The 115,343-nt window shown below is 47.2% G+C and carries 106 protein-coding genes and 2 pseudogenes (2 of these 108 cut by a window edge); 65 read left to right on the top strand and 43 right to left on the bottom strand.

The genetic code is table 11. From position 1 onward, the window contains the following. Window positions 1-741 carry the 3' portion of a 4-hydroxy-2-oxovalerate aldolase gene (gene dmpG / locus EOPP23_RS13180; protein WP_153766453.1) on the top strand. Its footprint begins 288 nt before the window's first position, so 741 of the gene's 1,029 nt are visible here — the last part of the coding sequence; the start codon falls outside the window, past its left edge; it ends in the stop codon at window positions 739-741. Between the two features lie 19 nt (window positions 742-760). Here dmpG and EOPP23_RS13175 read toward each other — a convergent pair whose 3' ends face one another. The 9 genes from EOPP23_RS13175 to EOPP23_RS13135 all read right to left on the bottom strand — a co-directional run bounded on the left by EOPP23_RS13175 (window position 761) and on the right by EOPP23_RS13135 (window position 11,957). After that, window positions 761-4,579 carry a hypothetical protein gene (locus EOPP23_RS13175; protein ID WP_153766452.1) on the bottom strand — a complete coding sequence of 1,273 codons (3,819 nt, stop codon included), beginning with the start codon at window positions 4,577-4,579 and terminating at the stop codon, window positions 761-763. Window positions 4,580-4,847: 268 nt separating this feature from the next. Then, a complete protein-coding gene (flhA, locus tag EOPP23_RS13170; protein ID WP_304598732.1) occupies window positions 4,848-6,914 on the bottom strand; it encodes a flagellar biosynthesis protein FlhA in 2,067 nt (688 codons plus the stop codon). Window positions 6,915-7,038: 124 nt separating this feature from the next. Further along, window positions 7,039-8,166 (bottom strand): flagellar biosynthesis protein FlhB, encoded by a 1,128-nt coding sequence (gene flhB, locus EOPP23_RS13165; protein ID WP_153766450.1) that lies wholly within the window; start codon window positions 8,164-8,166, stop codon window positions 7,039-7,041. Window positions 8,167-8,184: 18 nt separating this feature from the next. After that, on the bottom strand, window positions 8,185-8,961 hold the full coding sequence (fliR, locus tag EOPP23_RS13160; RefSeq protein WP_153766449.1) for a flagellar biosynthetic protein FliR: 777 nt from the start codon (window positions 8,959-8,961) through the stop codon (window positions 8,185-8,187). Continuing rightward, complete coding sequence (fliQ, locus tag EOPP23_RS13155) at window positions 8,961-9,230, bottom strand: flagellar biosynthesis protein FliQ (RefSeq protein WP_153766448.1); 270 nt, start codon at window positions 9,228-9,230, stop codon at window positions 8,961-8,963. The genes fliR and fliQ overlap by 1 nt, the downstream gene beginning before the upstream one ends. 48 nt (window positions 9,231-9,278) lie before the next feature. Next, window positions 9,279-10,031, bottom strand: a complete 753-nt coding sequence (gene fliP, locus EOPP23_RS13150; protein WP_153766447.1) for a flagellar type III secretion system pore protein FliP — start codon at window positions 10,029-10,031, stop codon at window positions 9,279-9,281. Then, the gene (fliO, locus tag EOPP23_RS13145) at window positions 10,032-10,496 is read right to left on the bottom strand and encodes a flagellar biosynthetic protein FliO (protein ID WP_153766446.1); all 465 of its coding nucleotides are present in this window, start codon (window positions 10,494-10,496) and stop codon (window positions 10,032-10,034) included. A gap of 1 nt (window position 10,497) precedes the next feature. Beyond that, a complete protein-coding gene (gene fliN, locus EOPP23_RS13140) occupies window positions 10,498-10,893 on the bottom strand; it encodes a flagellar motor switch protein FliN (RefSeq protein ID WP_153766445.1) in 396 nt (131 codons plus the stop codon). A gap of 95 nt (window positions 10,894-10,988) precedes the next feature. Further along, the gene (locus tag EOPP23_RS13135; protein WP_153766444.1) at window positions 10,989-11,957 is read right to left on the bottom strand and encodes a FliM/FliN family flagellar motor switch protein; all 969 of its coding nucleotides are present in this window, start codon (window positions 11,955-11,957) and stop codon (window positions 10,989-10,991) included. A 707-nt stretch (window positions 11,958-12,664) separates the two neighbouring features. Between EOPP23_RS13135 and EOPP23_RS13130 the strand changes: the two genes are divergently transcribed. From EOPP23_RS13130 to EOPP23_RS13090, 9 genes are all read left to right on the top strand, one after another. Continuing rightward, window positions 12,665-13,375 (top strand): OmpA family protein, encoded by a 711-nt coding sequence (locus EOPP23_RS13130; protein ID WP_194842599.1) that lies wholly within the window; start codon window positions 12,665-12,667, stop codon window positions 13,373-13,375. Then, complete coding sequence (locus EOPP23_RS13125; RefSeq protein ID WP_153766442.1) at window positions 13,362-14,786, top strand: sigma-54 dependent transcriptional regulator; 1,425 nt, start codon at window positions 13,362-13,364, stop codon at window positions 14,784-14,786. The genes EOPP23_RS13130 and EOPP23_RS13125 overlap by 14 nt, the downstream gene beginning before the upstream one ends. An 84-nt stretch (window positions 14,787-14,870) precedes the next feature. After that, entirely contained in the window at window positions 14,871-15,218 is a 348-nt protein-coding gene (gene fliE / locus EOPP23_RS13120; RefSeq protein ID WP_153766441.1) for a flagellar hook-basal body complex protein FliE, read from the top strand. A 14-nt stretch (window positions 15,219-15,232) separates the two neighbouring features. Next, window positions 15,233-16,897: a flagellar basal-body MS-ring/collar protein FliF gene (gene fliF, locus EOPP23_RS13115; protein WP_153766440.1), complete on the top strand. Its 1,665-nt coding sequence runs from the start codon at window positions 15,233-15,235 to the stop codon at window positions 16,895-16,897. After that, a complete protein-coding gene (locus EOPP23_RS13110) occupies window positions 16,894-17,913 on the top strand; it encodes a FliG C-terminal domain-containing protein (RefSeq protein ID WP_153766439.1) in 1,020 nt (339 codons plus the stop codon). Before fliF ends, EOPP23_RS13110 begins: the two co-directional genes overlap by 4 nt. 1 nt (window position 17,914) lies before the next feature. Next, a complete protein-coding gene (locus EOPP23_RS13105; protein ID WP_153766438.1) occupies window positions 17,915-19,012 on the top strand; it encodes a FliH/SctL family protein in 1,098 nt (365 codons plus the stop codon). Window positions 19,013-19,119: 107 nt separating this feature from the next. After that, window positions 19,120-20,106, top strand: coding sequence for a ParM/StbA family protein (parM, locus tag EOPP23_RS13100; RefSeq protein WP_153766437.1), 987 nt, complete (start codon window positions 19,120-19,122; stop codon window positions 20,104-20,106). 9 nt (window positions 20,107-20,115) lie between these two features. Then, on the top strand, window positions 20,116-21,447 hold the full coding sequence (gene fliI / locus EOPP23_RS13095; protein WP_153766436.1) for a flagellar protein export ATPase FliI: 1,332 nt from the start codon (window positions 20,116-20,118) through the stop codon (window positions 21,445-21,447). Window positions 21,448-21,471: 24 nt separating this feature from the next. Continuing rightward, complete coding sequence (locus EOPP23_RS13090; RefSeq protein ID WP_153766435.1) at window positions 21,472-21,906, top strand: flagellar FliJ family protein; 435 nt, start codon at window positions 21,472-21,474, stop codon at window positions 21,904-21,906. Between the two features lie 52 nt (window positions 21,907-21,958). On the opposite strand, the gene flgN is transcribed toward EOPP23_RS13090, so the two are convergent. The 3 genes from flgN to flgA form a co-directional block, all read right to left on the bottom strand. Continuing rightward, window positions 21,959-22,432 carry a flagellar export chaperone FlgN gene (flgN, locus tag EOPP23_RS13085; RefSeq protein ID WP_153766434.1) on the bottom strand — a complete coding sequence of 158 codons (474 nt, stop codon included), beginning with the start codon at window positions 22,430-22,432 and terminating at the stop codon, window positions 21,959-21,961. 30 nt (window positions 22,433-22,462) lie between these two features. Then, window positions 22,463-22,738, bottom strand: coding sequence for a flagellar biosynthesis anti-sigma factor FlgM (flgM, locus tag EOPP23_RS13080; protein WP_153766433.1), 276 nt, complete (start codon window positions 22,736-22,738; stop codon window positions 22,463-22,465). 118 nt (window positions 22,739-22,856) lie between these two features. Further along, the gene (gene flgA / locus EOPP23_RS13075) at window positions 22,857-23,567 is read right to left on the bottom strand and encodes a flagellar basal body P-ring formation chaperone FlgA (RefSeq protein WP_153766432.1); all 711 of its coding nucleotides are present in this window, start codon (window positions 23,565-23,567) and stop codon (window positions 22,857-22,859) included. A gap of 253 nt (window positions 23,568-23,820) precedes the next feature. Between flgA and flgB the strand changes: the two genes are divergently transcribed. The 27 genes and pseudogenes from flgB to EOPP23_RS21795 all read left to right on the top strand — a co-directional run. After that, window positions 23,821-24,222 carry a flagellar basal body rod protein FlgB gene (flgB, locus tag EOPP23_RS13070; RefSeq protein ID WP_153766431.1) on the top strand — a complete coding sequence of 134 codons (402 nt, stop codon included), beginning with the start codon at window positions 23,821-23,823 and terminating at the stop codon, window positions 24,220-24,222. A 78-nt stretch (window positions 24,223-24,300) separates the two neighbouring features. After that, a complete protein-coding gene (flgC, locus tag EOPP23_RS13065; RefSeq protein WP_153766430.1) occupies window positions 24,301-24,711 on the top strand; it encodes a flagellar basal body rod protein FlgC in 411 nt (136 codons plus the stop codon). A 3-nt stretch (window positions 24,712-24,714) separates the two neighbouring features. Next, window positions 24,715-25,599 (top strand): flagellar hook assembly protein FlgD, encoded by an 885-nt coding sequence (locus tag EOPP23_RS13060; protein WP_153766429.1) that lies wholly within the window; start codon window positions 24,715-24,717, stop codon window positions 25,597-25,599. A 30-nt stretch (window positions 25,600-25,629) separates the two neighbouring features. After that, complete coding sequence (gene flgE / locus EOPP23_RS13055) at window positions 25,630-26,838, top strand: flagellar hook protein FlgE (protein ID WP_153766428.1); 1,209 nt, start codon at window positions 25,630-25,632, stop codon at window positions 26,836-26,838. A gap of 9 nt (window positions 26,839-26,847) precedes the next feature. After that, window positions 26,848-27,573 (top strand): flagellar basal body rod protein FlgF, encoded by a 726-nt coding sequence (locus EOPP23_RS13050; protein ID WP_153766427.1) that lies wholly within the window; start codon window positions 26,848-26,850, stop codon window positions 27,571-27,573. 76 nt (window positions 27,574-27,649) lie between these two features. Further along, window positions 27,650-28,435 carry a flagellar basal-body rod protein FlgG gene (gene flgG / locus EOPP23_RS13045; RefSeq protein ID WP_153766426.1) on the top strand — a complete coding sequence of 262 codons (786 nt, stop codon included), beginning with the start codon at window positions 27,650-27,652 and terminating at the stop codon, window positions 28,433-28,435. 12 nt (window positions 28,436-28,447) lie between these two features. Then, window positions 28,448-29,098 (top strand): flagellar basal body L-ring protein FlgH, encoded by a 651-nt coding sequence (gene flgH / locus EOPP23_RS13040; RefSeq protein ID WP_153766425.1) that lies wholly within the window; start codon window positions 28,448-28,450, stop codon window positions 29,096-29,098. 12 nt (window positions 29,099-29,110) lie between these two features. Further along, window positions 29,111-30,232 (top strand): flagellar basal body P-ring protein FlgI, encoded by a 1,122-nt coding sequence (locus EOPP23_RS13035; protein WP_153766424.1) that lies wholly within the window; start codon window positions 29,111-29,113, stop codon window positions 30,230-30,232. A 10-nt stretch (window positions 30,233-30,242) separates the two neighbouring features. Beyond that, window positions 30,243-30,569, top strand: a complete 327-nt coding sequence (locus tag EOPP23_RS13030) for a rod-binding protein (protein WP_153766423.1) — start codon at window positions 30,243-30,245, stop codon at window positions 30,567-30,569. Between the two features lie 256 nt (window positions 30,570-30,825). Then, a complete protein-coding gene (gene flgK, locus EOPP23_RS13025) occupies window positions 30,826-32,163 on the top strand; it encodes a flagellar hook-associated protein FlgK (protein WP_194842598.1) in 1,338 nt (445 codons plus the stop codon). A gap of 81 nt (window positions 32,164-32,244) precedes the next feature. Next, window positions 32,245-33,198: a flagellar hook-associated protein FlgL gene (gene flgL / locus EOPP23_RS13020; RefSeq protein ID WP_153766421.1), complete on the top strand. Its 954-nt coding sequence runs from the start codon at window positions 32,245-32,247 to the stop codon at window positions 33,196-33,198. Between the two features lie 348 nt (window positions 33,199-33,546). Further along, the gene (locus EOPP23_RS13015; RefSeq protein ID WP_153766420.1) at window positions 33,547-34,677 is read left to right on the top strand and encodes a flagellin; all 1,131 of its coding nucleotides are present in this window, start codon (window positions 33,547-33,549) and stop codon (window positions 34,675-34,677) included. Between the two features lie 213 nt (window positions 34,678-34,890). Beyond that, window positions 34,891-36,063, top strand: a complete 1,173-nt coding sequence (locus tag EOPP23_RS13010) for a flagellin (RefSeq protein ID WP_153766419.1) — start codon at window positions 34,891-34,893, stop codon at window positions 36,061-36,063. A 212-nt stretch (window positions 36,064-36,275) separates the two neighbouring features. After that, window positions 36,276-37,358: a flagellin gene (locus EOPP23_RS13005; RefSeq protein ID WP_153766418.1), complete on the top strand. Its 1,083-nt coding sequence runs from the start codon at window positions 36,276-36,278 to the stop codon at window positions 37,356-37,358. Between the two features lie 141 nt (window positions 37,359-37,499). After that, entirely contained in the window at window positions 37,500-37,838 is a 339-nt protein-coding gene (locus EOPP23_RS13000; RefSeq protein ID WP_153766417.1) for a hypothetical protein, read from the top strand. 108 nt (window positions 37,839-37,946) lie between these two features. Beyond that, on the top strand, window positions 37,947-39,395 hold the full coding sequence (gene fliD, locus EOPP23_RS12995) for a flagellar filament capping protein FliD (protein ID WP_153766416.1): 1,449 nt from the start codon (window positions 37,947-37,949) through the stop codon (window positions 39,393-39,395). Between the two features lie 27 nt (window positions 39,396-39,422). Beyond that, entirely contained in the window at window positions 39,423-39,854 is a 432-nt protein-coding gene (fliS, locus tag EOPP23_RS12990; RefSeq protein WP_153766415.1) for a flagellar export chaperone FliS, read from the top strand. Beyond that, the gene (locus EOPP23_RS12985; protein ID WP_153766414.1) at window positions 39,841-40,167 is read left to right on the top strand and encodes a hypothetical protein; all 327 of its coding nucleotides are present in this window, start codon (window positions 39,841-39,843) and stop codon (window positions 40,165-40,167) included. Before fliS ends, EOPP23_RS12985 begins: the two co-directional genes overlap by 14 nt. Beyond that, window positions 40,164-41,348, top strand: coding sequence for a flagellar hook-length control protein FliK (locus EOPP23_RS12980; RefSeq protein WP_153766413.1), 1,185 nt, complete (start codon window positions 40,164-40,166; stop codon window positions 41,346-41,348). Before EOPP23_RS12985 ends, EOPP23_RS12980 begins: the two co-directional genes overlap by 4 nt. Window positions 41,349-41,362: 14 nt before the next feature. Next, complete coding sequence (fliL, locus tag EOPP23_RS12975; RefSeq protein WP_153766412.1) at window positions 41,363-41,800, top strand: flagellar basal body-associated protein FliL; 438 nt, start codon at window positions 41,363-41,365, stop codon at window positions 41,798-41,800. A gap of 18 nt (window positions 41,801-41,818) precedes the next feature. Next, complete coding sequence (fliA, locus tag EOPP23_RS12970) at window positions 41,819-42,571, top strand: RNA polymerase sigma factor FliA (RefSeq protein WP_153766411.1); 753 nt, start codon at window positions 41,819-41,821, stop codon at window positions 42,569-42,571. Between the two features lie 3 nt (window positions 42,572-42,574). Further along, the gene (gene motA / locus EOPP23_RS12965; RefSeq protein ID WP_153766410.1) at window positions 42,575-43,438 is read left to right on the top strand and encodes a flagellar motor stator protein MotA; all 864 of its coding nucleotides are present in this window, start codon (window positions 42,575-42,577) and stop codon (window positions 43,436-43,438) included. Next, window positions 43,435-44,295 carry a flagellar motor protein MotB gene (locus tag EOPP23_RS12960; RefSeq protein ID WP_153766409.1) on the top strand — a complete coding sequence of 287 codons (861 nt, stop codon included), beginning with the start codon at window positions 43,435-43,437 and terminating at the stop codon, window positions 44,293-44,295. Before motA ends, EOPP23_RS12960 begins: the two co-directional genes overlap by 4 nt. A gap of 165 nt (window positions 44,296-44,460) precedes the next feature. Then, window positions 44,461-45,231 (top strand): outer membrane protein, encoded by a 771-nt coding sequence (locus EOPP23_RS12955; RefSeq protein WP_153766408.1) that lies wholly within the window; start codon window positions 44,461-44,463, stop codon window positions 45,229-45,231. 9 nt (window positions 45,232-45,240) lie between these two features. After that, window positions 45,241-49,203 carry an endonuclease gene (locus EOPP23_RS21530; protein ID WP_228550711.1) on the top strand — a complete coding sequence of 1,321 codons (3,963 nt, stop codon included), beginning with the start codon at window positions 45,241-45,243 and terminating at the stop codon, window positions 49,201-49,203. 684 nt (window positions 49,204-49,887) lie between these two features. Beyond that, window positions 49,888-52,722: an endonuclease gene (locus EOPP23_RS12945; protein WP_153766407.1), complete on the top strand. Its 2,835-nt coding sequence runs from the start codon at window positions 49,888-49,890 to the stop codon at window positions 52,720-52,722. Between the two features lie 204 nt (window positions 52,723-52,926). Then, window positions 52,927-53,061: pseudogene (locus EOPP23_RS21795) on the top strand (endonuclease); the annotation flags it as partial. Window positions 53,062-53,136: 75 nt separating this feature from the next. Here the strand turns inward: EOPP23_RS21795 and EOPP23_RS12935 are convergent. Further along, complete coding sequence (locus EOPP23_RS12935) at window positions 53,137-54,753, bottom strand: GMC family oxidoreductase (protein ID WP_153766406.1); 1,617 nt, start codon at window positions 54,751-54,753, stop codon at window positions 53,137-53,139. Between the two features lie 242 nt (window positions 54,754-54,995). On the opposite strand from EOPP23_RS12935, the gene EOPP23_RS12930 reads away from it, so the two are divergent. Next, entirely contained in the window at window positions 54,996-56,123 is a 1,128-nt protein-coding gene (locus EOPP23_RS12930) for a Rieske 2Fe-2S domain-containing protein (protein WP_153766405.1), read from the top strand. An 89-nt stretch (window positions 56,124-56,212) separates the two neighbouring features. On the opposite strand, the gene EOPP23_RS12925 is transcribed toward EOPP23_RS12930, so the two are convergent. After that, window positions 56,213-57,091 carry a LysR family transcriptional regulator gene (locus EOPP23_RS12925; RefSeq protein WP_228550710.1) on the bottom strand — a complete coding sequence of 293 codons (879 nt, stop codon included), beginning with the start codon at window positions 57,089-57,091 and terminating at the stop codon, window positions 56,213-56,215. A 218-nt stretch (window positions 57,092-57,309) separates the two neighbouring features. On the opposite strand from EOPP23_RS12925, the gene EOPP23_RS12920 reads away from it, so the two are divergent. Both EOPP23_RS12920 and fghA read left to right on the top strand, forming a co-directional pair. Continuing rightward, the gene (locus tag EOPP23_RS12920; RefSeq protein WP_370514770.1) at window positions 57,310-58,428 is read left to right on the top strand and encodes an S-(hydroxymethyl)glutathione dehydrogenase/class III alcohol dehydrogenase; all 1,119 of its coding nucleotides are present in this window, start codon (window positions 57,310-57,312) and stop codon (window positions 58,426-58,428) included. 59 nt (window positions 58,429-58,487) lie between these two features. Beyond that, window positions 58,488-59,348 (top strand): S-formylglutathione hydrolase, encoded by an 861-nt coding sequence (fghA, locus tag EOPP23_RS12915; protein ID WP_153766403.1) that lies wholly within the window; start codon window positions 58,488-58,490, stop codon window positions 59,346-59,348. On the opposite strand, the gene EOPP23_RS12910 is transcribed toward fghA, so the two are convergent. Continuing rightward, entirely contained in the window at window positions 59,293-60,813 is a 1,521-nt protein-coding gene (locus EOPP23_RS12910; RefSeq protein WP_194842597.1) for a hypothetical protein, read from the bottom strand. The genes fghA and EOPP23_RS12910 overlap by 56 nt on opposite strands. Before the next feature lie 104 nt (window positions 60,814-60,917). Here EOPP23_RS12910 and EOPP23_RS12905 point away from each other — a divergent pair, with 104 nt between their 5' ends. From EOPP23_RS12905 to EOPP23_RS21790, 3 genes and pseudogenes are all read left to right on the top strand, one after another. Continuing rightward, complete coding sequence (locus EOPP23_RS12905) at window positions 60,918-61,283, top strand: hypothetical protein (RefSeq protein ID WP_153766401.1); 366 nt, start codon at window positions 60,918-60,920, stop codon at window positions 61,281-61,283. Further along, window positions 61,225-61,671: pseudogene (locus tag EOPP23_RS12900) on the top strand (AraC family transcriptional regulator); the annotation flags it as partial. The gene EOPP23_RS12905 and the pseudogene EOPP23_RS12900, both read left to right, overlap by 59 nt. Window positions 61,672-61,742: 71 nt before the next feature. Next, window positions 61,743-61,790: a hypothetical protein gene (locus EOPP23_RS21790; RefSeq protein ID WP_370514769.1), complete on the top strand. Its 48-nt coding sequence runs from the start codon at window positions 61,743-61,745 to the stop codon at window positions 61,788-61,790. Between the two features lie 4 nt (window positions 61,791-61,794). Here EOPP23_RS21790 and EOPP23_RS12895 read toward each other — a convergent pair whose 3' ends face one another. From EOPP23_RS12895 to EOPP23_RS12885, 3 genes are all read right to left on the bottom strand, one after another. Continuing rightward, window positions 61,795-62,388 (bottom strand): hypothetical protein, encoded by a 594-nt coding sequence (locus EOPP23_RS12895; RefSeq protein WP_153766400.1) that lies wholly within the window; start codon window positions 62,386-62,388, stop codon window positions 61,795-61,797. A 164-nt stretch (window positions 62,389-62,552) separates the two neighbouring features. After that, window positions 62,553-63,683, bottom strand: a complete 1,131-nt coding sequence (locus tag EOPP23_RS12890) for a helix-turn-helix transcriptional regulator (RefSeq protein ID WP_153766399.1) — start codon at window positions 63,681-63,683, stop codon at window positions 62,553-62,555. Between the two features lie 244 nt (window positions 63,684-63,927). Beyond that, window positions 63,928-64,428 (bottom strand): DUF1097 domain-containing protein, encoded by a 501-nt coding sequence (locus EOPP23_RS12885; RefSeq protein ID WP_153766398.1) that lies wholly within the window; start codon window positions 64,426-64,428, stop codon window positions 63,928-63,930. Between the two features lie 430 nt (window positions 64,429-64,858). Here EOPP23_RS12885 and EOPP23_RS12880 point away from each other — a divergent pair, with 430 nt between their 5' ends. After that, a complete protein-coding gene (locus EOPP23_RS12880) occupies window positions 64,859-65,638 on the top strand; it encodes an SDR family NAD(P)-dependent oxidoreductase (RefSeq protein WP_153766397.1) in 780 nt (259 codons plus the stop codon). A gap of 86 nt (window positions 65,639-65,724) precedes the next feature. Here the strand turns inward: EOPP23_RS12880 and EOPP23_RS12875 are convergent, their stop codons facing one another. From EOPP23_RS12875 to EOPP23_RS12865, 3 genes are all read right to left on the bottom strand, one after another. Continuing rightward, the gene (locus tag EOPP23_RS12875; RefSeq protein WP_153766396.1) at window positions 65,725-66,342 is read right to left on the bottom strand and encodes a hypothetical protein; all 618 of its coding nucleotides are present in this window, start codon (window positions 66,340-66,342) and stop codon (window positions 65,725-65,727) included. Window positions 66,343-66,479: 137 nt separating this feature from the next. Then, complete coding sequence (locus tag EOPP23_RS12870) at window positions 66,480-67,343, bottom strand: SDR family NAD(P)-dependent oxidoreductase (protein WP_153766395.1); 864 nt, start codon at window positions 67,341-67,343, stop codon at window positions 66,480-66,482. A 100-nt stretch (window positions 67,344-67,443) separates the two neighbouring features. Next, the gene (locus tag EOPP23_RS12865) at window positions 67,444-68,886 is read right to left on the bottom strand and encodes an aldehyde dehydrogenase family protein (RefSeq protein ID WP_153766394.1); all 1,443 of its coding nucleotides are present in this window, start codon (window positions 68,884-68,886) and stop codon (window positions 67,444-67,446) included. Window positions 68,887-69,136: 250 nt separating this feature from the next. Between EOPP23_RS12865 and EOPP23_RS12860 the strand changes: the two genes are divergently transcribed. Beyond that, window positions 69,137-69,766, top strand: coding sequence for a hypothetical protein (locus tag EOPP23_RS12860; RefSeq protein ID WP_153766393.1), 630 nt, complete (start codon window positions 69,137-69,139; stop codon window positions 69,764-69,766). A gap of 77 nt (window positions 69,767-69,843) precedes the next feature. Here EOPP23_RS12860 and EOPP23_RS12855 read toward each other — a convergent pair whose 3' ends face one another. The 5 genes from EOPP23_RS12855 to EOPP23_RS12835 form a co-directional block, all read right to left on the bottom strand. Beyond that, a complete protein-coding gene (locus tag EOPP23_RS12855; RefSeq protein WP_153766392.1) occupies window positions 69,844-70,257 on the bottom strand; it encodes a DUF1499 domain-containing protein in 414 nt (137 codons plus the stop codon). A gap of 24 nt (window positions 70,258-70,281) precedes the next feature. Beyond that, window positions 70,282-70,887, bottom strand: coding sequence for a glutathione S-transferase family protein (locus tag EOPP23_RS12850; RefSeq protein WP_153766391.1), 606 nt, complete (start codon window positions 70,885-70,887; stop codon window positions 70,282-70,284). Between the two features lie 111 nt (window positions 70,888-70,998). Continuing rightward, window positions 70,999-71,679 (bottom strand): type 1 glutamine amidotransferase domain-containing protein, encoded by a 681-nt coding sequence (locus EOPP23_RS12845; RefSeq protein ID WP_153766390.1) that lies wholly within the window; start codon window positions 71,677-71,679, stop codon window positions 70,999-71,001. A 60-nt stretch (window positions 71,680-71,739) separates the two neighbouring features. Then, the gene (locus tag EOPP23_RS12840; protein WP_153766389.1) at window positions 71,740-72,894 is read right to left on the bottom strand and encodes an iron-containing alcohol dehydrogenase; all 1,155 of its coding nucleotides are present in this window, start codon (window positions 72,892-72,894) and stop codon (window positions 71,740-71,742) included. A gap of 35 nt (window positions 72,895-72,929) precedes the next feature. Then, window positions 72,930-73,940, bottom strand: coding sequence for an NADP-dependent oxidoreductase (locus EOPP23_RS12835; RefSeq protein ID WP_153766388.1), 1,011 nt, complete (start codon window positions 73,938-73,940; stop codon window positions 72,930-72,932). 126 nt (window positions 73,941-74,066) lie between these two features. Between EOPP23_RS12835 and EOPP23_RS12830 the strand changes: the two genes are divergently transcribed. Beyond that, complete coding sequence (locus EOPP23_RS12830; RefSeq protein ID WP_153766387.1) at window positions 74,067-75,038, top strand: LysR family transcriptional regulator; 972 nt, start codon at window positions 74,067-74,069, stop codon at window positions 75,036-75,038. 189 nt (window positions 75,039-75,227) lie between these two features. After that, window positions 75,228-75,830 carry an HNH endonuclease gene (locus EOPP23_RS12825; protein WP_370514763.1) on the top strand — a complete coding sequence of 201 codons (603 nt, stop codon included), beginning with the start codon at window positions 75,228-75,230 and terminating at the stop codon, window positions 75,828-75,830. Window positions 75,831-75,901: 71 nt separating this feature from the next. Here EOPP23_RS12825 and EOPP23_RS12820 read toward each other — a convergent pair whose 3' ends face one another. After that, entirely contained in the window at window positions 75,902-77,005 is a 1,104-nt protein-coding gene (locus EOPP23_RS12820; RefSeq protein ID WP_153766386.1) for a hypothetical protein, read from the bottom strand. Window positions 77,006-77,147: 142 nt separating this feature from the next. Between EOPP23_RS12820 and EOPP23_RS21635 the strand changes: the two genes are divergently transcribed. Beyond that, window positions 77,148-77,270, top strand: coding sequence for a hypothetical protein (locus EOPP23_RS21635; protein ID WP_255471670.1), 123 nt, complete (start codon window positions 77,148-77,150; stop codon window positions 77,268-77,270). Window positions 77,271-77,310: 40 nt separating this feature from the next. Here EOPP23_RS21635 and EOPP23_RS12815 read toward each other — a convergent pair whose 3' ends face one another. The 6 genes from EOPP23_RS12815 to EOPP23_RS12790 all read right to left on the bottom strand — a co-directional run bounded on the left by EOPP23_RS12815 (window position 77,311) and on the right by EOPP23_RS12790 (window position 83,788). Beyond that, a complete protein-coding gene (locus tag EOPP23_RS12815) occupies window positions 77,311-77,676 on the bottom strand; it encodes a hypothetical protein (RefSeq protein ID WP_153766385.1) in 366 nt (121 codons plus the stop codon). A 144-nt stretch (window positions 77,677-77,820) separates the two neighbouring features. Then, on the bottom strand, window positions 77,821-78,741 hold the full coding sequence (locus EOPP23_RS12810; RefSeq protein ID WP_153766384.1) for a hypothetical protein: 921 nt from the start codon (window positions 78,739-78,741) through the stop codon (window positions 77,821-77,823). A gap of 149 nt (window positions 78,742-78,890) precedes the next feature. Further along, window positions 78,891-80,468, bottom strand: coding sequence for an AMP-binding protein (locus EOPP23_RS12805; RefSeq protein ID WP_153766383.1), 1,578 nt, complete (start codon window positions 80,466-80,468; stop codon window positions 78,891-78,893). Window positions 80,469-80,494: 26 nt separating this feature from the next. Beyond that, a complete protein-coding gene (locus tag EOPP23_RS12800) occupies window positions 80,495-81,289 on the bottom strand; it encodes an enoyl-CoA hydratase-related protein (protein WP_153766382.1) in 795 nt (264 codons plus the stop codon). A 3-nt stretch (window positions 81,290-81,292) separates the two neighbouring features. Next, complete coding sequence (locus tag EOPP23_RS12795) at window positions 81,293-82,111, bottom strand: enoyl-CoA hydratase-related protein (protein WP_153766381.1); 819 nt, start codon at window positions 82,109-82,111, stop codon at window positions 81,293-81,295. Between the two features lie 30 nt (window positions 82,112-82,141). After that, window positions 82,142-83,788 carry an acyl-CoA synthetase gene (locus tag EOPP23_RS12790; protein ID WP_153766380.1) on the bottom strand — a complete coding sequence of 549 codons (1,647 nt, stop codon included), beginning with the start codon at window positions 83,786-83,788 and terminating at the stop codon, window positions 82,142-82,144. A gap of 302 nt (window positions 83,789-84,090) precedes the next feature. On the opposite strand from EOPP23_RS12790, the gene EOPP23_RS12785 reads away from it, so the two are divergent. After that, a complete protein-coding gene (locus EOPP23_RS12785) occupies window positions 84,091-85,773 on the top strand; it encodes a hypothetical protein (protein ID WP_153766379.1) in 1,683 nt (560 codons plus the stop codon). A 101-nt stretch (window positions 85,774-85,874) separates the two neighbouring features. Here the strand turns inward: EOPP23_RS12785 and EOPP23_RS12780 are convergent, their stop codons facing one another. The 6 genes from EOPP23_RS12780 to EOPP23_RS12755 form a co-directional block, all read right to left on the bottom strand. Next, window positions 85,875-87,056: a thiolase domain-containing protein gene (locus tag EOPP23_RS12780; protein WP_153766378.1), complete on the bottom strand. Its 1,182-nt coding sequence runs from the start codon at window positions 87,054-87,056 to the stop codon at window positions 85,875-85,877. Continuing rightward, entirely contained in the window at window positions 87,056-88,129 is a 1,074-nt protein-coding gene (locus EOPP23_RS12775) for a lipid-transfer protein (RefSeq protein ID WP_153766377.1), read from the bottom strand. Before EOPP23_RS12775 ends, EOPP23_RS12780 begins: the two co-directional genes overlap by 1 nt. After that, window positions 88,122-89,135, bottom strand: a complete 1,014-nt coding sequence (locus EOPP23_RS12770; protein ID WP_153766376.1) for a Zn-ribbon domain-containing OB-fold protein — start codon at window positions 89,133-89,135, stop codon at window positions 88,122-88,124. The genes EOPP23_RS12775 and EOPP23_RS12770 overlap by 8 nt, the downstream gene beginning before the upstream one ends. A 73-nt stretch (window positions 89,136-89,208) precedes the next feature. Then, window positions 89,209-90,333: a CaiB/BaiF CoA-transferase family protein gene (locus EOPP23_RS12765; RefSeq protein ID WP_153766375.1), complete on the bottom strand. Its 1,125-nt coding sequence runs from the start codon at window positions 90,331-90,333 to the stop codon at window positions 89,209-89,211. A 315-nt stretch (window positions 90,334-90,648) separates the two neighbouring features. Further along, window positions 90,649-92,808 carry a 3-hydroxyacyl-CoA dehydrogenase NAD-binding domain-containing protein gene (locus tag EOPP23_RS12760; protein ID WP_153766374.1) on the bottom strand — a complete coding sequence of 720 codons (2,160 nt, stop codon included), beginning with the start codon at window positions 92,806-92,808 and terminating at the stop codon, window positions 90,649-90,651. Between the two features lie 32 nt (window positions 92,809-92,840). Beyond that, the gene (locus EOPP23_RS12755) at window positions 92,841-94,049 is read right to left on the bottom strand and encodes an acetyl-CoA C-acetyltransferase (RefSeq protein ID WP_153766647.1); all 1,209 of its coding nucleotides are present in this window, start codon (window positions 94,047-94,049) and stop codon (window positions 92,841-92,843) included. Window positions 94,050-94,229: 180 nt separating this feature from the next. Here EOPP23_RS12755 and EOPP23_RS12750 point away from each other — a divergent pair, with 180 nt between their 5' ends. The 3 genes from EOPP23_RS12750 to EOPP23_RS12740 all read left to right on the top strand — a co-directional run bounded on the left by EOPP23_RS12750 (window position 94,230) and on the right by EOPP23_RS12740 (window position 97,176). After that, entirely contained in the window at window positions 94,230-95,249 is a 1,020-nt protein-coding gene (locus EOPP23_RS12750) for an AraC family transcriptional regulator (protein ID WP_153766373.1), read from the top strand. Window positions 95,250-95,307: 58 nt separating this feature from the next. Beyond that, window positions 95,308-96,414, top strand: a complete 1,107-nt coding sequence (locus tag EOPP23_RS12745; RefSeq protein ID WP_153766372.1) for a S1/P1 nuclease — start codon at window positions 95,308-95,310, stop codon at window positions 96,412-96,414. Window positions 96,415-96,591: 177 nt separating this feature from the next. Continuing rightward, window positions 96,592-97,176, top strand: coding sequence for a hypothetical protein (locus EOPP23_RS12740; protein WP_153766371.1), 585 nt, complete (start codon window positions 96,592-96,594; stop codon window positions 97,174-97,176). A 54-nt stretch (window positions 97,177-97,230) separates the two neighbouring features. Here the strand turns inward: EOPP23_RS12740 and EOPP23_RS12735 are convergent, their stop codons facing one another. From EOPP23_RS12735 to EOPP23_RS12725, 3 genes are all read right to left on the bottom strand, one after another. Beyond that, window positions 97,231-99,153 (bottom strand): hypothetical protein, encoded by a 1,923-nt coding sequence (locus EOPP23_RS12735; RefSeq protein ID WP_153766370.1) that lies wholly within the window; start codon window positions 99,151-99,153, stop codon window positions 97,231-97,233. A 3-nt stretch (window positions 99,154-99,156) separates the two neighbouring features. Beyond that, on the bottom strand, window positions 99,157-101,022 hold the full coding sequence (locus EOPP23_RS12730) for a hypothetical protein (RefSeq protein ID WP_194842596.1): 1,866 nt from the start codon (window positions 101,020-101,022) through the stop codon (window positions 99,157-99,159). Window positions 101,023-101,212: 190 nt separating this feature from the next. Then, window positions 101,213-102,730 carry an aldehyde dehydrogenase family protein gene (locus tag EOPP23_RS12725; protein WP_153766368.1) on the bottom strand — a complete coding sequence of 506 codons (1,518 nt, stop codon included), beginning with the start codon at window positions 102,728-102,730 and terminating at the stop codon, window positions 101,213-101,215. Between the two features lie 212 nt (window positions 102,731-102,942). On the opposite strand from EOPP23_RS12725, the gene EOPP23_RS12720 reads away from it, so the two are divergent. The 7 genes from EOPP23_RS12720 to EOPP23_RS12690 all read left to right on the top strand — a co-directional run bounded on the left by EOPP23_RS12720 (window position 102,943) and on the right by EOPP23_RS12690 (window position 109,299). After that, the gene (locus tag EOPP23_RS12720) at window positions 102,943-103,833 is read left to right on the top strand and encodes a helix-turn-helix domain-containing protein (RefSeq protein WP_194842595.1); all 891 of its coding nucleotides are present in this window, start codon (window positions 102,943-102,945) and stop codon (window positions 103,831-103,833) included. A gap of 17 nt (window positions 103,834-103,850) precedes the next feature. Next, complete coding sequence (locus tag EOPP23_RS12715; protein ID WP_153766366.1) at window positions 103,851-104,252, top strand: hypothetical protein; 402 nt, start codon at window positions 103,851-103,853, stop codon at window positions 104,250-104,252. A 461-nt stretch (window positions 104,253-104,713) separates the two neighbouring features. Then, a complete protein-coding gene (locus EOPP23_RS12710) occupies window positions 104,714-105,721 on the top strand; it encodes a bifunctional MaoC family dehydratase N-terminal/OB-fold nucleic acid binding domain-containing protein (RefSeq protein WP_153766365.1) in 1,008 nt (335 codons plus the stop codon). 20 nt (window positions 105,722-105,741) lie between these two features. Beyond that, complete coding sequence (locus tag EOPP23_RS12705) at window positions 105,742-106,896, top strand: acyl-CoA dehydrogenase family protein (protein WP_153766364.1); 1,155 nt, start codon at window positions 105,742-105,744, stop codon at window positions 106,894-106,896. Beyond that, window positions 106,893-107,351, top strand: coding sequence for a MaoC family dehydratase (locus EOPP23_RS12700; RefSeq protein WP_153766363.1), 459 nt, complete (start codon window positions 106,893-106,895; stop codon window positions 107,349-107,351). Before EOPP23_RS12705 ends, EOPP23_RS12700 begins: the two co-directional genes overlap by 4 nt. Before the next feature lie 110 nt (window positions 107,352-107,461). After that, entirely contained in the window at window positions 107,462-108,637 is a 1,176-nt protein-coding gene (locus EOPP23_RS12695; RefSeq protein ID WP_153766362.1) for a lipid-transfer protein, read from the top strand. Between the two features lie 209 nt (window positions 108,638-108,846). Next, entirely contained in the window at window positions 108,847-109,299 is a 453-nt protein-coding gene (locus EOPP23_RS12690) for a bacterioferritin (RefSeq protein ID WP_153766361.1), read from the top strand. Between the two features lie 7 nt (window positions 109,300-109,306). Here the strand turns inward: EOPP23_RS12690 and EOPP23_RS12685 are convergent, their stop codons facing one another. Further along, window positions 109,307-110,257, bottom strand: coding sequence for a LysR substrate-binding domain-containing protein (locus EOPP23_RS12685; RefSeq protein WP_228550708.1), 951 nt, complete (start codon window positions 110,255-110,257; stop codon window positions 109,307-109,309). A 218-nt stretch (window positions 110,258-110,475) separates the two neighbouring features. Here EOPP23_RS12685 and EOPP23_RS12680 point away from each other — a divergent pair, with 218 nt between their 5' ends. The 6 genes from EOPP23_RS12680 to EOPP23_RS12655 form a co-directional block, all read left to right on the top strand. Continuing rightward, window positions 110,476-110,946 carry a TRAP transporter small permease gene (locus EOPP23_RS12680; protein WP_153766360.1) on the top strand — a complete coding sequence of 157 codons (471 nt, stop codon included), beginning with the start codon at window positions 110,476-110,478 and terminating at the stop codon, window positions 110,944-110,946. Window position 110,947: 1 nt separating this feature from the next. After that, on the top strand, window positions 110,948-112,246 hold the full coding sequence (locus tag EOPP23_RS12675) for a TRAP transporter large permease (RefSeq protein WP_153766359.1): 1,299 nt from the start codon (window positions 110,948-110,950) through the stop codon (window positions 112,244-112,246). A gap of 63 nt (window positions 112,247-112,309) precedes the next feature. Then, entirely contained in the window at window positions 112,310-113,314 is a 1,005-nt protein-coding gene (gene dctP, locus EOPP23_RS12670) for a TRAP transporter substrate-binding protein DctP (RefSeq protein ID WP_153766358.1), read from the top strand. A gap of 89 nt (window positions 113,315-113,403) precedes the next feature. Further along, window positions 113,404-113,754, top strand: a complete 351-nt coding sequence (locus EOPP23_RS12665) for a (2Fe-2S)-binding protein (RefSeq protein WP_153766357.1) — start codon at window positions 113,404-113,406, stop codon at window positions 113,752-113,754. Window position 113,755: 1 nt separating this feature from the next. Beyond that, window positions 113,756-115,207 (top strand): NAD(P)/FAD-dependent oxidoreductase, encoded by a 1,452-nt coding sequence (locus tag EOPP23_RS12660; RefSeq protein WP_153766356.1) that lies wholly within the window; start codon window positions 113,756-113,758, stop codon window positions 115,205-115,207. Beyond that, window positions 115,204-115,343, top strand: the beginning of a protein-coding gene (locus tag EOPP23_RS12655; RefSeq protein WP_153766355.1) for an FAD-binding oxidoreductase. Its footprint extends 985 nt past the window's final position; the window shows 140 of its 1,125 coding nt (coding positions 1-140); it begins with the start codon at window positions 115,204-115,206; its stop codon lies beyond the right edge, outside the window. The genes EOPP23_RS12660 and EOPP23_RS12655 overlap by 4 nt, the downstream gene beginning before the upstream one ends.

Here is a 115,343-nt window from a genome sequence, read left to right as displayed (position 1 = left end):
CATCTTCGTATGGCGAAAGATCTGGGTGTGTCGTGTATTCGTGTGGCAACACACTGTACGGAAGCGGACGTTTCCGAGCAGCACATAGGCATGTCTGCAAAGATGGAAATGGATACCGTTGGCTTTCTGATGATGGCTCACATGGTCAGCCCGGAAAAAATTCTCGAGCAGGCCAAATTGATGGAACGATACGGTGCTAACTGCATCTATATGACAGATTCTGCCGGTTTCATGCTGCCGGATGAAGTGACCACCAAGATAGCTCTGCTGCGCTCTGAGCTGAACAGTAATACTGAAATTGGTTTCCACGGTCACCATAACCTGGCTATGGGTATCGCCAACTCTCTGGCTGCTATCGACGCAGGTGCTGAACGTATTGATGGTTCTGTTGCCGGTCTCGGTGCGGGTGCCGGTAATACGCCGCTGGAAGTGTTTGTTGCTGTTCTGGAAAGAATGGAAGTAGAAACAGGCATTGATCTCTACAAGATCATGGATGTTGCGGAAGATCGTGTTGTTCCCATCATGGATCAGCCAATCCGTCTTGACCGTGATGCACTGACTCTGGGGTATGCGGGCGTTTACTCATCTTTCCTGCTGTTTGCCAAGCGTGCTGAAGCTAAATACGGCATTCAGGCTCGAGATATTCTGGTGGAACTGGGTCGTCGCGGTACTGTTGGTGGCCAAGAAGATATGATTGAAGATCTGGCGCTGACCATGGCGAAAGAGAAAGGTCTTATCTGATGTTCCGCACCTGACCCAGTCAGTCAGGGTAAACTATAATACTCTGATCTGGCTGGTTACAGGGGCTGTTGATCCTTTCAGTACCTCGAATCATAAATAAGGCTTTGAACGTATGATGAGGGTTATTGTTTGAAGACTGAGTGATTAGAAATGGTTTGTTGTTGTAATAAGCAAGCAACAAATAACCGGTTTTTTCGTCCTTTGCATCATAAGTTTCTATCCAGCCTGTGTTGTGAATATCTCTATATAAAATCCCTGTGTTTTCTTTTCCACCGTTTACCAGCATTCCACCTTTTTTACTGGCTTCAGCCCATCGACCGGTGATGATTCCCTGACCTGTTTCTACTACCTGATCCAGGAGTTCGAGTCGATTCTCCCTGTTATCGGATTTTATAGTTGGAACAGTCCAGAGGCAGCTAGTTTGCCCCGAGCACCATTCGTACTGATGTAGATATTTATGGAAGCAGCCATAGTTCTGGTCAAAATTTCTATCTATCTCCAGCTGTTTATAGAGCTGGAGATAATCGGGAGAACCATTGGGAAATTCACTGGCTTCGAGTATTCCGATATGACTGAGATATAAAAGAGGGTTTTCCTGATGTTGATTTTGTTCAGTAAGTATCGCCTTCAGGTTAAGGTGGGTAATCAGTCGTTCATCAGATACTTCTGAAAATGGAATTTTTCTATTTAAGCGGTAGTAGCATGTCCCTGCTTCCTCCTGATCGTATGTGCATTCGTATTTATAAATAGGAATGTGGGTGTCTATGCTCAGTTGAGAGTTAAGACTGAGAGCTTCGGTGACTTTAAGAAGATCGTTATTCACACTGAGGCAGGCATCTCGCAAGTTGTTGAAACTGATTTTCTGGCAAAGAGCTTTGCTGGAAAGCATTTCTGGTTGACCGAAGTCTGACTCTTTACCTCCTGATAAGGCGTCTGCAGTCGGCGGAATATTATCCAGAATTCTCATTTGAGGATGTGATTTATCAGAGCAGTCAGGCATAAAGCTGCATTCGAACAGTTGGTCAAATTTTTTTATTCTGGCATTAACTGAGAGTGAATCTATATCCTTGAAGCTATCGAGGGAGAGGCCTGTTGCTTTGGCAAGTAGCGTGTAGGGAAGTTCTCCCTTTGGAAACCAGGGACTAACAGCTAACTCTTGAAGTTGATTGACCTTGTTGTATTGATCAGTATTTAAATAATATCGTATAGCATCAGCAACTCGAGTGCTTTTACCGGTACTTGAGTCGTTATCAAACCTGAAGGGGCGGGTGTGTGAAAGGTGGGTGTTGGGCTTGGCTTGCAGTAGTTTCTCGAATATACGACTGTGGGGTAGTCTGGCTTGCGGTTGTGGTGTATGTGAGTCGATGACTTGTGTTTCGATGGCTGCTAGCAGGTCGGTATCTTTTTGTACCGTAAAACTGTAAACCGTATCTGAATATATACCATCGATAGGTTGGCCAGGTGTCAGGTTGCTTGAGAAAATATGTTGTTTATCCTGAAACTCTCTTAATTTATAAATACTGAAGGGTGAATCACCAAGCCAGGTGGGTTCTATGGCTATTGGGATAGGGTTAGTGTCGGTTGGAAAAGGAAGGTTATAGGTGTATTTCTCTGCTGATGATATTTCCAGAACTCTCGGTTGATAACCCTGAGTAACTTTCTCCAGACCATTTATAAGACTGAACCTCGGTATAACCATCAACTTTGTCCGTTCAGGAAAAAACTGATACATACCTGTTTGCAACATGAAATAGTGGAAATGAAGATCATTCTGATACCAGTTATGCTGTTTCTCCAACTCAGTGGCCAGCCAGCTAATGCATTGCTTATGAAATTGCTTAGCGTGATTTCCATAGGGAATACCGCACCACATTAATACTTGGCTGACTGGGTCCAGGGGGCCTGTTATTGCTAGCCTGAGTTGTGACGCTGATACTGAATTTATTAAACGCTCGACTGTTTCTTCGATCAGTGATTCAGAGAGAGGAGCATCGAAAACGGGTGTGTTTTGAAATTGAGAATCTGTCACCGGGTAGCCTACAGGTCCAAAGAATAGACTCTGATTTTCTGATACCTGAAGAGGCCCGGATAGGATATTCAAGATTGATTCATTGAACTGATAAACAGCAGTAACAGGAAAAGCACCATATTTTTTCAGTAAATGCCCTGCTGAGGAGAATGCATGAATCAGTTGATTCGAGAGTATGGCGTTGATTTCATCTTCCGTGGATTGAGATCTCCCGGTTTTTTTGATTTTCCGTTTGGAAGGTTTTCTCTGTAAAGGAACAGATTGCTTTTCTGACTCTGGATACATTATGTACGCAAAAGCACCAGTGGCAGCTGCAGTGATAATAATAGGTGTGCTTCTTTTACTGAATTGGAATAGCTTAAAAGGGGTAAGCCATAAATATGAAGGTGTCGTTGTATGCGGCCTTTTAGATTTGATGACGTATTTCCTGGGCTTATGGCTCCCTGTGAACTTCGAAATCAGCTTGCCAGAAGCTGCTGTTAAGTAAGCACTGGTTTGATAAAAATAAAATGATGTCCACTTGGTCAGTGATCGTTTGACTCTTACGAACTTTGCTTGAGCTTTATCAATCAGCTGCTTAAATCTGGCTGCCACTGAGTAAGATAGTTTTTTGTAGTTATTTATTTTTGGTACCAGGTCTGGTTCTTCTATAGGTGATATGTCACCGCTGGTATCAATGGGTGGAAGCTTAGCGGGAGGAGGTGCGCCCGGATTGCTGTTAACAAATGGTGGGTTAGCATTTGGCGATACAGACTCTGGAAGAATGATGGGCATCAGTTTTTTCACTGGAAGGTCGTTAGTATCTTCTGGTTGTTTTTGTTCTGGGTTAATTTCTATTTCTTCAGTCTCGTCACTGTTTTTCTGCTTCTCGGGTACGGACTCAGTCAGTGGCTCTATTATTTTCTGTGAAGCCTCAAACGTATCCTCAGGTGTTTCTACGCTTTCAATTTCCTGTACATCCGTATTGGATGAATCGGTTACATCTTCATTTGCGTCTTCTGTATCAGGTTCTACATTCTGTTGCGTTTCTGCCGGTTTCTGGTCTGATATGTCAGTAACCTGAGCTGTAACTTCGTCGACTGAACCTATAGTTTGAGTGTCGGCCACTTCAGTTTCTTGAAATTCATTTAAGTCAGAATCTGTATTTGTATTGGGGGCAGGTTCGACTTCCTGTGTTTCTGGAATATATGTAACAGGTAGTGACATTGAAGCAGCGGGATCTGGTGGCTGTGACGATATGATTGTCGGTGCAGGAGGTAAAAATGGATGCAGTGGGTAAATGCCATGAAACGGCTGTGGGCCCGGTGCAGGGTAGTATATTTGCGGTACTGGCGCTGAGTTTGCCTGTACAGGTGTCATAGCCTGGTTATAAGAAGCCGGTGAATATTGTGGGTGACCAGCTTGAACCGGCTGTATATATGGCACTTGTAATTGTTGTGGATGATTAATACCTGGTAAGTAGCCCACAGCTGGATAAGGTTGTTGGTTGATATGAAATGTTGACGGTTGATAGAACTGACTCAACTGTTGAATGAGTTGCTCAGGATTTTGGATGACGGCTGTATTATCGAGCCCTAACGGAACTTGAATAGGTTGGTTAAGGGGGAATGGCTGATCAAGAGCTTGCCGAATAACAGGGTTAAGGACATATCCGTAATTGGTTTTTGTAAGAAGGCTATGGTTAATTAAATCATTTAGATCACTAATGGAAAATATAAGTGACTTTATATTTGGACTGGAGAATGAAAGGCAGAACGTGACGAGTAGGCACTTTAGATAAATGAAATATTGTGTTCCTGAACCGTTCATACTGTTGAGAACATTGACTCGTTAGTTGTTAACGCTTCCTAGGTTAGTTGCTATAAGTTTTTTTGCTGAAAAGAGTAAGTAATGACTTGTGGTTTTATGGAAATACTAATTATGTTCAGTAATCTGTGACTGGCGATTCTTACCATGCGTTACTTTTTGTCGGTCTGCCAGAATTCAGACAAAACTGTTTTCCCTGCAAAGCAGAGAGGGTAAACATCGAAGTGAAAATGTTTACCCTCTCTATAGAGCAGACTGATTACTCTAGATGTCAGCCAAGGTTGATGACGACAGAGATTTGTCGACTGTCCGGAATTTCATTGTATGAAAGTACCGACATCTCTGGCGCACAAAGTCGTGAGAATCGAGCCAGCAATGGTCTTATCTGCGGTGCCACCAATAATACCGGTACATGGCCAGCATGGGTCATTTGTCGCATGGCTTCCGGCATATGTTGTTGAATTTGTTCAGTGACATTGGGTTCCAGTGGAATAGCATCTGGTGAAAACTGGTTGCCACCCTGTTGCTGTACTTTCTGATAGGCCTGCAACAGCAGTTGTTCCAAAGGTTGTGCCAGAGTAGCTACCGGAATCATGGGAGTCATACCCACCAGATTATCCAGAATGGTTCTTCGCAGAGCCACACGAACTTCCTGTGCCATAGCCAGAGGGTGAGTATGGCGTGTGCTGGCAGTAATCAATGTGCCAGCAATGGTGCGAATATCACTCAGAGGAACCTTGTCTTCCAGCAGTCCTTGAAATATTTGCTGCAACGCATGAGTGTTCAGTTTGGCGGGTGTCAGTTCTTCATATAAGCGTGGAGCAGACTCCTGAAGCTTATCCAGAATCTGCTGGGTCTCTTCATAACCCAGCATCTCCGGACAGTGGTCTTCGATGATCTTACTGATATGAGTAGCAATAACGGTTGATGGATCCACCACGGTGTAGCCAAGAGTCAGGGCTTTATCCCGCTGATCTTCATCAATCCAGATCGCTTCCAGACCATAGGCAGGTTCAGTGGTCGGTATCCCATCTAATTGGCCGAACACTTCACCCGGGTTTAACGCCATCAACTTTCCGGATTGAAGACTGCCTTCAGCAATGGCGATACCTTTCAGATTGATTCGATATTCAGTGGGGTTCAGTTCCAGATTGTCACGGACGTGTACGGTCGGAATCAGGAAGCCCATATTGGTAGACAGACTTTTTCGTATACCCTTGATTCGATCCAGAAGTTCACCGCCACGATTTTCATCCACCAGTCCGACCAGACGATAGCCCAGCTCAAGACTGATCGCGTGAACCATCGGAATATCATCCCAGCTCAGCTCTTTTCTTTCTCGTGGTGTTGACTGAAGTGCTTCTTCAGGGATTTCCGGCAAAACAGAATCCTGCTTTTTGCTGATGCGCCAGGCCACATAGCCTGCAATAGCACCCATGGTCAGAAAGGCAAAATGAGGCATGCCGGGAACCAGTCCCATGATAATCAACACACCTGCTGTAATGCCCAGCGCACGACCAGTACCAAACATCTGGCGGGTAAGCTGGTCACCCATGTCTTCAGAGTCGGTAACGCGGGTTACCATAATGGCGGCAGTAGTAGACAGGAGCAGGGAAGGAATCTGGGCGACCAGACCATCACCAATGGTCAACAGGGAATAGGTTTTGAAGGCATCTGCAAAGCCAAGGTTATGCTGCAGTGTACCAATAGCGACACCACCAATAATGTTGATAAACAGAATCATCAAACCGGCAATAGCATCACCACGGACAAACTTGCTGGCACCGTCCATGGACCCGTAAAAATCTGCTTCCTGTCGTACTTCGTCACGACGAGTCCGGGCTTCATTCTGGTCAATCAGGCCGCTGTTGAGGTCAGCATCAATAGCCATCTGTTTACCGGGCATGGCGTCCAGAGTAAAGCGGGCAGACACTTCCGAGATACGACCGCCACCTTTGGTCACTACTACAAAGTTAATGATCATCAGAATAGCGAAGACCACCAGGCCAACCACATAATCACCACCAATAACCACATTACCAAAGGCTTCGATGACTTTACCGGCAGAATCCCCTCCCTCATGGCCGTATAACAATACGACACGGGTAGAGGCAACGTTCAGCGCTAGTCGCATAAGGGTTGCGATCAGCAGAATGGTTGGAAAGACGCGGAAATCCAGAGGCCTGAGGGTGTAAACAGCCACCAGAAGAACAATCAGTGCCAGGGCAATGTTAAAGGTGAACAGGGCATCCAGCAGAAGGGGGGGAATCTGCAGGGTGACCATGGCCAAGAGAGCCAACAGCAAAACCGGGGCACCAAGGCGACCGGTGCTGGACATGATTCGCCCGCTTAAGGAAGTTCCGGATGATGTACTCATACTGCTCATGGTTGTGTTTGCCACCCCCGGGCGCGTTGTTTCATTGACTTCATGGCTTGGTTAACTGGTGACATTTTTAAATCGTTCAGTACTTTTTATAGGCTTCAGGAATATCCAGCTCTGGCAGGTTTGGTTTTGATGTATCACTGCCTTTCCTGAACTGATTCAGCTGGTGGACATAAGCCAGTACCTGGGCAACAGCGAGGTACAGGTCGGCAGGGATTTCCTGATCCAGTTTGGTTGTGTGGTAAACCGCCCGGGTTAGCAAGGGCGCTTCTATAATCTGAATGTTATTACCGTTGGCAATATCACGAATATGAAGGGCGATCTGGTCAACACCTTTGGCAATAACAAAAGGTGCGGAAGAACGTTCGGTGTCGTATTTAAGAGCGACCGAATAATGCGTCGGGTTGGTGATGATTACATCGGCATCCGGCACTTGCTGTATCATGCGCTGATTAGCCATCTCCCGCTGGATCTGGCGAATTTTTTGCTTAACCTCAGGGTTACCTTCCATATCCTTATTTTCGTCTTTTACTTCCTGACGAGTCATTTTCAGCTTCTCTTTATGACTCCATATCTGGAAAGGGGCGTCTATGGCGGCTATCAGAACCATAACCAGCGCGTAGGTTAAAAACGATGTCCCCATAATGCTCAGGCCCGTGGCTATGGCAGGCATCAAAGGCTGGCGACTGAGGTTGATCAAAATCGGATAGTATTTAAGCGTCAGCCAGCAAAGGCAGCTGAAAATCAGAACTATTTTCAGCACTGATTTTAAAAGCTCCATGGCACCGTTTTTGGAGAACACCTTGCCAGGCCATTTCAGAGGATTCATCCGTTCAAACTTGGGCGCAAGATTCTTGCTGCTGAACAGCCAGCCCCCTACCATGAGCTGGCCAAGAACACCGGCCATAAACAAAGAAAATATAATGGCCGAAGTGATGGGAAGTATCGCGGAAAGACTGTTTTCAACCGCCATAAACATGGTTCCGGTATCCATGATCTGCGATCGAGTGAGAGAGAAACTGTTTTCCATAACGCCTTTCATAGCGTCGGCTGCAGCAATCAGTCCCAGTTTCAGAGCAAAACAGGCTGTCAGCAACAGCAGGGCAGAATTCAGCTCTCTGGAGCGTGCTATCTGCCCATCTTCACGGCTTTTTTCTAATCGCCGGGCACTGGGTTCTTCTGTTTTTTCCTGATCTGTTTCACTCATAAGGTGGTGTCTGGCTTGTCAGCTTCCCTGTCCGGCGTATGACTTCAGAATTAACAGTGCTTCTTCCGTCATATTCAGAAAAACATCAGGCAGACTTGCCATCACCAGCAACAGCGTGAGCATTCCGAAAATCATGGTCATGGGAAAACCCAGCGCAAAAATATTCAGCTGAGAAGCCGCGCGACTCATAACGCCAAAGCAGAAGTTTACCATCAGCATGCTGAACACCGCTGGCAGAGAGACCAGTAAGGCACCGGTAAACAACCACTGTCCCATAAGTACCAGATCAATAAAGTCCTGAGTGTTGATACCACTGCCAATGGGCATGGAATAAAAACTTTCTGCCAATACATGAATCACTACCAGATGACCATCCATTGCCAGGAAAACCATCAGCGTAAAAATCTCCAGCCAGCGACCAATAAGGGGGACGCCGGGACCTCGCTGTGGATCATTCATAACCGCCATTGCCAGACCCATCTGCATCGACATCATCTGCCCCGCCAACGTGAACACGGTAAAGAGCAATTGCATGATCATGGCAAAGGTAAGGCCAATGACAATTTGCTCAAGTGTTAGCATCAAGGCTTCAATGGACAGTGGTTCAACCGGTTCCAGTGGCGGAATCTGGCCGGAAATCAGCCATGCCAGAGAGCAGGCCAGAGCCAGTCGGGCATGTCGGGGTACGCCTCGACCACCAAAGGCAGGCATTAACCAGAGTGCTGAGCCACAACGAAACAGTGGCCATAGCACCTGCCCGAATAAAGCCGTCAGTTCAGCACTTGATAATCCCATCAGCTGACCAGCGCAGGAATATTAAGGAAAATATCGGTGGTCAGTGCCATCAGCTTTTTCAGGATCCACGGCCCCGTCAGTGTGATCGTAATAAGGATGGCGATCAGTCGAGGCAGAAAACTCAGAGTCTGTTCGTTGATCTGGGTAGCGGCCTGAAAAATGGCAACAAGCAGGCCGACCAGAAGGCTGGGAGTGATGATTACCAGCACCAGCATGACGATGAGCATCTGAGCCTGACGGAATAAATCCAGTGCTATTTCCGGAGTCATACTGCTTTCTCCATATTCAGTCCTGCTACTTCCAACGACACTGATACGCTATTGATAACTTGCAGCCAGCGTTCCAACAATCAGAGACCAGCCGTCTACCAGAACAAACAGCATGATTTTAAAAGGCAGCGACACCACCAGAGGCGACAGCATCATCATACCCATGGCCATCAGAACACTGGCAACCACCAGGTCAATCACCAGAAAAGGAATAAACAGCATAAAGCCGATCTGAAAAGCAGTGGTCAGCTCACTGATAACAAAGGCTGGAATCAATACCGTCATCGGCACTTCATCGACACTGGTGGCAGCAGGCAGTGCGGCAATATCAGACATCTGGTTCAAGGCTGAAGGTCGTGTCTGGCTCAGCATAAATTCACGGAACGGCACGCTGCCCTGTTCTATGGCCTGTTGAAAAGACAACTCTTCGGCCATCCAGGGTTGAACAGCCTGCTGCCATGCCTGATCAAAAACCGGCTGCATAATAAACAGGGTCAGAAACAATGCGAGGCCAACTATTACCGGGTTAGGCGGCGACTGTTGCAGGCCGATGGCCTGTCTCAACATGGAAAGCACGATAACCACACGGGTAAAACTGGTCAGTACCAACAGCAGCGCTGGCAGAAATGACATAGCACTGAGCAGAAGTAAAATCTGCAAGGTAGTGCTGTATTCCTGACTGCCTTCATTACCAGACACTGAAAACAGTGGGATATCCGGTGCGGCTGAAGCAAGTGGGGCAAACAGTGCCAGTGGCAGAAGTATGGATAACCACTGCACGTTTTTATGGATTCCTGGCATTTAGTTAATCCCGCTACCGCTTAAATCGTTATTCCCGCTACTGCTTAAATCATTGCTACCGGTTTTGTTTTGTCCCAGAACCTGTGTTGCCCATTGCAGTGGTGACTTCAGTGTCTCTCTATCTGCTGCTGTAGAGGTATTAACAGACACTTCACTGATAAGGTTTATTCCCTGTGAGGTAACGCCTAACAGAAGTTGTTTGTCACCCACCTGAACCAGGCTGAGTTTTTCATGGCGACCAAAAGACGTGGTTTCTATCAGGCGAATATGACGATCAGATTGTCCGAAGTTTCCTATCCGCCCGGTTTTATTCGTCAACCATGCCAGTGCCAGAATCAGACCTATCACAAGTCCTAGCATCAACAGTATTTGAATCAGACTTTCAGTCAGGTTCGTGTTGAATTCCGAGGCTTGAGCTATAGGACTCATCAAAGCTATGGGTATCAGCAGAAGGTTGCGAAACATCTTAAATCAGTTTGCCCGGCTGATTATTACCAGCAATCACATCAATAATACGAATGCCGTATTTGCCTTGAGACTCTACTACTTCGGCATGAGCAATCAGTGTGCCATTGACCTTTACATCGAGAGGCTCGCCGGCCTTTCTGTTCAGTTCGATAACAGAGCCTTTAGCGAGAGCCAGAACCTGTTCAACCGTTTGCTCTGTGCGGCCAACTTCCAGGGACAGCTCGACCGGAATATTCAGAATCATATCCAGGTCAGGGCTCTGGAGATTGCTGGCTGGAGAAGAGGTTTCCGGTCGCTGTAACAGCTCAGCTGTAGTTTCGGCGATATCGGTGGTTGCCTCGGCAACGGTCGTCTGTTCTAAAACCTGGCTGGAGTTCTCGGTGTTACTGCTCATCAAACATTCAAATTCATTAAGGTTGAAGGAGTGACTATTGTTGTATCTCCAATAAGGAAATCAGTCACATTATGTACATCAGGAATTATCTGCTGTCAGTCTCTGGCAGTTCTGCGTCGACGGCTACTTCTGCGGCTGCTGCGCTTCTCTGTCAAAGTATGTGCTTCCGAAGGGCGCTCCTTCTGGGCAAGTAGTTGGTGCTTGTCCTGTTCTTCACAGACCTGAAGCATCAACTGACTGTTATTGGTAACGACATCTGCCTTACAGAATGATTGACCACTGATGAATACCTCGGCAGTCAGTGGTTCTGAGAGAGGGAGAATATCGCCAGGTTTCAGATTAACGGCCTGAGACAGGGTGATTTTCTGGCAGCCCAGAATAGCAGTCAGTGGTAGAGAAACATCGGCCATGCGCTGTTTCAGTTTGGTTTGCATTTCCCAGCGGTCAAGGCTTTGCTCTGCCTTGGTAATATGGGCAAAAGCAGAAGCAGGAAACAGTAGTTGTATTTTTCCCGATGCGAATTCTGTAGTGAGAGTAAACTCCATGGAAACCACAAAGCCTACTTCAGACTGTGGATTACGATCTGCTTCAGCGTCTTCTGTGCGGGTGGTTAACCCCAGAGTCATAGGAGACGTGTTCAGTATTGATTCTTCAAAACAATCAAACAGCACTCTGGACATCTTTTGTAGAAAACGGCGCTCACCTGCAGTGACAACTTCCTTTTTGGGGATGTCATTCAGGTCTCCGCTGCCACCACAGAGATAATCAAGACAGACGGCAGTAACCTGCTTTTCAAGTGAAATAGAGGCAGTCGAGTGCGGGTCATCGTTAAGAATGACTCGATTTCTGTAAAAGTCCGGATCGCTTTTGCAGTTAAGAAGCAACTGCTTTATTTCAAGATGATGTTTAACTTTAATTTTTGTCTGTAACAGTTGCTCAAGTCCAGCCTGATATTTTTTAGCACACTGATCTGTAATTTTTTCCAGCAGTGTATTAAGGCTATGAATCTGGTTCCCTGCCAGAAAAAGATTAAAAGGATGTATGCTGTTTTTTTCTATGGTCACAGTGGCTGAATCGAAGTTATGAGTTAAGTTGAGTTTTAGTGCCGTCGTATAGTATTGAAAAAAACAAAAAGTACAAATGATATTAGTAAATATTGTGATCGAATTTTTAGGTTTAATAGAATTTTTATGAAAGAGTCTATTAAGATACTTCTCATATTAAATATTGATCTGCATCAATATGATTGCTTTTTGATCAGACTGGCTAATCATTGCTCTCAAATTATTCTTAGCTCTATTTTATTGAGTAAATTCTTTGATTATTTCATAAGTGATTGTAATAATTGATGTTAAATCGAATGTCTGAGTGTGCTTATTAGAGCGTTCTAATTTATTTTTTTATGTTGTAAGTGTGAGCTGGTTAGTTCGATGTAGTGGAAAACACTGATGCGAATGCGGGGGGAGGTATAGGTAGAATAAATAAAAGACAGTGGTCTTTTAGTGTTTTTCTTTAAGTAGTCAATTATTAGTAATGTCCCTTTGTTTGCACATCTTTCAGTCTGAGCAAGGAATTTGGCAAAAGGAAGATTATGCCTGCTCAAGTAATAGTATTGGTATTTTTAGTTACACTATCATTTTTAACATCTGTTAAAGCTAATGAATTTGAACTCGGACGCTGGCAAGTAGAGAGTGCTCCATTTGAGGTCTCTCTTGTTTTCAAAGCTAAAAAAGATAAGCGGATCAAGTTTTTTCAGAGGGCGGGAAGCCCATTGCAGTTCAGACTGTATTCTCCAGTTATTCTGGCTGATTCACACCAGGTTGAAATCTATTCGGTAGGCTCTCCATTACTTGAAAATAGTGAGAGAGAGCTGCTCAGTGCGAAAAAAAAATTGCCAGTGGGTGAGTCTGTTTACAAACAGCGTGTGATTTATAGCGATAAAAATGTCAAAAAAATTCTGGGTAGCCTTATCGAGGGAAAATGGCTGGAAGTTGATGTGCTGTCCAAGTCCAGGGTTGTTCAGACTTTGATCATTCCTGCCGTTGATTTCAAGCAAACTTCGATAGAGTTTAATTCGCTGAGAAATACTTTACCTCCTATTGGCTGGGGAACAGCTCAGTCAATCGATCTCAGGTTTGATGTAGGACAATCCGGCTTATCTGACAGCCACGAAAGGCTGCTTGATCATCTAATCCAGTTCCTGAATTACGACGAAACCGTGACATCTGTGACTATCGATGGGCACTCTGATGTTAATGGACAGAGGTTAAGTAATCTTACTTTGTCGGGTCAACGATCAAAGCAGGTGGAGGGTTACCTGCTGGCAAAGGGATTAAACCAAAAACTGCTGAAGGCTGTGCGACAGCATGGGCAGCGGTACCCTCTGGCAGGAATGCCTGACGATATGAATCGCAGGGTTGAGATTCGCTTGTCCAGAAGTGTATTACCGGCAAAGGAGACGTTAGGTGATGCTGTCAAATGATGTGGTGCTGGTCACTGACGATGCTTCTTTTACGACTGTTTTTCAGTCAGCACCGGGAGTAGAGTCTCATAATTTCCTTCAACTCAGTGCTGATGAGTTGCTTGGTGAATTGAATCGTTTAAGTACATCCCTCGTGATTCTTGATGCCAGTATGGCCAGTGCTGATGCATGTGAACTGATACCCGTTATCAGGCGTGCCATGCCGGAATGTGCCGTGTTAATGGTGGCTGATTGTGCTGACAGGGATCATGCAGTTCGAGCCATTTCAGAAGGCGCTGCGGACTATCTGGTCAGGCCCGTCAGTAGCGATGTGCTGGGCCGTAAAATCAGAGAGCTTGTTGTTGCTCCCGAGAAAGAGTTCCTTGTTGCAGCTGCGCCGGCAACACGTCATGCCGTTCAGTTGGCCAAGCGTGCAGCAGTAACAGATGCATCGATACTGATTACCGGTGAGTCCGGTACCGGCAAGGAAGTATTCAGCCGCTATATACACCAGACTTCTGCCCGAAAAAAACAGCCATTTGTCGCCGTCAATTGTGCGGCGATTCCGGAGGCTATGCTGGAATCGATACTGTTTGGGCATGAGAAAGGTGCTTTTACCGGGGCAACCAGTAGAAAGTCAGGGAAATTTGAGCAGGCGGATGGTGGCACCCTGTTTCTTGATGAGGTTGCCGAGATGCCGCTCGAACAACAGGCAAAGCTACTCCGTGTACTGCAGGAGCGTGAAGTAGAAAGGCTGGGTGGGCAGGAACCGGTCAAAATTAATGTACGAGTATTGTCGGCTACTAACAGGGATCTTCGGAAACAGGTGGAGCTGGGGTTGTTTCGCGAAGATCTCTATTACCGATTGAATGTTTTTCCTTTGCATCTGTCGCCATTGCGTGAACGTCGGGAAGATATTCTGCCTCTGGTGAAAAAAATGATCAGTGAATTGAGTCATGAGACCGGTCAGCCGCGAATAGAACTGAGTCCGGTCGCGGCGGAGTGTTTGCAACATTATTCCTGGCCTGGAAATGTCAGAGAGCTTGGCAATGTTGTACAGCGAGCCTGTGTTCTCAAGCGAAGCTGGGTGATTTTGCCTTCAGATCTCATGTTGCCTGATAGTAATGACTTCATGTCTGCAGAAAGCCAGCCTCATGTTGAAGAGGGAAAAGTGGTTGCTGTTCCTGAGGAATACTCGACTTTAGGTGCGGCTGAACAATCACAATTGAATCAGGCAAAGCTGCCCGGCCCGGCCCGGAAAAGAGAGGAGTGGAATCAGTTGTTTCGGGTATTAAGTCGAAACAATGGACATAGAAGCCGTACCGCAGAAGAGTTGGGTATGACGACTCGAATGCTCCGCTACAAGCTGGCTCAATTACGAGAAGCGGGCCTGAATGTTGATGATCTGATTGAAAGCAAGGCTTCCGCCTGACTTGAACCTGATTAAAGCAAAACAAATAAACTTCCACTGTCGTTACAGTGAGAAGCCACTCGATTTTATTAAAGCTGAAGAAATATGCTGGATTTAAATAATTTATCTGCTCCTTCTCTGAACCGACTGACTCTGCCGGGTGGCGAGATGGATGCTGTTCAGGCAATTCAGCCTAATGTGACCGGTCTGGTCAAAAATACCGATGCTGTGAACGGTGATTTTGCCAGTGTGATGAAAGGTGCGCTGGATCAGGTGAATGCCATGCAGATGGATGCAGACAAACAGCGAACAGAATTTGAGTTGGGTCTGTCTGATGATTTGATCGGCACCATGATTACCAGCCAAAAGGCTTCCCTGTCTTTTCAGGGGGTTATTCAGGTGAGAAACCGTGTGGTTTCAGCTTATGAAACTGTCTATAACATGCCGGTCTGAATAGGGAGTTTTGAGTGAAGGCTTCTGATCGGGCGGAATCATCGCCACTGCCCAGCCTGCTGAATACATTCAGACAGAAAGTGCGCAATCTCAACGAAGTATCGTTGACTGAGTTGGTTCAAAAAAACCTGACCGTAATCGTAATCGCTGGTGCCTTGCTGCTGACGATATTTACTACCATCTGGCTCTGGAGTACGGCTGATAGCCGGGATCTTAAACCACTCTACGGTCGTCAGGAACTCTATGACACCGCAGCGGTGATCGAAGCCCTGGGCACTAATGATATTCCGTATCAGCTGCACCCTGAAAGCGGCCAGGTTCTGGTATCAGAAAGTCGTCAGCGCGCTGCCAGAATGACATTGGCAACAGCAGGCATTACGGCAAAAATGCCGGAAGGTCTCGAGTTGCTCTCCGGCGAGAACCAGCTGGGGCGTAGCCAGTTTGTAGAAAAAGCCCAGTACCTTCGTGGTCTTGAGGGCGAGCTCTCCAAAACAGTCATGAGCCTGAGGCCGGTGCGCTCAGCCAGAGTTCATCTGGCAGTGCCCAAGCGTTCAGCCTTTATGCGGGATCAGGTTGCTCCGTCTGCTGCTGTTTATGTGGATCTGTATTCCGGCGTTGAGCTGGATACCGAGCAGGTGCAGGGCATCATCAATCTGGTTGCAGGCAGTCTGCCGCAGCTCAGTGCTGACAAAGTATCCATTCTCGATCAGAACAGTAACCCTCTTTACGGTATGGACCGTTCCGGTGAAAAAGAACTGGACCGCCAGCGTCGTTATATTCAACTGATTGAAAATGACTACCGTCAGAACATGGCTCGTCTGATCGAGCCGCTGGTGGGTGCTGGCAACCTGCGGGTGGTTGTTAATGCTGATGTGGACTTCAGTTTTCAGGAAAATACTGTAGAAGCGTTTGATCCTGAAGGCGCCGCACTGAGAAGTGAAACCATGAACGGTTCTGTACCCGATCAGCCATCAGGAGAGCAGGCTGACAATGGTTCCAAGGGTGGTACAGGTCTTTCCAGAGTTCGCAATTATGAGCTGGATCGATCTGTTTCTTACCGCCGTCAGGATGCCTATCGTCTTGAAAATATTAATATCGCTGTAATTCTTAATAGTCGTGTAGCTGGTCTCGACGGTGATGGGGCTGAAGCCATGTTGACCGCTATTCGCAGCCTTCTGGCCAATGCAGCCGGTATTGATGCTGCCAGAGGTGACCAGGTAGCCGTTCAGGCGCTTCCTTTTGTCGAAGTCGAAAAAGAAGACACGGGCAATATTATTGAAAAAGCCATGGGAACCAACCGCGACTACCTGCCGTATATTTATCTGGGATTCGGTGGTCTCGGTGTTCTGCTGGTTATTATCATTCTGATGATGATGGTTCGTCGCAGGAAAAAGAATAAGCAATTAAAGGTGGGTCAGCCCCTTGCCTTGCCGCAATCGGTAGCAGGGTCTGGAGCTGTTGTTGGTACGGCTGGAGAGGTTGCTGCATTGACCACTCCTGAAGGTGTTGCTACTGGTGCTCTGTCTTCTACTGCAATGGCTGCTTCTGCAGCAGGTACGCAGCAGATCATGGGCCAACCTCAGGGTGATCCAGTGAAATCAGTTCAGGATATGGCGGCCAGTCAGCCCGAGCAAGTTGCTAACGTTCTGGAAAACTGGATAAAGGAAGGTGAGGAATGAGTGCTGCAGTTCCGGTTGATCACCAGAATCCAGCGAGTCGCTCAGGTTTGGAGCGTGCTGCTATCGCTTTGCTGGGTCTGGGGGAAGAATTGGCAGCGTCGGTGCTGGAAAAAATGCCGGCGGAGCGAGTTAATGAGCTGGCAGAAATTTTGCCGACCATCAAAGGCGTAGTTGAGAGTGAGCTGGATGGCGTTATGTCCAGTTTGCTGGCTGAAACCAGTCGAGCGCCAATGTTTACCGATAAGTCGGGGATGAATCGCGCAGTGCAGAAAGTTTTGGGTGAAAAACGGGCCCGTGAACTTCTGCAGACGGCAGAAGGCGTGGAATACGCAGACTCTCTCGAAAAGCTGTTAATGCTGGATCCGAAAATAATTTCCCGGTTGGTAGGCAGTGAGCACCCGCAGCTGCAGGCGGTTACTCTGGCCTGCCTGGATCCGGTGCGCAGTGCTGAAGTTCTGGCTCTGATGTCTGAGTCCGTTCGGGCAGACGTTACACGACGTTTAGCGGCGCTTTCCACGGTTCCTTCCAGTTCTCTGGAAGCAGTTGCCGGTCTGATTGATGGTCTGACAGAACAGGAAGTCAGCAGCTATTCCATTAAAGGGGCTGAGCAGCTGGCTGAAGTGCTGAATCATATGGATCATGATGTTGGTGAGGCTCTGATCGAGAATTTGAAAACGGCGGATGAAGGTCTTGCCGAACAGGTTGCTGCGCTGCGCTTCACCTTTGAACATGTGATGGAGCTGGATATTGCGTCACTGCGTGTGCTTGTTGAATACGCGGATGACGATATTCTCGCCATGGCGATGCGCGGTTTGCCATTGGCACGTAAAGAGCAAATTTACGCATGCCTGGGTAAACGTGCTGCAGCAACCCTTAAAGATGAAGTTGAAACCGGTGAAGGCGTTCGTAAAAGTCGGGTTATGGCGGCGCGTGAACAGTTGACTGAAACGGCTCGTTTGCTGGCCGCTGAAGGTCAGATTGAACTGGGCGGTAGTTCAGACGAGATGGTTGAGTGATATGTCAATCGAGTCTGGCTCAAAATCAGCAGAAGCCGTTCTTGCCGAATCGGCTCGGACCCATCAGTTTCCTGATGCGTTAGCAAAAGACGCAGATTCTCCAGTCGTTGCTCCTGAAGGTTTGAAACCTCTGTTTGGCCTCTCGAAAGGGGTGACACTGAATACTGACAGCAGTGTCAGGGACGATGTTTATACCGTCTGGGGCAGTCGTCATCAACTCAAGCAGAAGCTGGTTGAAGAAATTGGCATGACGCCTGAAATGCTCGAGCAGCAACTGGAAGATATGTATCAGAAAGGGTTGCAGCAGGGTCAGCTGGAAGGGCACACTGAGCTGGAGCAGGAGTTGCGAACGGAAGCAAAAGCTCAGGGGCACGAAGAAGGCTTTCAGCAGGGTATTGAGGAAGGTCAGCAGCAAGGGCTTGAGCAGGGACAGCAGGATATCCGGAATCAACTTCAGGCTATCGAACAGTTGAAGCTGTCTATGGCTGACGGTGCCCGTTTGTTATCAGAGCGGCAGATGGTTGAAGTAGCCGAGTTGATTGAGCGGTTATTGATTGAGGTGGTTGCGGGTGAATTGAAGCTTGCACCTGAACATATTCTGGAGCTGGTACAAAATGCGGTGTCTCTCCTTAACTCTGATGATATTGGCCGAGTCAGGGTCTACGTTCATTCTTCTGATATGCACTGGCTGGAACCCTTGAGACAGGATCAGAAGATTCCTCTGTCGTTCCACTCCGATGATCAGTTAACACCGGGCGGCTGTCGTGTTGAGGCCGATCAGGGTGAAGTCTACGCTACTCTGGAAAGTCGTCTCACGGATTGTATTGAGCAATTTCGGGGCAGTCTTCTGGATAGGCCGGAACGTACAGAACCGTCTGATTTCAGTCCGCTTTATCAAATCGGAAACGAAATGCCTGCACCTGTTGAGCCTGACCATTCGTCTGCTGAAACTGATTCTTACGGCGATGCAGGTGCGGCTCATAAAAATTCGTCGGCGCCATCGAAAGAACCACCGGACGTCCAAACAGAATCATTCCAGTTTCAACCTTCAGCAGCCGCTGCGGAAGGTCTTGGAGCCTGGGGTGGGCTTGGGCAGTAACGGCCAGGACAGGTAATAACTGTCTTTTATTGAATTCAATAAGTTGTACTGAAACTGCCTGTGAATAATTAACGGCTGCAGTTTCAGGATGTATTCAGGAGAGAGAAATGACCGTATTGGTCGTGATTGATGAGGGTTCTGCCCAGGCCAAGGCTACCTACCGGGCTGAAAATGGTGCGGTGCTGACTCGTGTTGTGCCTTCCCGTATTGCTGAGCAGGCCAAGGTGGATATCAACGGCTATGCCGAATCTGCCTATTTTACCGAGGAAGGTGGTGAGTACACCGTCAATGGTGACTTTGACGATATTATTCGCACCAATATTCCATCCTATCAAACGTCCGAGGCGAATCGTGCCCTGGTGCACGAAACCCTGAGACAGAGTGGTTTTGCCGGTCGCAGTGTACGGGTCGCCGTAACTCTGCCAATGAATCAGTTTTTCTCGAAAGTGAAAGGCGACCCGATCAACCAGAAACTGATCTCCAGTAAGAAACGCAATATTCTCGGTGGTATCAAATCGGCAGCAGGTCATCAGCTGGCTGAGATCATCGACTGCAAGGTTTATCCGGAAGGTATTCCGGCGCTGTTCGATACCATTCGTGACGATTCAGGTGCTTTGAAACCCGGCTTTGATGAAGCCATGAAAATACTGGTGGTTGATATTGGTGGGACGACAACTGACGTCTCAGTAGTAACGCCCAATGGCACTATTGAAGCCTACGACAGTTTTCAGACCGGTGTGCTGACCATTGCGGAACGTTTTTCCGAGCTGGCGGCGCCTGAGTTTGGTATCAAGCGTATTCCCCGAGCCATGGCGGAAGAAGCACTGAAAACAGGCCGACTGAAAAATATCGAAGTCGGTAACCTGATTGAACGAGCCAGCCGTACTGTATTGAAAACCATTCTGCGCGAACTGGAAGCCATGGTTTCCTCGCCAACCCTGCTGGACAAGGTTCTGATTGTCGGTGGTGGTGCTTCCCTGATTGGTGAAGAACTTGCACTTGAACTGGGAGTTGATGCCCTGATTCCCGAGCAGCCTGATATGGCGATCTCAAGAGGCATCTATAAGCTCGAAACCATCAAGAATGTAGGTTGATGATCGCTTATGACAGGTGAAGGCGTATTGGACCTCAGTGAGCGGCTGAAGAAAGCAGAGAATAACTGTCGTGTTTCCGCTGGGCAGGTTTATGGTCGCCTTTACCGGGTAAACGGTCTCTGTCTTGAGGCCAGAGGCTGTGTGCTCAGCACCGGGCAGCGCTGTCTCATTGGTGATGATAATGGCGTAAAGCTGGAAGCAGAGGTGGTTGGCTTCGATGGCGGGCGATTGTTTCTGATGCCCCTTGAACCACCAACCAGTCTCCGGTCCGGTGACTGGGTCATGCCTATCCGTACTGGCAGTCGTATTCCTGTTGGTGACGAACTGCTCGGAAGGGTTATCGATGGCACTGGCAAACCACTGGATGGCCTTGGCGCTATCGACACCAAAGTGTCTACCCCGCTGGAAAGCGAAATAATTAACCCGCTGCGACGCCGGCCTATTTCGGAACCTCTGAATGTGGGGGTACGGGCTATCAACGCCATGCTAACTGTTGGTAAAGGGCAGCGATTAGGCTTGTTCGCAGGCAGTGGTGTGGGTAAGAGTGTTCTGCTGGGTATGATGACCCGCTATACCAGTGCTGAAGTCACTGTGGTGGGTCTTGTCGGTGAGCGTGGTCGTGAGGTGCGGGAGTTTATTGAACACAGTCTCGGTGAAGAAGGTCTTCGTCGTGCAGTGGTCGTAGCCGCTCCTGCTGACAGTTCGCCGGTTATGCGACTCAGGGCTTCAAGGCTTTGCCACAGAATTGCCGAATATTTTCGTGATCAGGGTAAGGATGTTTTGTTATTGATGGACTCCCTGACCCGTTTTGCCCAGGCGCAGCGAGAAATTGCGTTAGCGGTCGGTGAGCCACCGGCAACCAAAGGTTATCCGCCGTCAGTGTTCAGTATGCTGCCAGCATTGGTAGAAAGAGCCGGTAATGGTGAGAATCAGCAGGGCAGTATGACCGCTTTTTATACCGTGCTGTCAGAAGGTGATGATCAACAGGACCCCATTGCTGATGCTGCGCGTGCGATTCTGGACGGCCACTTTGTGTTGAGCCGTGAGCTGGCCGAGTCAGGTCATTATCCGGCTATCGACGTAGAACAATCCGTAAGCCGAGTGATGCCGCAGGTGGTGGATAAGCAGCATCTTGATAGGGCGTTGAAGTTCCGGAAAACGCTTTCCCTTTACAGTCGAAACAAAGAGCTTTTGACTCTGGGTGCCTATCGTCAGGGAACAGACCCGGAAATTGATCAGGCTTTCTCACTCTATCCATCCATGTCGAATATGCTCACTCAGGGTATGTTCGAAGCCTCTGATTTTGACGAGTCGGTACAGCAATTGCATAACCTCTGGTAGAGATTGATTTTCCAGGGACTGAGTGTGAAAAGAAAAAAACAGCTGAATCGATTGCTCATTATTCGTCAAATGACGTGTGATAAGGCGAAAGATGCTCTGGTGGCTGAGCAGAGTCGTCTTGTTCAGGAAGAACAACGATTAGAGCAGCTGGAAGAATACCGGCAGGGCTATGTCTGGAGTACCAATAAGCAGGCCAGTGGCCTGGCTCTGAACAGTGCCCAGATGATGGTGGAAAGGGTGGATCACGCGGTTCGCCATCAGCAGCATCAGGTGGCAGTGCAGGAGGTTCAGTGTCAATCCGTTCAGGAATCTTATCAGCAGGAAAAACGACAGGTTAAAACGGCCGAGCATCTGTTGGGTCGTCATCAGATTCTGTTAAATAAAAAGCTGCAGAAACAGGAGCAGAGTTTGCTGGATGAGTTTTCGGCCCGCATGAGCTATGGGTCAAATTCCCTTTGACCGGAAGCTTGCTTTTTGAAAAATAACGTTCAGGCGCTGGTTTGATAAAGGCTCAAGTGCTGGTTTGATAAAGAGCACTGTGCTCTTTTTTCTGATGGCCATCAGAAGAATAGGCAGGGTGAGTATTCTGGATATCCAGACGCTGAAGCAGGTTCTCGGTCATCTGTTGTTGTATGTTCAACAGTTGGCCATTGACCTGATTGACGGCTTTGCATTCGGCAACCAGCTCAACCAGCTCTTCCCAGGTTTCTGTTGCTTCAACCTGTCTGGATGCCGGGAGTTCGGAAAGATAAATATCCATTCCCTCCGGAGTATTTTCCAGTTCCAGATCTGCCAGCAGTTGCGATCGAACCTTGCGGTTGTCACGGGTTTCGGTGACCAGACTTACAATAATTTCGGCACTTTGTTCCAGCCCTTTGCTTTCCCGTCCGGATAGCTGTTCCTGCTGAACGTGCAGGGTTTCCAGTAACTCTTCATAGAGTTCCAGTTCATCCAGAAGGGTGTCTAAAATCGCTTGTTGGGGCATGAGAAAAACCTGAGGCTCGATCAAAAATGATCAGTCAAAAAGAGTCAGTTCAAAGTCGAGCATTTTCTGTGCCAGTCGGTCGTGATTGAGCTTGAAATCACCGTTTGCGATAGCAGTTTTGATTTCAGCTACTTTGGCTTCATCAACGTCGGGAACACGTTTGGTGTATTCCTCAGCCTTGGTCAGCACTTCAGATGTATCGCTAAGGCTGACAGTGCTGACAGGCAGCTCTTTGGTCTCGGTCTGCTTGCGCTCAGAGCTGAAGCGAATAGGGGTGCTGGAGCGGATATCGGAAATAGTTGTCATGGTTATTTGGCTCACAGGTTTCAGCGAGTAGTCAGGCGCCTATATTACACCAGATCAATTGGGGTGGCAGGGCTGGGTCGTACTTAAGGAAACGCCTCGGGGAGGAAATAATTAAATGTTACTGAACAGTAATAAATCCTTTTCCGGAAACAATTCCCCTGACAACTTTATTGCTGGACAGATTTCGAACGCGAATCTGCTTTCCCATAGTACCTTTTTCCATGGATCTTCCGGGCATGCTGATCTCCAGAGTGCTGGTTTTTACGATCAGAATAACTTCCTCCCCTCTTTGAATAATCTCTTCCGGTTTAAACATCGCAGGAGTAAGTGTTGTTCCCGCTTTGATCTGTCGCCTGGCTTGCCTGTCTCTCAGTTCATTCAGGGACGTGAGATAGCCTCGTCGAAGTTCACCTATATCTTTTTCCTGCCACTGTAACTGGCTGATGCCAGGCTTTGTTCCAGCAGAAAGAAGTGTCAGGCTGGTTAGTACCGGTTTGTATAACCGGATTGTGCCACTGGCAAACAACGCCCAACCATTTTCGGGGCAACTCAGTTTTAACCTCTGCCTGCCAGCCCTTGGTGCTGTGCTGATCTTAACGTCCGGTAGCTGCTTGCACGGCTGGAGGCTAATGCTTCCGGGTATTGAGATATCGTCTATGGAGTAGCGAGCGGCCTTGTGATCGTTTTTCAGTTTTCTGGCTTTTGTTATCAGTGCCTGTTCGGCTGCGAGCAGCAACTGCTGCTGAAGAGGTGACGAGCTGGCTTCGCAAACGCAGGAGCAGAGGGTTAACGCAAGGATAACCACTCGATTGTATAGGTCGTTGGTCATGTAAGTGGTAATACCGAGGAAGATACTTTCCGCATGAGTGGGGCTGAAATTGTTGTGTTTCCTAGGTTAATGATTCGCTGCTGATAGTCCAGTCGATTCTCGCTGCGAGGAAGTGGTTGAGTGAAAAACATCTGTCGATGGGCTCACAGTTTTCATAGCTGAGCCATCAGCTGAGTAAACTGGCATGCCGCTTGCTACAGCATAAGACTAATTATTAGCAAGTGAGATTCAGCAGTCGCTGAAAGGAACAGGAATGGCTATATCCATAGACGGTGCATTGGGTGTGTTGCCCGCTACGCTTCAGTTTCGGGCAAGTCGTGCGGAAGTTATCGCCGGTAATATTTCTAATATGGAAACGCCGGGCTATAAGGCTCGTGACCTCAACTTTAAGCAAGTGTTTGAGCAGCAGATAAACCAGAGCTCCGACACGGAAGCTGCAGCGGGTATGCGCAGCAACAAGCTGGTGCTTCCGGGTTCTGAAAGCATTGTCACTGCAGCGTATGAAAGAGACGCTGAAGGCAAGGCTGTGGACGGAAACAGTGTTGAACTGGGTTATGAGCAGGCCGCTTTCATGCGTAACCGAATGGCATTTGAAACCAGCTTTACCTTTTTGAATATGAAGTTGAAAGGGCTGGAACGAGCCATTAACGGCTAAGTCATTTTCTAGAGAAGATGGCTTTTTGAAAGCAGCTTTGTGAAAGCAGCCCCGAGTAAAAGGAAGTAACCAGCGTTTATGTCTCTAAATAGTATCTACAGCATTGCCGGCTCAAGCATGGCGGCTCAAACCACAAGACTGAATACCATTGCCGGCAATATGGCCAATGCCAAAAATGCCACTTCCGACCCGAAAGAAGTGTATCAGGCCAGAAAGCCGGTTTTTGCCGAGATGCTCTCATCCGCTTCATCAAGCCTCGGCAGTCCGGTGCAGGTCATCGGAATGTCTGTCAGCGAGAATCAGCCCGTTATGGCGCTGGAGCCGGGTAATCCGATGGCTGACGACAATGGTTATGTCTACTACCCCAACGTCAACATTATTGAAGAAATGTCGGAAATGATGATGGCGACCCGCAGTTATCAAACCAGTGTTGAGGTTATGTCCAATGCTCGCAGTATGCAGGAAAAGCTGCTGACACTGGGGCGTTGATTGATGTCACTAATCAGGATTCTGGCATTACTGCTGCCGCTGTTAACGGTATCCATAAGTGCTCACGCTGATCAGAAGCTGGACGCAGATGCTTTCATGCAGATGTTGATGACCCAGATGAAATATCAGGACCCCAGCAAGCCAATGGATCAGGCGGTCATGGTTCAGCAATTATCCAGTCTGACCATGATGCAGCAGAACGCAGAACTGGTAACGGTAATGAAAGGGCTGAGCACTCAGGTCTATCAGTCACAGGGGTTGTATGCGTCAGGGCTGGTGGGCAAGAAAGTGATGGTGGTGGCCAGCATCTTTAAAGTAGAAGACGGTCGCCATCCAACAGGCGATGTTCTGTTGACTGCCTCGACGGCTCAATTGGTCGTCAATGTTTATAAATCCGGTTTGGATCCTGCAAGAACGGACCCGCTGGCGGAACTCAAACTGGGTGCTCAGAAAAAGGGCCGCATCTCTTTCGAGCTGGCTGATCTGGAAAAGAACCTGGAAGACGGTGATTACCAGATGCGAGCCTATGCCATCAGTAATGGTAATCGTGTAGAGCAAAGTATTGCCCAGAGCAGCATTGTCAAAAGTGTCGTTGTACCTGGTCAAGCCAAAGATGTTCTGGTCGACCTGGTCGGTATTGGCCTGGTGCCCCTCTTTGCAGTGACTGAATTTCAGGGTGAGCCTGAGAAAGAACAGCAGGTCGCAGTGGCGGCTCTGACAGCGTCCGGACAGAACCGTTCGCTGCCCAATCTCAACAGAAAGGCAGCCAGTAATAACCGGAATGGTGAAACCTGGACGCAAAATCCTTTCTATAACAGCCGCACTATGAAGAAGCAGCTGGGGCGAAAGCCTGCAACCTTACGAGACAGCCTGTTTCGAACTCTTTAACTGATCAGACATTTCAGGGAATTTTATAATATGTCTATGAACACCAGTGTCAGTGGTCTGAAGGCCGCCAGTGAAAGCCTGAGTATCATCAGTAACAATATCGCAAACGCCAACACCGTTGGTTACAAGGCAATGGATGTGCAGTTTGCGGATGTCTACTCGGCAGCCTCCAGCGGTGGTGGTGTTGCTGTATCAGGAATAGAGACGAACTTTTCTCAGGGTAATACCGTCAGTACCACCAGTGCTACGGATCTGGCGATCAAGGGTAATGGTTTCTTCATAACTCGCAACAGCAACGGTCAGGATTTTTATACCCGTGCGGGTAATTTTAATGCTGATAAGGATGGCTTTCTCGTTAATCCACAAGGCTTCAAGGTCATGGGTTATGCCACTGACGACAATGGCAAAGTGATTGAAGGCCAGCTGGTTGAACTGAAAATAAATAATGCAGACATGAAGGCGAAGACGACCTCTACTGCCAAGCTGGTAGCCAATCTGGATGCCCGTTCTGAATTGATCGATCGAGCGACCAAAACATTCGATCGAACCAAAACCGACACTTATCACTCAACCACTACCACCACGGTTTATGACAGCCTCGGTAACGAAAAACAGATCTCTGCCTATTACACCAAGATCGGAGTGAATGCTGCGACGGGTGAGAGTACCTGGGAAGCTCGTTTTATGGACGGTGATAAAGCGATCAAGACAGATACGCTGACCTTTGATAACAACGGTAAAGTGAAGATTCCGGCCAGTGTTGCTCTTACTCATAATTTCGGTAACGGCTCTGCCGAGATGAAGCTGGATATCAATGTGTCTCAATTGACCCAGTTTGGTAATGACTTCTCTGTCAGTTCCAATAAGCAGAATGGTTATGCGGCGGGTAACTTCTATGGCATTTCGATCAGTGCCGACGGTGCCATTGTTGCTACCTACTCCAACGGTCAGAGCCAGAAACAGGGCTATGTACCAGTTGCGACCTTTGCCAATAATGACGGTCTGAAAGCAGCAGGAAATACAAGCTGGTCAGCGTCCGTTGAATCAGGGGATGCTCTGGTGGGTCTGCCAGGTGCCGGTAAGTCAGGCACATTGAAAGGTGGCGCTAGAGAAAATTCCAATGTTGATATGAGCATGGAACTGGTGGATATGATTGTTGCCCAGAGTGCCTATCAGGCTAACACCAAATCCATTTCGGCCTTTAAGGAAAACACCAGCATGCTGATCAGCACTCTTTAAGGAGCCATCATGAACAGTGTATTGAGCACAGCTCTTGAAGGTACCGTGCGCATCATGCAAAAACAGCAGGTGCACGCGAACAATCTGGCGAACCTCTCCACTTCCGGTTTTCGTGCTGATTATCTGAGCACCATGGAGGCGGCTGAAAATGCCGCCGCCGGTGAAAAGATTGATAGCCAGCAATGGAGCAGTTTTGAAAGTGGCCCAATGATGCAGACGGGTCGAAGTCTGGATGTGGCCATTAATGGCGAAGGCTGGTTTGCCGTTTTGGATGATAAGGGTAAAGAGGCCTATACCCGTGCTGGCAGCTTTATGGTTGATCAAGCCGGTATGTTGAAGACCCGCGATGGTCATGCCGTTCTTAGTGATGCCGGGCCTGTTGTCCTGCCCCCGTTCGAGAGAGTGGAAGTGGGTAGTGACGGTCGTATAACAGTTAAACCTCAGGGGGCCCGGGAAAATGCACTGGCTGAAATTGGTGTATTGAAGCTGGTTAACCCGGCGGCAGCTGATATCAGCAAGAGTCAGGATGGTCTGTTTCGACGTGATGTTCCAGACCCGTTACCGGCTGATCCGGCCATCCGAGTTTCTTCCGGCATACTGGAAGGCAGTAACGTTAACGCCGTGAAAGAGATGGTGTCGTTTATTGAGCTGGGTCGTCAGTATGAAATGCAGCTGAAAACCATGAAGTCGATGGAAAATATTGGCGCTTCCGGCGATAAACTGCTCCGGGCCTGACATTTGCCTACTGCTTGCTGATGTATAGCTGGCGGTACAAAAAATCATTATCGAATTGTAGTAACTATTTATAACTATGAACTCTGCACTGCTTACCGGACAAACCGGTCTTACCGCTCAGGATAAACAACTGTCGGTTATTGCCAACAACCTGGCCAACGTCAACACCATTGGTTTCAAACGAGACCGTGTTGTTTTTGAAGACCTGTTCTATCAGGTCCAGCGTCAACCCGGTGCTGATAATACCGAAGGCAATGAAATCCCTAACGGTGTTCAGCTGGGTACCGGTGTTCGTGTGGCTGGAACCCAGAAGGTGTTTACGGTTGGCGCTTATCAGACCACCAGTGACGCTCTGGATATGGCTATTGAAGGCAAAGGCTTTTTCCAGGTATCCCGTGCCGATGGCACTATGGCTTACACCCGTAATGGTCAGTTTCACCTGAACTCTGACGGCGAAATGGTAACAGCCAACGGCAGCCCGCTTGAACCGGCGATTCAGATTCCGGAAGACGCCATTGGAGTCACTATTGGTGCCGATGGCATGGTCAGTGTCACTCTGGCGGGTAACCCGACACCGCAGGAAGTCGGACAGATTACTCTGGCCAGTTTTATTAATCCGGCGGGCCTTGCAGCGCTGGGTTCTAATCTGTTTGCAGAATCAGGCTCCAGTGGCCAGCCAGTGCAGGCTATTCCGGGACAGGACGGTTCGGGTCAGATCAAGCAGCACACACTGGAATCTTCCAACGTTAATATGGTGGAAGAGATGGTCAGCATGATCACTGCCCAGCGTGGCTACGAAATGAACGCCAAGGTTATTTCCACTGCAGATGAAATGATGCAGTTTGCCAACCAGACCCTGTAAGGAGCGAAGCTGATGATTCGTTACCTGCTGCCGGTGGTTTTGTTTTTGGCTGGCTGTTCGGGAGTGCCTTTGCAGAAAAAGGATTCTGCCGACTGGGCGCCACCACCGCTGCCCGAACCGGAAGCACGGCAGGCCATTGATGGCAGCCTCTATAACCCGGTTTATGCCAACAACCTGTTTGCAGACCGTATGGCCTATCAGGTTGGTGACATTCTCACGGTAAAACTGGATGAGAAAACCCGTTCCAGCAAATCAGCGGGCACCAGTCTCAAGAAGGATAACAAGTTTGAACTGCCTATTCCCAAACTCTGGGGTACGGTTGGTAAGGAATCGAAGATTGATCTAAAGCGGGATTTCAATGGTAAGGGCTCAAGTTCTCAGGAAAATATGCTGAGTGGCTCTATTACCGTTTCTGTCGTCAAGGTGCTGGCAAATGGTGCTTTAGTGGTTCGCGGAGAGAAGGGCATTCGTTTGAATCAGGGCGATGAGTTCATCCGCATTTCCGGCATCTTGCGCCCGGAAGATATTACCCCGGATAACACCGTTTCCTCCCAGCGTCTGGCCAATGCCCGTATCTCTTATTCCGGAGAAGGCTCGGTGGCAGAAGTGAACGCCCAGGGCTGGTTATCCAGAGCCTTTAATCACCCGCTGTTTCCGATGTAAGAGGCTGATCCAATGAGATTTTCAGAGCAAGTATTGCGATCGGTGCGCTGGTTGGCAGCGGGATTAATGTTGTTCTCCGTAAATGCCAGTGCCGCCCGGTTGATGGATCTGGTGGATGTAACCGGCGTGCGCAGTAATCAGCTGGTGGGTTATGGTCTTGTGGTGGGTTTGCTGGGCACGGGTGACCGAACCAGTAACACCCGCTTTACCTCCCAGTCCATGAAGAACATGCTGCGTCAGTTAGGGGTTCAGCTACCTCAAGGTGTTGATCCAAACCTGAAAAACGTTGCGGCGGTTTCCGTTACGGCAACCCTGTCGCCTTTTGCCAGCCCGGGTCAGGCGATTGATATCACTGTGTCATCGATTGGTGATGCGAAAAGCCTTAAGGGTGGCACATTGTTGATGTCACAACTAAAAGGCGTCGACGGTGTTGTTTATGCCATTGCCCAGGGCAGTTTGATGACGACCGGCGTCAGTGCTGAAGGCCGGGATGGTTCCAGTATCACGGTTAATGTACCAACAGTGGCTCGAATACCATCCGGTGCCATTATCGAGCGAGCGGTGCCCAGTACTTTTGCCAGTCGTGAACATATCTTTCTGAACCTTCGTGAGCCGAGTTTTACTACGGCAGGTAATATTGTTGAGACGATCAACAATACCTTTGGGCCGGATGTTGCCCGTGCCGAAAATGGGGTTCAGGTGCGAATTAATGCTCCGGCCGATGCCAGTCAGCGAGTGGCCTATATGTCGGTGCTGGAGCGTATGGACGTAGATGAAGGCGATACGCTGGCCAAGGTTATTATCAACAGTCGCACAGGCACTGTGGTAATGAATGAGTTTGTCAGGGTGAAAACAGCAGCGGTTAGTCATGGCAATCTGGTGGTCAGTATTCGTGAAGATTTTAATGTCAGCCAGCCGGGTGCGTTCAGTAAGGGAAAGACGACGGTCACCCCCGACAGTGAGATCAGTGTTGATCAGGGTGAGAAACGACTGTTTATGATGTCCGGCAGTAACTCTCTGCAGGATGTGGTTAATGCCATTAATAAGGTAGGGGCAACGCCCGGAGATTTGATGGCGGTGTTGCAGGCATTGAAAGAAGCGGGTGCCCTGAAGGCCGAGCTGATAGTGATGTAGGAGAAGTAATATGTCCGATGGAATGCTGAATACTGACGTTATTGCCCTGCAGTCACGCAGTATGTTTGATCAGGCCAGGCCAGTGGTTCGTGGCCGCAATGACAGTGAAGCCTTGCAGGAAGTGGCTCAGGATTTTGAAGCTCTGATGATGGAGCAGATGATGAAGAGTATGCGGAAGGCGGGCGATGTGTTTGCCGAAGACAGCCCGTTTACCGGCAGTGATATGAAGATGTGGCAGGAGTGGCAGGATACTCAGTTGTCTATTGAAATGTCTCGCACCCGAGGGTTGGGGTTGGCTGAGCAGATTATTGCTCAGGTGGAAAAGAGACAGGGTTGATTGTCGGAATGATGCTTGACGGCCTGAACTGTATTTATCTTTCCGCTCAACTGACCTTCCCTGGTCAGATTCGCTAGCAGGGCTTCCTGCCCTTTGAAAGATAAATACAGTCCAGACCTTGCTCGACACTGGAGCAACCTTCTTATCAGTAAATTCTTCTGCTCGATGAGTTAGGGAGTGGTTGTTTTAAGAAAGCTATAACTCTGTCGTTTATAAAGTTATTCACTGATTCTGCCGGAATAAAGATTGTATGAGTATGTTGAACAACGGAATCGCCGGCATGAGTGCGGCGTCCATGTCACTGAACGTCACCAGTAAGAATATTGCCAATGCCTCTGTGCTGGGTTACTCCCGACAGAAGGCGTTTTATACAACAGAAGATAATGGTTCGGTTTCTGTTGAAACGATCGAACGTATTTCTGATCGTTTTTATACCGGTCAGTTGCAGGATGCGGCCACCAACCTTGGTTATGCGGCCACGCTTAGCAATCAGATGACCAAGATGGAAGAAGCCGTCAGTGCTAAAGGCATGACGCTGTCTCCTTCCTTGAACACCTTTTTCAAATCCCTCAATGCGGCACAGGCCGACCCGATGGACCCGGCTTTCCGTCAGCAGGTTCTGTCTGATGCGGGCGATTTGGCGGCTCGTTTCAATGGTTTATCAGACCGCATGAATGACCAGCTGAACGATACTCATGAGCAGCTGCGAACCATGACCGGTGAAGCCAATGCGGTGTTAAAGCAGGTGGCGCGGTTGAATACCGATATCGCCAAACAGAATGCCGCCGGCAAGGTATCGCCTGAGCTGCTGGACGAACGTGATATTGCGGTTCGAAAGCTGTCCGAGATGGTAGGTGTGGATGTCAGCTTCAACGAGAACAACACCGTAGGCCTATTTACCAGCAGTGGTGAACCGCTGGTGGTCAGCAACAAGGCGAATGAGCTGACGCTGATGCCAGGTAACCCTGATAAGGACATGGTGCGTATCGGTCTGAAGAGCGGAGACTCTGAAAAACTGTTGCGTACAGTCGGTGGTGCTCTGGAAGCGCATCTGGATTTTCGCGACAAAACCTTGTTGCCAGCAAGAGAAGCGTTGAATGAGCAGGCATTGGCATTGGCAACAGCCTTTAATGATCAGCAGGCCGTTGGTTTTGACCTGAACGATGACGCAGGCAAGCCGCTGTTTGATATTGGTCCGAACGACGCTGCCGCGACTCTCAAAGTCGCTATTACTGATACCCGTCAACTGGCGTTTGCCAGTGAAAAAGGTAAGCCGGGTAACAACGAAAACCTGATCAAACTCACCGATATTCAGGATCGTAAACTGGTAGGCCCTACAGGTTCAAAAAAGACCTTGTCCGGCGCTTATAAGGCTCTGGTTGTTAACACCGCCAGTAAGACATCCGCTGCAAAAGCAGGCTTTGAAGCCAGCAGCAAGATTCACCAGACCGCCAACAGCAAGTTGCTGGGCGTGGCAGGCGTCAATCTGGACGAGGAAGCCGCACAAATGGTGGTGTTCCAGCAGGCTTATAACGCCAATGCCAAAGTCATCTCTGCTACCAATGAAATGCTGAATACACTGTTGAGATTGTGATTCAGCTCTGAATTTTACGGCTGTTTCCGCTTGAAGCAGCCTTATACCGATTAAACGGAACGTGTTTAAACAGGAAACGCTATGCGTGTCAGTACTCTGCAGTTAAACAGCAACATGCAGTTCAATATGAACTCCACGTCCACCTCGATGAATAAGTTGCTGGTGCAGATGAGTTCCGGTAAACGCATTCTGTCGCCTTCCGACGATGTGCTGGCGTCTAACCAGTTGCTGGGGCTTCAGGACGATATTGGTCGTCTGGAGAACCATAAGAAAAACATCGATAGCTCCAAAAATGCCCTGTCCCTTACAGAAACCTCCATGAAAGAAATGGGTAATGTGATGAACCGGGTGCGTGATCTGGTACTGGCTACCGGCTCGGCGGCTCAGGATCGTACTGACAGTGCTAATTTGCAGGAAATTAAACTGCTGGTCGGTAACCTCCGGGATCTGGCAAACACCAAGGCGGGCAGTGGTGAACATATCTTTGCAGGCACCCAAGGTGACAAGGCTCCGGTTTCCGAAACAGCGGGTAAGCATAAAGTCGGCGGCACTGACGATGTTCGAAAGGTACAGGTCAGTGATTCCCAGAAAGTAAAACTGGGTACGACGGTTAAAGACCTGTTCAACCTCGATATTGAAGCAGCGCCTGGCACCGATAAAAGTGATTTCAACGATTCAGTCGACACCAGCAATATTTTCAATGCGCTGGAAGAGTTTGTAACCAGGGCGGGTGACAAGGATCTCAGTGATGATGACTTCAAAGAGATTCTGGCGAATACGATCGAGGCGGTTGATCAGTCTCAGGGACAGATGAACCGTGGTTTAACCGAGATCGGTGCGTCCATGAAAACCCTGGAGCTGGCGGCTGACAGTAACTCTGAAATGCAGACCTTTAACAAGTCGCTGATCAGCAGTCTGGAAGATGTGGATATGGCCAAGGCAACGTCCGAGTTTGCGATTAAAAAGCTGCAGCTGGAAGCAGGACAGAAAGCCTTTGCCATGGTGAGTAAAATTAATCTGTTTAACTTTATCTAACAGGCATATGAATTCTATGTCATTTCCCGCCGTAGGCGGGGAAAAGACAATTTAATATTCGATTAAGTATGGCTACAGAAATAGTTGTACTTATCCATGGCTGGCCTTGCCATTGACCAGCCATAACGCCCTTCCTTACTGCTGTTTCAGCAGGCTTAGAATCCGTGTGTGCCCCTTTCAGCCTATACCATCCCATTATTTCGGTAACGGACACTGATAGAAAGAAAACCGTTTAAGAAAATAAATACTGTGTCGTTTATTAGTTATTAGCTCCACAAGCATCGTATTTGAAGCAGGGGCGGAATAGCAGGGATCGCCATCCCTCGGTTTTTAAGAGAGCAATAATTTATGATTAGTATCAACTCCAATGCCTCCGCCATGATGGCGCGCAACAACCTCTACACTTCCCAGAACACCCTGCAGGACAGCATGCTTAAGCTGTCTACCGGTAAGCGTATTAACTCTGCGTCTGACGATGCCGCCGGTATGCAGATCTCCAACCGTATGGCCACCCAGATGAATGGCCTGGGTGTTGCCCAGCGTAACGCCAGCGATGCAATCTCCATGGCACAAACCGCTGAAGGTGCCATGCAGGAAGATACCAATATCATGAACCGTATGCGTGACTTGGCGCTGCAATCTGCTAACGATTCTAATAAGCTTGAAGACCGTAAGGCTATGCAAAAGGAGGTAGGTGCACTGACTGAAGAAGTGAACCGCATCTCTGAGACCACTAATTTTGCAGGCATCAATCTGTTGAATGGTGATTCTGCCAATATGTCTTTTCAGATTGGTTCCAATGCATCTGAGACTATTTCATTTGGTGTTCAGGATATGTCTGCTTCTGAACTTAAAGGTACCACAACAGCATCTAAAGTTACGCTTAGTGCGGATAACTTAAAAGCTGTTTTAGACGAATCAGCAGCTGGTAACGCTGCTGTAATTGATGTCGGTGGAGAAAGTATCTCCCTTGCTGCAAATAAGGAGGTTGGTGATTTAGCCGCGGCAATAAACGGTGAAGCAGATGCAGATACTAAAGCAGAGGTTGTTGACGGCGCTTTGGTTTTGACTTCTAAAACAGATGCTGCTGTCTCGGTTGCAAGTGGTTCATCTGGTACTGATGATGTAACTCTGACTGCCCAAACTGGTTTGACAGGTGGTGAAAAGTCACTAAAAGATATTGACTTGAAAACAGCAGCTGGCGCTCATCAGGCGGTTGAAATTCTGGATGGCGCGCTTGCGCAAGTGGATGAACAACGCGCCGACCTCGGTGCCGTCCAAAACCGTCTGGAATCCACAGTAAGCAACCTCTCCAATATCGAAGAAAACATGGGTGTTTCCCAGAACCGTATTCTGAACACCGACTTCGCCAAAGAAACCGTGTCAATGACCAGCAGCCAGATGCTGATGCAGGCCGGTTCTACCATTCTGGCTCAGGCAAAAGCCCTGCCTCAGAACGCGATTCGTCTGCTGGGTTAATTCTTTCAGCCCCTTTAAGAAGTACAAGCAGTACAACAAGCTCCCGCCTTTGTGCGGGAGTTTGTGTTTCTGATATTTTGTTTTCAAACGAGTTAAAACTGTTTAAGGCTATCTGATTATTGTCGTTTATTAAGGTAACAACTTTTGGCAAGGTCCTGTTGATCATTGCCAAACAGTCATCGTATAAAATACAACAGTAAGTGAGCCGCTCTCATGATCAGTATTAACTCCAATGCCTCCGCCATGATGGCGCGCAACAACCTTTACACTTCCCAGAACTCCCTGCAGGACAGCATGCTCAAGCTGTCTACCGGTAAGCGTATTAACTCCGCTGCTGACGATGCCGCCGGTATGCAGATCTCCAACCGTATGGGCACTCAGATGAGTGGCCTGAACGTTGCCCAGCGTAACGCCAACGATGCGATCTCCATGGCCCAAACCGCTGAAGGTGCCATGCAGGAAAACACCAATATCATGAACCGTATGCGTGACCTGGCGCTGCAGTCTGCTAACGACAGCAACACTGATAAAGACCGTGGTGCGATGCAGAAAGAGATTGGTGCACTGGTTACTGAAATTGACCGTATTTCTGATACCACCAACTTTGCGGGTATTAAACTGCTGGACGGTTCTTCTGATAATATGTCCTTCCAGATTGGCTCCAATGCTTCTGAAACTATCTCTTTTGGTGTTCAGGATATGGGGGCGGATAAGCTTGGAGAGCTGAGTACGGCAAGTGTTGCTGGGGGGGCATCTGGTGGTACTGCTGCTGTAATTGACTCGGATGATGTGAAGGGTGGTAAGTTATCAGCAGATATGACAGTTGCGATAGGAGCATCGACTGATGGTAAAATTGCTGCAAAGAATGTTGATCTTAAAGAGGGAATGTCTCTGAGTGATGCAGCAGCAGCACTGTCTGAATCAGTAGACGGGCTTTCTGTAGCATATAAAGAGCCAGCTAGTGGAACTGGTGTGGGTACTTTTGAGTTGACAGCGGAGAGTTCAGACGCTTCATTGATTGGTATGACAGTTGGTGGTGTAGCTGCACTTGCTGCGGGTACAACAGCTCAAAAAGGTGTAGATGATATAGATCTGTCTAGTAGTGCTGGTGCACAACAAGCTGCAGTAATTCTTGATGCTGCACTCAGCCAAGTTGACGAACAACGCGCCGACCTCGGTGCCGTTCAAAACCGCCTCGAATCCACAGTAAGCAACCTCTCCAACATTGAAGAAAATATGGGTGTTTCCCAAAACCGTATTCTGAACACCGACTTCGCCAAAGAAACCGTTTCCATGACCAGCAGTCAGATGCTGATGCAGGCCGGTTCCACCATTCTGGCTCAGGCGAAAGCCCTGCCTCAGAACGCGATTCGTCTGCTGGGTTAATTCTTTCAGCCCATTTAAGAAGTACAAGCAGTACAGCAAGCTCCCGCCTTTGTGCGGGAGTTTCCGTTTCTGATATTTTGTTTTCTAACGGGTTAAAACTGTTTAAGACTTTCTGATTACTGTCGTTTATTAAGAGTACAAGTTTGGGAAGGTCCTGTTGATCACTGCCAAACAGTCATCGTATAAAATACAACAGTAAGTGAGCCGCTCTCATGATCAGTATTAATTCCAATGCCTCCGCCATGATGGCGCGCAACAACCTTTACACTTCCCAGAACACCCTGCAGGACAGCATGCTCAAGCTGTCTACCGGTAAGCGTATTAACTCTGCGTCTGACGATGCAGCCGGTATGCAGATCTCCAACCGTATGGCCACCCAGATGAATGGTCTGGGTGTAGCCCAGCGTAACGCCAACGATGCAATCTCCATGGCACAAACTGCTGAAGGTGCCATGCAGGAAGATTCTAATATCATGAATCGTATGCGTGACCTGGCGCTGCAGTCTGCTAACGATAGTAATACAGCGAAAGACCGTGGTGCCATGCAGAAAGAGATTGGTGCGCTGGTTACTGAAATTGACCGTATTTCTGATACTACTAACTTTGCCGGTATTAAACTGCTGGACGGTAACTCTGAAAATATGTCCTTCCAGATTGGCTCCAATGCCTCTGAAACTATTTCTTTTGGTGTTAAGGATATGGGTGCGGACAAGTTGGGAACTGATATTCAGAAAATCGATAGTAGTGTAGGCATCACTAATAAGAAGACAGATGGTGAAACAGTTACCATTGGCACTGAAAGCGTTGTCATTAAGGCAGGTGAGAGTCTTGAAACGGCTGCAAGCCAGTTGAACAAAGCTCTATCTGCAGAGAAAATTGATGCAAAAGCAGTTGTTACCGAGGCTGGTGGAATTGAGTATGTAGGCTCTGATGCTGGATTGGATGCAGCAATGGGTAGTAACGTAACTGGCACTGGTTTGGGAGGTGTCAATGGTATTAGCCTGAACAATAAAGAAGGTGCTCAGAAAGCAGCTATTGTTCTGGACTCAGCCTTGGCCCAAGTTGACGAACAACGCGCCGACCTCGGTGCCGTTCAAAACCGCCTCGAATCCACAGTAAGCAACCTCTCCAACATCGAAGAAAATATGGGTGTTTCCCAGAACCGTATTCTGAACACCGATTTCGCTAAAGAAACCGTGTCCATGACCAGCAGCCAGATGCTGATGCAGGCCGGTTCTACCATTCTGGCACAGGCAAAAGCCCTGCCTCAGAACGCGATTCGTCTGCTGGGTTAATAAACTCACAGCGGTACTGAAAGCAGCTCTCCGGAGCTGCTTTTTTTATGCCTGAATACTGCCTTATTTACTCCTGCCTATCTTAACTATTGTCTAAAATTGTCGTTTATTAATCAGGTTTAATTGAAGGAGTCGTGGGTCGTGAGCAGTATCACTGATACCAGCCTGATACCTGTAAACAGCAAGGTAAGTGCCGTTGAGCCGGTAGCGGAAACACGTTCGGTTCAGGGCGATGATCAGGCTACAGAGCAAGCGGAAGATAACTTCCGGAAGCAGCTGGAATCACTGATTGCCAGTCGTTCCGAGCGGGAACATCTAAAAAAACTGGATATTCGCATTGTCGAACGAACGCCCGGTGAACTGATGGTGGAACTTCGAACCAGTGCCGGTGAGCACTTGCAAACCATTAACGCCGGACAGTTTGTGAAAAGCATGTCGGCCGAAAAGAAGACCGGCCTGCTGGTGGATGAAAAGGCGTGAAGCTTTGATATAGGTTTGGGCTGACGACTCTGCACTCACTGTTGAGTTTATGGCCTGCTTTTTGCAATAAAAGAATCATAGTCTCTGGCTCGAAGCAGCCCGATACGAATGAATAAGGATAGTACGATGGTAGGCAGCGTAACTTCAGCAGGCTCAGGTGTGGATATCCATGCCCTAGCCAGGCAGATGGCAACGGCTCAGACTCAGCCAAAGGCCAATCAACTGGCGTTGAAAAAAGGCAATATTAATAATGAAGTCAAGGCTCTGAACGAACTCTCGGATAGCCTGAACGATTTCTATAATGCCCTGGATAAACTGTCAAAGCCGTCTACCTTTGGTTCCCTGAAAGTTAATATCACCGAAGACAATGAAAAGATGGTCGGTGTTTCTGTTGATAATAAAGCGGTAGCGAATACTTACCAGCTGCAGGTTAACCAGCTGGCGACGCAGAGCAAGATTCAGGCTTTCAATTCTGATTCCGGCAGCAACGAAGTGAAAGCGGGTGATGTTGGCAGCTATAAGTTTTCTGTTGGCGATAAAGATCTGACCATTGACGTAGCGGCTGGTGAAACTCTGGCCGAGCTGGCCAACAAGATTAATGACAGCGACGATAATCCGGGCGTGATTGCCAGTATTGTCAGCGACGGTGACCATACTTATCTGACCATGACCTCGAAGGAAACCGGCGAGGATCATGAAATCAGGATGGAGAAAGATGGTTCTGACATCATTATGCCAAAGCCTGGTGATGCCAATTTTGATACTGCTTCCCGAAAGATACTGGAAGAGGCTAAAGACGCCGAATTTTACCTCGACGGTATCAAGCTGAAAAGCAGTGACAACAATGTTGATGATGTTATTAAAGGCGTGACGCTCGACCTGAAGGAAAGCACTGACGGCAAGGCGATTCGCTTCGACATCAACCCTGACACCTCCACTATGAAGTCATCCGGTAAAGACGTGGTGGATGAGCTCAATACTCTGTTAAAGACCATCAGCAAGCTGACCAAAACCTCCATTGATGAAGCGACCGGAAACCGCTCCCGTGGGCCTCTGGCCAGTGATTCAATGGTGTCGTCTATTCGTAATGAATTGCGTGGTGTGGTTCAGAAAGAGCACAGCGGGCCTTATAAATCTCTGGCCAGTCTGGGTATTGTCACCGATCGTGACGGTGAGCTTGAGGTGGACTCGGCCAAGCTGAAGAAAGCGCTGGAAGAAGATCCGGAAGAGGTGACCAAAGTCTTTATGGATTCCATGAAGGACTTTAAGGACGTAGCCACCAAATACATCGGTCGCCCTGAAGCCAGTAAGGACGACGATGAAGATGACGAAGACGAGACGGATGATTCCAGCTCGGGTTCTAATCCTTATATTCCCAAAGAAGGCCTGATTGATACGCGCATCAAGAGCCTGAATGAAGACCTTAAAGGCGTGGATAAAAATGTGGTCGATGTTCAGAAACGTTTTCAGTCTGTTTATCAGCGCCATCTGAATGAATACGTTGCCATGAACGAAGCGGTATCCAAGATGCAGAACTCTCTTGCAGGCCTGTTGTAACCCTTTTTTAAGTTGTAGATAGTTGTTATGAATATGAACAGAGGCCTGAACGCCTACCAGAGCAACCAGACCCGCACCCGTGCGGAAGTCGCAGACCCTTATCAGATGGTCAAGATTCTGTTTGAAAATCTGATGGATAACCTGGCCAGAGCCAAAGGTGCCATTGAGCTGAAGAACCATGCCCTGAAAGGGGAAACCATTGGTCGCAGCATGGATATTATCAATGCCCTGCGAGCCGGTCTGGACCATTCGGTGAATGAAGAGATGACCCGTAACCTGGATGATCTCTATCAGTTCTGCAATAACAATCTGACTCAGGCGTCGATGAAAAATGATCTTGAAGCGTTGAATGACGCTGTAACGATCATTCAGCAGTTGAAGTCCACCTGGGACCAGTTGGGTAGCCCTGAGCGAGAAAAAGCCCCAGAGCCAGAAAAGACCCCTGATGCCGCTGCCTGATTTAAGAGAGTTACTGACAGACTTTCGTCTGGATCTGACAGAGGCAGCAGAAGACAACGACTGGTCGGTCATGGTTGAGATAGACCATGATGTCAGACAGTTGTTGTCTGGTATGCCAGCAGAACGAAAACAACAGTTACAGCCAGAAATAGCGGCATTAAAGCAGTGCTATCAGCAAATCCTGGCCATAGCGGAACAAAGACGTAAAACCCTGCAGCAGAAAATGAACGATAACCGCCAGCAACAAACGGCGCTGAAAGGTTATCAGTCCTCGATGGCGGCAGGTAATCGAGAAGTAAGGGCCAGTAGATGAACCCAGTAGCCACTCCTGTTTTGGAGCCGGTACACAACCAGCCATCGGGTGTTGTTCAAAATCCTCTGGCAGCCATTCTTGGTCAGTCTGCAGCGATGACAGAGCAGCAACAGGGTGTCAGCTTTGAACGACTGATTGACCAGTATCTTCAGAGAGCTGAAGAACAGGGACTCAGTGATGAACAGCTGGATGTTATTCGTTCCTCCATGGAGGAAATGGACGACAGTGAAATCCACGGTTTTCTGGCCATGCTGCAGAACCAGGCCGAGTGGCAGCCAGACAGTGTTCAGCAAGTAATACCTGCCGGACAGGTGGCAGTGGCAAAGGCCAGTGAACTGGGTACGGCTTCAGGCAGTGTTCAGAACCTGTCGTTGATGAGTGTTATGAATAAAGCACTGACAGACTATATGCCGGTAACCACAGGTAAGGAAAATCAGCAAGAAACAACGGGCCTGGACGGTAAGCGCGATATACCAGCCGAACTGGCTGGAAAACTGATGGATATGCCGCCCGGACAGCAGGTCCGAATGGCTGAAAGCCAGCAGCGACATCAGGATTTTATCGCCCTGAAAATGGCTGATCCGGCGCTGCACAAAGCACTGGATTTGCAAAGCACAAGCCACACCCGTGTAGAAGGTATTGCGCTTTCTGATACGTCACCGGAATCACAACCGATGCCGGTGAGAGTAGCCGCTGAAACCGTGAGAACCCAGGCGATTAATGATGTTCGTCTGCCTCATATTCAAACCACTGTCGTTCGTCAGGACGTAAGCGCTGATCGTAACTGGAGTGATGCTATTGGCCAGCGCCTGGTTACGATGCTCAGTGAAGGTAAGCAGGAAGCGAGGATTCGCCTTGATCCGCCAGAACTCGGAACCATGGGCGTTCGACTGGTAGTTCAGAACAATGGCGTCAGTGTTCAGTTCAATTCCGATATTCCCCAAGTACGTGAACTGCTGGAGAGTCAGGCTGATCGTCTGCGAATGGCGATGGACCAGCAGGGCATGAATCTGGTGGATGTGAATGTCGGGCGGGATCAGTCAGGCCAGCAAGGCCAGCGGGATTCTGACCATCATTCAGGTTTAGCCTTCCGGCCCGAAGAAGACAGTTTTGACAGCGCAGAGCTGATTGAACTGCCCGTTGCTTTAAAAGACAACAGCCTTATTAATACTTTTGCTTAAGGAATTAGCGAATCATGTCGTTTTCATTATTCAAACGGAGTCAGAATATTCTGGCCCTGGCGATATTACTGGTGATTGGGCTGGTATTCGGCTTGAAGGTAGATCAGGCAAAGGCCAGTGAAGAGGACTTGCTGACCTCTTACTACTTGCAGCTTGACCCTTTGATCCTGAATGTAAAAAGTCCCCGTCGACGTGGTGCCTACTTAAAAGTAACACCGGTATTGGTCAGTACGGATGAAAGCTTTCACTCAAAACTTGAGAATAATATTCCGCTGGTGCGCAATACATTTCTTGAGCTGTACAGCAATAAAAACGTTGACCAGCTACTGGCAGAGCATGCCATGGAAGAAATGCGGCAACTGAGTCTGACCACCTTACGCGATCTGCTAAAGAAGCAGGACGGTATTGAAAGTCTCAGCGATGTTTTGTTTATGGAATTTGTTGTTCAGTAAGCACTGGGGTGAAAGATCATGACAGCTGTTGCCTTGACCTATTCATCCCATGGCCGGATGAAGTATGTAGAACAGGAAGCCCCCAGATCCAATAAGCAGCGTGATCAGCTGGTTATGGAGCACGCCGCTATGGTTAAGCGGGTTGCGGTGCATCTTGCTGACCGACTTGATGGTGCGGTGGAAACTGATGATCTGATTCAGACCGGTCTGATCGGGTTGCTGGAGGCTGCAGAGCGTTATGAGCCTGTAGAGGGTGTACCTTTTGAAGCTTATGCCCTGAGTCGTGTACGTGGAGCCATGATGGACAGTCTGCGTCGTAATGACTGGTGTCCCAGAAATATTCGTAAGCAGGGGCGTATGCTGCGCGAGAGCCGAAGGGAACTCCAGCAATTACTGGGCAGAGAACCTCATGACCGTGAGGTGGCCGAGCAAGTGGATATGTCGATTGACGACTATCAGCATGTCATATCTGCTCTGGATAGGGTTGGTGTGATCAGCCTTGATCTACTTCGGGAAAAAGGTGACAGCTGTCTGCCACTGGAAGGTGATATATCCAGCCAGCCAGTGATGAAGCAGCGTCTTCAAAAAGCATTTTCCACAGCACTGAAACAGTTGCCGGAACGTGAGCAAATCATCATGGCACTGTACTACGACGAAGAAATGAACCAGAAAGAAATCGCCCGGGTGCTGGATCTGACTGAAGCAAGAATTTCCCAGTTGCGCAGTAAAGCAGTAAAAACACTGCGTGGCATGTTATCGGAGTGGACCTGAATTATGATGCTTAAACTGGGTGGGCTGGCATTGCTGGTTGCCAGTGTTCTGGGAGGATTTATTCTGGCTGGTGGCAATCCAAGAGTGCTTTGGCAACCGCCGGAGTACGTTGTGATTATCGGTGGTGCAGCCGCTGCCTTTCTGATCTCAAACTCCTGGCATAATGTAAAAATGACGGGAAAGGCCATTGCTGGAATTTTCAAAAATTCTCATCTTGATCAGGATTATTATCAGAAGCTTCTGACCCTGCTGTTCCAATTGTTTGAACTTCGTCGCCGATCTGGTGCAGCAGCGATGGAAAACCATATTGAAGAACCAGAGAACAGTGAACTCTTTGAGCAGTCAGGCATCATTAATAACCCGAGATTAACCAGTTTTATCTGCGACAATCTCCGTCTGGTTGCTATGGGTAAGGTTCAGCCTCACGAACTGGATGGTCTGCTGGAGAGTGAAATCAATACCATGGAAGACGACCTTTCCCGTCCGGCGCACAGTTTTCAGACGCTGGCTGAAGGTTTGCCAGGGTTTGGTATTGTGGCTGCCGTATTGGGCATTGTAATTACTATGGGTGTAATGGGAGGGCCGGTTGAGATGATTGGTGTTTCTATTGCCAAGGCCCTGGTAGGAACTTTGCTGGGTATATTACTTTGTTATGGTCTTGCAGCACCAATAGCACAGGCTATAGAGCACAATGTAAAAGAGCAGGTCATACTGTTTGAAGTGGTTCGTACGGCTATTGTTGCTCAAGTCAGTGGTCGCCCATCTGCTATCGCGGTCGATGCAGGTCGTCGCCTGCTTTATGCGGAAGTAAGACCAAGCTTTGATCAGATGGAAGAGTGGCTCATGGAAAGCAAGTCTGCATCATGAATAAGAATGATCAGATCATCATCATCAAGCGCGGTAAAAAGAAAAAGCATCGAGCTCACAGCAGTGCCTGGAAGATTGCCTTTGCAGACTTTACGCTGTCGATGATGGCCGTTTTTCTGGTGCTCTGGGTGGTTAGTATGAGTACTTCTGATGAACAGGAGGAAATTGCCAAGTATTTCAATGATCCAGGAGGTTACTATGACTCCAAGGGCTATGAAAGTGTTATTGATTTTGGTGGCGGTATAAACGACAACAGTATGGTGCCCGATATGGGTAATATTGTTGCTACACCAGAATGGTCTCTTTATCTGGATATGGAAGATGCTGGTTTTTCAGCCATTCTTGATGAGTTCAAGAGTAATATCTCCATGAAGAAAATAAGTGTCGGGGTGCAGATCAATATTTCTGAAAACTACGGTAACAGTATGTTCAGTAGTGGTGGCAGACATCTTGATCCTTACTATGAAGATCTCTTGTTGGCTTTGGCTCCTTATCTGGAGAAGACCAGAAGACCCATTGCTATCTCCGGTCATTCAGACAGCACACCTTTTTCCAGCGGCTATGGCAAAGATAACTGGGAACTTTCCAGTCAGCGGGCTAATGAAGCGAGAAAAACACTGGTTTATGGTGGCCTGACAGGCGAAAGAATTGTTCGGTTAAGTGCCAAGGCTGACACACAATTACTGTACCCTGACCAACCTCTGGACCCTAAAAACCGACGCATTGAAATTGTTGTTATTGGTGAAGCCGGTAATGATTATGAATATGATGATGAGCATATTGAACCGACCAATAGTATGGAGACAATTGGTGCTAACCAGGCTCTGCGACGTGCACTTAGCAACCAATTAAAATAATTTTATTTCTTTCTTTACATCCCTCAAAAACGACTATTATCAGTCCCCAGCAAACATAAAATAAATTCCGTTGTATATGTTGCAGATATAAATCGAACATAAATGTACAACGGGATTTTTATGTAAATACCTTCATTTATTCATTTTTCAGGGTGGTAATGAACCATGCTCATGGGTTCTTGTCGTCTATATTCCTGCTCTCGTGTATTGCTGTTATCCACAATTGCCATGCACTCACTTTCAGCCAGTGCTGATACAAGTACGCTGGATAACTATCAACCCTATCTCCGACTTATAGGAGGCTACTCATCTTTTCAGTCCGGCTCTGATCAGAAGTTGCAATATCAGGGAGTGACCAGTGTGGTGATCAGGGATTTATATAAGGATGATGACAGCAAAAATTCATCGTTCTATTACGGTGCTGCCGCCGGGCTTGCTTTTTGTCTGGGAAATAACCTGGGTCTTGAATTAGGCGTTTTGTTCAGTGGCCAGACGGATCATGAGTACAGTGGCTATTTGTTTCAATCCACCCAGAGTGACCTGAAACACTTTCAGTATGATTATAAAGTCAGCAGTCAGCAGCTGATGATGGAAGGAAGCCTGTTTTATTCAATGACAGAGCGGTGGTCTGGTTTTGCCTCGCTTGCAGCAGGTGTCTCAAGGAATCAGTTTGAAAACTATAGCCTTAAACGGTTAGACCCCAACGAGCGTTCTCAAAAACCGGTATTTGGTGACAATACTGTTACCGATTTTGCCTGGCAGGCAGGGTTGGGCGTTAGCATGGCATTAACGTCTAATTTAAGCCTCTCGGCTGGTTATTACTATCTGGATGCGGGAAAGGCCAAAGCCAAACGTGATGAGTATTACGTTGATAAATATGAAACTGATCAATTGATTTCTCATAACCTGCTTTTCAATGCGAGTTATTTCTTTTAAGGAGTAAGGATGAAGTTTCGCATGATCAGCAGGTTATGCTTATTGGTTACTGCAATGGCTGGTTCTAATTCTTTGCAGGCAACTACATTTGCTATTGAATATTTGGGCGACATGCTTTATTCACCTGCACCGGGTGATCAGGTTCGTTTTTTTGTGAAAAACAGATTAAACGATGCTGTGAGAGATGTGGAAATAACGGTTAAAGGTGGGGTAAGAACACATAGAGGCTGCCCCTCATTGCTTGGTCCGCTCGCTGTCTGTGAGGAAGTTATTGATACTGACCCAAATGCTGATTATGTGATGCTGATAGTGTCGGCCATTGATGGGAAATTGAAATCTGCCAGTCCGTCTGTGCCTTTAAAAGCTTACCCAAATAAATATCAAACTATTAGAGATACTTTAAGCACTTTGGGGTCACCTCAGTCAGGGAAAGTATTGACCCCGAGGACGGTGACTGTTTCCCCTACTCAATCATTGCTGGTCACTAAATCGGACGAGGCGGAAATTCCATCGATAAGTGTATCTGCTACCAGTACTATTCCAGAAAATCTGAGTGGAACTTATATGTTGCATACGGTGGAGCCGTCCTTAAGCAGCAAGATAATAACCGAGTCAGAAAACATTACTCCAAGCTCTTCCTATATAGAGGCAGAGACTGAACATGAAAGCCTGAAACCAACTGAAAGCATTCCATTAGGTCGTTTTGAGAGTAATGAACTTTTGAAAGATGATTCCGTTAAAAAAACTTCAACAAAAGATGGTCAGGTAAACTTGAATGAGGTTGAGCATGCTACAGGGAGAGAGCAACCGGCATTAGTCCATATCTTGGTCCCACCCGGCAAGGATCTTGATGCCCATGTTAGAATTACGACATCGGGTAGTCAGATTGTGGGCACAAATTCTTCCCCTACTTTCAAACATCAAAAAGATAATGTAGAAGAAAAGCCAGACGTAGTAGCAGGTGAGATGCCAGCCTCGCCAGTAATACAAGCGAAGGACGAGAGCATTATTACACCTGTAACAATAACAAAGAGTGCGAGTACTACAACGATAACAGAGACATGCCCAAGCCCTGCGGCAGAAACAGAGACAACCCACAGAACTGCCACAAAATCAGAGATAGAACTGAGCACTGCACCGAAGATAGAAGTAAGCCTGAGCACTACGTCAGAAACAGTGATAAGCCTGAGTACCACGCCAGAAACAGTGATGAGCCCGAGTGCTACGCCAGAAATAGTGACAAGTCTGAGCACTGCGTCAGAAACAGTAATAAGCTCGAGTGCTACACCGGAAATAGAGGCAACCCTCAGTACTACCACGAAACCAGAGATAGAACTGAGCGCTGCACCGAAGATAGAAGCAAGCTTGAGCTCTACGTCAGAAACAGCAATAAGCCCGAGTGCTACACCGGAAAAAGAAACAAGTCTGAGCTCTACGTCAGAAACAGTAATAAGCCCGAGTGCTACACCGGAAATAGAGGCACCCCCCAGTACTACCACGAAACCAGAGATAGAACTGAGCGCTGCACCGAAGATAGAGGCAAGCTTGAGTTCTACGTCAGAAACAGCAATAAGCCCGAGTGCTACACCGGAAGAAGAAACAAGTCTGAGCACTGCGTCAGAAACAGTAATAAGCCCGAGTGCTACACCGGAAATAGAGGCAACCCTCAGCACTACCACGAAACCAGAGATAGAACTGAGCGCTGCACCGAAGATAGAAGCAAGCTTGAGTTCTACGTCAGAAACAGCAATAAGCCCGAGTGCTACACCGGAAAAAGAAACAAGTCTGAGCTCTACGTCAGAAACAGTAATAAGCCCGAGTGCTACATCGGAAATAGAGGCACCCCCCAGTACTGCCACGAAACCAGAGATAGAACTGAGCACTGCACCGAAGATAGAAGCAAGCCTGAGCTCTACGTCAGAAACAGTAATAAGCCCGAGTGCTACATCGGAAATAGAGGTAAGTCTGAGTACAGCGACAGAAATGAAAAAAGTACTTGGAACTTCGTCTGTAACAGAGGGAATAAAGGGTATTTTCCCCTCACCTCTGAGTTCATACGAGATATCTCCATCAGATTTAGATGGCGTGCCCGCTCAAAGCTCTTCATATTTAGTTGTGATGTCGGAAGAAACTGCTTTTCCTAGTACAGAGTCATCATCATTGCCCAATGAAAGTGTGGCTATCCAAGACCTGCTTCCAAGCAGATCACAGCAAAAGGAGACGACGGAGCAGTGGTCAATGTCGGAGTTATCAGATTTGAGCGACACATTCTCTTTAAAAGCGTCGGCTAATGATCTGGAAGCATTTAAAAAACAAATTATGAAAAATGAAGGGGTTGAAATACAAACTACATCGAGAAAATTCGTCTTTTCCACTGATGATGTACCTCATACAAGCTCGTTGTTTTCAGGCATAAAAGAGCCAGCCAAGCGTAACGTTACAGATATTGGCAGGAGTGTTTTTAATGATACTTCCTCTCAAGTTTACGGGGAGAGAGCAAAGACAGGCAGCAAAGTTGAAGATGATATTTATGTAACAGTGGATACTGGTTCGTATAAGGGTGATGAATCACCAACGGTGATTATTAATACGGGCGTATACGATGGTAGTAGCGATTTTGAAAAAAACACAGAAGAAACCATAGAGGATGACATAGAAGAAGCTACAGGAGAGGACAAAGAAGTCGCAAGTGAAAAAGACAGGGCCGAATTCGAAGAAGCGGTAGACCCATACTATGCATCTACTGTTAACCTGGAAGGAATGGAACTAAAAACTGCACTTCATGCAATCATTAAAGGACACCATGCCAGAAGTTACAGTGATCTCGACGGTTTCTTTGCGACGTATGATATCGATAAATATTATGAGAATGATGGCTCTATTCTAGATATCTATTCAGAGAAACCTCGAGGAAAAGATCAATACAAATTTACGCCCTATACTGACCGGTGCCGTGATGACAATATTTCTCAGCGAATGGGAGCTTGCTATAAACCTGATTATATAATCCCGGTCAATAGGATGAAAGATGAGTCTGATGCTCTGACCGACATTCACCATATTCTCCCGGTTGATGCCTACAGTGAAGCGTCAAGGTATGGAACCCCCTTTGGCAGAGTCATATCTTCCTCTGCTCCTGTTGGTTGCGAGCCTGTTGAAATACTCTCGTCAAACGGTTTGCAAAAGCAGCATTCATTCTATCTGTATGGTGATGGAGGAATAGTTGCTGAACCTATTGATGAATTTAAAGGCGATATTGCCAGAATGTATTTCTATATGGCAGTGCGGTATCAGGATAAGGTATCTGACTGGAAGGCGGCCTCAGAAGCAGATATACCCAAAGCTATCTCATGTGGCGATGTGTATGGTTTGTTGAGTGATGAATGCAGATCTGCGTGTAGAACATTAAACAGTAAATGCATCGATGATTGCCTGATTATAGAGCAGGGGAAAGAATATATTTGTGACGGCAGCCATAGCCATATCCCTGAACTACCAGTTGATAAGCCAATAGATGTTACGTCTTTTCTGTTTAATGATTCGCTATCAGGTTGTTTTTATAACGAGTGGGCTATATCGCTTTTTAAAGAGTGGCATAAAAAAGACCCAGTTGATCAAAAAGAAATAGATCGAAACGAAGCTGCTTTTCTTTTTCAGGGTAATCGAAATCCGTTTGTGGATCACCCTGAAATGGTAGAAAAAATATGGAGTTATGCGTCGTGTCCGATATTACCCTGGAGAATTCCGAATAACTATGCAGACAGAAGTAAGGTTATTCATCTATATACTAAGGGTCATCCTATAAAGAAAAGACCTGATATAAGCTACCTAAACGCATGGAACGACTTTAAAACTCTGACTTATACAGTTGGATCAGCGGTCGTTGCGACGCTTTTCGTTTATAGTATTGTGAAAAATAGATCTCAAATCTTAGAAGAATACAGGTCTTTTAATTTTCATTCATTGTTTTGAATACCTGTTTTTATTAAAACAAGGTCAATTAGTAGATGTGTAGTAAGGTGATTCCAGTCATTTGATAGAATAGCTATGAAAATTAACTGATTCGTCAATAGGTATAGGCTTGCTACTTTCTGAATTAGACAAGTAGCAAGCAAGGTATTTATGCTGACAATTTCACAGCTGGCAGAGCAGTGTCAGATTACCAGAATTACGATTCTTTATTATGAGCGGGGGGATTACTGAAACTTGGGAGTCGTTTTAGCAATGGTTATCGCTATTACGGTGAAAGTGAAGTTTCACGACTGAGAATCATAATGGGGTGTTGATCTTTTAGTATAGAAGTTTCTGGAATCCTTGAGTATTGAAAAAGATGAAATTGAAGCGATAAGAGAGTGATCACGTAAAGAATAAATATAACGTTAGATTCTAGATAAAGAATGCACTCAATGCAGCAAGCGGTTAGCACATAACTAATCTGAAAATTTGCTTTAAACAGTTAATACAATATTGATATAGCAATATACGAAAAAAAGCTTATTTATTTCTCTGCACTTCTAAAAAGCGACTACTCTCTTCTTTGTTCTTTTGTTAATTAAATATTTTTATATATAAAATGCTGTGAGTTATAGAAAAACTATATCAGAAAGTTCTTGATTATTCGCTCTATAGGGTCAGTTTTATATAAGAGGTTAGTGCATGCTGAGTTTAAAAAAAGAGGCTGTTAATTCACTTTATGTGCTGCTTTTTCTTTCAGCATTTCTTGAGGCTTCAAGTTTTTCCATAGTGACTGACCCAGCTGTCTATCAGAAGGGGGTAGAATCTGGATATAAATTGAAATTCACAGTAAGAAATAATTTGTCGCAAACAGTTAATGGAGTTGTGGTTGAAGCTGTTGGTGGTTCTGTTTTAGGAAACTACTGCCCGAATTCTATGGCTTCGGACGAAATCTGCGATGTTTGGGTTCAGGTAGGAAGTTCTTCAGAAATCCTGACTGTTCGCGCTGCTGCTCCGGATATGATGCTGGTGTCAGAGAGTGACAGTATAAAAATAAAACCAAGACCAATACTTGAAACAATTATTCAGTTAATGAAAACGACATTGTTGGAGAGAACGACAAGCATCACCGAGACAGTGACCCCCTCTCCAGTGGAAATAATAGTGGATAGAACGCTTCCACCTTTAATCAGCACATCTTATAACGACGTTACGCCTCCGCCAGTGGAAATATTCGTGGAAAGAACACTGGCTGCTGCAACCAAGACATCCTATAAAGATGTAACGCCTTCACCAGTGAAAAAAATAGTCGATAGAACGCTTTCACCTTCAATCAGCACATCTTATAACGTCGTTACGCCTTCACCATTGGAAACAATAGTGGATAGAACGCTTCCACCTTCAATCAGCACATCTTATAACGACATTACGCCCTCACCATTGGAAACAGTAGCGGATAGAACGCTTCCACCTTCAATCAGCACATCTTATAACGACGTTACGCCTTCACCATTGGAAACAATAGTGGATAGAACGCTTCCACCTTCAATCAGGACATCTTATAACGACGTTACGCCTTCACCAGTAGAAACAATAGTGGATAGAACGCTTCCACCTTCAATCAGCACATCTTATAACGACGTTACGCCTTCACCAGTGGAAACAGTAGTGGATAGAACGCTTCCACCTTCAATCAACATAATTTACAAAGATGTTATGCTTCCACCAGTGGAAACAATAGTGGATAGAACGCTTCCACCTTCAATCAACATACTTTACAAAGACGTTATGCCTCCACCAGTGGAAACAACAGTGGAAAGAACACTGGCTGCTGCAACCAAGACATCTTATAAGGACGTTACGCCCTCACCATTGGAAACAATAGTGGATAGAACGCTTTCACCTTCAATCAGCACATCTTATAACGACGTTATGCCTCCACCAGTGGAAACAATAGTGGAAAGAACACTGGCTGCTGCAACCAAGACATCTTATAAAGACGTTACGCCTTCACCAGTGGAAAAAATAGTCGATAGAACGCTTTCATCTTCAACCAGCGCATCTGATAACGACGTTACGCCTTCACCGGTGGATAGAACGCTTTCATCTTCAACCAGCGCATCTGATAACGACGTTACGCCTTCACCGGTGGATAGAACGCTTTCATCTTCAATCAGCACATCTGATAAAGACGTTACGCCTCCACCAGTGGAAGTGGAAACAACAGTGGATAGAGCGCTTTCACCTTCAATCAGCATGTCTGATAAAGACGTTACGCCTCCACCAGTGGAAGTGGAAACAACAGTGGATAGAGCGCTTTCACATTCAACCAGCATATCTGATAACGACGTTACACCTTCACCAGTGGATAGAACGCTTCCATCTTCAATTAGCGCATCTGATAAAGACGTTACGCTTTCTTCTGTGATAACAGTGACTGAAACTGATGAGTCTTATAAAGATGAAAAGGAAGTAGGGGTTCAGAACTATGCGTTAACTTATTACCAGGATGAACTGAATAAGCTGTCCGGTCTTGAGTTGAAAAATGTCTTACACGAGCTTATAAAAGATCAGCATGTTCGAGAGAAAGATGATTTGTACACATTTTTTGAGATGCATGATCTGGATATTTATTATGATAAGGATGGCAGTATACTTGATGTGTATTCTGAGAATCCTGATTCTGAGGATTATGTGATTTTCACGCCTATTACTGATCGGTGCACTGAAAGTAAAGAAGATGCCCCGGGATATACCGTTGGCACCTGCTATAAGCCAGAGCATATAGTAGCATTAGAGCATTATGACGATCAGTCCCCCATGGCAACGGATATACATCATATTTTCCCTGTTGATGGTTATAGCAAGGATATGAGAGGCTATTTTCCTTATGGTAAACAGTGGGATTGCCGTGGAATGGAATGTCAAAAAAGACCGATCTATCGATCTACTAATGGGGGTAACATAAACTTCTCTGACACTTTCAATGGTGATGGTGAACGCATATTCGACCCAGTTGCTGATTTTAGGGGAGATATTGCCAGAGCTGTTTTTTATATGGCCGTTCGTTACTCTAAAGAACTGCAAATAGCTCGGGAAAAGGAAAGGAATATTTTCAGAGTATTTGATAACACCAATTGGTGTGGTCTGAGTAGCTGGGTTATTGCACTATATAAAAGGTGGCATGTAGAAGACCCGGTCAGCCAAAAAGAAATAGATCGTAATGAAGCAGCTTACCTTTTTCAAGGTAATAGAAATCCGTTTATTGATCATCCGGAGTATGTTGAGAAACTTTGGAATGAGAACTGCCCAGTACTACCATGGCAGAAAAACGGGCTGTCGTATGATGATAAATATGAAATAAAGAACCGCTATGATTATGAGACCTTGCTTGGAAATTGCCAAGGAAATAAAAATAGTCTCTATTCTTATTGTACTATGAAATATATAGGTTTTCCTGTTATTACAGTAGGCGCATTTTATTGGTTTATGAGAGATAAATTTAAAAATCAAATAAGCTCTTGGAGAGGTTTTTAGGTTTATGGTGATACGCGATGGAAGAATAGATTGATTTTTCGCTCAGAGCTTTCTGATTTCTATTCTTATATATTGGTGAGAAATGGTACGAAGTAAATATTTTGTTGTATAGATTTTTATTGAATGCATATAAATTGATTGCGGCATATAAATATGGGACGAATCATTAATGTTTGACGGTTCTTCTGATCGAGTTTCAAACCCTGGGCTCTTGCCACTTATATAAAATGGAATATAGATGACCCGGCCAGTCAGCGTGAGCTGGACAGGAATAAAGCGGCTTACCTTTACCAGAGCAATAGAACCCGTTTATTGACCGGCTATATGGGAGGCTGCTAACTGAGTCTCTTACTAACTGGAAAAAGAGTAAGAACAGCTTTTCAGGTTGAACTGTTCTTACTCATTACCTAAATGTCAGCTGGCTGCCCGTTCGAGAATCCAGTGTGCTCCCCGCTCGGCAATCATAATGGTTGCCGCATTGGTATTAGCCGATGGAATCAATGGCATAACCGAGGCATCCACCACTCTTAAATGATTCAAACCATGAACCGTCAACCTTTGGTCGACAACGGCTGTTGTATCATTCCCCATCTTGCAGGTTCCTACCGGATGGTAAGCCGTCTTACCTTCAGCCCTGATATAGTCAAGAACCTCATCATCTGACACGGCCTTTTCTCCAGGTAAAAGTTCTTTTCCAAGGAACTGATTCAGTGGCAGCTGTTCATAAATTTTTCTTTGCCAGCGTACACACTCAATGTTTTTTATTCTGTCAGATTCATCCGCAAGATAATTTCCCATAATCGCTGGGCTCTGACCTGGGTCGTTACTGACAATATGACTGTACCCCAGGCTTTTCGGTCTCATAGCATTGGCGACAGAGGTAATGGATGGAAATTTCGAAGGTATAACCTTGCCATCATCGGTTGTCTCACCGCCTATTGGTGCAAAGTGCATTTGAATGTCCGGTCTGGTTTCAGACGCATTGCTTTTGATAAAACCAAGAATAGAAGCAACACCGGTTGCCAGAAAACCTCGTCGCTGGGTCAGGTATTTCAGTGATTCTGCCACAAGGCGATGGGGCTTGAGGTCATCATTCATACTGCCTATGCCTTTTACTTCATGAACGACTTCCATCTGGATATGGTCAACTAGGTTTTCACCTACACCATCAAGATTATGCTTCTGTTTGATGCCTGCATTATCAAGTATCTCTTTACGGCCTATGCCGGAGAGCTCAAGAATCTTGGGGCTGTTATTAACACCAGCAGACAGAATGATTTCTCTGGTTGCCTGAACCGTATAGGTTTTTCTGCGATGAACAAAACTGACGCCGGTAGCGGTTTTTCCCGAAAGTTCAATTTTCTTTACAAGAGCGTTGGTGACCAAGGTGAGGTTGCTGCGCTCTTTTAATATGGGTTTCAGAAAAGCTGCAGAGGTGCTGGCACGTCGGCCGTTATTAATGGAGAACTGGGTGAATGAAATGCCGTGTTGATGGGCACCATTGTAATCATTATTAAAGGGCAGACCTGCCTTGGCAGCAGCCTTTATATAGAGGCTGTTAATTTTGTGACGATCACCAGGATGGGTTTCCGATACGCTGAGTTCGCCACTGCTGCCATGGTATTCATTCTGGCCGAGGTGAAAGGCTTCGCTTTTTTTAAACCATGGCAACACGTCCTTTCCTGACCAGTCGGTATTACCCAGTGCTGCCCAGTCGTTAAAGTCTTCATGTTGCCCACGCACATAAACCATGCCGTTGATGGAACTGCTGCCCCCAAGGACCTTGCCTCTGGGCCAGTTGATGATGCGATTATTAAGATGAGGTTCAGGTTGTGTCTTATAACCCCACCCCAGTTTAGCAATCCCCATGGCCTGGCTGAAACCGATAGGAAGGTGAATGACAGGGTTGCTGTCTTTCCCTCCGGCTTCCAGCAGGAGTACTTTATATTCACCACAGGCAGAGAGGCGGTTTGCTAACACACTACCAGCAGAGCCGGCACCAATGACGATAAAATCGACAGCCTTTAACATAACAGTCCTTCTTATTGTTGTTATTACTGCTACATCTCTTAAATACGCTTTCTGAAATCAGTATTTAATCTGAATAAACTATACCTACGGTGGTAGCCGGTGTTCGTCTGTTTGGACGAAGTTATTGCCTATGCCCTCAAACATACTGCTGTTATTACCATACTAAAATAGCTCCTTAGCTTTTAGTTTGAATGCAGGGGCGTGAAAAAGCTCGTGAAAGGGGCTTTGAAGAAGAGGGTGCCATGAATAATAAAAAGCCTGTCCCACATATCATTAAAAAGAAAGTCTGGCCTGAGCGTTATGCCCGTGGTTGGCATGTATTGGCAAAAGCAGACCAGATCACTTCCGAGCCACAGACCTTTGATTACTTTGGTTCCCGCATTCTGGCTTACCGTGGTGAAGAAGATAATAAAGTTAACGTGATGGATGCCTACTGTCCTCACATGGGCGCAGACCTGAGCAAAGGTTGTGTCAAAGGCAATAACATTGTCTGCCCTTTCCATGCCTGGGAGTGGGGCGGTGACGGTGTTGCCAAGAGTATTCCTTATTCCAAGCGTGTGCCGCCAAAGGCTGTTATCAAATCCTGGCCTACGCTGGAGAAAAATGGTCTGCTGATGGTCTGGAATGATCCGGAAGGTAATGACCCGATTCCTGAACAGGAACCTGCCCGAATTGATGATTACTACTCCGGTGAGTGGACTGACTGGGAAATTAATCAGGTGACGATCAACAGTCACTGTCGTGAGCTGGTGGACAATATGGCCGACATGGCTCACTTTGGTCCGGTTCACTATACCTCTGTGAAATCCTTCAGCAATGTTCAGGAAGGTCATAAGTTCATCCAGTACATGGTCGGTGCGCACGACATTCTTACCGAAGGTGATGTCCCTCTGACGTCTGTAGCCACCTATGAAGGTCCGGCCTACATGACTACAACCATGACCGGCATGATGGAAGATATGCCGATGACTGTGCACCTTCTGGTCAGCCATATTCCTGTCAGCACTAACCAGTTCCATATCAACTTCGGCGTTATGATGAAGAAGATCCCTGGCGTGAGCGAAGAAGAGAACAAGGCGATTGTTGACGCTTATACCCAGATGTCTCTGGAATCCTTTGAACAGGACATCGAAATCTGGGACAACAAGGTGCTGGTAGATAACCCGGTACTGTGTGCTGGTGATGGTCCCTTCTTTATGGTTCGTGAATGGTACTCCCAGTTCTACTCCGATGTTGCAGAACTACCAGAGAGCTTCAAGGAAAGAAAGGATCACACCACCGTTGCTGGTCCTTCTGTAGAAGAAACTCTGAAGAACATGCACGCCGGGGTTTACTCCTCAAAGAAAGCTGAAGAAGCTGAACCTGCCTGAAATGTATTCGGACATATGAATTCATAAGCTATATCCCCGCCTGTGGCGGGATATAGCAATTTAATATTCGAATACGTGTGTCTACACACTTACTTCAAGTTGGTCGCCAGATAGTCCAGCAATAGCTGGACTTTGGTGGACGATGAACGACCTGCAGGGTACAAGCCCCAGATTCCTTCCTTTACTGGCTTGAAATTCGGCAGTACAGAAATCATCTGCCCCGACTCAAGAAGCTCTCCGACGTACATATCCGGCAGTTGAACAATACCTATGCCTTTTAATGCTGCGTCCAGCAATGCTCGGCCACTGTTGCATCGTAAACTGCCCGACACTTCGACAACCTGTTCCCTGCCGTTTTCCTGAAAACGCCAGTGTTCGAGTGTTCCCTGCAAGCAGTTGTGATGCTGAAGTTCGTTCAGGCTGTGTGGCGTTCCATACTGTTTAAGGTAGTCTGGCGAAGCACAGGTATAGGATTGTCTCTGCGACAATTGACGTGCTCTCAGGTCGAGGTTATCCAAATGCCCCAGTCTTATGGCAATGTCCACCCCTTCATCTATCAGGTTCAACTTGCGATTGGTCAGAACAACTTCTATCTGCAGCTGTGGGTGCTGTTTCAGAAAACTGTTGATTAAGGGCACGATACTTTCTTCACCAAAGGCCAAAGGTGCGGTTACTTTCAGTTTGCCTCTCGGTGTACTTTGCAGATCAGTCAGAGAGTTTTCAGCCTGCTCCAGCGCATCAATCAGATGACGGCAATCCTGATAATAAAGGTTGCCTGCCTCGGTAATGCTGATCTTTCGTGTAGTGCGATAGAGCAGTTGGCAGTTCAGGCGTTTTTCTAAGGCATTGATCTGGCGACTGACCTGAGCGACGGAGACCGACAGCCTTCGTGATGCAGCTGTGAAACTGCCACTCTCCACGACGGCGACAAATTCGGTGATGCCATCCCAGTCCGGCAAATAACTCATTATTACTGTCTCGTAAAAGTTATTTTATAAATTGTCTATTATCACATATCTGCAATATTAGTATGATGATTTCATCGTGATCTGAGCTAAGTACTCGAACATACGAACTCATAAGCTGATTGCCGCCACAGGCGAGCAATCAGCCATTTAATATTCGATTACGTATGTCTATTTAGAGATCCACTAATTCGTTTGAGGATATATCCATGACTGCAGAAGTGATCAAATGTCGTGCAGCTGTCGCCTGGGAAGCAGGCAAGCCACTGTCTATGGAAACCGTAGAGGTAATGCCACCGAAAGCTGGCGAAGTGCGGGTTAAAATCCTGGCCACCGGCGTTTGCCATACGGATGCTTTTACATTGTCCGGTGACGATCCGGAAGGTATCTTCCCAGCGATTCTGGGCCATGAAGGTGGTGGTATTGTTGAATCCATCGGTGAAGGTGTCACCAGTGTTGCTGTAGGCGACCATGTTATTCCGCTTTACACACCTGAATGTGGTGAGTGCAAGTTCTGTAAATCCGGTAAAACCAACTTGTGCCAGAAGATTCGTGAAACTCAGGGTAAAGGTCTGATGCCAGACGGAACCACTCGTTTCTCCATCAATGGCCAGCCGATTTATCATTACATGGGTTGCTCAACTTTCTCTGAGTACACAGTGTTGCCGGAAATCTCTCTGGCAAAGGTGAATAAAGACGCACCTCTGGAAGAAGTCTGCCTACTGGGTTGTGGTGTCACAACCGGTATGGGCGCGGTAATGAATACCGCCAAGGTTCAGGAAGGCGATACCGTTGCTATCTTTGGTCTGGGTGGTATTGGCTTGAGTGCTGTTATCGGTGCGACTATGGCCAAAGCCAGTCGTATTATCGCTATCGATATTAATGAAAAGAAATTCGATCTGGCCAGACAGCTGGGCGCGACTGATTGCATTAACCCTCAGAAGTTCGACAAACCTATCCAGGACGTGATTGTTGAAATGACCGATGGCGGTGTGGATTTCTCCTTTGAATGCATTGGTAACGTCAACATCATGCGCTCTGCTCTGGAGTGCTGTCATAAAGGCTGGGGTGAATCTGTGATCATTGGCGTTGCCGGTGCTGGTCAGGAAATCTCTACCCGTCCGTTTCAGCTGGTAACGGGGCGTGTATGGCGTGGTTCCGCTTTCGGTGGTGTTAAAGGTCGCAGTGAACTGCCTGAGTACGTTGAACGTTACCTGAAAGGTGAATTCAAACTGAGTGACTTTATTACTCACACTATGGGGCTGGAAGGTATTAATGATGCATTCCACCTTATGCATGAAGGTGAAAGTATCCGCACCGTAATTCACTTCGATAAATAATAATGACACGCAGAAGGCACACGAAATCGTATGCCTTCTGCCGTTTAGGGAGTTGAACCATGACGATTGAGCTTGTATCCCAGAATCGCTCCTTTGGCGGTTGGCAAAAACAGTACACTCATCGATCCAGTGTGACTGGTTGTAACATGCGCTTTGCAGTCTATCTGCCACCACAGGCAGAGACTGAAAAAGTGCCTGTACTTTACTGGCTGTCAGGTTTGACCTGCACTGATGAAAACTTTATGCAGAAAGCCGCTGCTCAGAAGATAGCTGCTGAGTTGGGCATTGCCATTGTGGCACCGGATACCAGCCCTCGTGGAGAAGGTGTTCCTGATGATGAGGAAGGCGCTTATGATTTTGGTTTGGGTGCAGGCTTCTATCTAAATGCTACTGAACAGCCTTGGGCACAGCATTATCAAATGTACGACTATGTAGTTAAAGAATTGCCACAGCTGATTGAACAGCATTTCCCAGTCACAGATAAAAAAGCCATTTCAGGGCACTCGATGGGCGGACATGGTGCTTTGACCATTGCTTTGAAAAACAGTGATCGTTACAGTTCTGTTTCTGCCTTCAGCCCGATTGTAAATCCGGTGAATTGCCCATGGGGACAGAAAGCCTTCCGTCACTATCTGGGTAATGATCGTGAAAGCTGGAAACAATACGACAGTTGTGAACTGATGTCGGTATTGAAACCTGCCGATAAAAAACTGCCCATGCTGGTGGATCAGGGCACACTGGATAATTTCCTGGTAGAGCAGTTACAGACTCGTTCTCTGGAAGCCTCTGCAAAAGAGGCTGATTATCCTTTAGAGCTGAGATATCAGGAAGGTTACGACCACAGTTATTATTTCATCAGCAGCTTTATTGAGGATCATCTCCGTTTTCATCATCAGCATTTTGAATTTGCTCAGGACTGAGCGGCGTTGGCACAACATAAGGAGGAGGCTCACAGCCTTCTCTTGAGAATACCTCATACTCCATTAATGGCAGCTCGAGGGCTTGCAAAAAGCGGTAGAACCGCTGCTTCAAAAATTGCCTTGAAACAGGTTTCTGTGGGTCGTTGGGTTTGTAGCGAATCTGTCGACTCTGCTGCTGGTCGTTATATTGTACTTGGAACCAGTTCACCAGCATCTGATTGATCAACCTTGCTTCTTGCCCGGTTTGAGCGGTCGGCAGAAAACGAAGTTCCAGTGTGCCTTTTGGGCGGGCAATAATTTCCCCTCTTTCGACAGAGTCATCCATCAGCCTTGATTTTAAATGACCAAACTTCATGTTGGCGGGTTTGTGATCTTTATGGAACAGTTCTGTCCACATTAGAGCAAACCGAGTGTATGAGTAGAAAAGATCGTTTGGCTGTGCTGAATAACCTTGTGATATCAGCTGATTAAACCGCTCAATGGTTTTTCTAAAGTTATCCTGAGTGATTTGATCAGCCTGAGAGATGTAAACAAAACTCTCACCTGTACCTGAATCCTGGGAACAGCCAAACAGCTGGCTGATCCAGGCTTTGTTTTCAATATCTACCAGCATACGAAAAAGCAGCTCAACATTACTGCCCACAGAATTCTTTAAATCCAGATGCTTATGGCCTGATGCGTATTTGAGTCCTGAAATGTCACTGGCTATGTCGGTAATAAACAAAGTTATCAGGTCATAGACTGAATAGTCTTTATTATTTACCTGGAAGCTTTGATTCAAGCGATAAGGGGAGGCGTGAACCTCTAGCAGATCATACTCCAGATTTTCAGTTTTGAGATGCGTAGTCCATGAATCAATGAAAACCCTGCTGGACCAGTTACCTATCTGGATAAAGAGTGTTTCAACGAACATGTCGTTAGGTTGTCTATGATTTGGCGTTTTAGGTTCATCTTCATCTTCGTCATCTTCCGCAGCATCAATCGCTTCAAGCTGCTCAATTTCATCTTGACTGAGAAGGTTGCTGATAACCCCTTTCATTTCTGAGTGGGTGAGGCCTCCATTATCCGAGCGTGCAGGAAAATAAATACCCTTACGAATTTCAAGACTATAGGCATCTTTTGGAATATTCAGGTGTTGGAGTTTTTGTTCAAGCTTCTTTTTCCAGGCTTTGAGAATGGCGTGGGGATACTCATATTGATAAACGCCATCAATCGGTTCAATCCAGTACTCAAACTCTTCTCCAAAAAGAAATTGGTCAGGGTTGAAAGTGGGGCTCAGACTTTTATCAGCAGGCGGGACAAGATTCACTGGAACATGAAGTCGTTCCAGTAGCCTTTCTTTCAAAAAGTCTTCAGAGAGATCAGCTGTGTCTGTATCGGCGAAAGAAGGCTGTAATATGCAGACTAGAGCTATGGCTAACCATACTTTGGTTAAAGCGTCTATCTTATTCTGTTGAGTAATCAATGGCATAATGTCCTGAGAGCTTTTCCTCAGATTTGAGTGACTTTTGTTCCAAAAGTTCCCGTTCAGATATTAAGCAGACTATATTGCAGGGCTTTCTTGATTGTATGAATCTAAAGGTAATAGCCAGATCGTTCTTTCTCTGGATTGAGGAAGGAATAGTCGGGCAGGAAATATTTGAGTTTCCAGAGAGTCTGGTTGTTACTGCTGATGTACACACCCCGAGGCTAATGGATCAATTACTGGATCAGCCCAGAATTAACAATATCCGCCAGCACTGGAGGCCCGTATTTGCTTCAGCGGAAGGACCGGATGAACAACAGTCCTGCCCGTTTATTCAACAAGTACTGAGCTCATTTATCAGCATTGACCCTTTTCTCGATTTTCGTTGTTGCGCCGGTTTCACCGAAGTGTATGAAGGCAGCTGGAATGATTACCGGACCTACCGACCTGGCCAGAGCGGCTGGCTTTGATATCTGGAAACCTTATTGGGTCACCTTTTTACCTGATCCGAGGTTTGTTGATCTGTTGAACTGGCCTGAGATTGGCCCGGGTGTTCACTATCTTTATTGTGACGATGAGTCAGAAGCAGGGCAGCTTGAAAACAGTTTTAAGGAGCTTGCCCGGCTTAGTCGACAGCATGACCAGCATACGGTCAGGCTCAGGTATAACCTGACGGAACAGTTACTCCTTCGTTGCTATCAGCTCTTACCTGAAAGTCAGCGAGTGATTGTAGAATCAAGAGTTCAGAAAGCGATGGATTATATTGATCTGCATCTTACCGATGATGTATCCATCAAAGCCATTGCTGATGAAGCCTGTGTCTCGGAATCGACGCTGTCCAGACTGTTTCGCAATCAGACCGGTTTGACTGTATTGGGCTGGTGGGTTATAGCGACCCGCTTTATTTTTCCCGCAGTTTTCGCAAGCAGATGGGGTGTTCTCCGAGCGATTTTCGAAATCAGTATGTGTGCGCCTGATTATTCACTCGTAGCCTAGCAGTTTCCGTAGTTCTGGAGGCATGGGACGAACGACTCTTGTCTGAGTGTTGCCTGATTCCTGTAACCATTTGTCGAGATTGTTTCTATCTTCTGGCAGATTGAAGCGTTGATCATAGTCAAACGAGTCATTCTCGGAAACTTCTGAAAGAATTACGCCAACCCCCATGACATAGTGAAGTAGACCGCTTTCATTATAGAGTCCTGAGTGTGTAATCAGACCACTGTCAGTGAAAATAGCGATTTTGTCGTCTTTACCTGCATCCAATAGCAGCTCACCTGCACCTGTGCTGGCTGAAAGTTCTTTGTGCAATGTAAAGCCATGGCAGTTGGTTTTTCCTGTTGTAGCAAAATCGGGAGTGATTATTTTAAAAGGCTTACTGTGAACAGGATTATTGAGTCTTGAGAGTTTATTGCTGGCATCAAGATAGTATTTCTCAGGGGCATTCTTCTTGACCTGACGATAACCAAATGATTTTTCCAGTTTGTTATCACTGCTCTGCAGTCTTTCTGGTTCTGTTGATACAGAGTTGTCAGTATGTGGCTGGCTTGACGGCTGTATATTGTTGAATGGATTCATAGAAGCACCTGTAAATGTGTTCTATTACAGAATAGTGACCATGAAACATGGGGAAGTTGTGTAGCTGCTTTTGTCAGCTGGAGGGAGGATGAGAGGGATAGCTGGGTATTTACAACAAAAACAGGGTTTGCCGGGCCTGCATAAGGCAGGCCCGAAGTAGCTGATTAGCCAAGAGTGGCAACACTTTTCAGAATCAGACGAACCAGCATGGTCTGTCTGGTGACGCCGGTCTTGGAGAAGATCGAACGTAGGTGAGCGCGTGCTGTATTACGGCTGATGCATAACTCTTCAGAGGTTTCATCCAGCGTCAGACCGTTTGCCAGCAGCATGGCCAGTTGCGCTTCTGATGGTGTCAGATCAAACAGTGCTTTAACCACCTCCTGAGGCGCTTTTGACTGGCGATCCGGATCGCTGACAAAAATAACCACAGATGGACTGTTCTTGCCTTCGGCCCACTGATTAGTCGGAATTGAACGTACGACAATACCCAGATCACTCTTACCAGACAGTCGTTGAATTCTTAAAGCTTCAACAACGGAAGGCGTATTGTCATTTTGTGAAGCCAGTACCTGCTTAACCATTTCTCTTAAACGGCGGGTGTCTCGAGTTGAACCCACTTGCAGAGAATTACCGGTCAGCTTCAATCCGTCGTTTTCACTCAGTAAGTCCTGAGCAACATGGTTGGTCTGCAGAACCTTGCCTTCTTCATCAAGAATGATGGTTCCGACAGCCAGCTGGTCAACAGCACCCGCGTAAAGATCCCGTTCGGTCTCTGTGCGGTTAATCTGATGGTAAAGCTCAAGAGCATTTTTCAGGTGAGGAATAAACAGATGAATCAGGGTTTTATCCTGCTCACTGAAGGCTTCGCTTTCGTTGCCTCTGCTGATGCGAAGACTGCACTTGGAGCCGTCGCTGGTCATAATGTCCGTGCCGAGAATATGGTGAACATTAATGGGCGCAAGAAACTGCTGAAAATAATCTGACTTTTCCCGCTCTCTGATTGGAATAAATTCATCCAGAGTTACGACATCGCCACTGCTCAGATCCACAAATGGATCCATAGCAAAGAAGTGATTGTTATAGGAAGTCTGCACCTCATCAACCGTGTCTCCGGTACTGAGGATCAGTCCGTCGGAATCGTCTGATGGCGGTCGAACTATAAGGGTTACGTAGCTGGCCTGCATCTGTCCCTGCAGATCATGGATAAAGGTTTTCCAGGGTATCTTTTGCTGAAGCCCGATGTAGAGGGACTCAGTCATACTGCTGAATGTATCGACGCTGATAATCTCGCTCATGGCTCTGTTCTTTTTTTATTTATATGTCATCAGATCCTATGGGTACTGATGCGATTATCCCTTGGCTGGTGATTCAACAACCTTGTTAAAATCACCAGAGCTTTTAGCGGCAGGATACTGCGTCTATTACGTATGAGGCAAGTGCTTTATCGTCTTTTTGGACGATACTGGCTTATCCATTAGTCGTACAGATTGTTATTTAAACAACTACACGACGATGGCCATAATTGATGAAGGGGTGTATTCAAGCTTTATGAGCAGCAGGCAGGTTGCCCTCTGCTTGAGTTGGCTTGTTCGCAGTCAGTTTTGCGTGTAACCAGAGACCGGAAGCTTTCATCAGGTAGCCAAACAGGGCACCAACCAGCAGGGAAGGAATAACCAGTTGCCAGTCACCGTTGGCAGCAAACGTTGCACATGAACCGATAAACGTGCCGGGAATGTAGTTCAAAAGTTTCGATTTCGCCTGAATGCACATCATAAAGGAAACGACTCCGGCAATGACGTAACCAAGAATTTCGAGATTAACCAGTCCTGAACCTTTAATGATCATCATGGCCCAGAAGACACCGCTCAGGTTTGTCAGAATGCCAAGGCTAAGGCCGGGAAGACCTTCTTTCGGTGATGCAAAATAAGTGGTGCAGCCAAGAAATCCGGCCCAGGTGATCAGGCCAAGAGAGAGTGACACCCAGCCCCATAGAGCGGAAAGAATTCCAGTAGTCAGCGAGATGGCAAAAAGAACAGACATGAATGAAAAACAACCAGGAAATTAAATGGATGTTTTATCTCGGCGCTCAGCTATCAGCAATCAGTATTTAACGGTGTCTATCGCTGACAGAAGAAGGAATCGCTCACTTCAATGACAAGAGTCAGTTTTTTTCTGAGGCAGCGCTGTGCTTTTTAATAGAGGGCTTTGTAAGACTGTGCTTTTTAATACAGTGCTTTGTTAATAGTGATAAGCCGTTAGTCTCATTAGACGATGATGATAATCACCTGAAAAAATAACAATAAGCATCACGATGGCTATGGTGCGATTCAAGCAACCAGACACAGAAATCAGGAATATTCATCTGCTTTAGGCAGGTAAATGTCCGAGTAGATTACTGGCTGCGTTTACCTTGAAGCCTGTACCCAGGACAGCCTCATCGATCCAATACGTTGTTGAAAAGAGACAGAACATGAATAAAAACGATTTTCAGGAATTTCCGGAAGGTGTGGCTCTGGTCGTAGGCGGCAGTGGTGGCACAGGTGCCGTTATCAGTCAGCGACTGGTTGAAATGGGTGCTACTGTTGCTCTGACTTACAACAGCAACAAGACCCGTGCCGATGAAATGGTTGCCCAGATTACTGCTGACGGTGGCAGCGCTGAAGCTTTTCAGCTGAACATGAAAGATCTGGATACCGTTATCACTCTGTTCGATCAGCTGAAGAAAAAGCATGGTCAGGTTCATACCGTTGTGATGGCGACCGGTTATGACATTCCTCAGGAACATATCTCCGAGATTTCTCCGGAACTGTGGCAGGACGTTATCAATACTGACCTGAACGGTTTCTACAATGTAGCTCACACGGCTATTCCTTACCTGCGTGAGAGCAAGGGCTCTATTGTTCACATCAGTTCTGCCGGTCTGGGTCGTTTTCCTGCTCGTGATGTACTGTCTGTGTCGCCTAAGGCGGCCATCGACTCACTGGTGAAAGGTATTGCCAAAGAAGAAGGTCCTCACGGTATCCGTGCTAACAGTGTGGCTATCGGTGTTATTGAAACCGGTATCTTCCTGCGTCTGCGTGCAGAAGGCGTATTTGATGATAACTGGGTAGAAGCAGTAACTAACGGCTTGTGTGTTCAGCGGTTTGGTAAGCCTGAAGAAGTGGCTGATACGGCCTGCTTCCTGGCATCTAACAGAGCGAAGTATGTAACAGGTCAGACTATCTTTGTTGATGGTGGTTACCACGTTTAATCAGTTCCTGGCGTTTCACAGTTCCGGGCATGGTTCCGGAGCTGCATGACAATAGTATTCCCTTATCACGTCTTTCCAGACACAGCTCACAACTCCATTCCTGTCACTCCGCTGACAATTAAAGCCCCGAGATTATAGGCAGTAACAGTCAGGGCAAAGGTGTTCATCACCGTTTTCGCAGGTCGCTTTCTCTCAAGCTTGAGTTCATAAAAGTCGGTTCTTAATGCATAGCCCAGATAAAGAAAACGAACAGGGTTTGCTGCGATAGAGAACAGGTAACCGGAGGTGTCATTGAACCAGCTGATCCAGCTTTGTAGGAAAGCACTGATATGGATGTTAAAGGCTTCAGAAACGTGGTCACAGGCTTCTATCGTGTTGTAGGCCAGCGTTTCTTTCAGCCAGTTGCTGTCCATCTTACAATTTCCGTTGTAGAGTCCTTTCACTTTGTCAGCGACGTTCAGAATACGAATAACGAATTCAACCCCATTGCCTGTTTTGCCAAACCATTGCAGTCCTTTCCATAGGCTGAAACCTTCAGGCAAGGGAGTCTCTTCTTTTTCTGTGGTGCAAAGATAGAGCTCTTCATAGAAAGACAGCCTGGCACATTCAAAATCGGTGTTTGGAGTGATCAGCTCGTGATCAGCTCTGGCAGAACCAAAAACTGTAGAACACAGGACAAACAGCAGGCAGCTGTATAACTTCATTCAACGCACCAGAAGGGCTGAACATAATGTGTTTCAGCATAGTGTGTTTTGAGACAATTAAAGCAATAAGTATTTAGCGGGAGAGTATGAGAAGGGGTCTGCAAGTCTCAGTTGAGTTGAAACTTGCAGTGGATAGCTTAAGCGTGAGGGAAGTCCTGAGGGCCAGCTACTGAAGGGTTGCCGCCATCAATGATGGTACGCATACGCTTCTCAACCTGTTCTTTTGAGCCAATTGGGTGAGTCAGGATGTAGAACTCATCATTGCGAATGGCATTAAAAGCCGTTTCAGCTACAGACTCTGGTGAAAGAGTCTGGGCAAAAAACTCGGCAGACGCTTCTTCTGTTGCCTTGGCAATGGCTTTTTCTTCTTCTGTTTGCTCAACAGTTTTGTCTTCAGGGCGGTTGCGCTCGTAAGCAAAAATCTTGGTGTTAACGAAAGCAGGGCAGAGTACGGAAACGCCAACGTTTGCTTCAGCATTTTGCAGTTCGCCGTACAGGCTTTCTGAAAGTGCGACAACGGCGTGTTTGGAGACTGTGTAGGTGCCGGTGCCCGGAGCAGACATCAGGCCGGCAATGGAGGCCGTGTTAACCACGTGACCTTCATTCTGGGCAACCATGTGTTTGGTAAAGGCGGATACACCGTTAATAACACCCCACAGGTTGACACCCAGTACCCATTCCCAGTCTTTTTTGTCCATTTCCCAGATGCAACCACCACCGCCAACACCGGCGTTGTTGAACAGCACGTGAACGGCACCAAAATGCTCAAGAGTTTTGTCAGCAAGAGCCTGAACGGAGTCAGAATCGGAAACGTCGGCTTTAACCGCCAGCACGTCACCGCCCAGTTCAGTCAGGTCAGCTGCGGCTGTATTCAGAGCCTGCTGCTCGATGTCAGCAATAACTACCTTCATGCCTTCTGCAACGGCTTTCTTAGCCAGCCCGAAACCGATACCGCTAGCACCACCGGTAATAACTGCGACTTTTCCGGAAAATTCTTTCATCTTACTACTCGCTTATTGTTATTAATGTGTGGACGCATGCACCCACAGTTATCAGGCGATGGTTAACCATCGCCATCGCTTCACAGGTTTCTATAATGAATCAGGCGTCCTGGACTTCAGCTGTGGCATTGGTTGTCTTGGTATAACCAATGACCTGAACGTTTGTGAATTCAGCCAGTCCCAGTTCACTGTTTTCAACACCGATACCAGACTCTTTCATGCCACCGAAAGGTGCCGTAGGTTTTTTAGCCATATGGTGATTGATCCAGACTGAACCGGCTTCAATCTGTACTGCGATCTCAGCAGCTTTGGCTTCATCCTTGCACCAGACAGAAGCACCCAGACCCATATTGGAATCATTGGCACGTTCAATAGCGTCTTCGACATCGGAGAACTTGAGGATTGGCAACAGAGGGCCGAAAGGTTCTTCCTTAACCAGTGTTGCATCGTCGTTCAGATCAACGGCGATAGAGACTGGCATAAAGTAACCTTTACCTTCTTCCGCTTTACCGCCACAAAGGAATCGACCGCCTTCTTTTTCTACGGTTTCAGCAAAGGCTTTAACTTTCTCGAACTGCATACCGTTCTGTACTGGTCCAAGCAGAGAACCTTCTTCCAGGCCATCACCCACCTTGATGTATTTAGCGTACTCAACGAGCCCATGACACACCGCATCGTAGATATCTTCGTGGACGTACAGACGCTTGATAGCAATACAAACCTGACCGGTGTTCAGGAACGCAAACCAGAACAGTGGCTGAATAATGCTGGCAACATCCACATCAGGCATCACAATGGCAGGGTCGTTACCGCCCAGCTCCAGAGTGACGCGCTTGAGGTTGCTCATGGCAGCAGAAGCCATAACCTTTTTACCCGTCGGAACGGAGCCGGTCAGAGTGATTTTATTCACATCCTGATGCTCAGACAGCATCTGGCCGACTTCATTGCCACCGGCAATAATATTAACGACACCGGCAGGGAAGATATCCTTGATGATCTCGCCAAGTCTCAGGGTTGCCAGTGGTGTATAAGGCGATGGTTTAATAACAACCGTGTTACCGGTGGCCAGTGCCGGAATGATTTTCCAGACAGCTGTGTTCAGGGGGTAGTTCCAGGGCGTAATACCGGCAACGACGCCAAGAGGGCGGTGGTGCAGTTCACTGCGATGAGTCTCTGTGTCTTCCAGTATTTTTACGGGCAGATCAAATTCGGTAACAGTGTGACACCACATCACCGAAGCCAGAACTTCCTGCTCACGAGCATTGGCCAGAGGTTTACCCTGTTCCAGAGTAATTAAGCGGGTCAGTTCATCAGCATGGGCTTCAATGGTGTGACCCATTTTGCGAATCAGCTCATTGCGCTCTTCACGGCTGGTTTTCTTCCAGCTTTTAAAAGCTCGTTTGGCAGCAGCAACCGCCTGCTCAACCTGTTCTGCAGAAGCAGCAGGACACTGTGCAACCACTTCTTCCGTGGCTGGATTGAGAACGGGAAAGCTCTCTGCAGCAGTGACGGACTGACCATCGATGGTAAGGGTGAAATTCATTTCAACTCCTGTTTTTTTATTATTCAGTGGAGATTGGTTGAAATAGCGTTAAGTCGACTGGCTTAGAAGATTACCTCTTTTTGAACAGGTGTGCTACCTAGAAACGGATTAGATACAGAGGTCAGTTTATAGGTTGATTTGAGATGAAGTTTTCATGGTTCTCATTGAATTGAGAAACGCTGGGAACTCTTATTCATGCACGAAGTCGAATCATAGTTATTTATATATATGAACTTAAGGTGGTTTGATTTTGAAAAAAATATTTTCTGCAGGCATAAAAAAAGCAGTGATTGCAGGCGGCTTTTGTTTGTTATTCAGTAGTTTGAGTCAAGCTCAGAACTGGACAGCTACAGCACTTCACGAAAATGCAACTGGTCTGGCATATACAGATTCAATTTCACCGTATTTATGTTCCAGTCCTGAAATATTTGATGCATTTTCAGATTCTGTTTCGAGCTTGAGCCGTATGCTAACAATTCATGAATATTCCATTGAAAATGCCTTGAAGAGTATGAAGATTTTTGAAGAGGGTAGTGAGGAGAATTATAAGCTGGCACATATATACATTGAACGAATAGCTATTGGCCTAAAGAGTCTTGCCAAGGAGTATCAGGGCTTCATAGAAACGGCCTATAAAATTATAGATGTTCAAGAGGCACTGGATAAGTCAGATAAGTTTGAACAGAACAGTAATGAAATGCTGGAGCTTTTTAAGGTGTATCTGGCGAAATCGCGTGAAATAAAAAACTATAGAGACGGTGGGCTATGGCAGAACTATTTTGTAGCCGCACGAGAATTTTTAGAACATGGGAAAAGATTAATCTCTGTTTATAAAGCAAATTATAAAATCTTTAATGAGATTAGTTCTATTTGTAATTGAATGTCTTTAGCAGAAGATATTATCTAGCCTGTAAAGTGACTTTCTGTGCATTTTCAGGCTAGAGTCTGACTTTTTATTTAAAGTGCTTTCAGTTCCTTACGCAGTTTTTCTACCCGCTCGCGGTTTACGCCCAGATCTGAGTATCCGGTTCTTGAAGATGATTTGATATCTACAGTTTCATCGCTGTTAATGCGGAAAGTAATATCATCCTTAAACCTGAACCATTTGGATGTAGCCACTGCTTTAATGACGTTGTTTTTGTTACTGACAACGTCCACTCTCTCCTGGTTACCCAGAATGTTCACCAGAGTACTGTTTATCTCTTTAGTGCTCATACCTGAAACCTTCAAAGGCTCAATGTAGTGGTCACCTGTAGCCTGACTGCTGACGCAGTTCGGACTTTCGGGGCAACTGAAGTCAGCTTCTGCAAAAGAAGCAGTGGATAAAGTTGCTGCAGTAAGAGCTACAGCCAAAGTCAGTGTTTTTTTCATGTTTCTTCCTTGTCTCTTGTTCTGTTAACCGAAACTTGCAGCTTTAATAAATGCTGGTCGTTGATGCAGGCGAGTCAGGTAAGCCAGAATAGCAGGATAGTTATCCAGAAGTCCCTGAGGCTGAGCAAATGCCAGAACCGAACCCATCATAATATCCGCTGCGGTAAACAGGTCACCACAGAAGTAGTCAGAGTCCGCAAGAGTTTCATTAATATAAGCGAAATCCAGTTCGGCCTCTTTTCGGGCATAGCCAAAGACTGGTGCATCTTTACTGTCGACAGCGGCCAGAAACATATTCAGCAGTACCGGCAGCATGGCAGAGCCTTCAGCAAAATGCAGCCATTGCAGGTATTGGCTATAAGCCTTCTCAGTTTTAGCAGGACGCAGTTTTTCCGGTGCGAAGTGATCCAGAATATATTCGAGGATCGCAGCGGATTCGACCAGTGTTGAACCATTGACTTCAACGATAGGTGCTTTACCAAGCGGGTGAACTTCACGAAGGCTTACAGGTGCCAGTCGAGTGTTTTCATCGCGATCGTAGGAAATAACGTCATAGTCGAGGCCCAGTTCTTCGGCGAGCCAGATTATACGGGTAGAACGAGACTGTTTCAGATGATGAATTTTGATCATGGTCTTGTCTTAAGTGCTGGAAAGAAGAGGTGATGGCTTATTGGGGTAAACCATCACTTTTATACTGGAGTAGGGGTATAACTGTTGGAGCTGGTCGTACGGGTACAGCAATCAGGCAGAAAGGTGCTTTTTCAAAAGCTCCGCTACGGCTTCAGACGACCCCGGGTTTTGACCTGTGATTAATAACCCGTCCTGAACGACATGGGACATCCAGTCATCGCCCTTGCTGTAAAGACCTCCAGCCTGAATCAGGGCATCTTCCAGCAGATATGGAACAACGTTGGTCAGGCCAACAGCGTCTTCTTCGGTATTACTGAAACCGGTTACATCCTTACCAATCACCAAAGGCTGGCCATCGGCATTCCTGGCACCAAGCAGAACCGCAGAAGCGTGGCAGACAGCGGCAACCGCTTTGTTTTGGCTGATGAATGCCTCGATCAGTCGAACGGAGTCTGTATTGGACTTCAAATCCCAAAGAGGGCCGTGACCGCCAGGATAGAATACTGCGTCAAAGTCGTCAGCATTGATACCGGACAGCTTTTGAGTGCTGGCCAACTTCGCTTGCAGTGCCTGATCGCCATCAAAACGACGAGTTGCGTCTGTCTGAAAGTCAGGAAGGCTACTCTTTGGGTCGATTGGAGGCTGGCCACCCAATGGTGAAGCCAGAGTTACTTCAAAGCCTGCATCAGCCAATACGTAATAAGGCGCTGCAAACTCTTCAATCCAGAAACCGGTTTTCTCGCCGGTGTCACCCAGTTGATCGTGTGAAGTCAGAACAAACAGTACGTTCATTATTTTTCCTTGGAGAACAGTCGTGTGCTCTCAATAGTTATTAAGAGCACACTTGTATGCTCAGAGAGCGCCGGTAAGAATTGCTTTGGAAACATCCAGTGTGATGTTCTTGCCTTCGCCCAAAGCCGTCATACCATGACGTTCCAGTTGACTGATCAGGGCAGGAATATCGGCTTCGCCAACACCGTAGTCACTCAGACTGGTTTTTACACCCATGCTTTCAAAGAAATTACGGGTCTTTTCAATCGCCAGGCTGATGCGTTCTTCATCGGAGCCTTCCTGAATATCCCAGACACGTTCTGCGTATTGCAGAATCTTCGGTGCTTTCTGGTCACGCATCTTCTGCATCAGTGATGGCAGAACAATCGCCAGAGTTTGAGCATGGTCAATACCGTGCATGGCCGTCAATTCGTGGCCAATCATGTGGGTTGACCAGTCGTGAGGTACACCCTGACCAATCAGACCGTTCAGCGCCTGGTTGGCCGTCCACATAATGGTGGAACGAACACCATAATCTTCCGGTGTTTTCAGGACTTTTGGTCCTTCAGAAATCAGGGTCAGCAGCTGGCCTTCGGCATAACGATCCTGCATATGAGCATTGTCACGAACGGTCAGGTATTGTTCCATGGTATGTACAAAAGCATCTACAACACCGTTGGCAGACTGACCTTGAGGCAGGCTGTAAGTGGTTTCAGGATCCAGTACCGCGAACTTTGGATACACGGCAGGGTTCAGGAAAGCCAGCTTGTCTTTGGTTTCTCTGCGGGTCACTACCGCACCGCAGTTACTTTCTGAGCCAGTGGCAGGCAGGGTCAGCACGTTACCAGCTGGAACCACTTTACCCAGAGCTGCACCTTCACTCAGGATGCTCCACGGGTTGCCTTCAAAATGAATGGCAGCAGCGATGAACTTGGTACCATCAATAACGGAACCGCCACCCACAGCCAGCAGGAAGTCGATGTTTTCCTTGCGAGCCAACTCAACAGCTTCCATCAGTGTTTCGTAAGATGGATTTGGCTCGATGCCACCGAACTGCAGAACAGTATGGCTTTTCAGTGCTTCCAGTACCTGATCCAGCGTACCGTTCTTTTTGATGCTGCCGCCACCGTAGGTGATCAGGACTTTTGCATCAGCCGGAATTTCATTGGCAATGGCAGCAATCTGACCTTTACCAAAGTGAATACGGGTTGGGTTTTGAAACGAAAAATTATTCATCAATGCTTTACTCAATTCTATTAAGACAGTTTTGCTCAGGCCAGTTTTACCAGCATTTTGCCGGTGTTCTTGCCTGTAAACAGTCCCATGAAGGCTTCAGGTGAAGATTCAATGCCTTCGTATACGGTCTCACGATAAGAAACCTTGCCTTCCTGGATCCACTGACCCATCTGCTGAACAAAGGCAGGGTATTCGTCCCAGTGTTCAAAAACGATAAAGCCCTGGATCTTCAGCTTCTTGATAATGATCTGAGCCAGGTTGGCCGGGCCAGGTACCGGAGTGGTCGCGTTGTACTGATCAATCATGCCGCAGACAGCAATACGACCGTGGTCATTCATGACGTTCAGTGCGGCTTCCAGATGAGCTCCACCGACGTTCTCAAAGTAAACATCAATACCGTTAGGGCAGGCGGCAGCGAGATCTGCTGTCAGATCCTGAGTGGTTTTATAGTTGATAACCGCATCGACGCCCAATTCATTTTTCAGATAGTCAGCCTTGGCATCAGAACCAACACTGCCGACCACATGGCAGCCTTTCAGCTTGGCAATCTGGCAGACAATCGCGCCAACAGCGCCAGAAGCTGCGGAAACAAAGACAGAGTCACCTTCCTTTAGCTCACCGATTTTCAGCAGGCCAGTGAAAGCGGTCATGCCCGGCATACCCAGTACACCCAGAAAAGCCTGTTCCGGAATAGGAGAGTCCGGCAGTGCCTGCAGGTCTTCACCGGTAGTAATGAAGTATTCTCTCCAGCCACTCATGTGAGCTACTTTCTGGCCAACAGCGAAAGCAGGGTTGTTGGATTCAACCACTTCACCAATGGCGCCACCTTCCAGAACCGCACCGACTGCAAAAGGTGGTACGTAGCTTTCGCGGTCAATCATACGACCACGCATGTAAGGGTCGACAGACATCCAGGTGTTCTTAACCAGTACTTCGCCTTCGCTGATATCGGCAACTGGCATTGATACCAGTTCAAAGTCGTCTGCTACCGGCATGCCTTCAGGGCGACGGCTAAGGTGAATCTGCTGATTTTTTTCGATATACATGATTCTGGTTTCCGGGGGGAAGAGTTCGATGGCCGCTAATGTAAGCCTTTTGTCTTTATGCTTCCAATGCATGGTTTAAATAGTCATCATGCGCGAATGTAATAATGACTTGTTAAGGCATTGTGAATGCTGGAAAAATTATCAGCCAGTGATTTGAACCTGCTACCTGTACTGCAGGTATTGCTGGAAGAGAAAAATGTGACAAGAGCTGCGGGAAGGTTGAATCTTTCTCAGCCAGCGATCAGTAGAAACCTTAGTCGATTGCGCGAGTTGTTCAATGATCCGCTGTTTACTCGAACCCCTAAAGGTCTTGCTCCTACGCCAAGGGCTGAAAACCTTTCGTTACAGCTGCAGAGATCACTGACAGACCTGAGCCAGTTGATCAAGCCCATCGGTTTTGATCCAGCTACAGCAAAAAGACAGTTTAAGCTGGCCTCTACAGATTATGGTGCACAGGTGTTCATGCCATCGGTTATCAGTCGTATTAATCGTGAGGCGCCAGGTGTTGACCTGGAAATTGTGCCCTGGCATGAACACTTGATTCATGAAATGGATCAGCAAAATATTGATATAGCCAGCTGTGCTGTTACCGATGCTCCGGCTGCGGTTCATGGCAGAGGGGTAGGTACGGATAAGTTTGTCTGTGTTATGGGGAAAAATCATCCTTTGTTGCAAGGTGGTTTTAATCTGCAAAGTTATGCGCAGGCGCCCCATGCACTGATTACTATGGGTGGGGAGCGAAAAGGCCCCATCGATTACCTGCTGGCAGAGCATGGACTGTCGAGAAGGGTGGCTTTGAGAGTCCCTCATTTTGTTGCTGCTTTGGCACTGGTTGCCAATACCGATCTTGTACTCACTGTACCCTACGGATTAGCGAGAAGTTGTGCGGCACTTTATGGCCTTGAAGTGGTTCCTTTTCCTGCCGGTCAGGAGAGCTTTACCTATTCAATTATCTGGCATGAACGAATGATTCGTGATCCGGGGCATATCTGGTTTCGTCAACTGATGTACGAAGAGATGACGGCAACTATTGAGGAACTGGGCAAAGCGGATGGTTGCCCGATTCAATGTACTAGCCATGATTCTGGTACAGGATAATTAAGGTTATGGTTTCTTCTCTTGGCAAAACAGGTCTGTCTCGATAAGTTAATAAAAGAAACCGGTTATTTACCGATATCATTCGATAAGAGTGTGCAGTAAAACCAAGGTGGGTTCATGCCTAATTGTCAACGCACCCTGGGGCAGTGACTGGTACTTATCAGGGATTGATAACCAGAGGCCGTAAACGTGTATATTCTGCGACTGAACGCTGCCGGCCAGCCAGTAGAATGGCTGACCTGGCAGGAAACAGTGTGTCTTTATTCAAGAGACCTGATTCGCTGGAGTCTGGGCGACGTGATCTATCGAGTCAGGGGTGGTTATAACCGCCGACTGGATAACCGAACGGTGATCGATGTCCCAAGCATTATTGCCTGTGGTGGTAAGCGACTCTTTCCTGCCCGAAATAACCCTTCACTGTCCAATAACTCATTGTTTGAACGGGATAACCATCAGTGCCTCTACTGTGCAAAGCATCTACCCAGAAGGTTTCTGACTCGTGACCATATAGTTCCAACTTCCAGAGGCGGGCAGGACGACTGGATGAATGTTGTTGCTTCCTGCAAACGTTGTAATCAATACAAGAGTGATCGGCTACTGGAAGAGATAGAAATGTCGCTGATTGCCTTGCCTTACAGACCTAATGCAGCTGAGTATCTGGCGCTGGTGAACAGCAACCGGATACTGCCTGAGCAGGCAGACTATCTGAGTTCGCAGTTCTCCGAGAACTGTCGTTGGTCATTGAAAGAAAGCCCGCCAATAACCAGAGATAATGCAGAAATGTTTGTTTGAAATACGTTATTGTGAGCAGAGTAACTGCTCACAATATCTGCTTGAACCTTACAGATCTTTTCTTATTTCAATCATTCAAATGACTGTTTCTGTTCGTAAGAAGAGTCCTGCTGTACTCGTGGAATGTACTCAAGACGAAGAAATGGACGTTTGTTCACTGCCTCAAGGTCAGCTTCTTCTACACTGCCGTTGTCATCTATATGCAGCCTTAGCAGAGGAGATCTGTCTGCAGACTCCAGACCCTTCAAAACTAAGCTTCCACCGTTTACGAAGGGCATAGAGGCTTCAAAAGAAGCATCAATGTCGTTATCTATATATAGATCAATGGGGGATACAAATAAACTGTAAGAAGTAAGAGCGCTATAGAGGTGATTGATAGCCGTATGTTCTCTTTCGAACCCTAGCTGACTGAAGAAACCATCATAAAATTCCAGTGTTTTTCTAAAGCTTGATAAGAGCCCCTTTTTAATGAAATTAGAATGGTAAAATAAGATCAGGGCTGAACTGATACCTATCTTTCTATGAAGTTCAAAAAAATCCTGATCAGTACCAGTATCGAGTAAATTGAATATGATATCTGATGCTTCCCGGGTGTGAATTTCTTGAGAAAAATAGTCACTTATTATGTAGTTATACTCTGCTCTGATGATCTCCAAATGCTCAGCAGGAATTTCTTTTGTATGGTTTTTGTTTTCGGAAAAGGATTTTATATTGAAATCCAGTCTGTGAGTTTTCGATAACTCATGAAGTCGTTCAGCATTGTGGTTGGCTTTTTTTTGTAATTCTGAAGAGTAACGCTCTATACCTTTTAAGTAAGTTGTAATCGAAAGTAAGTATGATACAGGCAGCATATCCGCGTCTAACTCTTCCCATCCTGGCAGTTCGTCATCGAGCTGATTGAATAAGGTTCTTATGGTTTCAGGCTTTTTATCCTTTTCTTTTTCAACCGGTAGAGCAGAAATTTCATCTTCTTCTGTAGTGGTTAACTCATCTTTTACTCGAGTGGTAAGTGTCTCTATTTTTTGTGTAAGAGTCTCTGATAATACAATGAGTTTTGGGTGTTCTTCTAGCGCTGTATCAGCCTTTAATAAACATGGACAAGGCACTAGATTAATTACCAGTACAGCGATTGCCAGTTCTTTATTGATTGATTTTCTTAATAGATGGGGAAACATTCTTATTATAGACCTGAGATATAAAATGAATACACATATATAGACCAGTTAAATATGAATAGAATTAAGATTTATATCTAATCAATGTGGATTTATATTTAAAACATTATCAGAATGTTAGGTTAAATCTGCAAAGACTTGTATGGACGATCGTGTATTGCCTGAGCAGGCTGACTATTTTAGCTTCCGGTTTTCAGAGAGTTGTCGCTGGTCATTGAAAGAAAATCTACCAATAACCAGAAACAAGATTGAAGAGCATGCGTGAAGTTATCAGCTCTATATCAGAAACAATAATTGAATTCTAATTAATCGTTTTTCTTTGAACCTTCAATGGCTGGTTTGTCTGAATCTGTTTCTTCAGCTGAATGGTCACTATCATTTCCAGAGAAGCACAAGCGTCTAACTGCCATACACAGGCTCTGAACAAGACTTCCTGCGCCATGGAGTGCTCGCCAACCAAGGTTTAGCTGGCGGGCAGAATAAATTCGTACCTGCTGAGTAATTCTGTTGGTAATAAGGTAAGCCAGAGTTCGGTATAAGTATTCAGAGATGGCTTCACTCGATAAAGAGGCAAATACACCAAGATAAGGGGAAACCAGAACTGTCAGCATGCTTTGTTGCAGCGGTATAGAAAAGACCATGATGTTGTAGTTGTTTAGCGGTGATACCACACCTGCAATACTTACAATGGAAATGACCGGAGTTGTTTGTGAGTGCAGATTGTTAAAGTGCTGATTGATTTGGCTGGCAAGGGCGTTCAGGTTTCCGAGTAACTCGGTGTCACTACTTCCTGTACCAGGGGGAGCAATTGTAACTTACGTTTCTCCCACGGCTTGAATTGCTCCATGAACACTGCTGCGTAACAGAGCTGAAATAACTGATAGGTTGTTTAGAGTCAGATACCAGAGGCTGCTTTGCTGAACAGGTTGAGAAATAAGATGCTGCAGCAGTGAAGAAAAGACTGAGCTATTGCTGCTAAAGAATGAAGAAGACTCTGCAGGGAGAGCCAGTTGCTGAATAGATGACGCAGAATGATTTTCCAAATCGCCTGTAAGCTGCATAAGGACATAAGTAATGGCTTCTTCAAGGGCTTGAGTTTCACCTATCTGTGCATTATCAACTTCACTTAAAGCCATTTCTTCAAGAGATGCCTCGTTAAAACCTGGTTCATTTTGAAATTGCCCCCTTAAATTTTCTCTTGCCGCATTCAGTCTTTGTGTTCTGCTGCTTGCTAAATTTCTGCGCACACTTAGAAAGTCCCTGAACATCGAATGCAGGTTATTGAGTGTATCCAGACTTTCGCGCCAGCGATCAAGGTCTGCCTGAGTGATTCGTAGGGCTAATGCGTTGCTATGAGACGAGGGGTGACAATTTGGTACTGATTGATCTGCTGGTGTAATGGACATATCTCCCGAAATTAAAGGGCGGGAACCGGTTACACTCATACTTGGTAGAAAGGAGCTGTCGCCACCACAGGCACCTTCTGATTGTGGCTCAGTGGACGATAGATGCTGATGTGAAGAAAGCTGCTGCTGAATGGATGGCATACTTTCTTCAATGCCACTCCCCAGTGCTTCGAACTCACTGTCATAGCCAGTGTAACTGTCCATAAAGCCGCCGCTGCATGTGCAGCCAGCCTCGGTATTTCCACAGTAAACACAATTGGCTACAGCAAGAGAGGTCAATGTCAGCCAGAAAATAACAACCTGCAGTGTTTTTATAGATATCCTGATCATATTCACATTCAGCGATTTAATTTTATAGTAGGGACAGAATAGCTGAATCAGAATAAGTGAAAGGGAAATATAAAAATAATGAAATGTTTATGTACTGTGGTACTGCATAAGGAGCTTTTTGTTTTACCGCTCCTTATGCAGCAATGGTTTTATTGAACCGCTCTATCCTGTCCAACCCAATAAGGCGCACGTATGGCTTTCTTATCCGGCTTGCCAACAGGCGTCAGTGGAATAGCATCCACGTAATCAATACTCTTTGGTGTCTGCACAGAGCCTTTCGCTTCCTTAACCGTTGCCATCAATTCCTGAGACAGTTTGTCATCAGCTGTCACATCCGGACGAACAACAACCACTGCTTTGACTGATTCTCCCCAGCGATCATCCGGTACACCGACAACAGCGATCTGGGCAACTGCAGGGTGGGCGGACAGTACGTTTTCAACTTCTTTCGGGAAGACGTTAAAGCCGCCGGTAACAATCATATCCTTGGTGCGGTCAACGATGTAAAGGAAACCGTCTTCATCAAAACGACCTACGTCGCCGGTATGCAGCCAGCCACCAGCCATGGTTTCTTCAGTCTGCTCTGGCAGATTGTGATATCCGGCCATCACCATCGGTGAACGAACACAGATTTCACCCGGTTCACCTGCAGCAACAGGGTTCCCTTCATCATCAAGAAGTTCAAGCAGTACCCACGGTGAAGGGCGGCCACAGCTGCTCAGACGTTCCGGTTTGCTGAGGTCATGGTCTTCACGCTTGAGGTGAGCCAGTGTCATCGGTGCTTCGGATTGACCGTACACCTGATAGAAAACCTGTCCCCATTTTTCAATACCTTCAATCAGTCGTGCAGGACTCATCGGGCTGGCGCCGTAATAGAAGACTTCCATGGACGACATATCCACGGTTTCCGCTCTTGGATGATCCAGCAAAGAGTAAATCATCACCGGTACCATAAAAGTGGCGTTGATTTTGTATTCTTCAATGAAATCAAACACCAGATCCGGTGAGAAATAAGCAGGCGCAAAAATAGTACCCCCTCGTAACAAGGTTGGCACAAGGAAGGCCGCGCCAGCATGGGACAGAGGGGTTGCGATCAATATTCGCAGATCTTTGGGAAGGTCCCACTCGGTCATGATGTGGTGGGTCATGGTGGCAGCAGCACGATAAGGCTGAAGCACACCTTTTGGATTACCGGTGGTTCCGCCAGTGTAAACAATGGCATTGATGTCTTCCGGAGTGACATCGGGAGCGACCAGAGCTTCTGGCTGAAACTGGTCAGCTAAAGCAATGTAGTCTTCACCGACTTCGGTGTCACCAAAGGCCAGCAGATTCTTCAGGCTCGGAACCATCTCTTTTAGCTCTGCTGCACGTCCGTCGAATTGAGCCGGGTCGTATACCAGAGTTTCAATTTCAGCGTCGTTCATCACATAGGCGTGGTCGTCTTTTGAACCCATGGGGTGAAGAGTCGTACCACAGGCGCCGGCGATGCCCATGGCGCACATGTTAAACAGTACTTCCGGGCGGTTGCCGGTCAGAACGGCAATACGACCGCCAATACCAACGCCTTTGCTTTGCAAGGCCTGAACAAAGCGGCTGGTACCTTCACGCACTTGTTTGTAAGTGGCGATGGTGTCACCCAGATGCAGGCAGGGACGATCGTCGTAGCGGTTAAGACCCGTGATCATCAGATGAGGCATCAGGGGGAAATGGTTAATCGCATTGCTCATTCTGTTTTCCTTTTTTACTTCTTTTTTTATGCGGGCTCAGCTTCAGCAGTTTTGCGGAACTGGGCAAAATCCGGTTGCCGGCGTTCAAAAATAGCCGTGATGGCTTCCCTGTTTTCAGGGCTGCCCGCCAGACGAAGCATCTCTGATTTTTCATCTACAAGGGCTTGCCTCAAGGTTGCCAGGTTCGTTTTCTTAAGCAGAACTTTGGTTGCTACAAGAGAGCTGACTGGCCATTTGGCGAGCTCTTTTGCCTTGCTGGTGGCTTTATCAAAGAGTTGTTCGTCAGAGTAGATATCAGTGATCAGATCGAGCTGTCGTGCTCTGTCAGCATTGATCCATTCTGAGGACAGCATTATTTCTGAAGCTTTGCGCTGACCGACGATATTGGCCAGTTGCACACTGCTGGCCAGCTCAGGAACAAGTCCCAGGCTGGTGAAGGGGAATTTCATACGCAGGCTTTCGCCAACGTAAACAATATCGCAATGCAGCAGTATGGTGGCGCCACCGCCTACCGCTATACCTTTGGCAGCAGCAACCAGTGGTTTTTGAAATTCGATCAGGGCTTCGGCGCAGGCATCAAAGGGTTCAACACCATCTGCTGGTTCACTGTTACTGAAGTCACTGAGATCGGCACCAGAGCAGAAGGAGTCACCAGCGCCTTTTAAAAGAACGACGGCTACGCGCTTGTCTGTGTTGGCGTTACGAAGAATCTGATCGAACGCTGTCCACTGTTCACGATTAAAGGCATTTTTCTTGTCAGGGCGATTAAAAGTGACGGTAAGTACGCCGTCGTCCAGCTCCTGAAGAACAGTATTGCTCATTCTTTACTTCCCCTGAAAGACTGGTGGGCGCTTCTCCATAAAGGCTTTCATGCCTTCACGGGCGTCTGCGGATGACAGTACTGGCATAGCCAGTTCATCAGAGGCTTTCAGTGCCTGATCCATAGGCATGGATTCGTCGTGCTGACGCAGTGATTTCATCACGGCTTTTACCGCCAGAGGTCCGTTCTTACAGATCTTCTCTGCAATCTCCATGGCCTTATAAAGCGCTTCACCCTTACCCACCACATGGTTGACCAGCCCCCATTCCTGACACTTGTGAGCAGAAATGTGTTCACCCAGTAACAGCATTTCAGCGGCAAGGGCGTAAGGGATTTGGCGACGAAGTTTTACCGTTGAGCCTGACATGGGGTACAGACCACGAGCGACTTCAGTAACGCCAAAGATCGCATCTTCAGCGGCGATACGAATATCCGTGCCCTGCAGAATTTCAGTACCGCCAGCCAGCGCATAGCCTTCAACAGCCAGAATAATCGGCTTGTTGGGAATGTTCTCACGCAACAGTGATTGCCAGGGCAGATTAGGCACCTCTTTCATCAATGCCTGAATCTCTTCCTGACCTTCAGCACCACCTTCGGGCCCTGTGGATAAATCCATGCCAGCACAAAAGGTATCGCCATTGGCGGTCAATACAGCACAGAGCAGACTGTCGTCTTCTTCCAGCAGTCGCCAGGCTCGATAGAGCCCCACGACCATGGGTGAGTTAAAGGCATTCTTTTTTTCTGGGCGGTTCAGGGTAACAACCAGAACCCGTCCTTTCTGTTCGATAATGCAGTTTTTGGTGCTGATGGCTAATTCAGTCATGTTGTTTTCCTTAAAAAGAACTTTCCCTAATTAATCCACCAGGTATTCATTGCTCAGGGCCAGCTCTTTGGCCTGTTTATAGGCAGGCTTGCCACTAGGAGCTCTGGGCATATCGTCTACTATGTGCAGTTCACGGGGAATTTTGTAACCGGCAATATGCTTGCGGGCTTCATCCTGCAGCTCTGCCAGGGAAACATTATGTCCCTGTCGTTTGGTTATAACCGCTGTCACCTTGGCAGTGAAACGTTCATCTGGAGTATCTACTACCAGACAGTCGCTTACGGCCGGATGGTTTTTCAGCGCCTGCTCAACTTCTTCCGGGAATATTTTCTCACCACCGGAGTTGATGCAGTTGGAATCACGGCCGAAGATTGTGATTGAGTTATCATCTTCCAGTTTTGCGGCATCACCGGTCAGCAACCAGACTTTCCCTTTGCCTTCCACGTCAATAAAGGTTTTGGCTGTTTTAACAGGGTCGTTGTAATAGCCTCTGGGGATATAACCTGAGCGACCAAAAATACCGACTTCACCGGGCTTGGCGTAACGAGCCTGTTCCGGGGTATCGCCTTCGACGATAACATCCATAAAGGCATCTTTTTTAACGTTACCCAGAGTGCCTTCGGCTTTTTTGCTGCCGGTATCCATACCCATGGTGCCTGCTTCAGAAGAACCAAAAGCGTTAGACATGTGGACATTAGGGAAATGTTTCTTAAAGGCATCCTGCTTGGAGTAACTGAATACCGCACCACCGGAACCAATGAAGTACATGCTTGGAAAGTTCCAGCGATCTGGATTGGCATCAAGAGCATCCAGCAGAGGCGTTGCCATGGCATCACCGACAATGGACAGGTTGTTTACGCCTTCTTTCTCTACCAGATCCCAGATGGACTCAGCATCAAAGTACCGCTGAGGGTTCAGAACCAGAGTATTACCCGCCAGCAAGCTGATGCAGGCATGCCACCAGCAGGCGCCGTGCATCAGTGGTGCCAGAGGAATTACTTTCATTTCGTAGGGAGGCAATCGGTCTACAATATCTTCCGGCTTCTGGCATGGGCCTTTGTCCGGAGCATAGTGAGCTCCACCACCCATGGCGGCAAAGAAAACATTCTTATGGGGCCACATTACACCTTTTGGCATACCTGTTGTGCCTCCGGTGTAGAGAATAAACAGATCGTCGTCTGATCGTTCGTCAAAGTCTCTGACATCGGCCTGGCCTGCCATACACGCTTCGTAAGTTTGGCTGCCAATCAAAGAGGTGTCTTCACTGCTGCCGTCTTCCACAGAAATAAAGGTTCTCAGGGAAGAGATCTGACCTTTTATTTCATTAATATGTGGGGTGAATTCACGGTGGTGGATACAGGCGACAACCCTGGCATTGTCGAAAACATAGGCAAGTTCTTCGCCAACATACCGGAAGTTGATGTTGACGGGGACAGCCCGAATCTTGAAACAGGCCAGCATACCTTCCAGGTATTCGTTGCAGTTGTACATATAGAGGGCGACATGGTCGCCGGCTTTGACGCCCTGACTGGCCAGATAATGAGCCATCTGGTTGGCTCGTTTATCCAGATCGGAAAAGGTTACACGGGCATCACCACAGATAAGAGCTTCACGATTAGGGATCTCATCCACGACCATTTCAATCAGATCACAGATATTGAAGTGTTTTGCAGTCATTGATTCGCCTTGCTTTTCTTATTTTTATTGTTGAAATCCGGAAGCATCCCAGCTTCCTACAGCGACATCTATTTAGTGTTGCAAGTGTTACTTAGTGGCTGCCTGATAGGCTTCGTCCACTTGGATTATGTAATGTCAGGGATGTCGAACTTTTGACAAAAAAAATTCTGCAGCACAAACAGAGATCCTCTTTGTTGAAAAGCCGTCTTTAAATACGAATAACAGAATTTCGTTGGTTGCTAACCTTAACTGAATAGATCACTAAATTAACGGTCAGCAGTGGGCATGGAAGGGGACCGAGCGTGTATTCGGAAAATAATACAACCTACAGATTTTCTTTTGCGAGAAGTAAAGCTCATCGTGCTGCACAACTGGCGTATACGGCAGCGATAAGCTCTGGCACAGAAACGAGGGATGCCAGAAAGGCCGCTATCAGAGCCTTCTTTGGTCGTGAAGTAATTATTCCATCCACGGTTGTAACCGCAACGAATAGTGGTGACTTGAGGAGCAGGCTGGAAACGTATACTGAGAAGCGTGTTTTTAGTCGAGTCATAACCAAAGAAGGCTTTGACCCTTTTCGTAAGCGAGGGGAAGCTCAGAACTGCAGCCATCAGATTGTGATAAGGACATGGCCTTATCATTCATATACCGGTAATGCTGGGCATGTGAGTGTTTCAGTGAAAAGTGATCAAGATAGAAAGATGAACTCTTCTGGTCCAGACCAGGTATCACCCAAGAAAATGAATTTCAGTTGGTGGCCTCTTTTCGATAAAACCGTGAAAAGTAGAATTGCAAAGCGACTGGGTTATGTCAGGTGCACTTCTGAAGGAAGTTATAAGGACGATAAAATAGGGATGGTATCTGCTTCTACTGCTGCAAAATTATTGGTAGGTCATGGCGAGCTTGAACTTGCGAAGAGTATATTCGGACCCGGTGGCAGTGAAGGAAACAACGAAAAGTGGTTTATGAAAAGGGAAGTGGCTCCAATAACTGCAGCCAGGCCAAGACAGAAAAGATCCAGTGATCCTGAACAAAGCTGGGAGCTAATGGCAGACAAGGTTTACGTACCCGTGATGGGCGCAATAAAGAATATTAAGACAGATGAGAAAAAGATAAATATGTTTGGTCTCAATGAAACAAAAATGAGAGCTCATATACATAATTTAAGAAAAAAAGAGCGAGCAGGCGAAGTTTATTATCATGTAAAAGACCCTCGAAATAATTGTTCCGCCAGGGCTCTTGGGGTGATAAAGGCCGGTGGTGCTCAACACTATGTTAAAACCAGAAATTACCTGATCTGGTCAGACCCTAATCGTATACATAAAACAGCTATTAAATTGCAGGAAAGAATTGATGACCTTAATCATCAAGTAGCCGCTGCCGAGCATGATTTTTCGACCATAACAGGAGTTGGAGGCCAGAAAGTTGAGGTAGAAAGGATCGTAGATGGTGAGAATGTTCTCCAGGAGAAGGGCTGGGGTGACGAAAATGTCGATATTGACGATATAAGCATGCACCTGAGCAGATTGCCGCAGGATAAACAATCGCGAAAATTTAAAAAGTTAATAAAAGCAATATGCTGTCAAATGGATGAAATATATCAGCGAAGACTTGACGTAGACACGATTACGCCTCATGCGATCAAGTTGGTTGAATTGACAGGGGAGTTATGGAAAAACCTGAAGGATAATGGTGACAGACTGACATACTTCTTGCCTGTATATACAGCTCTTCAGATAGTTAAGAAAAGTTACGACGTTGATCCTTTTACCAAAGAAGAAATGACGGAGCATGTTCCTACCATTGTCGATGAAACTGTTGATGACAAGGGGGCCAAGCCTGAATCTAACGGTGATACTGTTGATACGGCAGAGAAGGAAACGAACTTGATTTCTGATTATGTAGAAAACGATGAAAATGAAGAACAGGCACAATCTGTCGTTCAATCGCAAGCAGCAAGACGTGGATGGTGGCCGTTCAGTTAATAAGATTTTCTTGCCCATTTACTTTACTCGGATAGCTATGAAAATCAGCTCTGGTTAGAGAAAACCAGTGCAGAACATCTGCTCTACACTGGCAGTCAGCTTTATGAAGGTTTCTCAGAACCCACTACCCACATGGAAAAGAACTGCGCCCCGCCACCATAAGCATGCCCCAGAGCTGTTTTAGCCCCCGGCACCTGATGATCACCACACAATCCACGCACCTGTTGAGCCGCTTCAGCAAAACGGATCATACCGGACGCACCAATCGGATTGGACGACAGCACACCACCAGACGGGTTCCACGGTGTATCACCGCCGTCGCGCAGTGATGTGACACCGTCCATAGTCAGCTTCCAACCTTCGCCTTCTTCGGCAAAGCCCAGGTTCTCCAGCCACATAGGTTCATACCAGGAGAAAGGTACATAAACCTCAGCCACATCAATCTGTTCGCGAGGGTTAGTAATACCGGCCTGCTTGTAAACGTCAGCCACACACATTCTACCTGCCAGAGGATTAACCTCCTCACGATCAGCGTACATGGTCGGCTCGGAGCGCATGGCGGTGCCCTTGATCCACGCTGGTGGCTTGGAAGCCTGATCAGCCAGCTCTTCATTGGCAATGATCATGGCACAGGCGCCATCGGAAGAGGGACAGGATTCCAGCATGCGCAGCGGATCCCACAGCATGGCAGATTCAGCAACTTCTTCTTCGGTAATGTTTGGCAGTTGCAGATGAGCCAGCGGGTTCATGGCACCGTGCAGACGATCCTTGGTAGCCACTCGAATACCGACATCTTTTGGAGCACCACTGCGACGCATATATTCACGAATGATCGGCGCGAAGTAACCACCGGCACCGGCATTCAGGTGCGGGTTAAACGGCTGTGGGTTAGACAGGGCCCACATGGCGTTGGACTCGGACTGTTTCTCAAAAGCAACGGTCAGAATCCGTTTAAACAAACCACTCTGGACGTACGATGCTGCGACAACCGCAGTAGAACCACCCACCGAACCCGCTGTATGAACCCGAAGCATTGGCTTGCCATTGCAACCCAGGGCATCGGTCAGATAGCTTTCCGGCATGATCACGCCTTCAAACATATCCGGTGCTTTGCCGACGATGACGGCGTCAATGTCGTCCCAGGTCAATTCGGCATCTTTTAAAGCATTAACAGCTGCTTCCCGAACCAGTCCGGCAATGGAAACGTCTGATCTTTTGGTCTGATAGTTAGTCTGGCCAACACCGACGACGGCTGCCAGCTCTGCCACTTTTGTTGATGACATTACGCTGCCTCCAGAACGGTAACCATGTTGTGTTGCAGACAAGGGCCGCTGGTTGCGTGAGCCACACCCAGTTTTGCCTCACCCCTGATAATGCGCTGAGCTATTTCACCGATGCAGTCCAGACCGGCCGCCATCATAACGTTGGCCGCAAGACAGCCACCGGATGGGTTAACCACCGTACTGTCCGCAAGACCCAGAGCCTTTTTGATAATGATTTCCTGATGGCTGAACGGTGTATGCAGTTCGGCAATGTCGACTTTCTTGCCATCAACAGCCAGTGCTTTAGCTGCAATTTCGGTGGATTCAGATACCGTCAGGTCTCGGGCACCCAGATTATGGGTTTCGATACGGTGATCCATGCCTTTAATCACGGCGTAAGGCAGTCCCCACTCTTTGGCTTTTTCGACAGTGCAGACGATCATTGCTGATGCGCCGTCAGACACTGGCGGGCAGTCGTGCTTTCTCAGAGGCGCAACATACTCTGGCTCAGCCAGTAGCTGTTCTACCGAGAAGTCACCGGACAGCTGCATACTGTCGTGAGACTTGGCATTGCTGCGTGAACGGCTGACGACTTCTGCCATTTTCTCCTCAGAGACAACACCGGCATCCAGGCAAGCCTGAGCCTGCATGGCGTTCATGCTGATGGCATCGAGCCAGAGCGGTGAGCAGTAATAAGGGTCCAGTTGTTGAGACATAACCTGTGGCAGCTGGCCTGGACTTGATTTGGCAAAGCCGTAAACCAGTGCAGAATTAGCAGCACCCATCTTGATTTTCAGCATGGATTCATAAAGTGCCCAGGCGGCATCCATCTCGACATGAGACTCTTTAATTGGCGGTACGGCGCCCAAGGCATCAACACCGGATACAAAGGCAAAAGCAGCGCCCTGCAGGTAGTCACAACTGCCGGAACAGGTGAAATCGATGTCCTGAACATTATTCAGTCCGGCATCGGCCATAACCTGTTGAATGACCGGCATGATCAATTCAATTTCGTTCTTGGCACCGACGTTACGTACAGCCTGTGTACGGGCATAGGCAACAACAGCCAGGTCTCTTGGTGAATGATTACTCATTGTTCTGGCCTCCGGTCAGTGGCTTGAGTCGTGCAATTTGCTCACGCGGTACATCCGGCTCATCAATAGGCTGGAAATGAGTGATGTTTTCCATGGCGATATCCCACTCTTCTTCAGGTTTCCACACCGCTTCCACTCGCATGCCTATGCGCACGTCGTCGTTATCACAACCGCTGACAATATGGATAAACGACTGATGGGTTTCATCCAGTACGATATTCGCAACAATGAATGGAGGCTTGATCGGATTGCCCGGAATTGGGATATGAACAATAGTGAATGACTCAATGGTTGCCTTGTCGCTCAAATTAACGCTTTCACTGGTAGCAACACCACAGGCTGCACAGGAGCCACGAGGTGGAACATAAACCGCACTGCACTCATCGCACTTACCACCGGTCAGCTGGCCTTTTTTGAGGTTGCTCAGGAAGGTAGACGTGGAAGCACCGGCCGTGAAGTTGTAATTAAGGTAAACCGGAGACTTGATGTCAGTGATAAGTCCGGCTTCCGTATCGACAGCAGGCTTTGCTTTCTTGCTGTCTGTTTCTGGTTCAAAACAGGCAATATCCGTAATCAGACCTTCTGTTTTATCGGCCCAGCGAACCTGTACCCGCATTCCGCTCTTAATGCTTTCACGGGGCGCATCAACCATGTGCATCATAGGTACATCACTGCCGTCGAGCTGAATCAGCGCAAAGGCGAAAGGCTTGTCCAGCAGGTGCTTTTCATGGGGTTCAGTGACCCAGGACCAGGTTTTGACGGTGCCGGTTTCAGCAACGTCAACAAAACTGGTCAGCTCTTCGGCAGTTTTTGGGTCATACTCCATCGGTGGAACATAAACCTTACCGTCACTGCCTTTGTTGCCGACCAGTTTACGGTCACGCAGACCGCTCAGAAAGCGACCGACTACTGGTCCGGTTGAGCGTGTGTAGGTGTAGCCCAGTGCGTAAGACTGGCTTAATACCTCTGGTGCCTTAGGAGAGTCCTGAGGTGAAGAGTTCGACATGAAAAGTGACCCCGTTCATTTTTGTTCTTGTTATGGTTCGTCAGCGGCGTACTACAAATGCCAAGTAAAATGCTTAACTGAAAGCACCGTCTTTTTTCAGTTTTTGTATCTTGTCGTCAGGAAAACCCCAGTCACTCAAGACAGCTTCAGTGTCTACACCAGCCTGTTTTGAACCGTGCTTAACCTCGGAAGGTGTACGGCTGAATCTTGGTGCTGGCGCTGGCTGTGTCATACCCTCAACGTCGATATATGTCTGTCGTGCGACATTGTGCGGGTGAGAAGGTGCTTCCAGGAAGTTCAGCACTGGCGCAAAGCAGACATCGCTGCCTTCCATAATGTCGCACCATTCTGACTGGGTTTTGGTTTTGAAAATGGTTTCCAGTTTCTCTTTGAACTCGTCCCACTTGCCCATATTGTGCTGGTCACTGAACACTGCTGGGTCAAGGTTGGCTTTCTCGATTAGCAGGCTGTAGAACTGGGGTTCAATGGAACCGATGGACACGTATTTGCCATCCTGGGTTTCATAGGTGTCGTAAAAGTGGGCGCCACCGTCGAGCATATTGTTGCCGCGCTGGGTGTTCCAGATACCCATGGCATGGAAGCTGTTAAAGGTTGCCATCAGAAGAGCTGAACCATCCGTCATGGCGGCATCCACTACCTGACCTTTACCGGTGTTTTGAGCTTCCAGCAGTCCAGCCAGAATACCTACGGCAAGAAACATGGCGCCACCGCCATAATCGCCGACAAGGTTCAGCGGAGGCACAGGCTTGTCATTCTTACGACCTGTGGCGTACAAAGAGCCGGTCAGAGAGATATAGTTGATATCATGGCCTGCAGCCTGCGACAGTGGTCCATCCTGGCCCCAACCGGTCATACGACCATAGACAATTTTCGGGTTACGTTTTTTACAGTCCTCAGGACCTACACCCAATCGTTCAGCAACACCCGGACGGTAACCTTCAAAGATCGCATCAGCACCTTCTACCAGATTAAGCAGGGTTTCGAGACCGTCTTTGCTTTTCAGGTTCAGTGCGATGGACTTCTTATTACGGCGGGTAACATCCGGTGTGGTATAGCTGGCACTGGCGCGTTCAACGACAATAACCTCCGCGCCCATATCTGCCAGCAGCATGCCACAGAAAGGACCAGGGCCTATGCCGGCCAGTTCGATGATTTTGAATCCTTTCAAGGGACCCATCAGATTTCTCCAATTATTATTGTTTTTTTTGGATTGTGCCTATGGCGGGAAGTGAGGGTTATGTTTTCCGCTCCACTGACCATCCATGGTCAGGAGTCGCTAGTCAGACCAGTCCCTGGTCTTTTGAAAACATAACCCTCACACCAAGTCTTCAACTGGCTTATTACGAACTTTTAATACGTGTGATGAGCTGAGTTGGGGGAGTGTGGTGTACTTTCAAAGGCCACGGATGGCCTGCTAGCGAATCTGGGCAGGAGCCCAGTTGAGCGGTAAATACACCACACTTTCCCAACGATTTGTCAGTGACAAATCACATCAAACAAATAGTTCATTCTTCTCAGCTTTCTCAATAGCGATAGCCGGAGCCTTAAAGCGCTCACCGTACTTATCTGCCAGCTCATTACAACGCAGTACAAACTTCTGCAGGCCATAAGTGTTTACAAACTGAACATAACCACCGGTCCAGGCAGGAGCACCGATGCCCATAATGGTGCCGATATTGGCATCCGCTACGGAATGAACGACACCTTCTTCCAGACCTTTCAGAGCTTCAATTACCTGACGGAACAGCAGACGATCGCGAACGTCTTCCTTGCTGATATCTACTTCTTCGTTGTAGTAGAGATCAAACAATCCGGACCAGATTTCCTTGCTGCCATCTTCGTTGTACTGATAGAAACCACCGCCGTGATGACGACCACCACGACCCTTGTCGTTCACCATGGTTTCGATTACACCGCGAGCGAGGGAGCCATCACTGATGCTGTCAAGTAGACCCAGCTCTGTTGCAGATTTCGCCGCATTGATGGAGCTGTGCAGGCTGACTTCGTCAAAGATTGCCAGTGGACCCAGTGCCATACCGATGGACTGAGCCAGGTTATCCAAAGCAACCGGATGGAAACCTTCTTTCAGAAGGTGCATACCTTCATCAAGGTAGGAACCAAAGGTTCTGGAAGTGAAGAAACCGTAAGAGTCGCTGGCAACGATCGGTGTCTTCTTGATCTGCTGAGCGTAATCGAAGGCCTTGGCCAGAGTTTCCGGACTGGTCTGGTCTCCGCAGATGATTTCCACCAGCGGCATACGATCAACCGGTGAGAAGAAGTGGATACCAATAAAGTTCTCAGGCTTCAGGCTGACCTCCGCCATACGACCAATGGGCAGAGAAGAGGTGTTAGAACCAAAGGTGCCGTTTTCAGCCAGGAAAGGCTCGGTTTCAGCAATGATCTTCTTCTTCAGGTTAATGTCTTCAAAGACGGCTTCAATAATGAAGTCACAGCCTTGAAGGTCTTCATTATTGTCAGTAGCCTTGATCAGAGAAAGAATGCTTTCTTTCTCCTCTTCGGTCATACGACCTTTCTTGATTTTCTTGGAAAGAACCTTGTCAGAATAAGCCTTACCTTTATCAGCCGCTTCCTGACTCAGGTCTTTCAGAACCACTTTGATGCCGTTCATGGCAGAAACCAGAGCAATTCCCTGACCCATAACACCGGCACCGAGAATACCTACTTTCTTGACCTTGCTTCTGGCAATGTCTTTTGGACGACTGGCGCCGCCATTGACCTGGTTCATCTGGAAGAAGAAAGTATTGATCATGTTTTTGGCAACAGGCGACATCACCAGACTGACAAAGGCACTGCTTTCTACTTTCAAAGCAGCATCAAAAGTCAGACGACCGGCTTCAACGGCTACATCCAGAATACGCTCAGGGGCAGGCAACAGACCCTTGGTGTTCATGCGCAGCATGGCAGGTGCCATAACCAGCATTTGGGCAACGTGTGGGTCGTTAGAGCTGCCGCCAGGAATCTTGTGACCTTTGCGATCCCATGGCTGCTTGCCAGCGTCTTCGTTGTCCTTGTTTTCCTGAATCCATGCTTTGGCTCGGGTGACCAGTTCTTCACGGCTTTCAACCAGCTCGTTCACAAGACCCGCTTTTAATGCTTTGGCTGGATTAACCTGCTTGCCTTCCATCACATAAGGAAGAGCATTCTGTACACCGAGCAGGTTAACGGTACGAACGATACCGCCAGCTCCTGGTAGCAAGCCAAGGCTTACTTCAGGCAGACCCAGTTGAATCTTTGGGTCGTTCAGGGCAATACGGTAGTTACAACCCAGAGACAGTTCCCAGCCACCGCCAAGAGCCGCACCATTGATCGCAGCAACAACAGGCGCTGGCAGTTTTTCCAGACGACGGAAGTGCGCTTTTACTTTCTCGAGTTCGTTAAGGTAGTACTCTTCATTGCCTGGCTCTGCATTGGCCAGATCGTTCAGATCGCCACCGGCAAAGAATACGTCCTTGGCTGAAGCCAGTACGACACCGGCCAGATTTTCTTCGGACTCCAGCTGGTTCAGCAGAGCTTCCATACCTTCACGGTATTCATCGGTCATGGCATTGACCGGGCCGGCCATGTCCATGGTGACGGTTACAATACCGTCGGCGTCTTTATTGTAGTTAAAGCCACTGATGTTAACGGTCATTTCACTAATCTCCCTGTTCTGTTAAGTCGTTGTTAAACACGTTCGATGATGGTGGAGATACCCATGCCACCGCCGACGCAGAGAGAAATCATGCCGCGCTTGAGATTACGACGTTCCAGCTCATCAACCATGGTGCTGATCAGCATGCCGCCGGTCGCACCCAGTGGGTGGCCCATGGCAATAGCGCCACCATTCACGTTGGTGACTTCATGGGAAATACCCAGTGCTTTCATATAACGCAGGACAACAGAGGAGAAAGCTTCGTTGATCTCCCAGAGATCAATGTCGCTTTTTTGCAAACCGGCTTTTTTCAGGGCTTTTTCTGCGGCAGGTGCAGGGCCAGCCAGCATCAGTACAGGCTCAACCGCCAGTACCGCTGTAGAAACAATACGGGCGCGAGGAGTCAGGCCAAGGTCTTTTCCGGCCTTTTCGCTGCCCACCAGAACGGCGCTGGCACCATCTACGATGCCAGAAGAGTTACCCGGCGTGTGGACATGGTTAACGCTCACGACTTCCGGGTATTTGCTGATAGCGACCTGATCAAAACCATACTGACCCTGCATGGCGAAAGAAGGTTTCAGGTTGCCCAGTACGTCCATGGTGGTGTTTGGTTTGATAAAGTCGTCTTTATCTAGAATGGTGACACCGTTGCGATCTTTTACAGCAACGACAGAGTTGTCAAAGTAACCATTGTCGCGTGCATGAGTTGCACGACGCTGTGATTCCAGTGCGAAGGCATCGACGTCTTCACGGGTATAACCGTCCAGTGTTGCCAAAAGGTCAGCGGCTACACCCTGTGGAATAAAACCATTTTTGAAAACAAAATCCGGGTCCACACCCATGGCGCCACCACTGGAACCCAGAGGGACACGGGACATGGATTCAACACCACCGGCAACGACCAGATCTTCCCAGCCCGAGGCAATTTTCTGTGCAGCCATATTCACAGCTTCGAGGCCTGAAGCGCAGAAACGATCTATCTGAACACCGGCTACGCTCATGTCCCAGCCAGCCTGAGCAGGAATCAGTTTGGCAACATCGCCACCCTGTTCACCAACAGGTGATGAACAGCCTAATACGGCGTCGTCTACATAAGAGGTATCAAGATCCAGACGTTCCTGAATGGCTTTAAACGTCGCAGCGCCAAGATCAATAGGCTTTACCCGGTACAGACTGCCGTCTACCTTGCCTTTGCTTCTCGGAGTACGAACAGCATCGTAGATATAAACCGGATGAGGCATGTTGATGTCCTGTGTTGTTTTTGTTATTAGAAATGCTTTTGGAGTAATGAAAATTCTGACTGCGGTCATTCTGCTTTCAATCAGATGCCTTATCAATGACGTGAGGTGTCATAAAAATAGACATTTAGTGACATTCTTGCTCTGATGCCTTTTAGATGATCTCGATGGTTTACAAAAATAATGAGAACAATCACCATCAGCTCTGCCTATGTCCGGCAGACACTGGAAGGCGCCAGAAAGCAGGGCTATGACCTTGAAAGGCTGCTTCGTGACTGTGGTATTGCGCCACAGGTTCTGGCTGGAGACCGTTCCAGAGTTGAAGCTTCAAAGTACTTTTCGTTGCTGAAAAAGCTCACTTCACTGATGAACGATGAAGCTATGGGATTGCTTGAGAAACCTCAGCGAATCGGTACCAGTGAGCTGCTTTCTAACGGGGTGATTAGCTGTGAAACGGTAGGAGAGGCTTACGAAAAATCCGCGCAATACGCCAATCTGTTTGAGAATGGTTTCAGTCATCGAGTGACATTAGATGACACGTATCTGAGCCATGAAATGTCACGAAGGTTATCAGCTGATACCTGCAATCCCTATATTATTGAAACCACTTTGATGACCTACCACCGTTTTCACAGCTGGCTGGCTGGAGACAGGCTGCCGGTTGTGGAGGTCAATCTGGATTATTCGCCAACGGATTATCTGGATGAATATCGTTTTCTTTTTTTTGGTGTTCCGGTTCGTTTCAATCAGCCAGTCAACAGTCTTGTCTACAAGGCTGAATGTTCTGGCTGGCCGGTCATTCAAAACAGTCAAACCTTGAAAGGCTATCTGTCCCGTTCTCCCTATAACCTGTTTGAAACCAGAGAGAGTGAGCAGTTACTGTCGATTCGTATTCGGTCGTTACTGGAAGAACATTTAAATAATCAGCAGGAACTTCTTTCCATTGAAGAGGTTGCCAGTCACTTTGAAATGCACTCACAGTCGCTTAGACGACAGTTAAAGAAAGAACGGGTTGTCTATCAGGAATTAAAGACTGAAGTAAGAAGGGATATGGCGATTTATCTACTGAACAGAAAGGGAGTTTCAGTTGAGGATATTGCTGGACAGCTGGCGTTCTCTGAGCCAAGTGCGTTTATAAGGGCATTTAAACAGTGGACTGGGTTGACGCCACTTAACTACAAACTGCTATTGATAAGAAGCTAACTCGATATTTACGAGAGCTTCTATACTTCTGACTCCATTTTAAATAGAGCTTACTGACATGAGTAACTCTGTGGTGTTATGCAGGTCTATCCCTGTACTTCGTTTCTCTACGAAATTGCTGAAATTGTCGGTGCTATCTGCAACTTTATTTCTTTCTACTGTCAGCCATGCATGGCATGACCTGGGTCATATGCTGGTGGCGAAACTGGCTTATGATCAGATAAGTGCTAACGACTCGAAGCTGGCCGGTATTCTGGATAACTTAACCAAAGCTTCGTGTGATTATTTCTCAGGGCTTGGGCTGGAAAGTGACCAGTGCGCAACTTTTGTGCAGGCAGCAACTTTGCTGGATAGCTACTCAGGGAAGTACCCTGAATCCAAAAGCTGGCACTATATCAATATGCCTGTAGTTTTTGATGAGGCATCCAGTAAGGTGAACTATACAGCAGTGACAGAAGCCGCCGCTGAACTGCCCAATGTCGATATTCAACTGCAATACAGTCTTCAGGTACTGAGAAACAACAGAGCCGATATTCTTGAAGGTCATATTGATGATGAGACATCAAAAGCCTTTATCACAGTGATTCACCTTATGGGGGATATTCATCAGCCGCTGCATAACTTTGAGTTATTCAGTGATGTATTTCCTAATGGCGACGCTGGTGGTAACAGGCTGGATGTAAAGGGTGTTGATGGTGTTTCCAATCTTCACAGTCTTTGGGATTCCATGGCTGACAAGTACAGCGATGTTCGCTGGTATGACAGTGATGCGCTGGATCAGGTAGCGAAATTCAAGGAAGAAGTCAGTCAGGCTGTAGCAGCGGGTTACAGTGCGCCATTTAATGACCTCCGTGTCATGGTTGACCCCTGGAATATTACCAGTGCTATAAATCTTGAGATGCAGCACAGAGTTTACGACGACATGTATTCAGGTGTGACTGTGTCGGATTCTCAAAAAAACCAGATTCAATTGGATGCAACTTATCTCGTTGCCATGGCAGGAGAAAAACTGGCAAGAAGCCTGCAGGAGGTGCTGGGTTCATCTCAAAGACGTGTGCGACAAATTTCAAGACCGGTTGCCAGAGAAGCGTTTGATTCGGCTTTTCAACGTCAGCTGAAGCACTGGTTTAGCAGGAATATGCCTCAGGTAAGTACAGGCAATTAAACATCGGATTGTCATCTCCTTATGTCATTTCTTCATCGTAAGTTGAGGAAATGACACATTAATTCCTGTGATCAGACTTTTCTGCACTCGATAAGCAGAGAAATAGGTGATTGTCTCAGTCGAATTAAACGGCAGATAAGCTATAAAATAGTCGTTTAATACTAGATGTTGAGAATCATGAAGAAAGCGATATTTGCTGGTGCGGCTTTATTGATCACTGCAACAGCTGCTCATGCTGATATGCTGGGTGTAAAGGCAGGTTATAACTACTGGAACACAACCAACCACGAAGAAGTTCAGTCTGTTTATGGCAGTTTTGAACACTTTATTCCCCTGGTACCCAATGTGGCTTTTCGTGCTGAAAAAATGGACAGCGATAAGCTGAGCTTTACCAGCTACGAAACGTCTGCTTATTACGAGTTTCTTGATAACGGCAATATCGATTTTGACCTGGGTCTGGGTCTGCGTCGCATAGCTTCCGGAGAATCTAACGGTTTTGATTTTTCCGAAACTTTCCCTGTAGCCAGTGCAGAAGCCACTCTGTTTGAAGACAGTGACCTGAGCTTCTTCGGTCGTGTTGATCTGGGTAAAAATGGCGATTCAGAATTCAAGGATGCTCAGGCAGGTGTTCGTCTTGGCTTGTTTGCCGGTTTCAGTCTGCAGGCGGGTTACCGTCAGTATGAAATGGACCTGAACATTGGTCGTGCCAATGATACTGAAACCATGCGTGGTTTTAATGCCGGTATTCACTGGGCGTTTTGATTTGATGAGTCATCTCAAGAATCAAACATAGGCTCTTGAGATGACAGGTTCATATCAGGGGACTTCACAGTCGGGTTTGGGGTTATCATCATAAAACATCCAGAGAGGAATATGTTTTTTTGCGGTTGCCCGTAAAACAGATGACAAAGCTGTTCTTGGGGTTTGGTGGAACTGATAGTAGAGACTTCTTTTTCCGCACTGCTTTCTGGTTGCTTCAACAAGTTCTGAATAAGTGCTTCTTAAACGATGGGTGTCGTATTCATAGGGGTGCTGAACGTTTTCGGCTGTTTTCTGTAGCTGCTCCAGATCATCGAATAATGAATGATTTTTGTTGTTTATTAAGTGGTCAACCATGGAGAGCAGCATAGGATTGGCCAATTTGTTGTTGATAATGCTGTCTGACCAGGCACTCACACTGTTTCCTGCATATTGAATAGCCAGTGCTTTTTCCTGGGGAAGAAAACGATTGTCAAATACAGCATCGAGTTTGCCGTATTGATCAAATCGCCTGAGACTGCTGTTGACGTCGCGTTGATAGTCGAGCCAGATGTCATATATTGGGATTTTTTTCAGGGCAATGGCATCAAATAAACTCATGTTTCCCGTCACTCCCACAGGTTGTTGTGCTTGTGCAATGAGGGAAAGGTATTGCTGGTCATCTGGAATCATGGGTAGAGTAGCTAAACGAATACTCTTGCCACCATAACCAACTTTGAACGTTCTTTCTTGTGGCCTGACCTCTTGATTGCTCAAGTCGGTGTAAAAGATTTGAGATATTCCATTGATTGCCAGCAATTGGGTGAAGATAGGGTCTTCAAATAAATCGGGGGAAATATTGGAAAGGATAACCGGTATTGTTTCTGGGTTCAGGTAAGACACGATAGCAATATATTCAGCAAAGCCCAGTGAATTGTGCATGTAAGTCAGGTAATACTCAGGGGGGCTACTTTTGCCGTTTAAATAGCTGGAGAGCATCGGGTGATTCGAGAGTAAAAGGTTGAACTGGTTTTGCAGGGGAGAGATGCTATCAATGGCCAGAGCCTCAAGCAGGGACGGTCTCAGTAAAACTCCGAGATCTTCAGGTTCAAGACCAAATGCGGAACTGCTGCTAACTCCCATAGGATCTTCGTTAAACTGACCCTTGCTTTCATGGTCAGTGCTTTTGTCAGGGTTGGCCAAATCATAATATTGCATGCAGGCCTCGTCCGCTGAACAGGTTTGCAACAAGTTATTTGTCAGCTCCCTGAACGGTTTTAATTTCCCTACTTGTTCGACGGTATCAAACAATTCAAGATACGTATCTGATCTGGTGCACCAATATTTTATGTTGAAGAAGTTTCGATCAGTTGAGTCAAGGGACATCTTTCGAACAAGACCATCGTAATTGTCATGTAATGCTGTAAGCCAATCCACGCTATCTTCGTGAGGTTTTCGAGTAGTACTGAGTTCTCCGAATTTAATAAATTGAAAGTCACCTGTTCTGACAGGAGCTATTCCGACGCTTGCAACAATAATGAGCGATGCCTCATTCAACCATTGTATGACCTCTGGACTGTAAATGTCTTCTGTAGCAATAAACTGGCATTCAATCCCTGAAGGGCAGGAAAAGAAGTCTCTACTGGTTTTCAGATCTCTGCTGTACGCTTCAAATATGACTCTGATTTGTTTTTCAGGGTAAGCCTGAAGCAGTATTGCAGTAATGACCTGGGCATACACCAGGTCGCCAAATCCCCCCAATACATTTGTAACAACAGTAAGAATGCCATCAGAATTTCTTACAGGAGATTGGGATATTAAATACGGAGTTAAAATTTCTTCCGGTCTTTCATGGGGAGGGAAATAACTGTTCAGAAGGGGAGAGGGGCTAGCTAAAGTAATACTCATATAAAATATAAAAAATAAGCATAAGAACTGAGTAACAAGAACAATTATTCTGGTTATCTTCAGGGTGTTTTTAAAAATACTAATGAACTTCATTTTTCAGTGCTCACAATCAGGTCTAGGAGCTGATTCATAAAACAGCCAGAAGGGTCGTTTAGAAAATTTGTTTGATACTGGGACAGATTTAGCCTCACGCAGAGATTGGTACAGTTTGTAGAACTGGTTCAGTGGTGGACATTGTTGGTTCTCGGTTTGAAAAAGTACCTCAAGCTGGTTCCTTGTTCTTTTTATGTCCTGCTCATACTCTGTGAGAGATTCATTTGGCAAGTTTTCCAGTTGGGCAAGGTGCCCAAAAAGAGCCTGACCTCTGTCAGTGATCAGATAATCGATCATGCTCAACAGTAGCTGGTTGGCCAGTTTTGTCTCCATGATATCGTCAGCCCATGCATTGACACTGTTTTTTGCTGACTCTATAGCCCGAGCTTTCTGTAAAGGCAGAAAACGGTTATCAAAGACACCATGCAGTTTTCCGGTTTGGTCAAATCGTTTGAGGCTGTCATTGACGCCACTCTGAAAACCGTGGGTGATGTCATAATATGGAACTTTCTTCAATGCTACTGCGTTAAAGAGGCTCAGGTTTCCGGTAACTCCCACTGGATGCCGGGCATGAGAAAATAATGACAGATAGCGTAAATCGTCAGTAATTATCGGGAGAGTCACTATATGTACTCTCTTGCCTCCATAACCAATGTTATAAACCTCATCTTGTGAGTTGCGCGGCTTGTCTTTCAGGTTTGTATGAATAACCTCTGAAATGCCATTGTTGGCCAGCAACTGTTTTAAAACAGAGTTTTCCAGTTCTTTTCTGGACACATTGGCAAGAATTACAGGTGTTGATTCAGCAGTAAGATGTGAAACTATTGCAATAAATTCAGCAAAGCCAAGCGTGTTGTGCATGTAAGCCATATAGAAATCAGGATTCTTATCTGTGTTCAGTATGAGCCTTGAAATGGCTGGGTAATCTGAAAGCAGCTCTTGAAATTCGTTAGCAAGAGGAATCGTTGTACTCGATTCCAGAGATTTGAGCAAAGACGGTTTTAATAGAAATCCGAGATTGTCTGGCTCAAAGCCAAAGGTTGAACTACTGGCTGGTTGTCTTGTTAGATCTTCATTCTCTGTGACTGTTTTTCCTGATTTCGTTTGAAAGTATTCTGAACAGTCAGAATCAGAGGAACAGCTTGCAATGATGTCTTTAGCAATACCGTGTACTGCCTCCGTATTGCTCAGGTGTTCATCAGGGTAATCAAGAACCTCCCTGAGTTTGGGGTAGTATTCTGATCTATTGCCCCAGAAATTTCTCTCCAGATCATGCCTAGTTCCCCAATCTGTGGGAAGTTGTTGGTAAAGAGCGTAATAGTTTTCCAGCATTTCTGTCAGTGTTTCAATGGACTGCTGCATTGTGGTGGGAGTATTACTGAGCTGCTGAAAAGATATGTATTGATGACGACCGGAATGAAGTGCTGTGATAAGTGTGCTGGCAACGATAATAAGAGAGGCTTCGTTCAGCCATTGTGCAACAGTAGTTTCTTCCTCTTCATCGCCTTCAACAAAGACCAGGGTTTCAACACTGCTCGGGAAATGAAAGGTTGCTTTTATGTTTTTAATATTTTCATTAGAAGCTTCGATTATAACCCTGATTTTTTTATCAGGATAAGCCTTTATAAGAAGCTCTGTGATGATTTTGGCGTAGGCAGAATCACCCAGATCATAGGTATTGTTGGTAGCAATAGTCAGAATGCCATCTGGTTTGCTGATGGGACGTTGCATGGCGAGATAGGTAAATAGAGTACTTTCCGCCTCTTCATGAAGCGGAAAAAAATCGGTCAGACTGCTAACGGTTTTGTGATGTTTGAAAAATGGAGATTTCAGACTATCAGCCAGAACATTGCCCAGTGACAGCAACATGAGAAGTCCGATTAACCTGAGTGCGAACATAAAAGCAAGTTCCTGAGTTATCAGGTATCAGACCGGCATAGAGTCAATTGGTTTCATGCAGCAGAAATTAAAATAAGGGTGTGGGAGGGAAGAATGGCAGGGAAGAGTAGCACCGGACAGCCCGTATGGGCTGTCCGGAGTGGCTATAGAATGATAGGTATCAAAAGAAACCAAGCGGATTTACATCATAACTGACCAGAATATTCTTGGTCTGCTGATAATGATCCAAAGCTTTTTTATGAGTTTCACGGCCTACGCCTGATTTCTTGTAACCACCAAAAGCGGCATGAGCAGGGTAAGCGTGGTAACAGTTGGTCCAGATACGACCGGCCTGAATGCCTCTGGCCATTCTCTGGGCGCGGTTAATATCACGAGTCCAGACACCGGCACCAAGGCCAAACTCGGTATCGTTGGCAATGGCCAGAGCTTCGGCTTCATCCTTAAAGGTAGTTACGCCGACCACAGGGCCGAAGATCTCCTCCTGGAAAACCCGCATGCTGTTGTCGCCTTTCATCAGCGTTGGCTGAATATAAAAGCCCTTGTTATAGCCGTCGATGGTTTCCTTGTTACCACCGGTAAGGAATTCAACACCCTCCTTTCGACCGAGCTCGAGATAGCTCATGATTTTGTCATATTGTTGCTCGGATGCCTGGGCGCCTACCTGGCAGTCTGTATCCAGAGGGTTACCACGGGTGATCTGCAGTGCCCGATCGACCACCATTGGAATAAAGTCGTCGTAGATGGATTCCTGAATCAGTGCTCTTGAAGGGCAGGTGCATACCTCACCCTGGTTAAAGAAGGCCAGAACCATCCCTTCGACCGATTTGCTGAGGAAGTCATCGCCATGGTTCATTACGTCTTCAAAATAGATATTGGGTGACTTTCCGCCCAGCTCTACCGTTGAAGGGATGATATTTTCAGCCGCACATTTCAATATATGCGACCCCACCGGTGTTGAGCCGGTAAAGGCAATTTTGGCAATGCGCTTGCTGGTAGCCAGAGCCTGTCCAGCTTCAGCTCCCATACCGTTAACAACATTTAAAACGCCTGCAGGGAAAAGGTCGCCAACCAGTTCCATAAGAACCAGAATGGAAGCCGGTGTCTGTTCCGCAGGTTTCAGAATGACACAGTTACCGGCCGCAAGAGCTGGTGCCAGTTTCCACGCTGCCATCAGAATCGGGAAGTTCCATGGAATGATCTGACCGACCACACCCAGCGGTTCATGGAAATGATAGGAAACCGTGTTCTGGTCAATATCGGCACTGGAACCTTCCTGAGCGCGAATGCAGCCGGCAAAATAGCGGAAGTGGTCAGCAGCCAGAGGAATGTCAGCGGCCAGTGTTTCACGCACGGCTTTACCGTTATCCCAGGTTTCAGCAACGGCCAGCATTTCCAGATTTTGTTCGATACGGTCTGCCAGCTTAAGCAGTAAGTTAGAGCGTTCGGTAACAGACGTCTTTCCCCAGGCGTCTTTGGCTGAATGAGCAGCATCGAGAGCGAGGTTGATATCTTCTTCAGTAGAGCGGGGAATTTCGCAGATGCTTTCGCCGGTAACAGGGGTGATGTTATTGAAGTACTGGCCTTTGACCGGAGCGACCCAGTCGCCGCCAATAAAGTTCTGATAACGTTGTTTGAAGGATACGACAGAATCTTTCTCGCCAGGGTTTGCAAAAATCATAGTGCTTCCTTGTTATTGTTATTTATACGGCTGTTTTTGTCTTTGCTTTTTCTATGTCTTTAGTAGAAGTGTTTCTGGACAGAGACAGGCTATCGGTAGTACAAATTATTTACTGTACTCTGAGTCCGCAAAAGTTGACTCTCAGTCCAGAAAAGGAATTGCATTCAAATAAAAAGAGCCGATATCAGCGGCCAGAGATCAGCTGGTTCTCTATGAATAAAACATCGTTAAGCCTGGTGGCACGACCTGTTGAGAGGTTGATAGAAAACAGAACAGTATTTGCGGGCAAGGATTCCGAGCTGTGTATTTATGATACCTATCAACAGGTGGAACGAGTAAGGCTTCGTGCTGAGGAACTGATGTTCTGCGGTATGCTGACTGGAAAAAAGGTCATGCATTGGGATGCTGGTAAGACACCTTTTTTTCCTGGTGAATCTTTTATTATTGCGCCGGATAGTGAAGTCTATATCGATTTTCCGACAGCTACTCTTGAAACCCCCACGAGTTGTATGACTATTGAGATTGCCCGAGAGCGAATAGCCAGTCTGGCTGAACAACTTTATGAATCTCACGGCATCAATGATCTGGATTACTCCTCAAGTTGTTTTCAGCACAGTCACCATACGGCTGAAACCCAGCTGTTACTGGAGCGTTTAACGGGCGTTTATGCTGAGAATCACCCGGATAGAAAGCTATTGATTGATTTGGGTATTACAGAGCTGACAGTACGCCTTTTAAGAAACAAAAGTCGTTCATTCCTTCTATCGAAGAGCAGAAATGAACCGGACGCTAACGGGGTGAATGCAGCAGTTGCCTACATAGAAAGCAGGTTATATAAACCTCTGAGTATTGATCGACTCTGTGCTGTCAGTTGTATGAGTCGGAGTCGCTTATACAGCGAGTTCAGAAATAAGCTGGCGGCTTCTCCCTGTGAATATCATAAACAGAGAAGAATGGAACGAGCGCTTGAACTTCTCGATCGTAATTTTTCAGTGACAAAAACCTGCTTTGAACTGGGTTTTCAGAATCCCAGCCATTTTAGCCGCCTTTTCAGGCAGTGCTTTGGATATTCGCCCAGGCAGTACCAATCTCAGAGAAAGTAAAGTGGTCGAGGGATGAGTTGTGTGAATCAGATCAAAATGCAGAGGAGTTCAAAGAGGGAGCCTATCGGACAGAGCTGATTCCTGCCATAAAGCTGTCTGTCAGTGCCGGTGACTCGCTGAAAGTGCTGCTTCAAAATATACAGAGCGACACTGCTGGTGGAAAGAACAGGAAAAATGCCCGCGCTGGAAGGCAGTCTCTAGAATGTATTTTTGAAGGGGTGGATATTCCTTTTGCGGACAAAGAAACAGGTGAACAATGTACCGCCAATGCTTCACCGACATGCATTATTCTGCACAAGGGAAAAGACTACTTTTCAGGTCACTACGCCACTTTGAGACTGGTCGACGACTGCTGGATTTTTTCGAAGATGACAAACCGGGGAGGCCGATTTTTGACCCTGCTCACGACCAAACCTTAAAAGGATTTACTCCCTACCTTGTAAACTACAAAATCACGCAAGTGGCAAAAAGGGTTCCTCAGAGTTCAAACCAGTAGAACAACTTAAACTCCAGCAGACTCCCGATACTTCTCTCCGGGTACTTCTCTGTAGCACCTCTCGTAGTGCTTATGGAGTAAGAATTAATCCCTTCCTTTCGTTATAACTGCCATAACCTGAATTTTGACAGCATTTGCCAGCAGGAATTGGCCGCTATTTGTAATTGAGCGAAAAGCCTGTGGCCTTAGAATGCTTAAGTGATCAAAGAATAATATGAGCTGGCATCAGCTTGTCATTTAGCCTGCCCGGAGTGCTGCCTTAAGTGTGTAGACACACGCAATCGAATATCAAATAGCTGTTTGCCCGCCGAAGGCGGGCAAACAGCGCCTGAATTCGTATGTCTGGGTACTTAAGAGCATGTCTGAAGGCACGGAGTATAAAGCATGAGTGATCAGAACAATAATAGCGAAAATAAAGAGTTGGAAGCGCTGATGGCCGAGACCATCGGCGTGAAGATTGGTCCCCATAAAAGCTGGGACCCGGTCAACCAGCCGATGATTCGCCACTGGGCGGAAGCCATGGATGATAAAAACCCTCGTTACACCGATCCTGAATTTGCTGCCGGTACTGAAGAGGGCAGTATTATTGCTCCTCCCACCATGCTGCAAGCCTGGACCATGCGTGGTGCCAGCTGGAAGCATGCGCCAGGCACTAAGGAACGTGCTGCTGATCAGCCTTATGTACTCGATATTCTCGATGACCATGGCTATATCGGTGTGGTGGCTGTGAACTGCGATCAGGAATACTTCCGTAATCTGGTGCCTGGCGATGATATTTCACATTACATGGAAATTGAAGGTATCTCCGAGCAGAAACAGACCGGGCTGGGTGTCGGTTACTTCGTTACTGAACTCTGGACCTTTGTTGATCAGAACGACGAAAAAGTGGGTGAGATGCGTTTCCGCCTGCTGAAGTTCTGCCCTCCTAAAGAAGCGCCAAAAGCGGCATCGAAGCCTGCGGTTGAATCAGATGACAAACCAAAGAAGGCTCTGCGTCCACGCCCGGGTATGAACAAGGACACCCGCTTCTTCTGGGAAGGCCTGAAAGAAGGCAAGCTGTTGATTCAACGCTGCACTTCCTGTCAAACCCTGCGTCATCCACCAACACCTATGTGCCCAAGCTGTCGTTCACTGGAGCGCGACGCTGTTGAAGCCAGCGGCAAAGGCGTTATCCACAGTTATGTCAACATGCACCACCCGGACCTGCCAGCCTTTGATGCCTCGCCTAACCCGGTTGCGCTGGTGGAGCTGGAAGAAGGCACTCGTCTGGTAGCAGGTCTTATTGGTATTGAACCGGAAGACGTAAGAATTGGTTTGCCGGTGCAGGCTGAAATTACCCAATGTGATGATGAACTGGCTCTGGCTCTGTTCAGACCTGTATCTGAAAAATAATAAGGATAAGGAGCTAAGTCATGGACTTTACCTATAGCGAAGATCAGAACTCAATCCGTGAACTCAGTGCTCAGGTACTGAAAGACCTGTCCACCGATGAACGTCTGAAAGAACTGAAAGAGCAGGGCGCTCTGTTTGATAAAGAACTCTGGGGACAGTTTGCTGAATCCGGTCTGCTGGGCATGGCTGTACCGGAGGAGTTCGGTGGCAGCGGCTTTGGTCTGACAGAAATCTGTTTGATGCTGGAAGAGCAGGGACGTTATGTAGCGCCAATGCCTTTGTTACAAAGCCTGGCGCTGGCTGGTCTGACTTTGGCTGAATACGGTTCTGAAGCACAGAAGAAACAATATCTGACCGCATTGGCCACCGGAGAAGTGATTCTGACCGCAGCCATTCAGGAAGAAGGTCTCTCCAATGCTCATAAAACTGTTCTGAAAGCGGAACAGCTGGGCGACAGTTGGGTACTGAACGGCGAGCGTATCTGCGTACCTTATGCTGAGCAATCCGCTGTGATTCTGGTGCCTGCGACGGTTGTTGATAAAAGCAGCGCTGATAAGAAGACCGCTGTCTTTCTGGTTAACCCTAAGGCCGACGGTGTTGAACTGAATTTTGAAGAGAGCACCAATGGCGAGCCTCTTTACACTGTGTCGTTTAACAATACTCAACTGACTGCTGACCAGCTTCTGGCTGATGCTGACAAGGGTGAAGAAGTATTCAACTACATGGTTGATCGTGGCAATGTCTGCCTTGCGGCGACTCAGGTCGGTGTTGCGGAAGAAGCTCTGCGTCGTACAGTTGAATACACCAACGAACGTAAGCAGTTCGGCAAAGCCATTTCATCCTTTCAGGGTACAACTCTGCGCTGTGCAGACGGCTACATCGACGTTGAAGGCATGCGTTCAACCTACTGGCAGGCGGTCTATCATCTGGAAGCCGGTTTGAATGCTGACAAGGAAATTCGTGCGGCCAAATACTGGGCCTGCATTGGTGGTGGCCGTGTGGTTCATACGGCTCAGCACCTTCACGGTGGCATTGGTTCCGATCTGGACTTCCCGCTGCACAGATACTTCCTCTGGTCCAAGCGCAATGAACTGACATTGGGCGGTGGCAGTCTGCAGTTGTCAAAACTGGGCGCAATGCTGGCGGATAAAGATCAGGTGGTAAACGTACTATGAACAGTGTAAATCAGGCATTTCAAAACCTGTCCTTTGCGGATATTGAAGTAGGGCAAAAACTGCCAGGGCTGGATATTGATGTGACCACCGAGCTGGTGGTGGCTGGTGCCATGGCATCCCGTGATTATCAGGATGTGCACCATAACAAGGCCAATGCCCAGAAGCTGGGATCAAAGGATATCTTTATGAATATCCTCACCACCAATGGCCTGGTTGGTCGTTATATCACGGACTGGACTGGCCCACTGGCGGTGTTGAGGAAGGTCAATATCAAACTGGGTGCACCTAACTTCCCCGGTGAAGTGATGAAGCTGTCTGGCAAGGTGACTGACAAGTCTGAACAAGACGGCCAAAGCCTTGTAGAAATAAGTGTCGCCGGTAAAAACAGCATGGGTAACCATGTTACCGGCACCGTTGTTGTTGCGTTACCACAAGACAGCATGCCTAAGGAGTAGTCCCGAAATAACTTCCCGATTCGCTTTTCCCCTTTGCCACGCAAAGGGGAAAACAATATTAGAAGCAGGAACTTATTTTAGGACTGCCTTAAGGCGTAAGGAGAAAAATTATGGCTAATGGTCTCAGTGGTCAGGCGGCGATTGTCGGTATTGGTGCCACAGAATTTTCCAAAAACTCCGGTCGCAGTGAAATGCAGCTGGCCGTAGAGTGTGTGACTCAAGCATTGGCAGATGCCGGTATTGATCCGTCCGAAGTGGACGGTATCTCTACTTTTACCATGGACAATAACCCGGAAATTGAAGTATTCCGTGAAATTGGTGGTAAAGAGCTGAAAATGTTCAGCCGGGTTCACTACGGTGGTGGTGCGGCCTGTGCCACCGTTCAACAGGCGGCTATGGCCGTTGCTTCCGGCGTATGTGAAGTTGTAGTTTGCTACCGTGCCATGAATGAGCGCTCCGAGTATCGCTTTGGTTCCGGCATGCAGAATACTCCTGCGGAATCAGACTACGAAACCACACATTATGGCTGGTACATTCCTCACGGTCTGGTAACACCTGCTTCATGGGTAGCCATGAGTGCCCAGCGTTATTTGTATGACACTGGTGCAACAACAGAAGACTTTGGACGTATTGCTGTTGCAGCTCGTCAGTTTGCAGCAACTAACCCAAATGCCTGGTTCTATGAGAAGCCTATCACGCTGGAAGATCATCAGAACTCTCGTTGGATTGCCGAGCCTCTGCGTCTGCTGGACTGCTGTCAGGAAAGCGACGGTGGTGTGGCTATTGTTGTGACGTCTGCCGAGCGTGCAAAAAAGCTGAATAAAGAGCCGGTGATTATCAAGGGTGCAGCACAGGGTGCTTGTGACGATCCTCAGATGATGACAGCCTATTACCGCAAGGATATTTCCCGTCTCTCTGAAGTAAACCTGGTGGCCAAACAGCTGTATAAGCAGGCTGGAATGACACCGGATAACATTGATGCAGCGGTTATATACGACCACTTCACACCCTTTGTTATGACCCAGCTGGAAGAGTTTGGTTTTGCCGACAAGGGCAAGGCGAAAGACTTTATCCGCTCCGGTCAGATCGAAATGGGTGGTCGACTGCCAATCAATATGCACGGTGGTCAGTTGGGTGAAGCTTATGTTCATGGTATGAACGGCATTTCTGAAGCGGTACGTCAGGTGCGTGGTGAAGCGGTGAACCAGGTGGACAAGGTTGAAAATATGCTGGTTTCTGCAGGAACCGGTGTGCCTACTTCAGGCCTGATTCTAGGTAAAGGCTAACGGCTGCATGTAATAGAGACGATCAGGGTTTCTGATTGTCTCTATTACAAAATACGAATTCAAATCACTCTGATTTTTTCCACTTCTGTCTCTTCTTTCTAAATTCTGTTTTAAAACAACGGCTTATTATTTCTTTTCTGATATAACCCTGAGAATCCTGACTATACTCCTTTGCGATCGTTAGTTTTGATCAAACAGGAGCTAAGTCGATGTCTGATCACAAGCAGGCGCTGGTTGCCAAGCTAAATACCATTCTTGAATATGAACTTGCGGGGGTAGTGCGTTATACCCATTACAGCTTTATGGTGTTCGGCTACAGTCGTATTCCTATTGTGGGCTGGTTGAGAGGAGCGGCCACCGAAACTTTGACTCATGCCCATGAAGCGGGAGAGATGGTCACGCACCTCGGTGAACACCCTTCTTTGGGAATAGGCACATTGCTTGAAACATCAAAGCACGATATCCATGACATCATGATGGAGTCTCTCGAATTCGAAAAGCAGGGCGTAAAACACTATTACGAGTTGCTGGATATTGCCCAGAAAGCTGACTCTGTATTAATAGAGGAGTATGCCCGTCGTTTGATTGCCGAAGAAGAAACCCATATCGGTGATATAGATAAGATGCTGCGTAAGCCTGGTGAGATTGCCAGTGTAGTTTGACCTGATACTATCCAAACTCGTGGTTCATCTGAATCAATGATTCCGCAAGAATATTTCTGAATGCTTCTGCCAACAGGGATGTTGGTCTCTGTGACGACTGTAAAATAGAAACCGATAACGCAACCCTTGGAATAAATGACCTGAATACCAGCGTTGGGTCTCCCTTCTGATAATCCATATAACTGCTCGCCGTCATCGGGTCACAAATGCAGTAACAGAGTTTTTCCTCTACCAGTTTCAATGCCGGTTGAAAGTTCCTGAGTTCAAACCTGGGGTTAAGGCTTGCACCTGCCGTAGAAAATGCCTTTCGTGTTGCCACCAGCGTTGGGTGTCCTTCCTGTAAAGTTGCCATAGGTTTATCAGAGAGGTCTTCAGGGGTTATGATCTGTTGCCTGGCTAATGGATCGTCATGTCGAATTGCACAGACGCAGTTCAACTCAAAAGTGGAGATCTTCAGAGCATTATTAGGCGTAGGTGTTTCTGCAAGACCAATATCGTATTGATGGGAGGCCACCCACTCCTCAATGACCGACGATGCTCGCATCATTAATGAAACCTTTACCTGCGGCTTATCCTGCACAAAGTCAGCAACCAGTCTTGGCATGATGAACTGTGCTGAGGCAGGCATGCAGGCAATTCTCAGCTGGCCATCCTGCAATCCGGCGAGATCTTTCATGGTATGGGTAACGCGTTCCAGCCTTTCCAATAGTGCTGCTGTCTCTTCAAAGAAATGATTAGCTTCCGGGGTGTGCAGTAGTCGGCCTTTCTTACGCTCAAAGAGTGCCAACCCCAGTTCTTCTTCCAGATTCGAGATCATTGAGCTGACCGCAGGCTGAGTTCGGTTCAAAACCCTTGCTGCCTCTGAGATAGAGCTGCTTTTGAAGACTTCTCTGAAAGCTTCAAGCTGTCGTATGGTCAGATTCATCTTGTCACTCACTACCTTTAAGAACGGACGCATAATTTATAAAACCGTTGCCCGGCAAAGGCGGACAACGGATTGACGGAATACACGATTACGTATGACTACACCCTTAATAGGTAGATACTATAAAAAAAATCTATGGAGGCATCAAATTTATCGTTTTGTACTTATGGACTGCTTCTTATATTGTGTCGTCCAATAAAAACCGAATAACAACACAAAACAACAAGAGAGCCGAGGATGGGGAAACAACTATGAGCCGTTTTGTCAGTCTCCTTCTGACTGGCCTGATATGTATCGTTGCCTTAGGGCAATTTGTTCAGGTTATCACACGATATATTCTCGAGGTCCCGGTTCTGGGGCTGGAAGAAACACTTCTTTACCCAACACTCTGGTTATACGTCCTTGGGGCCGTAAATGCGTCCAGAGAAAACACTCACATTCGAGCTAACGTTCTCGAAATTTTCCTGAAGACTGCAAGGCAGCATCATGTACTGACCATTATCGGTGAAGTGCTGAGTATTGCCATTGCTTCCTGGCTGACTTACTGGGCCTGGGACTTTACCAAGTATTCCTGGAGAGTCTGGAAAGAGAGCCCAACGCTTTATCTTCCAACTTTTTATATGGATGTAGCTTTGCTGGTTGGCATGGTTCTGATGATGGTTTACACCGTCGTTCATCTTGTTCAACACATTCGTCAATTGATTAAGTCGGAGGCGCAATAAGATGATAGAAGTTGCACTGATTGCCGTTGCGGTTCTGATCATACTGCTGACTCTGGGGATACCGCTGCCATACTGCTTTGGTGGTGGTCTGATGGTGATGTATTTCCTGGGCGATGCTTTTATGAAAGGCAATATGCTCTGGGGGTTCCAGCAGCTGGGTAACCCGGTATTGCTGGCCATTCCGCTCTTTGTGCTGGCTGGCACGATAATGAGTGTCAGTGGTATAGCCGCGAGTCTGTTGCGATTCGTTAACATTTTTGTTGGTCACCTGCGCGGTGGTCTGGGTGTGGTAGCGACAGTGAGCTGCGCTTTGATTGGAGCGATCTCCGGCTCCGGTCTGACAGGTGTTGCTGCTATCGGTCCTCTGCTGATTCCGGAAATGGAAAAGCAAGGGTATCCACGTCCATACGCTACTGCGTTGATTGCTAATGCCTCTCTACTGGGTCTGCTGATTCCTCCCAGTGTGACCATGATTGTCTATGGCTGGGTGACTGACACTTCTATTCTGGCTTCCTTCCTGGCAACACTGGGCCCGGGCCTGTTGATCATGCTGAACTTCTCGCTGGTTAATATCTGGATGTCCCGTAAGTTCCCGTTGGTACTTGAGCCACGTCCTAAAGGTCCGGACTTTGTTAAAGAAGTCAGCCGTCGCGGTTTCAAGGCGACACCAGCCCTGTTGATGCCGATCATTATTCTCGGTGGTATCTACGGCGGTGTTATGACCCCGACTGAAGCTGCTGCTGTCGCCGTTATCTACGCTATTCCGGTGGGTTTCCTGATCTACAAAGGTCTGGACGTTAAAACCTTCCTGGGTGCAGGTAAGGAAGCGTCTACTTCTGTAGGTGCCATCATGCTGATGATCCTGTTCAGTATGATTCTGTCGCAGATGTTTGTAGTCGAGAGTGTACCTCAGGCGATTGTAGAGGGTATTTTCTCGATAACTGAAGACAAGACGCTGCTGCTAATCATGATCAACGTTCTGTTGTTCCTGGTAGGCATGGTGGTGAACGATGTTACCGCGATTATCCTGATTGCACCGCTGCTGCTGCCATTGATGGAAGCGTTGGGTATCAGTGCTATTCAGTTCGCAGCGATTATGGGTGTTAACACCGCAATGGGTGGTGTAACACCGCCGTATGCTTCCATCCTCTATCTGGGTGCCCGTGTCGGTAAGGTGAAAGTAACGGAAGTGATTCGTCCAGCCTTGCTGCTGATCGTTACCGGTTATCTGCCAGTGGTTATCCTGACTTCTTTCTGGGATGACCTGTCACTGTTCTTGCCAAAGTTCTTTGGCTATTGATTTTTAAACCCTGGGGGCAGGATCGCCCCCTCCTGACATAAAACGATAATAAAAGGAAAACAAATGACCTTGAATAATTTCAACAAAATCTTCACCGCCAGCCTGATGGCCGGTGTTCTGGGAATGACTGCGGTTGCAGAAGCCAAGACCCTTAAGATCAGCCATATTCGCCCACAGGGCGCGAACATTGATCTGGAGATCAAGGACTTCGCAGCAAGCCTGAAAACGGCCACTGACGGCGATGTAAAAGTAAAAATCTATGCGGCCAGCGCTCTGGGTGATTACACAACAGTTCAGGAACGTATCTCCATCGGCGCTATCGATATGGCTGTGCAGCCTGCTGCTACTGCTGCTTCCCGTAAGATGCAGATCAGTGCTTTCCCATACGTTGCTGAAAACTGGGCGCAAGCTAAAGAAATCTACGGCCCGGGTGGTGCAATCTATGACGCCATGAAAGGTCTGTACGCAAAGCAGGACATCACCATGCTGGCCGCTTACCCGGTTTACTTTGGTGGCGTTGCTCTGAACACCAAGGCGGTTTCTCCAGGCAATCCTGATGTCGATAAGGGTATCAAGGTTCGTGTACCGGGGATTAAAAGCTTCCAGTTGACCTCTGACTCCCTGGGTTACATCAGCTCTCCGATTCCTTTCTCCGAAGCGTTCACTGCCGTACAAACCGGTGTGGTTGACGGTGTGGTAGGTTCCGGTGCTGAAGGTTACTACGCTTCTTTCCGTGACGTGACCAAGACTTACATTCCAGTGAACACTCACTTCGAAGTCTGGTACATGATCGTTAACTCCGAGACTCTGGCTGACCTGGACAAAAAAGACCGTAAAGCTCTGGAAATGGCCGCGGTTGAGTTTGAAACCAAGCGCTGGGGCAAGGCTGAAGCAGATCAGGCTGCCTACGAACAGAAACTGGCTGATAACGGTGCCACCATTATCAAACTGTCTGACGAAGAACTGGCTGCAGCTGCTGCCAAGGTTCGTAAGGAAGTATGGCCACAGATTCTGAGTGACGTTGGTAAGGACTGGGGTCAGGGCGTTCTGGACAAGATCGCTAACTAAGCCTCTGCTCTTTATAGGAGCTTCAGGAGTGCAGTAAAGCTGCACTCCTATCTGTCTCTGCTTTGGGTCACCTTCTTCGGATTTAAGTTATGTTCCGTACTCTTGCCAAGTCTGCTTCTGTAGAAGTCGGGCTGACCATTAATGGTCAGTATTACCGGGTTCCAGCTGGCTGTTCGGTCTGGACAGCCATGATTCTGGCCCATGAAACAACCACACGACTGTCGCCGGTTACTAAAAAGAAGCGCTCGGCCTACTGTGCCATGGGCGTCTGCTATGAGTGTCTGGTTGAAATAGACGGTACTCCCAACCAGCAGGCCTGCCTGAAGGAAGTGAAAGAAGGCATGCAGATCTGCAGGCAGGAAATTACTGAAAGTACAATTGCTGAGCTTGATTCATTAAGTTCAGAAGGTCTGGCAATTAATGCAATGGAGGCTAAGTAGTATGTCTTCCACATTTGATATTGCCATCATTGGCGCCGGACCGGCCGGAATGGCTGCCGCTGTTACCGCCAGTAAAACTGGTGTATCGGTGGTTGTTCTGGATGAAAAGTCATCCGCCGGCGGCCAGATTTATAGAAAGGTTACATCCAGTCCTTTAGAGAACCCTGAGATTCTCGGCCCTGATTACATCAAGGGTAAGGCGCTGGTTGAGCAGTTTGATGACTGCTCTGCTGAAAAGTACTACGGAGCCTCTGTCTGGCACGTAGGCGACAACGGGGAAGTGTTGTTTTCCCGTGATGGTCAGACGCATTCTTTAACCGCAAAAGAGGTATTGATCTGTTGCGGTGCCATGGAGCGACCTTTCCCTGTTCCAGGCTGGCATCTGCCGGGTGTAATGTCAGCAGGCAGTGCCCAGGTGATGTTAAAGGCTGACGGCATTGTTAGAGAAAATGCTGTTTTTGTCGGTACCGGGCCGCTTATATATCTTGTTATTGCCCAGTATCTTCGTCTTGGTATTAAAGTTAAAGCATTGGTGGATACAACACCGAACAGTGCCTATATCGAATCAATGACCAAATTTCCGGGCGCTATTCCTCAAAGCAGCATGCTGTTTAAAGGTCTCTCCCTGTTTAATGAAATAAGAAAAGCCGGTGTGCCAGTTTTTCGTTCTGCCAGAGATATTAAAATTGAGGGTGCAGAGCAGGCGGAAGCGATCGAGTTTACAACGGGCGGCAAACAACATCGTCTGGATACCGATCATATTTTCCTTCATCAGGGTGTTGTTCCGCATTTGAACCTGACCCGTGCCATAGGTCTTGATCATGAGTGGGATAAACAGCAGCTTTGCTGGCGTCCGGTACACAATGATTATGGTCAGAGCTCAGTGGAGTGGATCTCTGTTGCAGGAGATAACACCGGTATTGTTGGCGCTGATGGCGCAGAAATGACCGGTAAGCTGGTGGCACTGAGTCAGCTTAACCGTTTGGGGGTGATTACCAACGCTGAACAGGCTGTTAGATCAGAGCCTTTAAATCGACAGCTGCACAGCCTGAACCGTTTTAGAAAATTTATCGATTCAATGTATCAACCCATTGTCGAGCACCGTATTCCACAGGATGAAACTACCGTTGTTTGTCGTTGTGAAGAGCGTACGGTTGCCGAGTTAAAGAAAGGTTTTGAGCAGGGTGGTCAAGGCCCCAATGAATTGAAAGGTCTCACCCGTTGTGGAATGGGTCCTTGTCAGGGACGTCAATGTGGTCATACGGTCTCTGAACTGCTGGCAGGCTGGCGTGGCGAAGGCGTTGAGCAGGTCGGCTACTATCGTCTGCGTTCGCCTATGCGTTTGCTGAACCTGCAGGAGTTTGGCCAGTTTTCTGAAATCAAGCCTATCAATGCGATGACGGGGGAACCTTCAGCCAGTGAAGAGCCTTCAGCCAAAGGAGAAGTCGTATGAATCATCTTACTCCTGACGTATTGATTGTAGGTGGCGGTATTCATGGTTGCTCTGCCGCCTATCACCTTGCCAGAGCGGGCGTTAAAGTCACTGTTCTGGAAAAAGACTGGGTGTCCCGCCACGCTTCCGGTGTCAA

This window comes from Endozoicomonas sp. OPT23 (assembly GCF_009653635.1).
Classification (GTDB): Bacteria; Pseudomonadota; Gammaproteobacteria; order Pseudomonadales; family Endozoicomonadaceae; genus Endozoicomonas_A.
This window is presented reverse-complemented; position numbering and strand designations above follow the sequence as displayed.

Bases quoted from the DNA above. Each gene is read 5' to 3' on its own strand.
- EOPP23_RS13175 (WP_153766452.1), bottom strand. From the start codon at position 4,579: ATGAACGGTTCAGGAACACAATATTTCATTTATCTAAAGTGCCTACTC.
- flhA (WP_304598732.1), bottom strand. From the start codon at position 6,914: ATGTCCAGCACCGGTCGCCTTGGTGCCCCGGTTTTGCTGTTGGCTCTC.
- flhB (WP_153766450.1), bottom strand. From the start codon at position 8,166: ATGAGTGAAACAGATCAGGAAAAAACAGAAGAACCCAGTGCCCGGCGA.
- fliR (WP_153766449.1), bottom strand. From the start codon at position 8,961: ATGGGATTATCAAGTGCTGAACTGACGGCTTTATTCGGGCAGGTGCTA.
- fliQ (WP_153766448.1), bottom strand. From the start codon at position 9,230: ATGACTCCGGAAATAGCACTGGATTTATTCCGTCAGGCTCAGATGCTC.
- fliP (WP_153766447.1), bottom strand. From the start codon at position 10,031: ATGCCAGGAATCCATAAAAACGTGCAGTGGTTATCCATACTTCTGCCA.
- fliO (WP_153766446.1), bottom strand. From the start codon at position 10,496: ATGTTTCGCAACCTTCTGCTGATACCCATAGCTTTGATGAGTCCTATA.
- fliN (WP_153766445.1), bottom strand. From the start codon at position 10,893: ATGAGCAGTAACACCGAGAACTCCAGCCAGGTTTTAGAACAGACGACC.
- EOPP23_RS13125 (WP_153766442.1), top strand. From the start codon at position 13,362: ATGCTGTCAAATGATGTGGTGCTGGTCACTGACGATGCTTCTTTTACG.
- fliE (WP_153766441.1), top strand. From the start codon at position 14,871: ATGCTGGATTTAAATAATTTATCTGCTCCTTCTCTGAACCGACTGACT.
- EOPP23_RS13110 (WP_153766439.1), top strand. From the start codon at position 16,894: ATGAGTGCTGCAGTTCCGGTTGATCACCAGAATCCAGCGAGTCGCTCA.
- EOPP23_RS13105 (WP_153766438.1), top strand. From the start codon at position 17,915: ATGTCAATCGAGTCTGGCTCAAAATCAGCAGAAGCCGTTCTTGCCGAA.
- parM (WP_153766437.1), top strand. From the start codon at position 19,120: ATGACCGTATTGGTCGTGATTGATGAGGGTTCTGCCCAGGCCAAGGCT.
- fliI (WP_153766436.1), top strand. From the start codon at position 20,116: ATGACAGGTGAAGGCGTATTGGACCTCAGTGAGCGGCTGAAGAAAGCA.
- flgN (WP_153766434.1), bottom strand. From the start codon at position 22,432: ATGCCCCAACAAGCGATTTTAGACACCCTTCTGGATGAACTGGAACTC.
- flgM (WP_153766433.1), bottom strand. From the start codon at position 22,738: ATGACAACTATTTCCGATATCCGCTCCAGCACCCCTATTCGCTTCAGC.
- flgA (WP_153766432.1), bottom strand. From the start codon at position 23,567: ATGACCAACGACCTATACAATCGAGTGGTTATCCTTGCGTTAACCCTC.
- flgB (WP_153766431.1), top strand. From the start codon at position 23,821: ATGGCTATATCCATAGACGGTGCATTGGGTGTGTTGCCCGCTACGCTT.
- flgC (WP_153766430.1), top strand. From the start codon at position 24,301: ATGTCTCTAAATAGTATCTACAGCATTGCCGGCTCAAGCATGGCGGCT.
- EOPP23_RS13060 (WP_153766429.1), top strand. From the start codon at position 24,715: ATGTCACTAATCAGGATTCTGGCATTACTGCTGCCGCTGTTAACGGTA.
- flgE (WP_153766428.1), top strand. From the start codon at position 25,630: ATGTCTATGAACACCAGTGTCAGTGGTCTGAAGGCCGCCAGTGAAAGC.
- EOPP23_RS13050 (WP_153766427.1), top strand. From the start codon at position 26,848: ATGAACAGTGTATTGAGCACAGCTCTTGAAGGTACCGTGCGCATCATG.
- flgG (WP_153766426.1), top strand. From the start codon at position 27,650: ATGAACTCTGCACTGCTTACCGGACAAACCGGTCTTACCGCTCAGGAT.
- flgH (WP_153766425.1), top strand. From the start codon at position 28,448: ATGATTCGTTACCTGCTGCCGGTGGTTTTGTTTTTGGCTGGCTGTTCG.
- EOPP23_RS13035 (WP_153766424.1), top strand. From the start codon at position 29,111: ATGAGATTTTCAGAGCAAGTATTGCGATCGGTGCGCTGGTTGGCAGCG.
- EOPP23_RS13030 (WP_153766423.1), top strand. From the start codon at position 30,243: ATGTCCGATGGAATGCTGAATACTGACGTTATTGCCCTGCAGTCACGC.
- flgK (WP_194842598.1), top strand. From the start codon at position 30,826: ATGTTGAACAACGGAATCGCCGGCATGAGTGCGGCGTCCATGTCACTG.
- flgL (WP_153766421.1), top strand. From the start codon at position 32,245: ATGCGTGTCAGTACTCTGCAGTTAAACAGCAACATGCAGTTCAATATG.
- EOPP23_RS13015 (WP_153766420.1), top strand. From the start codon at position 33,547: ATGATTAGTATCAACTCCAATGCCTCCGCCATGATGGCGCGCAACAAC.
- EOPP23_RS13010 (WP_153766419.1), top strand. From the start codon at position 34,891: ATGATCAGTATTAACTCCAATGCCTCCGCCATGATGGCGCGCAACAAC.
- EOPP23_RS13005 (WP_153766418.1), top strand. From the start codon at position 36,276: ATGATCAGTATTAATTCCAATGCCTCCGCCATGATGGCGCGCAACAAC.
- fliD (WP_153766416.1), top strand. From the start codon at position 37,947: ATGAATAAGGATAGTACGATGGTAGGCAGCGTAACTTCAGCAGGCTCA.
- fliS (WP_153766415.1), top strand. From the start codon at position 39,423: ATGAATATGAACAGAGGCCTGAACGCCTACCAGAGCAACCAGACCCGC.
- EOPP23_RS12985 (WP_153766414.1), top strand. From the start codon at position 39,841: ATGCCGCTGCCTGATTTAAGAGAGTTACTGACAGACTTTCGTCTGGAT.
- EOPP23_RS12980 (WP_153766413.1), top strand. From the start codon at position 40,164: ATGAACCCAGTAGCCACTCCTGTTTTGGAGCCGGTACACAACCAGCCA.
- fliL (WP_153766412.1), top strand. From the start codon at position 41,363: ATGTCGTTTTCATTATTCAAACGGAGTCAGAATATTCTGGCCCTGGCG.
- fliA (WP_153766411.1), top strand. From the start codon at position 41,819: ATGACAGCTGTTGCCTTGACCTATTCATCCCATGGCCGGATGAAGTAT.
- motA (WP_153766410.1), top strand. From the start codon at position 42,575: ATGATGCTTAAACTGGGTGGGCTGGCATTGCTGGTTGCCAGTGTTCTG.
- EOPP23_RS12960 (WP_153766409.1), top strand. From the start codon at position 43,435: ATGAATAAGAATGATCAGATCATCATCATCAAGCGCGGTAAAAAGAAA.
- EOPP23_RS12955 (WP_153766408.1), top strand. From the start codon at position 44,461: ATGCTCATGGGTTCTTGTCGTCTATATTCCTGCTCTCGTGTATTGCTG.
- EOPP23_RS21530 (WP_228550711.1), top strand. From the start codon at position 45,241: ATGAAGTTTCGCATGATCAGCAGGTTATGCTTATTGGTTACTGCAATG.
- EOPP23_RS12945 (WP_153766407.1), top strand. From the start codon at position 49,888: ATGCTGAGTTTAAAAAAAGAGGCTGTTAATTCACTTTATGTGCTGCTT.
- EOPP23_RS12935 (WP_153766406.1), bottom strand. From the start codon at position 54,753: ATGTTAAAGGCTGTCGATTTTATCGTCATTGGTGCCGGCTCTGCTGGT.
- EOPP23_RS12930 (WP_153766405.1), top strand. From the start codon at position 54,996: ATGAATAATAAAAAGCCTGTCCCACATATCATTAAAAAGAAAGTCTGG.
- EOPP23_RS12925 (WP_228550710.1), bottom strand. From the start codon at position 57,091: ATGAGTTATTTGCCGGACTGGGATGGCATCACCGAATTTGTCGCCGTC.
- fghA (WP_153766403.1), top strand. From the start codon at position 58,488: ATGACGATTGAGCTTGTATCCCAGAATCGCTCCTTTGGCGGTTGGCAA.
- EOPP23_RS12905 (WP_153766401.1), top strand. From the start codon at position 60,918: ATGAATCTAAAGGTAATAGCCAGATCGTTCTTTCTCTGGATTGAGGAA.
- EOPP23_RS12895 (WP_153766400.1), bottom strand. From the start codon at position 62,388: ATGAATCCATTCAACAATATACAGCCGTCAAGCCAGCCACATACTGAC.
- EOPP23_RS12890 (WP_153766399.1), bottom strand. From the start codon at position 63,683: ATGAGCGAGATTATCAGCGTCGATACATTCAGCAGTATGACTGAGTCC.
- EOPP23_RS12885 (WP_153766398.1), bottom strand. From the start codon at position 64,428: ATGTCTGTTCTTTTTGCCATCTCGCTGACTACTGGAATTCTTTCCGCT.
- EOPP23_RS12880 (WP_153766397.1), top strand. From the start codon at position 64,859: ATGAATAAAAACGATTTTCAGGAATTTCCGGAAGGTGTGGCTCTGGTC.
- EOPP23_RS12875 (WP_153766396.1), bottom strand. From the start codon at position 66,342: ATGAAGTTATACAGCTGCCTGCTGTTTGTCCTGTGTTCTACAGTTTTT.
- EOPP23_RS12870 (WP_153766395.1), bottom strand. From the start codon at position 67,343: ATGAAAGAATTTTCCGGAAAAGTCGCAGTTATTACCGGTGGTGCTAGC.
- EOPP23_RS12865 (WP_153766394.1), bottom strand. From the start codon at position 68,886: ATGAATTTCACCCTTACCATCGATGGTCAGTCCGTCACTGCTGCAGAG.
- EOPP23_RS12855 (WP_153766392.1), bottom strand. From the start codon at position 70,257: ATGAAAAAAACACTGACTTTGGCTGTAGCTCTTACTGCAGCAACTTTA.
- EOPP23_RS12850 (WP_153766391.1), bottom strand. From the start codon at position 70,887: ATGATCAAAATTCATCATCTGAAACAGTCTCGTTCTACCCGTATAATC.
- EOPP23_RS12845 (WP_153766390.1), bottom strand. From the start codon at position 71,679: ATGAACGTACTGTTTGTTCTGACTTCACACGATCAACTGGGTGACACC.
- EOPP23_RS12840 (WP_153766389.1), bottom strand. From the start codon at position 72,894: ATGAATAATTTTTCGTTTCAAAACCCAACCCGTATTCACTTTGGTAAA.
- EOPP23_RS12835 (WP_153766388.1), bottom strand. From the start codon at position 73,940: ATGTATATCGAAAAAAATCAGCAGATTCACCTTAGCCGTCGCCCTGAA.
- EOPP23_RS12830 (WP_153766387.1), top strand. From the start codon at position 74,067: ATGCTGGAAAAATTATCAGCCAGTGATTTGAACCTGCTACCTGTACTG.
- EOPP23_RS12820 (WP_153766386.1), bottom strand. From the start codon at position 77,005: ATGTTTCCCCATCTATTAAGAAAATCAATCAATAAAGAACTGGCAATC.
- EOPP23_RS21635 (WP_255471670.1), top strand. From the start codon at position 77,148: ATGGACGATCGTGTATTGCCTGAGCAGGCTGACTATTTTAGCTTCCGG.
- EOPP23_RS12810 (WP_153766384.1), bottom strand. From the start codon at position 78,741: ATGATCAGGATATCTATAAAAACACTGCAGGTTGTTATTTTCTGGCTG.
- EOPP23_RS12805 (WP_153766383.1), bottom strand. From the start codon at position 80,468: ATGAGCAATGCGATTAACCATTTCCCCCTGATGCCTCATCTGATGATC.
- EOPP23_RS12800 (WP_153766382.1), bottom strand. From the start codon at position 81,289: ATGAGCAATACTGTTCTTCAGGAGCTGGACGACGGCGTACTTACCGTC.
- EOPP23_RS12795 (WP_153766381.1), bottom strand. From the start codon at position 82,111: ATGACTGAATTAGCCATCAGCACCAAAAACTGCATTATCGAACAGAAA.
- EOPP23_RS12790 (WP_153766380.1), bottom strand. From the start codon at position 83,788: ATGACTGCAAAACACTTCAATATCTGTGATCTGATTGAAATGGTCGTG.
- EOPP23_RS12780 (WP_153766378.1), bottom strand. From the start codon at position 87,056: ATGTCATCAACAAAAGTGGCAGAGCTGGCAGCCGTCGTCGGTGTTGGC.
- EOPP23_RS12775 (WP_153766377.1), bottom strand. From the start codon at position 88,129: ATGAGTAATCATTCACCAAGAGACCTGGCTGTTGTTGCCTATGCCCGT.
- EOPP23_RS12770 (WP_153766376.1), bottom strand. From the start codon at position 89,135: ATGTCGAACTCTTCACCTCAGGACTCTCCTAAGGCACCAGAGGTATTA.
- EOPP23_RS12765 (WP_153766375.1), bottom strand. From the start codon at position 90,333: ATGGGTCCCTTGAAAGGATTCAAAATCATCGAACTGGCCGGCATAGGC.
- EOPP23_RS12760 (WP_153766374.1), bottom strand. From the start codon at position 92,808: ATGACCGTTAACATCAGTGGCTTTAACTACAATAAAGACGCCGACGGT.
- EOPP23_RS12755 (WP_153766647.1), bottom strand. From the start codon at position 94,049: ATGCCTCATCCGGTTTATATCTACGATGCTGTTCGTACTCCGAGAAGC.
- EOPP23_RS12750 (WP_153766373.1), top strand. From the start codon at position 94,230: ATGAGAACAATCACCATCAGCTCTGCCTATGTCCGGCAGACACTGGAA.
- EOPP23_RS12745 (WP_153766372.1), top strand. From the start codon at position 95,308: ATGAGTAACTCTGTGGTGTTATGCAGGTCTATCCCTGTACTTCGTTTC.
- EOPP23_RS12740 (WP_153766371.1), top strand. From the start codon at position 96,592: ATGAAGAAAGCGATATTTGCTGGTGCGGCTTTATTGATCACTGCAACA.
- EOPP23_RS12735 (WP_153766370.1), bottom strand. From the start codon at position 99,153: ATGAAGTTCATTAGTATTTTTAAAAACACCCTGAAGATAACCAGAATA.
- EOPP23_RS12730 (WP_194842596.1), bottom strand. From the start codon at position 101,022: ATGTTGCTGTCACTGGGCAATGTTCTGGCTGATAGTCTGAAATCTCCA.
- EOPP23_RS12725 (WP_153766368.1), bottom strand. From the start codon at position 102,730: ATGATTTTTGCAAACCCTGGCGAGAAAGATTCTGTCGTATCCTTCAAA.
- EOPP23_RS12720 (WP_194842595.1), top strand. From the start codon at position 102,943: ATGAATAAAACATCGTTAAGCCTGGTGGCACGACCTGTTGAGAGGTTG.
- EOPP23_RS12710 (WP_153766365.1), top strand. From the start codon at position 104,714: ATGAGTGATCAGAACAATAATAGCGAAAATAAAGAGTTGGAAGCGCTG.
- EOPP23_RS12705 (WP_153766364.1), top strand. From the start codon at position 105,742: ATGGACTTTACCTATAGCGAAGATCAGAACTCAATCCGTGAACTCAGT.
- EOPP23_RS12700 (WP_153766363.1), top strand. From the start codon at position 106,893: ATGAACAGTGTAAATCAGGCATTTCAAAACCTGTCCTTTGCGGATATT.
- EOPP23_RS12695 (WP_153766362.1), top strand. From the start codon at position 107,462: ATGGCTAATGGTCTCAGTGGTCAGGCGGCGATTGTCGGTATTGGTGCC.
- EOPP23_RS12690 (WP_153766361.1), top strand. From the start codon at position 108,847: ATGTCTGATCACAAGCAGGCGCTGGTTGCCAAGCTAAATACCATTCTT.
- EOPP23_RS12685 (WP_228550708.1), bottom strand. From the start codon at position 110,257: ATGCGTCCGTTCTTAAAGGTAGTGAGTGACAAGATGAATCTGACCATA.
- EOPP23_RS12680 (WP_153766360.1), top strand. From the start codon at position 110,476: ATGAGCCGTTTTGTCAGTCTCCTTCTGACTGGCCTGATATGTATCGTT.
- EOPP23_RS12675 (WP_153766359.1), top strand. From the start codon at position 110,948: ATGATAGAAGTTGCACTGATTGCCGTTGCGGTTCTGATCATACTGCTG.
- dctP (WP_153766358.1), top strand. From the start codon at position 112,310: ATGACCTTGAATAATTTCAACAAAATCTTCACCGCCAGCCTGATGGCC.
- EOPP23_RS12665 (WP_153766357.1), top strand. From the start codon at position 113,404: ATGTTCCGTACTCTTGCCAAGTCTGCTTCTGTAGAAGTCGGGCTGACC.
- EOPP23_RS12660 (WP_153766356.1), top strand. From the start codon at position 113,756: ATGTCTTCCACATTTGATATTGCCATCATTGGCGCCGGACCGGCCGGA.